The organism is Streptomyces sp. NBC_00016, from assembly GCF_045040885.1.
GTDB lineage: Bacteria > Actinomycetota > Actinomycetes > Streptomycetales > Streptomycetaceae > Streptomyces > Streptomyces coriariae.
Genome location: NZ_CP108304.1, coordinates 341,158 through 452,549 on the forward strand (window position 1 = coordinate 341,158; position 111,392 = coordinate 452,549).

General features: G+C 70.1%; 110 protein-coding genes and 13 pseudogenes (2 of these 123 only partly in view). 60 read left to right on the forward strand and 63 right to left on the reverse strand.

Annotated elements, in window-relative coordinates; translation table 11 throughout:
- Positions 1–443: the 5' portion of a hypothetical protein gene (locus OG933_RS01580; protein WP_405624906.1), read on the reverse strand. It extends 214 nt beyond the left edge of the window; only the first 443 of its 657 coding nucleotides appear in the window; its start codon is at positions 441–443; the stop codon falls past the left edge of the window.
- Positions 444–828: 385 nt separating this feature from the next.
- Between OG933_RS01580 and OG933_RS01585 the strand changes: the two genes are divergently transcribed.
- Positions 829–1,272, forward strand: a complete 444-nt coding sequence (locus tag OG933_RS01585; protein ID WP_362531708.1) for a hypothetical protein — start codon at positions 829–831, stop codon at positions 1,270–1,272.
- A 219-nt stretch (positions 1,273–1,491) separates the two neighbouring features.
- On the opposite strand, the gene OG933_RS01590 is transcribed toward OG933_RS01585, so the two are convergent.
- From OG933_RS01590 to OG933_RS01610, 5 genes are all read right to left on the reverse strand, one after another.
- The gene (locus OG933_RS01590) at positions 1,492–1,638 is read right to left on the reverse strand and encodes a hypothetical protein (RefSeq protein WP_362531705.1); all 147 of its coding nucleotides are present in this window, start codon (positions 1,636–1,638) and stop codon (positions 1,492–1,494) included.
- Positions 1,639–2,339: 701 nt separating this feature from the next.
- Positions 2,340–2,798 (reverse strand): lamin tail domain-containing protein, encoded by a 459-nt coding sequence (locus tag OG933_RS01595; protein WP_405624907.1) that lies wholly within the window; start codon positions 2,796–2,798, stop codon positions 2,340–2,342.
- A gap of 439 nt (positions 2,799–3,237) precedes the next feature.
- Positions 3,238–3,444, reverse strand: a complete 207-nt coding sequence (locus OG933_RS01600) for a DUF6417 family protein (protein WP_405624908.1) — start codon at positions 3,442–3,444, stop codon at positions 3,238–3,240.
- A gap of 788 nt (positions 3,445–4,232) precedes the next feature.
- Positions 4,233–4,478, reverse strand: coding sequence for a hypothetical protein (locus OG933_RS01605; protein WP_405624909.1), 246 nt, complete (start codon positions 4,476–4,478; stop codon positions 4,233–4,235).
- Between the two features lie 12 nt (positions 4,479–4,490).
- Positions 4,491–5,513 carry a hypothetical protein gene (locus OG933_RS01610; protein ID WP_405624910.1) on the reverse strand — a complete coding sequence of 341 codons (1,023 nt, stop codon included), beginning with the start codon at positions 5,511–5,513 and terminating at the stop codon, positions 4,491–4,493.
- Positions 5,514–5,698: 185 nt separating this feature from the next.
- Between OG933_RS01610 and OG933_RS01615 the strand changes: the two genes are divergently transcribed.
- Positions 5,699–5,980, forward strand: coding sequence for a transposase (locus OG933_RS01615; protein WP_405633185.1), 282 nt, complete (start codon positions 5,699–5,701; stop codon positions 5,978–5,980).
- A 71-nt stretch (positions 5,981–6,051) separates the two neighbouring features.
- Here the strand turns inward: OG933_RS01615 and OG933_RS01620 are convergent, their stop codons facing one another.
- From OG933_RS01620 to OG933_RS01630, 3 genes are all read right to left on the reverse strand, one after another.
- Complete coding sequence (locus OG933_RS01620) at positions 6,052–6,648, reverse strand: SMI1/KNR4 family protein (RefSeq protein ID WP_405624911.1); 597 nt, start codon at positions 6,646–6,648, stop codon at positions 6,052–6,054.
- 32 nt (positions 6,649–6,680) lie between these two features.
- On the reverse strand, positions 6,681–6,851 hold the full coding sequence (locus OG933_RS01625; RefSeq protein WP_405624912.1) for a hypothetical protein: 171 nt from the start codon (positions 6,849–6,851) through the stop codon (positions 6,681–6,683).
- Positions 6,852–7,223: 372 nt separating this feature from the next.
- Positions 7,224–8,015 carry a class I SAM-dependent methyltransferase gene (locus tag OG933_RS01630; RefSeq protein ID WP_405624913.1) on the reverse strand — a complete coding sequence of 264 codons (792 nt, stop codon included), beginning with the start codon at positions 8,013–8,015 and terminating at the stop codon, positions 7,224–7,226.
- Positions 8,016–8,284: 269 nt separating this feature from the next.
- Between OG933_RS01630 and OG933_RS01635 the strand changes: the two are divergent.
- Positions 8,285–8,494 (forward strand): annotated as a pseudogene (locus OG933_RS01635) (ATP-dependent helicase C-terminal domain-containing protein); the annotation flags it as partial.
- 81 nt (positions 8,495–8,575) lie between these two features.
- Here the strand turns inward: OG933_RS01635 and OG933_RS01640 are convergent.
- Both OG933_RS01640 and OG933_RS01645 read right to left on the reverse strand, forming a co-directional pair.
- Entirely contained in the window at positions 8,576–9,226 is a 651-nt protein-coding gene (locus OG933_RS01640) for a hypothetical protein (protein ID WP_405624914.1), read from the reverse strand.
- 81 nt (positions 9,227–9,307) lie between these two features.
- Positions 9,308–9,694: a DUF664 domain-containing protein gene (locus OG933_RS01645; protein WP_405624915.1), complete on the reverse strand. Its 387-nt coding sequence runs from the start codon at positions 9,692–9,694 to the stop codon at positions 9,308–9,310.
- 239 nt (positions 9,695–9,933) lie between these two features.
- Between OG933_RS01645 and OG933_RS01650 the strand changes: the two are divergent.
- A pseudogene (locus OG933_RS01650) lies at positions 9,934–10,173 on the forward strand (GNAT family N-acetyltransferase); the annotation flags it as partial.
- 160 nt (positions 10,174–10,333) lie between these two features.
- Here the strand turns inward: OG933_RS01650 and OG933_RS01655 are convergent.
- Complete coding sequence (locus OG933_RS01655) at positions 10,334–11,188, reverse strand: sigma-70 family RNA polymerase sigma factor (RefSeq protein ID WP_405624916.1); 855 nt, start codon at positions 11,186–11,188, stop codon at positions 10,334–10,336.
- Positions 11,189–11,271: 83 nt separating this feature from the next.
- Here OG933_RS01655 and OG933_RS01660 point away from each other — a divergent pair, with 83 nt between their 5' ends.
- From OG933_RS01660 to OG933_RS01675, 4 genes and pseudogenes are all read left to right on the forward strand, one after another.
- Complete coding sequence (locus OG933_RS01660) at positions 11,272–11,568, forward strand: hypothetical protein (protein WP_405624917.1); 297 nt, start codon at positions 11,272–11,274, stop codon at positions 11,566–11,568.
- A complete protein-coding gene (locus tag OG933_RS01665) occupies positions 11,565–11,918 on the forward strand; it encodes a DoxX family protein (protein ID WP_405624918.1) in 354 nt (117 codons plus the stop codon). Before OG933_RS01660 ends, OG933_RS01665 begins: the two co-directional genes overlap by 4 nt.
- A pseudogene (locus OG933_RS01670) lies at positions 11,915–12,400 on the forward strand (helix-turn-helix domain-containing protein); the annotation flags it as partial. The gene OG933_RS01665 and the pseudogene OG933_RS01670, both read left to right, overlap by 4 nt.
- Positions 12,401–13,121: 721 nt before the next feature.
- A pseudogene (locus tag OG933_RS01675) lies at positions 13,122–13,918 on the forward strand (UDP-N-acetylglucosamine--N-acetylmuramyl-(pentapeptide) pyrophosphoryl-undecaprenol N-acetylglucosamine transferase); the annotation flags it as partial.
- Positions 13,919–13,924: 6 nt separating this feature from the next.
- Here the strand turns inward: OG933_RS01675 and OG933_RS01680 are convergent.
- Complete coding sequence (locus tag OG933_RS01680; protein WP_405624919.1) at positions 13,925–14,197, reverse strand: hypothetical protein; 273 nt, start codon at positions 14,195–14,197, stop codon at positions 13,925–13,927.
- 27 nt (positions 14,198–14,224) lie between these two features.
- Between OG933_RS01680 and OG933_RS01685 the strand changes: the two genes are divergently transcribed.
- Entirely contained in the window at positions 14,225–14,791 is a 567-nt protein-coding gene (locus OG933_RS01685; RefSeq protein WP_405624920.1) for a hypothetical protein, read from the forward strand.
- 96 nt (positions 14,792–14,887) lie between these two features.
- The gene (locus OG933_RS01690; RefSeq protein ID WP_405624921.1) at positions 14,888–15,625 is read left to right on the forward strand and encodes a dienelactone hydrolase family protein; all 738 of its coding nucleotides are present in this window, start codon (positions 14,888–14,890) and stop codon (positions 15,623–15,625) included.
- A 266-nt stretch (positions 15,626–15,891) separates the two neighbouring features.
- On the opposite strand, the gene OG933_RS01695 is transcribed toward OG933_RS01690, so the two are convergent.
- From OG933_RS01695 to OG933_RS01715, 5 genes are read right to left on the reverse strand one after another with little or no spacing between them, the layout of a single operon-like run.
- A complete protein-coding gene (locus OG933_RS01695; protein WP_405624922.1) occupies positions 15,892–16,416 on the reverse strand; it encodes a hypothetical protein in 525 nt (174 codons plus the stop codon).
- Between the two features lie 43 nt (positions 16,417–16,459).
- Positions 16,460–17,458 carry a hypothetical protein gene (locus OG933_RS01700; protein WP_405624923.1) on the reverse strand — a complete coding sequence of 333 codons (999 nt, stop codon included), beginning with the start codon at positions 17,456–17,458 and terminating at the stop codon, positions 16,460–16,462.
- Entirely contained in the window at positions 17,455–19,341 is a 1,887-nt protein-coding gene (locus OG933_RS01705) for a ferritin-like domain-containing protein (RefSeq protein ID WP_405624924.1), read from the reverse strand. The genes OG933_RS01700 and OG933_RS01705 overlap by 4 nt, the downstream gene beginning before the upstream one ends.
- A 20-nt stretch (positions 19,342–19,361) precedes the next feature.
- Positions 19,362–20,777 (reverse strand): radical SAM/SPASM domain-containing protein, encoded by a 1,416-nt coding sequence (locus tag OG933_RS01710; protein ID WP_362531652.1) that lies wholly within the window; start codon positions 20,775–20,777, stop codon positions 19,362–19,364.
- Positions 20,774–22,156, reverse strand: coding sequence for a hypothetical protein (locus OG933_RS01715; protein ID WP_405624925.1), 1,383 nt, complete (start codon positions 22,154–22,156; stop codon positions 20,774–20,776). Before OG933_RS01715 ends, OG933_RS01710 begins: the two co-directional genes overlap by 4 nt.
- 669 nt (positions 22,157–22,825) lie before the next feature.
- Between OG933_RS01715 and OG933_RS01720 the strand changes: the two genes are divergently transcribed.
- Positions 22,826–23,140, forward strand: coding sequence for a class I SAM-dependent methyltransferase (locus OG933_RS01720; RefSeq protein ID WP_405633187.1), 315 nt, complete (start codon positions 22,826–22,828; stop codon positions 23,138–23,140).
- A 420-nt stretch (positions 23,141–23,560) separates the two neighbouring features.
- On the opposite strand, the gene OG933_RS01725 is transcribed toward OG933_RS01720, so the two are convergent.
- On the reverse strand, positions 23,561–24,190 hold the full coding sequence (locus OG933_RS01725; RefSeq protein WP_405624926.1) for a PadR family transcriptional regulator: 630 nt from the start codon (positions 24,188–24,190) through the stop codon (positions 23,561–23,563).
- Positions 24,191–24,273: 83 nt separating this feature from the next.
- Here OG933_RS01725 and OG933_RS01730 point away from each other — a divergent pair, with 83 nt between their 5' ends.
- Both OG933_RS01730 and OG933_RS01735 read left to right on the forward strand, forming a co-directional pair.
- Complete coding sequence (locus OG933_RS01730) at positions 24,274–24,978, forward strand: ABC transporter ATP-binding protein (RefSeq protein WP_405624927.1); 705 nt, start codon at positions 24,274–24,276, stop codon at positions 24,976–24,978.
- Positions 24,979–24,983: 5 nt separating this feature from the next.
- Complete coding sequence (locus OG933_RS01735; RefSeq protein WP_405624928.1) at positions 24,984–27,809, forward strand: FtsX-like permease family protein; 2,826 nt, start codon at positions 24,984–24,986, stop codon at positions 27,807–27,809.
- A gap of 824 nt (positions 27,810–28,633) precedes the next feature.
- Here OG933_RS01735 and OG933_RS01740 read toward each other — a convergent pair.
- The 3 genes and pseudogenes from OG933_RS01740 to OG933_RS01750 form a co-directional block, all read right to left on the reverse strand.
- Positions 28,634–29,173, reverse strand: coding sequence for a transposase (locus OG933_RS01740; RefSeq protein WP_405633190.1), 540 nt, complete (start codon positions 29,171–29,173; stop codon positions 28,634–28,636).
- Positions 29,170–29,379, reverse strand: a complete 210-nt coding sequence (locus OG933_RS01745; RefSeq protein WP_030839593.1) for a DUF6243 family protein — start codon at positions 29,377–29,379, stop codon at positions 29,170–29,172. The genes OG933_RS01740 and OG933_RS01745 overlap by 4 nt, the downstream gene beginning before the upstream one ends.
- A 291-nt stretch (positions 29,380–29,670) precedes the next feature.
- Positions 29,671–29,856, reverse strand: a pseudogene (locus OG933_RS01750) (transposase); the annotation flags it as partial.
- Between OG933_RS01750 and OG933_RS01755 the strand changes: the two are divergent.
- From OG933_RS01755 to OG933_RS01790, 8 genes and pseudogenes are all read left to right on the forward strand, one after another.
- Positions 29,851–29,940, forward strand: a pseudogene (locus OG933_RS01755) (IS5/IS1182 family transposase); the annotation flags it as partial. The pseudogenes OG933_RS01750 and OG933_RS01755 sit on opposite strands and share 6 nt — an antisense overlap.
- A 112-nt stretch (positions 29,941–30,052) precedes the next feature.
- Positions 30,053–30,295, forward strand: coding sequence for a hypothetical protein (locus tag OG933_RS01760; RefSeq protein WP_405624929.1), 243 nt, complete (start codon positions 30,053–30,055; stop codon positions 30,293–30,295).
- Positions 30,292–30,693 (forward strand): annotated as a pseudogene (locus OG933_RS01765) (transposase); the annotation flags it as partial. The gene OG933_RS01760 and the pseudogene OG933_RS01765, both read left to right, overlap by 4 nt.
- A gap of 61 nt (positions 30,694–30,754) precedes the next feature.
- Positions 30,755–31,342, forward strand: a complete 588-nt coding sequence (locus OG933_RS01770) for an SMI1/KNR4 family protein (protein WP_405624930.1) — start codon at positions 30,755–30,757, stop codon at positions 31,340–31,342.
- A gap of 888 nt (positions 31,343–32,230) precedes the next feature.
- Positions 32,231–32,818 carry an ALF repeat-containing protein gene (locus OG933_RS01775; RefSeq protein WP_405624932.1) on the forward strand — a complete coding sequence of 196 codons (588 nt, stop codon included), beginning with the start codon at positions 32,231–32,233 and terminating at the stop codon, positions 32,816–32,818.
- Positions 32,819–33,045: 227 nt separating this feature from the next.
- Positions 33,046–33,822, forward strand: a complete 777-nt coding sequence (locus tag OG933_RS01780) for a hypothetical protein (RefSeq protein WP_362531626.1) — start codon at positions 33,046–33,048, stop codon at positions 33,820–33,822.
- A gap of 483 nt (positions 33,823–34,305) precedes the next feature.
- Entirely contained in the window at positions 34,306–34,680 is a 375-nt protein-coding gene (locus OG933_RS01785; protein ID WP_405624933.1) for a hypothetical protein, read from the forward strand.
- Positions 34,664–35,104 (forward strand): hypothetical protein, encoded by a 441-nt coding sequence (locus OG933_RS01790; RefSeq protein ID WP_405624934.1) that lies wholly within the window; start codon positions 34,664–34,666, stop codon positions 35,102–35,104. The genes OG933_RS01785 and OG933_RS01790 overlap by 17 nt, the downstream gene beginning before the upstream one ends.
- A 511-nt stretch (positions 35,105–35,615) precedes the next feature.
- Here OG933_RS01790 and OG933_RS01795 read toward each other — a convergent pair.
- Both OG933_RS01795 and OG933_RS01800 read right to left on the reverse strand, forming a co-directional pair.
- Entirely contained in the window at positions 35,616–36,680 is a 1,065-nt protein-coding gene (locus OG933_RS01795; protein WP_405624935.1) for an aldo/keto reductase, read from the reverse strand.
- Positions 36,681–36,748: 68 nt separating this feature from the next.
- Complete coding sequence (locus OG933_RS01800) at positions 36,749–37,474, reverse strand: SDR family oxidoreductase (protein ID WP_405624937.1); 726 nt, start codon at positions 37,472–37,474, stop codon at positions 36,749–36,751.
- 138 nt (positions 37,475–37,612) lie between these two features.
- On the opposite strand from OG933_RS01800, the gene OG933_RS01805 reads away from it, so the two are divergent.
- From OG933_RS01805 to OG933_RS01830, 6 genes are all read left to right on the forward strand, one after another.
- Positions 37,613–38,197 carry a TetR/AcrR family transcriptional regulator gene (locus OG933_RS01805; RefSeq protein ID WP_362531610.1) on the forward strand — a complete coding sequence of 195 codons (585 nt, stop codon included), beginning with the start codon at positions 37,613–37,615 and terminating at the stop codon, positions 38,195–38,197.
- A 169-nt stretch (positions 38,198–38,366) separates the two neighbouring features.
- The gene (locus tag OG933_RS01810) at positions 38,367–38,855 is read left to right on the forward strand and encodes an SDR family NAD(P)-dependent oxidoreductase (RefSeq protein ID WP_405624938.1); all 489 of its coding nucleotides are present in this window, start codon (positions 38,367–38,369) and stop codon (positions 38,853–38,855) included.
- Between the two features lie 355 nt (positions 38,856–39,210).
- Positions 39,211–40,050: a helix-turn-helix transcriptional regulator gene (locus OG933_RS01815; RefSeq protein WP_405624940.1), complete on the forward strand. Its 840-nt coding sequence runs from the start codon at positions 39,211–39,213 to the stop codon at positions 40,048–40,050.
- Between the two features lie 247 nt (positions 40,051–40,297).
- Positions 40,298–40,891: a TetR/AcrR family transcriptional regulator gene (locus OG933_RS01820; RefSeq protein WP_405624942.1), complete on the forward strand. Its 594-nt coding sequence runs from the start codon at positions 40,298–40,300 to the stop codon at positions 40,889–40,891.
- Between the two features lie 106 nt (positions 40,892–40,997).
- Positions 40,998–41,738 (forward strand): NAD(P)-binding domain-containing protein, encoded by a 741-nt coding sequence (locus OG933_RS01825; protein WP_362531598.1) that lies wholly within the window; start codon positions 40,998–41,000, stop codon positions 41,736–41,738.
- A gap of 201 nt (positions 41,739–41,939) precedes the next feature.
- Positions 41,940–42,206, forward strand: coding sequence for a nitroreductase family protein (locus OG933_RS01830; protein WP_405624944.1), 267 nt, complete (start codon positions 41,940–41,942; stop codon positions 42,204–42,206).
- Between the two features lie 783 nt (positions 42,207–42,989).
- Here the strand turns inward: OG933_RS01830 and OG933_RS01835 are convergent.
- The gene (locus OG933_RS01835) at positions 42,990–43,514 is read right to left on the reverse strand and encodes an AAA family ATPase (protein WP_405624945.1); all 525 of its coding nucleotides are present in this window, start codon (positions 43,512–43,514) and stop codon (positions 42,990–42,992) included.
- A 59-nt stretch (positions 43,515–43,573) separates the two neighbouring features.
- Here OG933_RS01835 and OG933_RS01840 point away from each other — a divergent pair, with 59 nt between their 5' ends.
- Positions 43,574–44,194, forward strand: coding sequence for a TetR family transcriptional regulator (locus OG933_RS01840; RefSeq protein WP_405624947.1), 621 nt, complete (start codon positions 43,574–43,576; stop codon positions 44,192–44,194).
- Between the two features lie 48 nt (positions 44,195–44,242).
- On the opposite strand, the gene OG933_RS01845 is transcribed toward OG933_RS01840, so the two are convergent.
- The 3 genes from OG933_RS01845 to OG933_RS01855 form a co-directional block, all read right to left on the reverse strand.
- Positions 44,243–44,386, reverse strand: coding sequence for a hypothetical protein (locus tag OG933_RS01845; protein ID WP_405624949.1), 144 nt, complete (start codon positions 44,384–44,386; stop codon positions 44,243–44,245).
- A 299-nt stretch (positions 44,387–44,685) separates the two neighbouring features.
- A complete protein-coding gene (locus OG933_RS01850) occupies positions 44,686–45,042 on the reverse strand; it encodes a hypothetical protein (RefSeq protein WP_405633192.1) in 357 nt (118 codons plus the stop codon).
- On the reverse strand, positions 44,976–45,233 hold the full coding sequence (locus OG933_RS01855) for a helix-turn-helix domain-containing protein (protein WP_405624950.1): 258 nt from the start codon (positions 45,231–45,233) through the stop codon (positions 44,976–44,978). The genes OG933_RS01850 and OG933_RS01855 overlap by 67 nt, the downstream gene beginning before the upstream one ends.
- 140 nt (positions 45,234–45,373) lie before the next feature.
- On the opposite strand from OG933_RS01855, the gene OG933_RS01860 reads away from it, so the two are divergent.
- A complete protein-coding gene (locus OG933_RS01860; RefSeq protein WP_405624951.1) occupies positions 45,374–46,357 on the forward strand; it encodes an aldo/keto reductase in 984 nt (327 codons plus the stop codon).
- 237 nt (positions 46,358–46,594) lie between these two features.
- The gene (locus tag OG933_RS01865) at positions 46,595–47,011 is read left to right on the forward strand and encodes a hypothetical protein (protein ID WP_405624952.1); all 417 of its coding nucleotides are present in this window, start codon (positions 46,595–46,597) and stop codon (positions 47,009–47,011) included.
- Between the two features lie 73 nt (positions 47,012–47,084).
- On the opposite strand, the gene OG933_RS01870 is transcribed toward OG933_RS01865, so the two are convergent.
- Both OG933_RS01870 and OG933_RS01875 read right to left on the reverse strand, forming a co-directional pair.
- Positions 47,085–47,312 (reverse strand): hypothetical protein, encoded by a 228-nt coding sequence (locus OG933_RS01870; RefSeq protein ID WP_405624953.1) that lies wholly within the window; start codon positions 47,310–47,312, stop codon positions 47,085–47,087.
- Positions 47,313–47,415: 103 nt separating this feature from the next.
- Complete coding sequence (locus OG933_RS01875; protein WP_405624954.1) at positions 47,416–48,396, reverse strand: winged helix-turn-helix domain-containing protein; 981 nt, start codon at positions 48,394–48,396, stop codon at positions 47,416–47,418.
- Between the two features lie 89 nt (positions 48,397–48,485).
- On the opposite strand from OG933_RS01875, the pseudogene OG933_RS01880 reads away from it, so the two are divergent.
- Together OG933_RS01880 and OG933_RS01885 are read left to right on the forward strand one after the other, a co-directional pair.
- Positions 48,486–49,801 (forward strand): annotated as a pseudogene (locus OG933_RS01880) (MFS transporter).
- A 181-nt stretch (positions 49,802–49,982) separates the two neighbouring features.
- Positions 49,983–50,567, forward strand: coding sequence for a DinB family protein (locus OG933_RS01885; RefSeq protein ID WP_405624955.1), 585 nt, complete (start codon positions 49,983–49,985; stop codon positions 50,565–50,567).
- Positions 50,568–50,689: 122 nt separating this feature from the next.
- On the opposite strand, the pseudogene OG933_RS01890 reads toward OG933_RS01885, so the two are convergent.
- Positions 50,690–50,833, reverse strand: a pseudogene (locus OG933_RS01890) (NAD(P)H-quinone oxidoreductase); the annotation flags it as partial.
- A gap of 93 nt (positions 50,834–50,926) precedes the next feature.
- Between OG933_RS01890 and OG933_RS01895 the strand changes: the two are divergent.
- The gene (locus OG933_RS01895) at positions 50,927–52,144 is read left to right on the forward strand and encodes a PP2C family protein-serine/threonine phosphatase (RefSeq protein WP_405633195.1); all 1,218 of its coding nucleotides are present in this window, start codon (positions 50,927–50,929) and stop codon (positions 52,142–52,144) included.
- A 367-nt stretch (positions 52,145–52,511) separates the two neighbouring features.
- Here the strand turns inward: OG933_RS01895 and OG933_RS01900 are convergent, their stop codons facing one another.
- The 3 genes and pseudogenes from OG933_RS01900 to OG933_RS01910 all read right to left on the reverse strand — a co-directional run bounded on the left by OG933_RS01900 (position 52,512) and on the right by OG933_RS01910 (position 54,497).
- Positions 52,512–52,691 (reverse strand): DUF6480 family protein, encoded by a 180-nt coding sequence (locus OG933_RS01900; protein ID WP_362531559.1) that lies wholly within the window; start codon positions 52,689–52,691, stop codon positions 52,512–52,514.
- Between the two features lie 274 nt (positions 52,692–52,965).
- Positions 52,966–53,362, reverse strand: a pseudogene (locus OG933_RS01905) (GNAT family N-acetyltransferase); the annotation flags it as partial.
- Positions 53,363–53,633: 271 nt separating this feature from the next.
- A complete protein-coding gene (locus OG933_RS01910; RefSeq protein WP_362531557.1) occupies positions 53,634–54,497 on the reverse strand; it encodes a LysR family transcriptional regulator in 864 nt (287 codons plus the stop codon).
- 93 nt (positions 54,498–54,590) lie between these two features.
- Here OG933_RS01910 and OG933_RS01915 point away from each other — a divergent pair, with 93 nt between their 5' ends.
- The 5 genes from OG933_RS01915 to OG933_RS01935 all read left to right on the forward strand — a co-directional run bounded on the left by OG933_RS01915 (position 54,591) and on the right by OG933_RS01935 (position 57,975).
- On the forward strand, positions 54,591–55,502 hold the full coding sequence (locus OG933_RS01915) for an aldo/keto reductase family oxidoreductase (RefSeq protein WP_405624956.1): 912 nt from the start codon (positions 54,591–54,593) through the stop codon (positions 55,500–55,502).
- Between the two features lie 548 nt (positions 55,503–56,050).
- The gene (locus tag OG933_RS01920) at positions 56,051–56,287 is read left to right on the forward strand and encodes a hydrophobic protein (RefSeq protein ID WP_405624957.1); all 237 of its coding nucleotides are present in this window, start codon (positions 56,051–56,053) and stop codon (positions 56,285–56,287) included.
- Positions 56,288–56,304: 17 nt separating this feature from the next.
- The gene (locus OG933_RS01925) at positions 56,305–56,832 is read left to right on the forward strand and encodes a hypothetical protein (protein WP_405624958.1); all 528 of its coding nucleotides are present in this window, start codon (positions 56,305–56,307) and stop codon (positions 56,830–56,832) included.
- A 406-nt stretch (positions 56,833–57,238) separates the two neighbouring features.
- The gene (locus OG933_RS01930) at positions 57,239–57,499 is read left to right on the forward strand and encodes a hypothetical protein (RefSeq protein WP_362531546.1); all 261 of its coding nucleotides are present in this window, start codon (positions 57,239–57,241) and stop codon (positions 57,497–57,499) included.
- Positions 57,500–57,582: 83 nt separating this feature from the next.
- The gene (locus OG933_RS01935; RefSeq protein WP_405624959.1) at positions 57,583–57,975 is read left to right on the forward strand and encodes an ANTAR domain-containing protein; all 393 of its coding nucleotides are present in this window, start codon (positions 57,583–57,585) and stop codon (positions 57,973–57,975) included.
- Positions 57,976–58,595: 620 nt separating this feature from the next.
- Here the strand turns inward: OG933_RS01935 and OG933_RS01940 are convergent.
- The 4 genes from OG933_RS01940 to OG933_RS01955 all read right to left on the reverse strand — a co-directional run bounded on the left by OG933_RS01940 (position 58,596) and on the right by OG933_RS01955 (position 65,489).
- Positions 58,596–59,315 carry a hypothetical protein gene (locus tag OG933_RS01940; protein WP_405624960.1) on the reverse strand — a complete coding sequence of 240 codons (720 nt, stop codon included), beginning with the start codon at positions 59,313–59,315 and terminating at the stop codon, positions 58,596–58,598.
- Positions 59,312–63,661, reverse strand: coding sequence for a protein kinase domain-containing protein (locus tag OG933_RS01945; RefSeq protein ID WP_405624961.1), 4,350 nt, complete (start codon positions 63,659–63,661; stop codon positions 59,312–59,314). The genes OG933_RS01940 and OG933_RS01945 overlap by 4 nt, the downstream gene beginning before the upstream one ends.
- A gap of 5 nt (positions 63,662–63,666) precedes the next feature.
- Entirely contained in the window at positions 63,667–64,329 is a 663-nt protein-coding gene (locus OG933_RS01950; protein WP_362531537.1) for a DUF7019 family protein, read from the reverse strand.
- Positions 64,330–64,775: 446 nt separating this feature from the next.
- Positions 64,776–65,489 (reverse strand): hypothetical protein, encoded by a 714-nt coding sequence (locus tag OG933_RS01955; RefSeq protein WP_362531535.1) that lies wholly within the window; start codon positions 65,487–65,489, stop codon positions 64,776–64,778.
- A gap of 130 nt (positions 65,490–65,619) precedes the next feature.
- Here OG933_RS01955 and OG933_RS01960 point away from each other — a divergent pair, with 130 nt between their 5' ends.
- Positions 65,620–66,963 (forward strand): penicillin-binding transpeptidase domain-containing protein, encoded by a 1,344-nt coding sequence (locus OG933_RS01960; RefSeq protein WP_405624963.1) that lies wholly within the window; start codon positions 65,620–65,622, stop codon positions 66,961–66,963.
- Between the two features lie 272 nt (positions 66,964–67,235).
- On the opposite strand, the gene OG933_RS01965 is transcribed toward OG933_RS01960, so the two are convergent.
- A complete protein-coding gene (locus tag OG933_RS01965; protein WP_230193513.1) occupies positions 67,236–67,628 on the reverse strand; it encodes a YciI family protein in 393 nt (130 codons plus the stop codon).
- A 335-nt stretch (positions 67,629–67,963) separates the two neighbouring features.
- Entirely contained in the window at positions 67,964–69,040 is a 1,077-nt protein-coding gene (locus OG933_RS01970) for a LacI family DNA-binding transcriptional regulator (RefSeq protein ID WP_405624964.1), read from the reverse strand.
- Positions 69,041–69,911: 871 nt separating this feature from the next.
- Between OG933_RS01970 and OG933_RS01975 the strand changes: the two genes are divergently transcribed.
- The 4 genes from OG933_RS01975 (at position 69,912) to OG933_RS01990 (ending at position 75,420) form a co-directional block, all read left to right on the forward strand.
- Complete coding sequence (locus tag OG933_RS01975; RefSeq protein WP_405633198.1) at positions 69,912–71,915, forward strand: ricin-type beta-trefoil lectin domain protein; 2,004 nt, start codon at positions 69,912–69,914, stop codon at positions 71,913–71,915.
- Positions 71,916–72,439: 524 nt separating this feature from the next.
- Positions 72,440–72,949, forward strand: coding sequence for a DUF4334 domain-containing protein (locus OG933_RS01980; RefSeq protein ID WP_405624965.1), 510 nt, complete (start codon positions 72,440–72,442; stop codon positions 72,947–72,949).
- Positions 72,946–74,037 (forward strand): NAD(P)-dependent alcohol dehydrogenase, encoded by a 1,092-nt coding sequence (locus tag OG933_RS01985; RefSeq protein WP_405624966.1) that lies wholly within the window; start codon positions 72,946–72,948, stop codon positions 74,035–74,037. The genes OG933_RS01980 and OG933_RS01985 overlap by 4 nt, the downstream gene beginning before the upstream one ends.
- Before the next feature lie 204 nt (positions 74,038–74,241).
- Positions 74,242–75,420: a TetR/AcrR family transcriptional regulator gene (locus OG933_RS01990; RefSeq protein ID WP_405624967.1), complete on the forward strand. Its 1,179-nt coding sequence runs from the start codon at positions 74,242–74,244 to the stop codon at positions 75,418–75,420.
- Between the two features lie 147 nt (positions 75,421–75,567).
- On the opposite strand, the gene OG933_RS01995 is transcribed toward OG933_RS01990, so the two are convergent.
- From OG933_RS01995 to OG933_RS02010, 4 genes are all read right to left on the reverse strand, one after another.
- Positions 75,568–76,767, reverse strand: coding sequence for an oxygenase MpaB family protein (locus OG933_RS01995; RefSeq protein WP_405624968.1), 1,200 nt, complete (start codon positions 76,765–76,767; stop codon positions 75,568–75,570).
- A 295-nt stretch (positions 76,768–77,062) separates the two neighbouring features.
- Positions 77,063–77,269: a hypothetical protein gene (locus OG933_RS02000; protein ID WP_405624969.1), complete on the reverse strand. Its 207-nt coding sequence runs from the start codon at positions 77,267–77,269 to the stop codon at positions 77,063–77,065.
- Between the two features lie 62 nt (positions 77,270–77,331).
- The gene (locus OG933_RS02005) at positions 77,332–78,069 is read right to left on the reverse strand and encodes a spermidine synthase (protein WP_362531512.1); all 738 of its coding nucleotides are present in this window, start codon (positions 78,067–78,069) and stop codon (positions 77,332–77,334) included.
- A gap of 126 nt (positions 78,070–78,195) precedes the next feature.
- Entirely contained in the window at positions 78,196–79,881 is a 1,686-nt protein-coding gene (locus tag OG933_RS02010; RefSeq protein WP_362275772.1) for a ribonuclease J, read from the reverse strand.
- A gap of 666 nt (positions 79,882–80,547) precedes the next feature.
- Here OG933_RS02010 and OG933_RS02015 point away from each other — a divergent pair.
- From OG933_RS02015 to OG933_RS02030, 4 genes are all read left to right on the forward strand, one after another.
- Positions 80,548–82,302 carry a diacylglycerol kinase family protein gene (locus OG933_RS02015; protein WP_405624970.1) on the forward strand — a complete coding sequence of 585 codons (1,755 nt, stop codon included), beginning with the start codon at positions 80,548–80,550 and terminating at the stop codon, positions 82,300–82,302.
- Between the two features lies 1 nt (position 82,303).
- Positions 82,304–83,257 (forward strand): YihY/virulence factor BrkB family protein, encoded by a 954-nt coding sequence (locus OG933_RS02020; RefSeq protein ID WP_362531507.1) that lies wholly within the window; start codon positions 82,304–82,306, stop codon positions 83,255–83,257.
- Between the two features lies 1 nt (position 83,258).
- Entirely contained in the window at positions 83,259–84,029 is a 771-nt protein-coding gene (locus OG933_RS02025; protein WP_362531503.1) for a phosphatase PAP2 family protein, read from the forward strand.
- An 81-nt stretch (positions 84,030–84,110) separates the two neighbouring features.
- Positions 84,111–84,578, forward strand: a complete 468-nt coding sequence (locus OG933_RS02030) for a hypothetical protein (RefSeq protein WP_405624971.1) — start codon at positions 84,111–84,113, stop codon at positions 84,576–84,578.
- Positions 84,579–84,601: 23 nt separating this feature from the next.
- Here OG933_RS02030 and OG933_RS02035 read toward each other — a convergent pair whose 3' ends face one another.
- The 5 genes and pseudogenes from OG933_RS02035 to OG933_RS02055 form a co-directional block, all read right to left on the reverse strand.
- Entirely contained in the window at positions 84,602–84,832 is a 231-nt protein-coding gene (locus OG933_RS02035; RefSeq protein WP_405624972.1) for a hypothetical protein, read from the reverse strand.
- 50 nt (positions 84,833–84,882) lie between these two features.
- On the reverse strand, positions 84,883–85,170 hold the full coding sequence (locus OG933_RS02040; protein ID WP_405624973.1) for a hypothetical protein: 288 nt from the start codon (positions 85,168–85,170) through the stop codon (positions 84,883–84,885).
- Positions 85,171–85,243: 73 nt separating this feature from the next.
- Positions 85,244–85,537, reverse strand: coding sequence for a hypothetical protein (locus OG933_RS02045; protein WP_405633200.1), 294 nt, complete (start codon positions 85,535–85,537; stop codon positions 85,244–85,246).
- A 30-nt stretch (positions 85,538–85,567) separates the two neighbouring features.
- Positions 85,568–86,799: pseudogene (locus OG933_RS02050) on the reverse strand (MFS transporter).
- The gene (locus OG933_RS02055) at positions 86,796–88,193 is read right to left on the reverse strand and encodes an NAD(P)-binding domain-containing protein (protein ID WP_362536065.1); all 1,398 of its coding nucleotides are present in this window, start codon (positions 88,191–88,193) and stop codon (positions 86,796–86,798) included. The pseudogene OG933_RS02050 and the gene OG933_RS02055 overlap by 4 nt, the downstream one beginning before the upstream one ends.
- 184 nt (positions 88,194–88,377) lie before the next feature.
- Here OG933_RS02055 and OG933_RS02060 point away from each other — a divergent pair, with 184 nt between their 5' ends.
- On the forward strand, positions 88,378–88,746 hold the full coding sequence (locus tag OG933_RS02060) for an ArsR/SmtB family transcription factor (protein ID WP_405624974.1): 369 nt from the start codon (positions 88,378–88,380) through the stop codon (positions 88,744–88,746).
- 117 nt (positions 88,747–88,863) lie between these two features.
- On the opposite strand, the gene OG933_RS02065 is transcribed toward OG933_RS02060, so the two are convergent.
- Positions 88,864–89,655 carry an aquaporin gene (locus OG933_RS02065; RefSeq protein WP_405624975.1) on the reverse strand — a complete coding sequence of 264 codons (792 nt, stop codon included), beginning with the start codon at positions 89,653–89,655 and terminating at the stop codon, positions 88,864–88,866.
- Positions 89,656–89,694: 39 nt separating this feature from the next.
- Positions 89,695–90,009: a metalloregulator ArsR/SmtB family transcription factor gene (locus tag OG933_RS02070; protein WP_362536060.1), complete on the reverse strand. Its 315-nt coding sequence runs from the start codon at positions 90,007–90,009 to the stop codon at positions 89,695–89,697.
- A 116-nt stretch (positions 90,010–90,125) separates the two neighbouring features.
- On the opposite strand from OG933_RS02070, the gene OG933_RS02075 reads away from it, so the two are divergent.
- On the forward strand, positions 90,126–90,545 hold the full coding sequence (locus tag OG933_RS02075; protein ID WP_405624976.1) for an arsenate reductase ArsC: 420 nt from the start codon (positions 90,126–90,128) through the stop codon (positions 90,543–90,545).
- 271 nt (positions 90,546–90,816) lie between these two features.
- On the opposite strand, the gene OG933_RS02080 is transcribed toward OG933_RS02075, so the two are convergent.
- The gene (locus tag OG933_RS02080; RefSeq protein WP_405624977.1) at positions 90,817–92,094 is read right to left on the reverse strand and encodes an MFS transporter; all 1,278 of its coding nucleotides are present in this window, start codon (positions 92,092–92,094) and stop codon (positions 90,817–90,819) included.
- Between the two features lie 295 nt (positions 92,095–92,389).
- Positions 92,390–93,037 carry a dihydrofolate reductase family protein gene (locus tag OG933_RS02085; protein ID WP_362536071.1) on the reverse strand — a complete coding sequence of 216 codons (648 nt, stop codon included), beginning with the start codon at positions 93,035–93,037 and terminating at the stop codon, positions 92,390–92,392.
- A gap of 596 nt (positions 93,038–93,633) precedes the next feature.
- Between OG933_RS02085 and OG933_RS02090 the strand changes: the two are divergent.
- The 3 genes and pseudogenes from OG933_RS02090 to OG933_RS02100 all read left to right on the forward strand — a co-directional run.
- Positions 93,634–93,867: pseudogene (locus OG933_RS02090) on the forward strand (NUDIX domain-containing protein); the annotation flags it as partial.
- 189 nt (positions 93,868–94,056) lie between these two features.
- Positions 94,057–94,461 (forward strand): hypothetical protein, encoded by a 405-nt coding sequence (locus OG933_RS02095; protein ID WP_405633202.1) that lies wholly within the window; start codon positions 94,057–94,059, stop codon positions 94,459–94,461.
- A gap of 355 nt (positions 94,462–94,816) precedes the next feature.
- The gene (locus OG933_RS02100) at positions 94,817–94,957 is read left to right on the forward strand and encodes a hypothetical protein (RefSeq protein WP_405624978.1); all 141 of its coding nucleotides are present in this window, start codon (positions 94,817–94,819) and stop codon (positions 94,955–94,957) included.
- Positions 94,958–95,038: 81 nt separating this feature from the next.
- Here the strand turns inward: OG933_RS02100 and OG933_RS02105 are convergent, their stop codons facing one another.
- Both OG933_RS02105 and OG933_RS02110 read right to left on the reverse strand, forming a co-directional pair.
- Positions 95,039–95,428 (reverse strand): hypothetical protein, encoded by a 390-nt coding sequence (locus OG933_RS02105; RefSeq protein ID WP_405624979.1) that lies wholly within the window; start codon positions 95,426–95,428, stop codon positions 95,039–95,041.
- Positions 95,429–95,520: 92 nt separating this feature from the next.
- Positions 95,521–96,153 (reverse strand): hypothetical protein, encoded by a 633-nt coding sequence (locus tag OG933_RS02110; protein WP_405624980.1) that lies wholly within the window; start codon positions 96,151–96,153, stop codon positions 95,521–95,523.
- Between the two features lie 25 nt (positions 96,154–96,178).
- Here OG933_RS02110 and OG933_RS02115 point away from each other — a divergent pair, with 25 nt between their 5' ends.
- Positions 96,179–96,808 carry a hypothetical protein gene (locus OG933_RS02115; protein WP_405624981.1) on the forward strand — a complete coding sequence of 210 codons (630 nt, stop codon included), beginning with the start codon at positions 96,179–96,181 and terminating at the stop codon, positions 96,806–96,808.
- Between the two features lie 53 nt (positions 96,809–96,861).
- On the opposite strand, the gene OG933_RS02120 is transcribed toward OG933_RS02115, so the two are convergent.
- The 6 genes and pseudogenes from OG933_RS02120 to OG933_RS02145 all read right to left on the reverse strand — a co-directional run bounded on the left by OG933_RS02120 (position 96,862) and on the right by OG933_RS02145 (position 103,292).
- Positions 96,862–97,485: an RICIN domain-containing protein gene (locus OG933_RS02120; RefSeq protein ID WP_405624983.1), complete on the reverse strand. Its 624-nt coding sequence runs from the start codon at positions 97,483–97,485 to the stop codon at positions 96,862–96,864.
- Between the two features lie 250 nt (positions 97,486–97,735).
- Entirely contained in the window at positions 97,736–100,414 is a 2,679-nt protein-coding gene (locus OG933_RS02125; protein ID WP_405624984.1) for a LuxR C-terminal-related transcriptional regulator, read from the reverse strand.
- Positions 100,415–100,910: 496 nt separating this feature from the next.
- Positions 100,911–101,390, reverse strand: a complete 480-nt coding sequence (locus OG933_RS02130; protein WP_362536042.1) for a hypothetical protein — start codon at positions 101,388–101,390, stop codon at positions 100,911–100,913.
- Between the two features lie 202 nt (positions 101,391–101,592).
- Complete coding sequence (locus tag OG933_RS02135; RefSeq protein WP_405624986.1) at positions 101,593–102,213, reverse strand: GPP34 family phosphoprotein; 621 nt, start codon at positions 102,211–102,213, stop codon at positions 101,593–101,595.
- A 77-nt stretch (positions 102,214–102,290) separates the two neighbouring features.
- Positions 102,291–102,494, reverse strand: a pseudogene (locus tag OG933_RS02140) (response regulator transcription factor); the annotation flags it as partial.
- Between the two features lie 459 nt (positions 102,495–102,953).
- Positions 102,954–103,292, reverse strand: coding sequence for a hypothetical protein (locus tag OG933_RS02145; RefSeq protein ID WP_405624988.1), 339 nt, complete (start codon positions 103,290–103,292; stop codon positions 102,954–102,956).
- Between the two features lie 568 nt (positions 103,293–103,860).
- Between OG933_RS02145 and OG933_RS02150 the strand changes: the two genes are divergently transcribed.
- From OG933_RS02150 to OG933_RS02160, 3 genes are all read left to right on the forward strand, one after another.
- A complete protein-coding gene (locus OG933_RS02150; protein WP_362536038.1) occupies positions 103,861–104,766 on the forward strand; it encodes an NADP-dependent oxidoreductase in 906 nt (301 codons plus the stop codon).
- Positions 104,767–104,843: 77 nt separating this feature from the next.
- On the forward strand, positions 104,844–105,905 hold the full coding sequence (locus tag OG933_RS02155) for an alkene reductase (RefSeq protein WP_405624990.1): 1,062 nt from the start codon (positions 104,844–104,846) through the stop codon (positions 105,903–105,905).
- Between the two features lie 12 nt (positions 105,906–105,917).
- A complete protein-coding gene (locus OG933_RS02160; RefSeq protein WP_362536034.1) occupies positions 105,918–106,403 on the forward strand; it encodes a MarR family winged helix-turn-helix transcriptional regulator in 486 nt (161 codons plus the stop codon).
- Between the two features lie 113 nt (positions 106,404–106,516).
- Here OG933_RS02160 and OG933_RS02165 read toward each other — a convergent pair whose 3' ends face one another.
- Positions 106,517–107,029: a dihydrofolate reductase family protein gene (locus OG933_RS02165; protein WP_405624992.1), complete on the reverse strand. Its 513-nt coding sequence runs from the start codon at positions 107,027–107,029 to the stop codon at positions 106,517–106,519.
- Between the two features lie 158 nt (positions 107,030–107,187).
- Between OG933_RS02165 and OG933_RS02170 the strand changes: the two genes are divergently transcribed.
- From OG933_RS02170 to OG933_RS02185, 4 genes are all read left to right on the forward strand, one after another.
- Positions 107,188–107,859 (forward strand): LD-carboxypeptidase, encoded by a 672-nt coding sequence (locus OG933_RS02170; protein ID WP_405633204.1) that lies wholly within the window; start codon positions 107,188–107,190, stop codon positions 107,857–107,859.
- Between the two features lie 72 nt (positions 107,860–107,931).
- Positions 107,932–108,489, forward strand: a complete 558-nt coding sequence (locus OG933_RS02175; RefSeq protein ID WP_362536028.1) for a hypothetical protein — start codon at positions 107,932–107,934, stop codon at positions 108,487–108,489.
- 391 nt (positions 108,490–108,880) lie between these two features.
- On the forward strand, positions 108,881–109,681 hold the full coding sequence (locus tag OG933_RS02180; RefSeq protein ID WP_362536026.1) for a serine/threonine protein kinase: 801 nt from the start codon (positions 108,881–108,883) through the stop codon (positions 109,679–109,681).
- Positions 109,678–111,270: a serine/threonine-protein kinase gene (locus OG933_RS02185; RefSeq protein ID WP_405624995.1), complete on the forward strand. Its 1,593-nt coding sequence runs from the start codon at positions 109,678–109,680 to the stop codon at positions 111,268–111,270. Before OG933_RS02180 ends, OG933_RS02185 begins: the two co-directional genes overlap by 4 nt.
- A gap of 6 nt (positions 111,271–111,276) precedes the next feature.
- Here the strand turns inward: OG933_RS02185 and OG933_RS02190 are convergent, their stop codons facing one another.
- Positions 111,277–111,392: the final stretch of a M23 family metallopeptidase gene (locus tag OG933_RS02190; RefSeq protein WP_405624997.1), read on the reverse strand. 826 nt of this gene lie beyond the right edge of the window; the window shows 116 of its 942 coding nt (coding positions 827–942); its start codon lies off the right edge, out of view; its stop codon occupies positions 111,277–111,279.

The following is a 111,392-nucleotide window of genomic DNA, read 5'->3' on the forward strand; positions in this document are numbered from 1 at the left end:
CCCCCGGCGATCGCCACGGCATAGTTGTCGACGGTGCACGGGGCGTCCTCGGCGACGTTGACGGTGAAGGTGAGCGTGTAACCCTCACCGGGATCCAGCGGCTCGCTCTCGCAGTTGACCCTGTTGTTCCCCTCGAAGGTGCACGAAACGTCTACATCCGAGTCGATTACCGTCCCACTGACGAATGTGACCGTTCCTCCTCCTGTCTGGATGGTGTCTTGCATGACCGACCCGCCGGCGGTCGTCTGATCGCCTGGGTTGGTGACCGTGACCCTGTAGACGCCCTGCCCGCCCCTGGGGAAGCTGCCGGAATGCGTCTTCGTGATGTCGATCGATGGCAGGGCGGACGCGGGGGTCGCCCCCAGGGCGAAGGGCAGGCCGATGCCCAGTCCCAGGACGGTCGCGAGGGCGGACATCCGCCGCCGCAACGTGTGCGTGACCATGGTGGTCTCTCCTGTCGTGTGAAGGTCGCCGTTCTGCGGCTCCGCCCACGCGAAGGGACGGGGGAGCGCAGTTCACGCGGAACGACTGCACGACAGGAACGCACCGGGGGACGGCCTGATCACGGGCGCGGTTGGCACTTCACTCGATCGCCTCGCCTCGCCGCATCCGGGTGGGCTAATCGGTGCCTTCGCCGCCGGACGCCGCTTAGGGCGCCGGAAGGCACCTTCAGTGAGTTGATCGAACGCCAGGATGAATCCGCAGTACTCCTGATGGGGGATACCGAGCTTTTCCGACCCTTGCCGCATGTTGGCGGGGAAGGGATTCCTCGGCCCAAAACATCGGCGGCGCCCCGCGCGGCATCGCACGTCAGAAGTGGAGTCGGCCTTGGCATCTGTACCGAATGGCCTCTACATGATCGCCCGTCCCGGCGAGCAACTGCTCACGCTGCAGGACGGTTCGTCGGAACCCAAGACACCCGTTTTCCTGCTGCCGCCCACCGGCAACCCCGGCGAGCAGGAATGGCAGCTGGAGGTACTCAGCAACGGCAACTGCACGGTCCGCAATCTCAGGAGCGAAACGTACCTGTCCTTCGACGGTGACCCGGAGGTGAACAAGCCGGTCGTCGGATACCCCGAGTCGCGCGAGTGGGCGCTCTACCAGAGCGCGCAGCCGCACACCTTCCACGTCGTCGTCCCGGGAGGTCCCGTCGAGGGCCAGGAGCTGGCCTTGGACCTCAGCCTGCTGCGGATCTTCCCGCCCCGCATCGCGCTGAGGCCACTCGACGTCAGCAACCAACGCCAGGCGTGGACCTTCCAGTTCATGGAGTAGAGGCGTGAACCGGGTGCCCGGGTCGGCGACCGAGCCGGGCACCTGCCCCAGCCAAACGGCACAGGTGATGTGACCTTTCTGCACAACCCTCGTTGGGTACTGCGCGCGTGCATCCCCCGTGGACGCGTACGCAGACGAGGGGCCCGAACCGCGCCCGGCCCGGGCCCCTCCTGCCGCCGCCCGACCAATAGCCGGCGCCGCCTGTGGGCATCCTGGACCCTACGGCCTGCGGGTGTTGCTGCCCGTCGTGTCGGCCAGGGCACTGCGGGCGGTGATGCGTTTGCCAACCGGCTGCTGCCCGACGACGAGGTCCTCGGCGAGGGCTTTGACGATCTCCAGACCGTCCTGCTCGAGGCGGGGAGGCAACCTGCATCACCGGAATCGCTGCAGCGAGCGGTCGGCGGCGCCCCGGGGGCCCAGGGCGGGTCCCTTTCGAGCGGCCGGGCTGCCGTGCCTGTGACCTCCCGCCGGCAGCCCGTGCTCGCGTCTGCCGCGGTGGCGCGGGCGTGATCACCGCACGCGTACGAGCAGCGCGTGGCGGCCGTTCCGGCCGGCTGGCCGGGGTGCCTGTCAGGGTCGGGCAGCAGGTGTGGCGGCGAACGTGTCCCCAGCGCTGCGGCGCCCGTTGGCTTCGGCGCCTTGGATGTGGTCCCACCACCAGGCGATCGCAGGGAGCTGGGGTGGTTGGGGGTTGTCGTCGGCGGGGTGGTCGCTCCAGGCGATGGTGAGCGCGGTGGCGTCGTGGAGTGTCCCGGTTTTCGCGTTCTGGGGGGGGTGCGGTAGCGGTGGGTCTCCAGGGCCCATTCCATGTGGCCTCGGATGATGTATCCGATGTCGTGTGCGAAGCGGGCGAGATGGAGGCCGGCGCTGCGGGCCAGATGGTCGCGGATGCGCACGTACAGGGTCATGAGGCGGTCACGCAGGGCGATCGCGTCGGTTATGGCATGCGTGAGTCTGCCCGGACGCCACCGTCACCTACGAGCAGTACCGCGCGCGGTGAACCCCGCCGGCACACAGCAGCAGGCGGCGCGACCACCCCGGAGAGGGGAGAGCGCGCCGCCAAGGAGTCACATCTGCCGCAGCCGCCGCGTGGCAACTACCCGCAAGCAGGAGCGTGGGTCAGGGTGGCCGCCACGGCGGTGGCCCCAGGACTGGTCGTCGATGAAGCGGCCGTGGTCGTTGCGCAGGGTGGCGGTGTCGTGGTCGTTGTTCCACACATACGCGCGGCGGTCCTGGTAGAGGTCGGTGCGGGTGTCGCGGCCCTCACCGGTGTGGATCCGGACCGTGGCGCGGCCGGCCAGGCGGTAGTGGTCGAAGGTGTACGTGTGGCCGGACTCGTCCTTCAGAGTCCAGCCGTCCAGGTTGACCGTGTTACGGGTGGTGTTGGTCAGCTCCACCCACTCGCTGTTCAGCGACCGGTTGGAGCGGTTGTCGCGCCCCGGGGAGTCGTACTGCACCTTCGAGATCTCCACCGCCGGACGGCTGGGACGGGCGTGGTCGGCAGCGGTGGCCGGCAGCGCCGCCACCGAGACCAGAGCACCCGCGGCGAGAGCTGCGGCGGGCGGAGGAGGAAGCGGAAGCGGACAAGGAAGTCCCCCAGATGGTGCGGGCACCCTCCCACCGGGGATTTTGGCGGCCACCGTGGAAGTCGGTGCGGTGTGCGGGTGACGGTCGGACCGGCCGCGCACCCACACTCTGTCCACCCCGCGCAGGAGTTGGGGCGGAAACATAGAGTGTGTTACTAGTTGCCCATGTTTCTGTGACTCTCAGACGCATCGTCCATTTATGCCAGGGGCGTCATGTTGACGGTTGAAGCGGTCTCACAGCCCTTGCAGCAGCTGGATTTCCCCGGAGATCGCCAGCGTGGCCCGGGGCGGGCCGTCACCCGAAAGTGAGTAACAGCGTGCGCCCTCACGACAGCCAGGCATGAGGTCAGAATCTGTGCCGGCCGCGGCCGGCACCTCGTCAGCTCTGCGACGGGATGCGCGCGCCGATCTCGCGCGCCAGGCGGTCCGCCTCCCGCGCGACCGCCCCGCCCTCCTCGGCGGCTCTGCGCACCACTTGAATCAGCTCGTACGCCTCGTCCAGCGTCAGCAGGCGCAACCGCTCGGTGTCGTGCTCCATGGGCGCGAAGTCGATCTCATCGAGGTCAAGGTGCTCGTAGCCGTCCATGATCAGGGCAACGTCACAGACCGTCAGCAGGACACGGCAGGACAACCCCTGCGGCCCCGTCCTGCAGTAGCCCGCCAATTCCCGGGCGGCGTACTTGGCCTCTACTGGTAGGCCTGGTTCAGCGCCCAGATCGCCCAGACGATCACAGCCAGCGACAGCACAACCGCCGTCGTGCCGAGTGCGACCCCTATCCGGAACGCCCTGACCCCGGCAATCGCTGCCGGGGTCAGGGCGTCGTCACCGGTGGCTATCCGAGCCAGACCGGGCGATCTACCGCGGGCGGCTGGCTGCCTTTGAGGCGGACATTGTGGGGCTGAGGTCGCAGCCGATGATGACAGTGCGCCACCTGAAAGAAGCAGTGGTTGCCGTAGTTGGGCACGCATTCGTGCCCAAGTGCGTCGGGGGCAGCCTCGCGCAAAACAGCCATGGCCTGGGTTTCGACGGGCACTGAGTAGCGTCCCGGCAAGGACAGGAATGGGGGCGTGCCACCCGTCCCCAGTCCGTCCTCGCGGTACTTTGCCGCTGCTCACGCCTGCCTCACAGGATGTGGCCGGCATCTTGCTGTAGTGAACTCCGTGTCATTCACTCGCTGCGTGGGGTGGATCCGCCCCACGCAGCGAGGATCTGAACAGTTCCTTCTTGCAGTTGATGCTGGCCATGACCGTGATCCGAAACCGGCGGTGAGATTTCGATGCGGAAATCAGGGATCCCACAACCGGTGTGGGATCTCGCGGCTCGCTGCATAGGCCAACGCTGTCGGCAGTCCAGCAACCGGCTTGAGGTGCCCATCAGTGGGGGCGGCCCGCCGCAACCCGCGCGCGCAGGACCTGCAACTGACCCAGCCTGCTGCGCAGCAGGTAACCCGCCGTACGGCGGCTGGCGCTCTCGGCCGCGGCCTCGGCGGCCATGGGATGCCGGGGATGCTGCCGCAACGCCGCCTCGTAGGCGGCATCGGCCTCTGCCCCCGCTTCCGCGCCCGCCATCAGCCGCCGCAGAGCACTGGCCCGGCGCTCGCCACAGATCTGTTCGGCCACCTCCTGTGCCTCCTACGCCATCCACGCCTCGTCGCCGCCACGGCGCCGGCACTCCTCGGCGATCAGCGCCCGGGTGTCGGCCTCACAGTGCGCCGTGAGCTCGGCGATCTGCTCCGGATCGTCCAGGTCGGCCCGTACCGCCACCACCAGGTCGACGGCCTCCCGTACCAGGAGATCCGTACGTCGGGCATACGAACACGGCGGGCACAGGCCTGCCGCCTCCGGCAGCCCGCACCCCGTGCACGGCGCCGACTGCCGCCCCCGCACAGCCACCTCCTCCCGCTCACGGCGGCGCGCCACGGCCGCCCGCCGCTCCTCCGCCACGACTGCCGCCCGATCGTGGCGGACCTGCGCTCGGTCTGCTTCCACCACGATGTGCCGACGCAGCCGCTGCTCCGATGCGGCTCGCAGCTCGGCAGTGCCGGCACCTGCCAGTTGAGCTGCGGCCTCGGCGAGGATCCTGGCCCGCACCGCGCGCCGGTCCGCAATCACCGAGGCACAGGAGAGACAGTCTCCCCCGGTGTCCAGGCGGATCCCGTCGTCACATCGCCCATCCGAACAGGCCTGCCGTTGCACCAGGCCCCGCCGGATCAGCCACGCGTACGGGCTTTCCACGAGAGCATCGCCGCCGCTTTCCTCCAGCCGGTCGGAGAGCCGGTCGGCCAGCAGCCGGGGCGCCGCTGCCGGCTGCATCAGCATGCCCGCCAGCCGCTTCACCTCCGCCTTCGCGGCCGCCTCAACCTGGTCCTGCTGCCAGCCAGACAGCCGCTCCCACAGCCCGGAAACCGGCCCCAGAGCCACCCGCAAGCCAAGATCAGCCGGAAGGCCCACCCTCCGCTGCTGCTGCGCCCTTTTCCACCCCACGGCCTTTGGCCAGCTATCGGCCATAGCCCCGGCAGCACGCTGCCCATCACGCTCGTCAACCGGGGACTCTTTCGGCTTCTCCCCGCGCAGCGGGCCAGCCTCGGCCAGCGGCGGCGCCGACTTGGCAACGTCGTTCTCGCTGTCGTCGGCCTGGTCCTCGCGCAGGCACACGTGCTTCGGCCGACGGCCTTCACCCCCACGGCCTTCGCCGGAAAAGCCATCAGAGAAGGCCCAGACTGATCTACCGCATCCACCTCGACCGTGGCCCCGCCAAAGGCCGCCGCAAGGGCTTCACCGAGGGCGACTACGCCCGCCTGCTCGACGCCGCACACCAGCAGCTCGGCGGCCCGATCGTCCTGGTCTGGGACAATCTGAACACGCCCGTCAGCCGCACCATGCGGCAGCTGATCGACGCCCGATCGTGGCTGACCGTCTACCAGCTGCCGCCGTACGCTCCCGAGTTCAATCCGGTCGAGGGCGTCTGGTCGCACCTGAAACGGTCCCTGGCCAATCTCACCAAACACAGCCTCGACCAGCTCACCACGCTGGTGAAGACCCGCCTCAAACGGATGCAGTATCGACCCGGCTCATCGAGGGCCTCATCGCCAAGACCGGCCTCGACCTCCAACCGCCCGTAATTCCAGCCATTGAAGATCCCTGGACGCCAGTGGACCGAAGACGGTCATCGCCCCATACTGTGCGAGTCGTCTCAGTCGCTGAACATGCCGGCGAACGGGTCGGGTTCCCCAGTCCACGGGTCGAGACCTTGACTCCGCAGGCGTGCCTCCTCGTCGCGGTGAAGGAATCGGGGCGACGCGTTGCCCCAGAGGTTGACAGAACCGAGCGGGCACTCGTCGAACTCTGTGCGGAAGACCCGGCACAGGAATTCGACGAGACCGCACGGATACTCCAGCCAGACTCCGTCATCTTGGTTCCACACGACGACCGGCCAGCCGTCCGGATCACTGTCGGTCACTCGCCAGCAAAGGATGTCGGCACTGGAGTCGACACCCCAGGCGATCAAACCGCTCTGCCCGCTTCCCTCGGGGGCCTTGGACTCCCAGAAATGCAGCGCGTTGAGCGTCTCCGCCTCCATGCCCTGGTAGGTGGGTTCGACGCCCTCCACCGCCCGGGACTCCGGGAGGAGGAAACCGAGGTAGTCGTCAACGGCCCCCGCTCCGTAGAGCGTGATGAATTCCTGGTAGTCGCGCGGGAAGCCTGTCCCCCAACTGTGCTCCACCGCAGTCCAATCGACGGCGTCCCCTGCTCCCGGATGGGAGGGCATGAGCTGCCTGAGAGTCTCCATCCAACTCATGGCGTCTCTGCCTCTCATCGAAATCAACGGGTCGCACCGGTTGGCATGATCTTTCCATTGCGGCTGTCCGTGACCGTACCCAGGTTCTTCCAGCCCGGCTGGGGCCTGTAGATCGAGGTGGGAACCGCCTGGCTGAAGGACAGGCCGGGCGAACCGTCCGGGTTGGTGCCCGTCGCGGTGATCTCGAAGAACACAGGAACTGTACGAGGGCCGGAGTAGCGCGGAGTGACCGTGTAATGCACCACTGAGCATCGTCGACAGTGGACCTCAGGATTCGCAGGTCCGTACCGGACCGGGGTCGGATGTCGACGAACCGCTGGCGACGGAGCGTTGGCTTCGGGTGGTCGGCAAGCCCTGGGTGACGGAGGCAGTGCCGACCCGGCCTCATCGACGGCCTCATCGCCAAGACCGGCCTCGACCTCCAACCGCCGTAACCTCAGCGATTGAAGGTCTCTAGCCACAAGCAACTGTTGCTGGCTCAGCGAAGTTAGTGGGGGGTCGGGCTGGCACAGCGCTCCACTTGGCCATTCGGAGACACGGTCGTCTCGGCCGGCCCCACGGCTGGGTCAGCCCGGCTTGACCGCCAGCGTCGCAAAATAGTGCGACATGTATTGAGCGGACGCGTTGGATTGGTGCGGCGCTTCCGCGAAGCCGGTGAGGACGAACCCCGCGGCGAGTTGCCCGCCGATCTGGTCGGTGAGGGTGTGGCTGTATTCAAGAGGGGCATCCGCGCCGAACTTCGTGGCGCGTTCCTCGGCGGAGTACTGCGTGACATCGCTGTAGGGCAGCTTGTGCACGACGATCAGCTCGCCGTCCTCGTCGAGCGCCTCGTGGTCGAACAAGTACACATCAGGGTTGAGGAAGCCCACGAGCAGAGTTCCGCCCGGTCGCAGGGCGCGGAAGCACTCACGCCACACCGCTGCCAAGTCTGGTACGAATAGGTTTGAGACCGGATGGAATACGACGTCGAATGTTGCGTCGCCGAAGGCGCTGAGGTCGCGCATGTCGCCTAGGACGGTGCGCAGCTCGAGTCCGTCGCGCGCCGCCACCATCTGGTCCTGGCCGAGCTGGCGGGGTGAGTTGTCGAATACGGTGACCCGCGCCCCTGCGGCGGCGAGGATCGGACCCTGCTGGCCACCGCCCGAGGCCAGGCACAACACGTCCTTGCCGGTCAGGTCCGTCGGCAGCCAGGAGCGGTCGACTGGCTCACGCCCGATGAGAACGATCGACCAGTCGCCCATGCGGGCGCGCTCGACATCCTCAGCAGTCACTGGCCTCGACCACTCGTTGCCCTCTTGGACATACTTGTCCCAGGCTGCCCGATTGTGGGCAACCGGGTCGACAATAATGTCCTGCACGTTTAACTCCCTGCTACAGCCAAGCGGACACCTGCGGTACTGACAGTTCGGTGCTGCTAGCCAACACGATTGCAGGGTGCGGGCTCAACGAAATTAGCGAGCATCGAGGTGTCCACGGGCTCGACGGGTGGTCGCGCAGCGGGTGCGTAAGCTGGTTGCCGGGGTTGCGGAAGCCGAAGGCGTCGCGGGCGATTTAGTGGCCACACTGCAACTCGCCGCCGAGGCAGGCGTCAAGCGCTGGGTCCTCACGCACAAGCTGGTCTGCCGCCCCCGCGCTGGCGGACGGGTGGGCCCCGCTGACCGTCCACCTGCTCTCCCCGGCTGGGCACCCGGCCGCCGTCACCGGCGACCTCGCGTCGTTCTGGCGCGAGGGCTACCGCGCCGTGCGGGCCGAGCTCCGCGGCCGCTACCCCCGCTACCCGTGGCCGGAGGACCCGGCTGCGGCCGAGCCGACCCGGCGGCTCAACGCGCCCAAGTAGCGGCAGGCTGCCTCGCACCGCCTGCCGCCGGCTGCATCGACGGGCGCTCCCCGGCCGGGGAGCGCCACGGGCAGCCCGGGGTCAGCCGCCACCCGAGCCGACCGAGGCCGAACCGCCGGAGGTCCAGCCGGAGTTGGGCTGCGGCCGATCGCGCGTGCTGCGCTCGGTGCGCAGCTCCACCACGACCCCAGCCGGGCCGAGCAGGGTCTCCAGCGCGTCGGCGAGCCGCTGCGGGTCGCCGACGAACGGGAGTGCGAGCCGCTCCCGGACGCCCTGCAGGACGAGTTCCAGCGCGAGCGTGGAGACGGCTGGCTTGTGGTCCCCCTGGTACGGCTCCACCACCTTGTGCGTCAGCCGCACCTCGCGCAGGGTCTTGACGGGTAGCCAGTCGTCCGGCCCGGCGGCCCGGACCAACCGCAGGGACGCGGGCACCCCGGCCGGCGCGAACTCCACCCGGAGGATGTCCCGGGCCCGGGAAAAGGCCAGCGCCGGCCAGCCGATCAGGTACTCCAGCCCGGCGATCACCCCCACCACCACGAACACGGTCGACGCGCGCGCCCCGGCCAGCGCCATCCAGAAGGCGACGAGCAGGGTCGGCACGCCCAGGGCAAGCGGAGTGGACAGCGCCGGCCCCGCCGAGGTCAGCGCGTTCCACGCCGGCCCGGCCGGGCCGGCGCGCAGGACCAGATCCGTCGAGTCGGGGCCTTGTCTCAGCAAGGGATCGGTGGCCATGCCTCCAGCGTAGGACCAGTCTGCAAGAGCGCCTCGACCATTCCGGGCCGATGGGGCACGACTTCTGACGGCCCGTAGCCCTCAGTCGGCGGGCGCGGCGGGCTTCCAGGGCTCGGACCACGGGTCGGGCCATTGCTCGGCGGCGGCCATCAGCGGGTAGAGGGTGGCGCCGTCCAGGCTCTCGCGGATGATGTCGGCGTGGCCGCCGTGGCGTGCGGTCTCCTCGATCAGGTGCAGCAGCACCCACCGCACCGACCACTCCTCAACGTCGGCGGGGAAGCACGGCACACCCCGGGGGACGGGAACGCTCTGGCCGAGGTCGGCGATGCCGGCGACGGCCTCGTCGGTCTCCCCGGTCGCCAGCTCGTAGTCGGCCGGCAGCCCGGCTAGGGTCTCGCCGGGCGAGGGCCGGAACTCGTTGTCGTCCGACTCGTCGGCCGCCCGCTGCAGGGCGCCGGAGCGCCGCAAGGCGAGGGCCGTCCAGCCAGCGCGCGGCGTGCTTGATCAGTTCGGCGATGCTCAGCTTACTGGCGGAGGGAGTGGCCCGGCCCTGCTCCTCGGTCAGGCCGTACGCGGGGATGCGCAGCAACTGCCGCTACCTGTCGAGGAAGGCGAGCCCGCGCAGACCCGCCCGAAGTACGCGTCGGCGTCGGCCGGCTCCATGTCCCATAGCGGTCGGCCGAACCACGTGCGGATCTGCTCCAATGGTGCGCAGGCCGTGGCGTCGCAATGGCATCGCGGCCGGGCTGCACGCGCGGCTTCTTGACGGCCTGCCGGTGGAGCGGGTGACGCTGACAATGCGCCCGGAGCCCGAGGCAGCGCCCGCGCAGTCGGCCTATGCGGCGTGGGGGTACCGGAAGGTGGGGCGGTCACATCCGTGGCCGGAGGCTCCGGTGTACGACGCCATGGTGTTGGAACTGCGGCCGGGAGCCACGCCCGGGACGTAATCCGACCCGGACAGCGTCGCAGTCGGCCGTCACGGCGTTGGCGAGGTCCCTCACGAGGTCAGTCAGCCTGGTACGTGTTCTGTTCGCGGGCCCTGCCGATGGCCCGGCGCGGCGAGTCGATGCGCACCGGACGGCTAGCTGTTGCGGGCCAGGAGGTTGTTTACGGTAGGGCGGCCGCGAAATGGTCGTCGGTTTGAGCCAATCGCAGCGTGATTCTTGTGACCTTCTGGTTGGCCGTGCTGATCTCGATCGTGGCGAGGGGATGTCCTCCTGGGGCGATGAGGTACACCGGTTTGTTGTTGACGGTGAGTCTGCAAGCCGCCTGAATGCGATGACGGAAGTGCACGGTCTCGGAGGCGATGTCGACAGCACCGATGACGGCGGTGCGGGCTCCGCGAGGCAGGAGTGCTGCGTCTGCGTCGCGGACGCTGTCGGGCGCGAGCAGCTGGATCATTCTGCGGGTATCCCCGGTTCGGGCTGCTGTCATGAAGGCTTCGACGATCTGCTGGTCCGGTCGACTGTTCCGCTCCGAGGCATACTCGCCGCTGCCGACGCGTTGTCGGGCCCTGCTGGCGTGTTTCTTGGCACTGGATACTGTCCCGCCCAGCACGTGCGCAATCTGGTCGAATGGCACAGAGAACAGGTCATGCAGGACGTACGCGACCCGTTGAGGCGGGGTCAACTGGTTCAACAAGACGATGAGCGCCCGGGAAACGTCCTCTGTGCGGAGGATTGCTTCGTCCGCGGCCAGTTCTGCGGCCGGGATGGCGTCCGCGAGCAGTGGCGCTTCGTCGCGACGGCGTCGGGCACGCAGCTCGTCCAAACAGACTCTGGCGGTGACAGTCGTGAGCCAGGCTGACGGGTTGTCAATCGATGGTGAGGATCGGGCAGTCATGGCCCGCAACCATGCCGTTTGGACGGCATCTTGGGCGCCATGAGCCGAGCCGAGCATGCGGTGGGCAGCCGACAGCAGATGCGGTCGTGCGGTCTCGAATTCTTCGACCGTGATCGGCATGGGTGTCACCTTTTCGGGCTGGCGGACGTCAGGACGGTCGGTTGAACCCATTCCTGTTCGCATCCCGAGGAGATGACAACGTCATGAGACTACAGATGGTGCGGTTCCGCACCGACAGCGGCACAGCTGCCGAGGTCCGGTCGCAACTCGCGAAGGTGTTCGCCGCCCTCCACGCGGCATCACCCCAGGGCGTGGTCTACACGGCGTACTCCAGTGACTCGGGGCCGGACTTCATCCTGACCCTCGAGATGGAGGAGGCAGCAGAGAATCCGTTGGCGGGACTGTCGCAAGCCGCTCAGCTGCGAGACCTGATCAGCCGAGCTGTGGGAGCGCCGGTTCCACCAGAACCGTTTACCGTCGTGGGGTCGTACCACTCATGAGCTCCGTACTGGTCATCGCCACTGTTGGGTGCGTAGTCGCGAACGCGTTCATTGCGATCGCGGACTACGCGCGGGCACCGTTCGTGCTGGCGAACTCCGCAGAGGTTCGACTCCCCCCAGCTGCACTGCCGTACCTGGCGACCCTCAAACTCGCGGGCGCTGTCGGCCTTCTCGGGGGACTTCTCGGGGTCCACTGGCTGGGCCTGGCGGCAGGAGTCGGCTTGACCGCGTTCTTCATCGGCGCGGTCCTGGCTCACGTCCACGCACGTGTCTTCTACAACATCGCTTTCCCGGGCGGCTACCTGCTACTCGCAGTCGCCAGCACCAGCTTCTTCGTGGGCAAGCTATGACCCACGCCAACGCGCCCCTCTCCGCGGAAGGCCGCCGCCGGTTGATCGAACGCTGTAAGACGCGTCCGATTGCGCACGTCGCCGCGGAGATGGGCATCTCCCGCGCATGCGCGTCCAAGTGGGTGAACCGCTGGCGTAAGCACGGCGACATAAGGCTGCTCGACCGGTCCTCGACGCCGCACCATCAGCCGAGCGCGACCAGCGCCGACATCGCGCAGCGAATCGAGGCTACGCGACGGGAGTGCAAGTGGCCGGCGTCACGGATCACATTCGAACTCAACGACACCGGCGTGATGGTCAGTCACCGCACCGTCACCAGGTTGCTCGCACACCTCGGCCTGCACGGGCGCAGGTTCATCGACCCCGACGGCGATACGAACCGCAAGCCAAGAACGATCGTCGCGAAGCGTCCCGGCCACATGATCCACGTCGATGTGAAGAAGGTCGGGCGCATCCCGGACGGCGGCGGTCGGCGCGCCCACTACAACTACCACCGGCCCCACGGCGCTGCTAGCGGTAAGCCGCCAGCAGCCGCGGTCGACCGACGCTGCCACCAACGTCATGGCCGCCTCATACAGCCGGCGTCGGCCAGGACCTTGGCAACGGCGGTGTCCCAGGACGGCCGACAACACCGCCGCGCGGGCGATACGGTGCTGGCTCAACTCGGGGTCCTCTCGCTGGACGCGGGCCCGTCACCGGGGCGGCGGCCGAGCCCGCACATCGTATCGACCCCGCCGGGCCCGACCCGAACGCTTACGGTGCGGCGCAGTGAGCAGGACGGCGCAGCGGCCCGGAAGGGCCGGGGTCTCGCTTAGTTCGCCGACGTGGCAGAGCCACCGCAGGTAAAGGCGGTCCCCCGTGGCAGGTTCAGCGGGGCGCCCGTCCGTGTGCTCCACAGTGAGGCCGACAGCGCGGGCCTGCTCCCCCAGGCAGGGTGCGTGCGCTGCCGCGAGGCCTGTGTGGGGACGACCAGCCGTCCGCCCATGGCCAGGACGCGGAGGTCTGACGATGCGGCAGTCCGCGCGCCGGACGGCCGCCCGGCGCGCGGAACGGATGACCCGTGCGGCGTACCCACGAGACACTGAGTCGCGTCGCCCAGCTCGCTGTTGTAACGGTCCCGCGTCGACAGGAGGCGCTACTGTGACGGCTCGTCTGATGCCCGCCGAGTCTTGGAGCAGTCCCGATGAGCAGCGGCGCATTCCGCTGGCGGCGCGGATGTGCCGCCGCCCGCTGGTGCTGCACGAGCCGACGGTGCGCCTAGGGCTGGCGAACCGGAAGCTGGCGTCGGCGGCTGCCCGGATCTGTGTGTCCTCGGAGTCGACGCTGGCGTTGCTGTCGGAGTCGGCACGAGCAGCTTGCCGTGTGACGGGCAATCCGGTGCGGCCGGAGGTCCTGTCCGGGCACGCGGCCAAAGCGGTTGAGGCGCTGGGGCTGGTGGGCTTCGCCGGGCAGTTGCCGACGGTTTACGTCACGGGTGTTGCGCAGGGCTCGCAGCAGATCAACGAGCTGGTGGGCGAGGTGCTGCCGTGGCTGCTGCAACAGGCGAACGTGGTCCATCAGTGCGGCCCGGCTCATGTGGAGGGCTGCGGGTGCGGGCGGCCGGGCTGCCCGGCGAGCTGGCCGGGCGGTACTACCTGGCCGGGTACGTCGGTGCGGAGCTGCCGGACGTGCTCGCGCTGGCCGACGTGGTGATCTGGCGCAGCGGTGCGGGGACACTGGCGGAGCCGGCGGAGCTGACGGCGCTGGGCGAGCCCGCGGTGTTCGTGCCGCTGGCCTCGGCGGCGGGCAACGAGCAGGCGCACAAGGCGCGCCACATGCAGGAGGCCGGGGCCGCGCTCGAAGGCGAGGTGACGGGGGCCTGGGTGCGGGACGCGCTGGGCCCGCTCCTGGCCGAGGCGCACCTGCGGCAGGTGATGGCGGAGCGGGCCCGTGCGCACGGTCGTCCGGACGCGGCCGACCGGCTTGTCGCCGAGATCCTGGCCGCCGCCGCGTCCGGCTGAGGGGCGTCAGCCGATGTGCAGCGCCGTCCCCGCCGAGATGAGGACGGCGCACTCGTTGAACGCCTCTTGGTCCTGCCCTATCGGATCGGGGACGTCCCGGTCGCGCAGGTAGAGGGCGAGCTTGGACTGGTTGCTCTCGCCGCAGACGTCGATGAGGACGTCGCGCACGTGGGTGTCCATCGCCACGATGGTGTCGGCCCAGTCCATCATCTCCAGGGTGACCTGACGCGCGCGGTGCGTAGTGAGATCGAGGCCGAGCCGGCCGGCGGCTTTGACCATGGCCTCATTCCCTAGGAGGCGTCTGCTATGGCGCTCGGTCAGCACCCGGACGAACCCGCCAACCCGGCTCTCGCCGAGTTGAGCGATGCGTCCCAGCTCAGCCGCAACGAACTCGCCCAGCTCGTCAACGTCAAGGTGCAGCGGGCCGGGCACACGTGCTCCTACACCCGCGCCAGCGTCGCGAACTGGATAGCCCGCGGAATGATCCCCAAGCCCTCAGTTCCGGAGTTCATCGCCCAGGTACTGGCCGACCGGCTAGGACGCCCAGTCAGCCCGGCCGAAATAGGCATGCCCGAGATCTGGGCAAGGCCCGGCCAGGTGGGGCTGGACTTCCCCCGCGACACCCAAGAAGCCGTCCGTACCGCCACTCGATTCTGGAGCACCCTGCACCGCCGTCAGTTCCTCGCCACTTCAAGCGGCTTCGCCGTCAGCGCCTACAGCACACCGATCGCCCGGTGGCTCGCCGTGCCCACCGACTCGGACGCCACCCACCCCGGCGCCCGCCGTGTCGGCCGGCACGATCTGGACGACTTGTGGGCAGCCGCTGCTCACGCCCAGCACCAAAGGGGCATCGAGATGATCTCGAAGCTCTGAGCGCTGGGCCCTCGTATTTCAGGGGACACGAGCACCGTTCTGCCAGCGGCAGAACACCGGCCGGACCGGGCTCGACGATCACTACAGTCCAGTCTCATGACGACCATTACGACGCGTACGGTCGAGTACCCGGCCGACGGTTTGACGATGATCGGGCACCTCGCGCTCCCGGCCGGTATCGACCGACGACCCGCGGTGCTGCTCGGACCAGAGGGCATGGGGCTCAGCAACGTCGAGCGCCGCCGGGCCGATGCTCTCGCCGAGCTGGGATACGTAGCGCTGGCCTTCGACCTACACGGCGGGCGCTATTTGGGTGACCCCGAGGAGATGCTGGCCCGTTGCATACCGCTGCTCTCTGATCCCGACCGGATGCGGGGCATCGGCCATGCGGCGCTCGACGTGTTGCGCACCGAATCGCGGGCCGACCCCGACCGGATCGCCGCCATCGGCTACGGCACCGGAGGCGCCGTCGGGCTGGAACTCGGGCGCGACGGCGTCAACCTGCGCGCGATCGGGACAGTCAACGCACTGACCACGGGCCGACCGGGCGAGTCAGCGCGCATTCGCTGCCCGGTGTGGGCCGGCGTCGGGTCGGAAGACCCGATCATGCCGCCCGCACAACGGAACGCGTTCACCACCGAGATGCAGGCCGCAGGCGTCGACTGGCGCCTCGCGGTCTACGGCGGCGCCTTGCACGCCTTCCACCACCCGCCGGTCGACCACCCCACGGTCCCCGGCGTCGGCTACCACCCACAGCACGCGCAGCGAGCCTGGCGCGACGTCGTCGACCTGCTCGCCGAGTGCCTGCCCGTGACGGAAGATCTGCGGGCATGACCCAGGCAAACAGCCTGGCGCCAGGCCTGGTCCGCGTCGGCCACTCACAGTCCCCTCCCCTCAAGTCCCCATAGCAGAACCACATTCGGGCGGATGCTCGATCCCGGAGACGCGTTCGCAACTGCCGCAGTAGGTACCGGATTTACTGCGACGGAGCCCCAGCCGTGATCCTCGCGACCTGCGGCGGTCCGTTCTGGCCGCCAGGGCGAGGTCTACGCATGTACTGCGGCCTCACTGTGCTGACCACGTGCGAAGTCGCATCAAGATCAACTCATTGCCCCTTTGGCGTGTATCTCGGCTGGACCCCATCTGCACCAAGCCGGTCGACGGTCAGCCACGAACAGCGTCCACAACCTCGCCCACCAAGCCGCCTGGCAAGGCGACCACACCACCGCCACCCACATCCTCAACCACGCCCTGACCCGCGCCCACAACCCCGCCGCACGCTGCCTGCTCCAACTGCGCCTCGCCCGCACCCTCGCCGCGCCGGCCCTGCGGTGCTTGAGCGGGGAACGCTGGCGGGTCTTCCCCTCGATCTGCTCGGTGATGCGGTACACGTCGTCCGCGACCATCCCTTCGAGGTTGGCTGCGAACGCCTCTCCGTTTCGGTGCCCACACCCGGACATCAGGTCGATGATGACGACGAGAGCCTTGGACCCGACCTCTTTGAGCGCGTGGATCTCCTCCAGCGTGGGGATGGTGATCCGGTTGGGGATGTACTCCGGTGGGATGACGCCCTGGAAGGAGTCGTCGGCATCCCCGAACAGCAGTGGCGGGACCTCCTGCCACACCTGACCTGGCGCCCCTCGTGCGACCCGTAGGCGGTCGAGGGAGTCAGCCGACCGCGACGGCGTTCCGGGCGCCGTCGAGTTCGTCGGACCAGGCGGGTCCGGCGAAGGCGCTCCCGTACAACCGGGCGCAGCTGCGCTGGTGTTCGACGTAGGCCGCGCGCAGCCGGGCGGCGTAGTGGGCGCACAGCGCACGGGGCGCCGCGGTCCCCCGCACAGCCGCGTCGATGACGGCGGCGGCGAGGATGCCCGTACGCAGGGCCTGCGCGGTTCCGGTGCCGCTGAGGGGGTCGTAGCGGATGGCTCCGGCGCCCAGCAGCAGCCGGCCCGGGGCGTCCCCGGCGGGTGCCGTCGCGGGGGCCGGGTGCAGCAGCGGGGCGGCCGGGACGGCGGCGGCGGACCGGGGCGGGTGGCGCAGGAGCGGCCCGAGACCGGTCTCGGTGGCCAGCCGGGCGAGCAGGGCGATGGGGTCCCCGGCCGGACCGGGCACCATGGCCTGTACGAGGGCGGCGCCGCGCCCCAGCGGGGTGAGCTGCGCCCAGCCCGCTTCGGCGGTGCCGAGGACGGCGGTGCGCTCGTCGGCACCGGGGCGCAGCGGGGCCGTCCCGGCCAGCAACCGCCGCCGCCCGGCGGCCCGTTCGGGCACCGCACGGGCGGTCACCACCCAGCCGGGCGGTCCCTCCGGCGGATCCGTGCGCCCCTCGTCCATGCCGTGCTCCGCCAGCCGCTCCCGCATGCGGACGGCCACCTCGGCTCCGTCCACCACCCGGCTGGCCTGCGCGAACCGGGTCGGCGGCCCGTCGCCCCAGCTTACGTGACGGTGCGTCACCTCCCAGGCCCCGTCGAGGAGTCCCGGACCCCACAGGGAGTCCAGCAGCTCCAGGGCCGGCCCGGCGAGCAGCAGCGGCCGAGCCCCCGTGGCGCCCGCCCCCGCCGTGCCCGGCCCGGGCGGCGGCAGCCGGACCCGGTGCCCGCGCCCGGCCAGTAGCCGGGCGCAGGTCAGCTCCGCCAGTCCGGCCCCGCCGATCTCGACGGGGCGGCTCATCCCTGAAGGTCCAACACGTCCAGCAGAGCCGCGGTTTCGAACTGCTGACTATTCGTCACGTCCCTCAGGTTCCCGTCGAGTTCCCGAATGGCGGCCAGGGTCTCGATCGCCGCGATGGCCGCTTCCCTGGTGGCCTGACCGTCGGCGAGCTCGGGCGGCAGCTCGCCCGCGCCCGGCGCGAAGGCCGAGGGCAGGGTGAAGCGGGGCGCGATGCCGCGGGTGGCGAGGAGGTGGTTGATCTCGTGGAGGTTCTCCATCGTGACCCGGGCCTGGCCGATCAGCAGACCACCGGCCTGGTCGCCGAGTGCGAAGGTGGCTTGCAGGGTGCCGAGCAGTGCCGCGTAGTACCGGTCGCTGAGGTCGAGCAGCGTCCGGCCCAGCTCGTCCTGCGGGCCCGGCCGCCGCAGGGGTCGCAGGTACACGAGGGGATCGAGGCCCACCAAGTGCTCCTTCACCGCGGTGAACCGACGGAAGTGCTCCTCGCCCTCGTCGATGACGAGCTTGATCAGGTGGGCCAGCCTGTCGGCCTCGGGGAACACGTCCGGCTGCTTGATGATGCTCCGGTGCAGCTGGACGTACATGCCGTCGAGGCCGGTGCCCACCTGCTGGCTGGGGGCCTCCACGTCGATGAACCACTGCAGTTGCGCGGGTGTCAGCGGGCGGAGCTCGAAGGGGTGGACCGTGTCGCGCACGATCTCCGCCGCCCGCCCGACGACGGGCTTCTCACCCAGGGTGCCGAGGGCCTCGTTCACCCAGCGCAGGTGCCGCATCTCGTCGACCGCGACCTCGAACACCTCGAAGGCCGCGGCGTGGATCCGCCGCATCAGCCGACTCGCCGAATCCGGCAGCTCCCTGGGCGCGTTGAGCGAGTAGTGCGCGTACAGGTACTCCACGCTCAGTGCGTGCTCGACGGTGGCGAGTGACTTGAGCCTGCTGATCACGGTCGCCCGGTCGAGGAGCGGGATGTCGGGCGGCACCGGGTTGCCGATGCTGTCGTCCTCGCGGTCGTTGAGCACCACGGGCAGCACCTGCCAGTCGGAGATCAGCCGGGGGTAGCCGAGCTCCAGCCGCCTGCGCGGGCTGCCGAGGTCCAGTGCGTCCGTGTCGAGGTCCGGGACCGGTGTGCGGTCCGCGCGCAGGAAGTTCATCTGCGGGATGCTCTCGTCGGCGTTGCCGGCGACGTCGGGTTTCGAGGCGGCCCAGTAGAAGCAGCCGCAGTCACGGAAGTCGTACTGCCAGGGGGCGCACAGGCTGCGGGTGAGGTCTCCCGGCCGGTACACCTCCGGGTCGATAGCCCCGTTCTCGTCCAGGTACCGGGCCCGGTCCGAGACCAGCACGGCCAGCTGGAACCGGCCGTCGAGGGCACGGCGGACGAAGCTCTCACCGCTCATGCGCAGGGCGTTGAGGTTGCCGACCGCGGCGGCTCCGAGCGTGGCGACGGTTGTCTGGCGCCCCAACAGGAGTACGGCGATCCGGCCCGGCAGCAGATCGTGCACCTGCCGCCAGACATCCAGGCCGTCGCGTTCACGGCAGTCGACCGGCTCGACCTGGGCGTCGGTCTGGTCCACCCGGGTCCGGCCGCACACGGCCCCGATGAAGACCTGGTTGTCGCCCGTCAGGTCCGCCGTGGTCAGCCTGTGGGCGGCGGCCACCCCGCCGGTCACCTCCAGCGCCCGGGAACCGTTGTAGCGGTGGAAGTCGAAGAGCATCCCGGGGAAGAAGGCCTTGTCGAGGTTGCGCTGGTCCAACTCGAGCCCCGGGAAGCAGTTGTCGACCCCGCTCTCCGGGCGGGTGTTGGAGGGGTTGCCGCGTACGACGTGGTCGGCCCGCGCGGTGAGGTTGCGCGGGAGGATCTTCCCAGTGGGAGTCGGCAGGTCGGGCATGGACGGGCTCCTTCGGGCCTTCAGGCGGTGCTGGCACTGCTCGTGAGCGGGACCGCCGCGGACCGCTGCTCGAAGAACTCGGGCGCGGCCTGGCCGAGTTCGACGTAGGCGCGCAGGCAGAAGGACAGCCAGCCGCGGATGTAGTCGCAGCCGGGCCGGCCCCGTCGGCTGACCTCGTGGTAGCAGCCGCCGCCGCACAGGTAGCGGGCCCAGCAGGACCGGCAGGGCTCCTGCCGGTCCACGTGGCGTTCGGCCAGGTGCCGTTGACGGGCGGCGGTGTCGGGTCCGGCGGCCAGTGAGCCCATGGCGAAGGCGGGGTCGTCGACCAGCCGGTGGCAGGCGTAGAGGCCCCCTTCCGCGGAGGCGCTGAGGTAGCCCGCGCCGGCCCCGCAGGGGTAGGGGCGGTGGGCGCCCCGGTGCAGCTGCTCCATGGCGGTCTGGAAGTTGCCGAACGGGTAGGCGCGGCCGGCCGACAGCTCCGCAAGGGCCCGTTCGCCGCAGGCGGTCATCTGCTCGAGGAAGCCCGCGAAGGCCTCGGTGGTGATCTCGTACGCGGGGTCCGGGGCACTGACCACCGCACCGAACCCGACCTCGTCGAAGCCGAGCGCGATGCCGTGCTCCAGGATGTCCAGGAGGCGGCCGGTGTACGGGGTGACGCTGACGCGCGCCGAGAGGTGGCGGGGGCGGCCGTGGCGGGCGAGCGTGTCGAGCCCGGCCCGCAGCCGGTCGTATGCGCTGGCTCCGCCGGGCGCCCTGCGCAGGGCGTCGTGGCCGGTCCGGTCGCCGTCCAGGCTGACCGTGACGGTGAACGGGTGCTCCGCGAACAGAGCCGCGTCGTCGGGCCGTACGGTCGTCAGGTTGGTGGTGAGCGCGAAGCGGACCCGGTGCCCGGTGGTGGCCCCCGCCCGGACGGCGTACCGGACCACCTCGTGCACCAGGTCGCGGGCGAGCAGCGGTTCGCCGCCCATGAAGCCCACGACGACGTCCGAGCCGGGCGCCGCCTCGGCCAGCAGCCGGTCCACCGCCGCGTACGCGGTGGCCCGAGGCATCGCCCGGGCGCTTCCCCCGAACCGGCCCTCGTCGGCGTAGCAGTGACCGCAGCTCAGATTGCAGGCCTGCATCACGTTGAGGGAGATCGAGGACAGCGGAGGCGGTGCGAGGGGAGTGCCGTCGATCCTCGGTGCCCCCCAGAGCGGGAGGTCCAGCGTGCGCCCCAGCTCGTCGAGGGAGCCCTCCGAGGCGGAGAGCCACTCCTCCAGCCGGACCGCCGTCGCCTCGGGCAGGTCGTACAGACGGCTGCCGTCGGCAACGAAGAGATGGGCCCCGTGCGCACTCCGGAAGGCCCGCACCTGCGCTCCGGGCCCGGCCGGCAGCGGGCTCGTGGCTTGTGCCGGGACGTCCGGGGGCCGCCGCCCGATCTGCAGAAGTACGGTCACGTGCCCGGCTCCGTCCTGTCACGCAGGCCCTGGGCCCAGGCGGTCAGCAGGTCGTACTGCCGTCGGGTCAGGTGCAGCGGTCCAGCGTCGGCACCGCGCATCCCGATCGGCATGCGGCGGTCGGTGTAGCTGGGCGGCAGGTCCTCGGCCGGTGGCCGTACCACGCGGTCGAGCAGATCGGGCTGCTCACGCACCATGTCTTCCAGAGCCTCGAGGGCCACGAAGCGGCGGTGGCGCCGTCGACCGCGGTCGGTGAGCGCGAGGAGAACGCCGGTCAGCGGTTCGGGAACCGTCCACGCGACCCCTTCGTAGGTGTCGAGGACGCGCTGGTTCTGCACGTCCACGTTCATGTTGCCCATCGTTTCGAGGACCCGTTCGAAGAGATCACGGATCTCCAGCGCGGTCTGTCCCTCGTCGGCGATGTAGGAGGGGTCGCTCACTTCGGCGCGCTTGACCCGGTCGGCGAGTCCGTCCGCGAGGGAGACGAAGGGCCTGCGGTCCGGTGCGAAGTCGGGCGGGCTGACCACGATGCGGGCGGTGGCGGTGAGACCTCCGGGCAGGGTCACGGCGACCGTGCCGTCGCAGACGTCGTCGACCATGCCCAGGCTGGCCTGGATCTGCCGCTCCGCGCCCGCGAACAGGCCGGGGGGCGAGGTCCGTTCATCGTCGCTGATGTCACTGAGCCTCAACCGGCACCACGGCGCGGCCGGATTGAGGATGAGCCGCTCCTGCGGGAGCTGGTACCCGGTGTTCGCGGCGAGCTCGGCCAGGTTCGTCGGCCCGTACACGAACCCTTTCCCCGGGGTGAACCGCAGCCGGAGCTCGGGGAGTTCGGCGTTCGGCGCGGGCACCTGGACCGAGCCGAGCGGGAGGGACTTGCCGGCCGGGACGAGCGGGTTGGCGGTGCCCTGCGGAGAGTGCCCGGCGAGCGGGTGCCGCTGGTGGTCGTCGCCACGGACCTCGGCCCGGGCCTCGACGCGGTCGTCCTGCTGCTGGGTGATGTGGTGGGCCTTGAGGTTGGCGACGGAGACCTGCCAGCGCACGTCGCCGAGGCCCAGCCCGAAGTCGGCGAGCACGTCGGCGGTGAGGACCCCCGTGCGCTGCTCGCCGTCGGCGGTGGTCCAGCTGCCGTGCACCTCGAAGAACGGGCACACCGGCCGCCAGCCGTCCGCGTCCTTGAACCGGACCTTCTGCGGTATCCGCGTGGTCAGGGTGCCGTCGGCGGCGAGGTCGAGGCTCTCCACCGGCTCCACGGTGGTCTTGCCCGTACCGCGCGGGGTCAGGTCGCTGGGTCCGTAGCGATAGTTGTCGCACGGCATCGGCGAGGAACCCAACCGGGCAATGGCGAGGGGTGGTTGAAGCCAGATACGGTCGATCACCGGCACCTCCCGGGCGTGCCGCCGGCGGGGCGGCGGCGTACGGCCGACCCCGGAGCGCGGTCCACCCCGTGCGGTAGAGTTACGGGACGTAATCAAACATACGAGTCTCGTCACCCTGTGTCACGCACGACACGGCGGGCCGCGGCCGGTCTCCGTCACCGGCGGGACGCGACCGCGCGTGCCGTCAGTCCGCCTCCGTGACGGTGCCGGACCAGGGGCCGGACGGGTGGCCGTCCGGCTCCATGCCCCAGGGCTCGCACCAAGGCGTTGCGGAACTCCTCCATCTGGCATCGCCTAAGCCCTCCTCCTTGAGGTCGGGTACATCACTCGCGTCTGCGGATCAGGATCGCCGTCGCTGACGGACGAGACGTCGTCGTACCTGCGTCCGCAAGGGAAGCTCGACCACGGTCTTGCGTGCGCAGGCGGCGGGACTTTGTCTTCACATCTGCGAGCGATCACCGGTGAGGTGGCCGCCGGCAGCCGAGTCCTTTGGCTCAAGGATGCCCGCGCGGGAGCCTGTCGGGCAGGCTACGACGCCTCTTCCCACCACACGGAGAACATCATGAGCGAGTTCGATGACGCCGTCCCGTACTACGCCACTTACCGGCCCGGCATCCCGAGGCTGCCGTCCGACTCCTCGGCCAGACGGTCGCCGCCAAGCAACATCCAATCCTCCTCGACCTTGGAACGGGTACGGGGCAAGTGCCCGCCGCCTTGCACGAGGCTTTCGCTCAGATCGACGCCGTCGAACGGGACCCCGGCATGCTTGCGGAGGCCAACAAGACCTTGACCGGTCTACCTGACACGACGGTTCGTCTGCACAACACGCCGACCGAGGAGTTCGTCCCGCCCCACGCCGAGTGGGCGACCGACAAGGTCACCGTCTGCCGCGCGTTCCACTGGATGGACCAGCCGAGGACAGCGCCCAGGGTGAGGCCGAGTTTCACATCGCCGAACCCGACACCTTGCCGGCTTCGGTCCTGAACGTCATAGTCGCCCCCTGGAGACAGCTGAAATCCTGCAGCCGCCCATCATGTCAATCACCGACCAGCGGCCCGCCGGGTGTCGCCAGGCGCGAGCTACCCCCGCCTGCCAGGGCTGCAGTGATCTTCAGGCGATCGCTAGCCTCGCTGCAGCTCGGCTTTGGCCTGGGCGAAAACATCTTTCACGATGGGCGCATCGGACCGCGACGCTTCACTCCCAGCGACCGTGAGATCGCAGGACACGCAGCCCGCACTGTCCGCACCGTCCTGACCGGGATCCGCTGATGACTCTCCGACCACAGCGACACCGCGACCGCCCCCCGTTACCTTCTTCGTGGCTCCGCTCTCAAACAGCCAGGCACGCCACCAGCCCGGACGTCAGCACCCCGCCAACATCATCAACAGAGTCCCGGCATTGCCCCTAAGCGGACTCTGTACGGCCCCCTCTCATCCCGCCGTGACCGCCGGCCTCGTCGGTGTCGCCCTGCACCTGTGCGTGTGAGCGCTCCGGCGCCTGCGCGCTCTGTGCCGTGGCGAGCGGGCCCAGATGCTGTGCGGCGCTGTCCAGCAGTCCGAGGTCGGCCTTGGTGTGCGCGATGGCGGCGTCGATCAGGACGGCGACCAGCGGCTGGTCGGCGTGGGCGCGGCGCTGCTGTGCCAGGCCCGCAAGCTCGGACAGGTACGTCTGCCGCTGTGAATCGATCAGCGTGGTCAGGGCCTGCGGGCCCAGCGCGACAGCGCCGAGGAGTTTCAGGAACAGCTCGTCGCGGAAGCCGCCGACGCGCACCCAGGCGGTGGTCGCCCATGAGCGCAGCTCGGCCTCGCCCGCCTCGGTGAGCGTGTAGAGGTTCTTGTCGGGCCGGTCGGTCTGCGTGACCTGCGAGCGCGAGACATAGCCGTCACGGACCAGCCGTTCGAGGATCTGGTAGAGGTGACCGATGTTCAGGCCACCCCACTGCGGGCCGACGGCCTCCTCGAACCGGGCCTTGAGTTCGTATCCGTGATTCGGTCGCCGGGTCAGCAGCGCGAGCACGGCGTGGTGGAGCGGCATATACGTCCCTTCTACATTGTGACAACATACCGCTGAATTGCCGCAATGTATGTGGCGCGATGTACGAGGGCGAGGCTGCATCAATGGCTGTGCGCGTGGCGTTACGCGGGGTGAGTCGCCGGTACCCCGGGCTGACCGCTCTGGACGAGGTCGACCTGGAGGTCGCGGCCGGCGAGGTGGTGATGCTGACCGGGCCGTCCGGCGCCGGCAAATCCACCGTCCTGCATGTGACGGGCGGCATGGACCAGCCCGACGAGGGGCACGTCGAGATCGACGGCACACAGCTGGTGCCCCGGGACCTGGACCGTCACCGGCGGCGTATCGGCTTCGTCTTCCAGCGCTTCCACCTGCTGCCCGCGCTGACCGTGCTGGACAACGTCCTCGCCCCCGTCCTGCCGCGCAGGGTGGACTTCGACCGGCGTGCGCGCGGCATGGAACTGCTCGAAGCTGTCGGCCTGGACCAGCGGGCCGACGCCCTGCCCTCGCAGTTGTCGGGCGGCCAGCAGCAACGCGTCGCCGTCGCACGCGCGTTGATCAACCGGCCGGGACTGCTACTGGCCGACGAGCCCACGGGCAACCTGGACAGCGTCATCGGGCGGGAGATCATCGACCTGCTGATGTCGCTGCGCGAGCGCTACGGGATGACGATGCTGATCGCAACCCACGATGCGGAAGTCGCCGCCAACGGCGACCGGGTGGTGCGTCTGCAGGACGGCAGGATCACCTCGGACCAGCGGGTCACACCGTCCGGCGACGTGCTGGACCGGCTGGGGGGCCTGCGCCCGTGATAGCGATGATCCTCGATCAGCTCCGGCGGCGGCGCGGGCGCGCGCTGGCCCTGGCCGCCGGAATCCTGGTGGCGGCGACCAGTTTCACCTTGCTGACCGCGACGGTGAGCACGAGCCAGGCGACCACCGTGGGCACGGTACGGAAGAACGCACGGTCCGCGTACGACGTCCTGGTACGCCCGCCCGACTCGCAGACGGACGTGGAGCGGCAGAGCGGTCTGGTCTCGCCGAACTTCCTGTCCGGCACGTTCGGTGGCATCACCATGGACCAGTACCGGCGCATCGGCGACATGGCCGGGGTCGACGTGGCCGCGCCGGTCGCCAACATCGGCTACCTCATGGTGGCGAGCACCGTCACCGTGGACGTGTCCCGCTTCCTGGACGGCGAGGCGTCCCGGCAGATCCTGCGCATCAGCCCGACACTCACCTCCGGACTGGGCACCTACCGCACCTCCGACGAGTACGTCTACCTCACCCGCTCCCCCCTGACGTCGGCGTCGGAGTCGGACGGCCTCTTCGAGTCCGACACCCTGGAAACGGGCGAGGCCGACAAGAGCACCCAGCGGTATCGGATCAAGGGGAAGTACGACGTCTGCTTCTACTTCAACCGGGACAAGTCGGAGCAGACCGAGTTCAACCTGGATCTGCCGTTGAAGCCGAACATCATCGCCGAGGACCTCAGGGACAAGTCGCCGTTCGACCCGGACCTGAGTTCGCGGATGAACTGCCAGTCCGGCCAGGACAAGGCCACCATCGACGTTCCGGTCAGTTACCCCGTGCTGCTGTCCGCCATCGACCCGGTGGCCGAGGACCGGCTGGTGGGCCTGGGCGACACCATCGCCTCGGGCCGGATGCTCACCGAGCAGGACAAGCCGTGGACGGTGTCGTCCGCCAAGAGCGTCCACGGACAGCACGACTCCTACATCCCGGCGCTGCTCAGCGACAACCCGCTGACCACCGGCACGCTCGACGCCACCGTGGAGCGGCTGGACGTCGGCGACCCGGCCGAGCTGCCCTCGAAACTGGGCAACCCGACAGCCGACAGCTTCGTCCGAGGCCTGCGGGGCACCACTGTGGGCAGGACCCGCGTCGACCTGAGCAAGGGCTACCGGAAGGCACTGACAGAGGACTCGTTCGACACCGGGGCCTACTGGACGGTCGGCCCGGTCACCTACCGCCGGACCTCCGACGGCGACCTCGCCGCGCAGCCGCAGCCGCCGCAGAAGCCCGGCCTGTGGATCACCAACTACGACCAGCAGCCGTTCATCAACGTCCCCGAGGAGAACCACCAGGGCACCCAGTACCGGACGGTGACCAGTCACGTCGCCACGAACTGCATCGGGCTGGGCACCTGCGACGGCGTGGACTCCGGACGCCTGCCCAATCCCTTCGTCCACCTCGTCGGCCGCTACGACACCGGCAAACTGCCCGGCTTCTCACCCCTTTCCGACACCCCGTTGGAGACCTACCAGACGCCGCAGGTCACCGGCGCGGACAGCACGACCCGAGCAAAGCTCCACGGCAAGCCGCTGCAGCCCGACCGCAACCTGGGCGGCTACGTCAGCCCGCCGCCCACCATGCTGACGACGATGGACTCCATCACCGCGCTCACCAAGAGCCGCCGGGTCCCGAGCCTCCAGGACAAGGCGCCGGTCAGCGCGATCAGGATCCGGGTGGCCGGAGTGACCGGCGTCGACACCGCCTCCCGGGCACGGGTCAACGCCGTGGCCGGGGCGATCCGGGCCGCCTACCCCCGGCTCCAGGTCGACGTCACCGTCGGCAGCTCGCCCGCGCCGCGGACGGTGACGCTGAGTGCCTCGGCACAGGTGACGGAGCGCTGGGTCGCCAAGGGCGTGGCACTGCGCATTCTCAAGGCGGTGGACACCAAGAGCGCGGTGCTCTTCGTGCTGGTCCTCGTCGTGTGCGCGCTCTTCCTCGGCCAGGCTGCGCTGGCCTCGGTGCGCTCACGTCGCATCGAGATCGGCACGCTGCGCTGCCTGGGCTGGAGCGGTGGCGAAGTGCTCCGCCTGGTCCTCGGCGAACTGGCGGTGATCGGCCTCGCCGCCGGAGCCGCGGGCACGGTGCTCGCATACGTGCTGGGCCGGGTGCTGGGCCAGTCCGAAGCCGGCTCCAAGTCACTCCTCGTGCTCCCGGTGGCGCTCCTCCTGGCCACGGCGGCGGGACTGATCCCCGCCTGGCTCGCCACCCGGCTGGGACCGATGGAAGCCGTCCGACCCCCGGTGACGGCCGCCCTCCGCGCACGCCCGGTGCGTTCGGTGGCCGGACTGGCCGTGCTCAACCTGCTGCGGGTGCGGGGCCGCACGCTGCTGGGTGCGGCAGGACTGGCGCTGGGAGTGGCTGCCTTCACGGTGCTGCTCGCCCTGACGCTGGCCTTCCGGGGCGAGGTGGCCGGGTCGCTGCTCGGCAGCGCCGTGGTGGCGCAGGCGCGCGAGGCCGACTACCTCAGCGTCGCCCTGTCCTTGCTGCTGGGCGCCGCCGGTGCCATCGACGTCCTGGTCATCTCACAGCGCGAACGCGCCGCCGATCTCGCGGTGCTGCGGGCGACCGGCTGGACCAACCGCGAGCTGGCGAAGCTGACCCTCTACGAGGGAATCGGACTGGCTCTGCTGGGCGGCCTGTCCGGTGCGGTGGCCGGCCTGGCCGGGGTGCTGACCCTCGGCCGGGGCGTGCTGCACGGACACCTGTTCACGGTCGTCGGCGCCGCGCTGCTGGCCACGCTCGCGGCGACCGCCCTGGTGGTGGCGGCTCTGACGGTGCCGATCCGGGGGCTGTCCCGGATCGCCCCCGCCCACCTGCTCGCCGCCGACTGAGCCGACCGCCGCCACCGCCGGCGGCTTCGCACAGCGCAAGACCCCGGCCGTGTTCACGGGCCGGGGTCTCAGCAGTCGACGGACGTCCGCGGTCGTGCCCCTCCCCTGTCAGCGACGGCCCTTCGTATCCGCTCACATCGCCGGACGCGGGGGCCTGAACTGTCAGCGGCCTCGGCTCCTCCGAGACCCCCAATGGGACTCGGAGTGCGGTCGCGCAGGACCCCGTTCTGTGGCTCAGGGTTGCCGATCCGCCTGATAGTTCGCGCAATGGGTGGATTGACGACGGCACGACGTCGGGACGGCGGCCGTCTGAGAGGATGCGGCCATGTCCGACCAGTGGAGCGACGTGGTGGTGTTTCGGCTCTTCGAGGACGAGGACCCTCACGCGGGGCGGGACCTCGAGGCGTCGTCGGCCACGGAGCCGCCCCCGAAGTCAGGTGCTGAAGACCTCCAGCCGGGGCGTGTTGCCTGCCGGGACTGCCGCGCTGCGTACGACCCGGGCAACCCGGACGAGGTGAAGTTGCACACCGAGTCCGTGAACTGCGGGCAGTCGTGCCGGTGCGTCGGGCGTCCACGTTGCTACACGTGCCGCGGCTCGTTCTGCTGCTGCGCCGCCCACTGAGCAGCGGCCGCCGTCAGGGCCAACCAGTGTCGTATTGCTTGCCGGACCGCGCCGCCTCACCGTGCGGCGGGCGTCGGTCTAATTCTGCAGAGACCCGAACGTCTCAGCGCCCTGGCCCGTCGGCCCCGACGAGGCGGCGGGGGCGGGGGCGGCCCACGGTAAGTCCGCCACTGACAGCCCTTCAGGGGCAGCCTCACAGCCCCTATGAGCGGGGTCCTGGCTGTAGCTGTCCGACCAGGTGGAAGACGTCTCGAGCCGCGTAGCGTTTGAGGCGACGGACGATTTCGCGACGGGTCTTGTCCTCCTTGATCCGGCGCTCGTAATAGTCCGGAGTGCGCGGGTCGACCCGCAGGCGGATGAACACGATGCGGTGGAGCGCGACATTGGCCTGACGGTCGCCACCACGGTTGAGGCGACGGAACTGCCGGCGTCCCGAGGAACGCTCGACAGGACTGACCCCGAACAAAGCGGCGAAGGACGCCCCGCACGCTCTTCCTGACAGTGTCGCCCGGGCTGGGCACGGGGAACGCGCTGGTGGTGATGCTGCTGGTGCAGCTCGGGTGTTGGCGGTGACGGGGCTGCTGAATCTGCGGCCGCCCCGGGTGGTCGGCTGAGACGCGGGTGCTCGGCCGAGAGCCGAGCGGGACCGGCCGCGCCCGGTACGGCAGCAGGGGCCCGGACCGCGCGTCGCGGTCCGGGCCCCTGCCCCATGCGGTGCCGCCCTGCGGCGGCGGTGCGTCAGCTCTGTGCGGTGTCGTCGCTCGTCTGCCCGGCGCCCTCGGCTGCGCCTGCCTTCTCGCGCATCTTGCGCACCAGTTCCGCCTTCTGGTCGGCTGCACCCTGGCGGTCGAGGTTGCGGTGCGGACCGTTGTTCTGCCGTTCGGCGCGGGACAGCTTCTTGCGCTGGCCGCCGCCCATGCCCACGGGGTTGTTGATGTTCTTGCTCACGGGTTCTCCCGGTAATGATGTGAAGTGATCTACGGATTCATCAGTGGGGGACGGGCGGCGACGTCGAAGGACGTCAGCAGGGGCCCATCACGCCCTCACTCGTAAATCGGCGTCTGGAAGAACATGACAAAGACGATACCCGCTTCCTTCGGACCCGCACACCAAGCCCTGCCCTCAGAAACCGGGTGCACGATGGAGGGGACTGGGTGCCAGATCTCCGGATCTGGATGGGAAAGGGCGTTCCTACAGGTCAGGGCGCCACCGGCGCCTGCCCCCTCTTCAGACCGTGTCCTATGTGGTGAGGCGGACGAGTCGCTTGCAGCAGCAGAGCGCGGCGGCGAGGCCGAGAAAGGCCAGGTAGTTGCGGGGGTGACGCTCGTAGCGTGGGCTGAGTCGTCGGTAGCCGGACAGCCAGGACATCGTCCGCTCGATGACCCAGCGGCGTCGCCCTGATCGTTCGCTGGACTCGATCCCTTGCGCCTCCACGCCGACAAAGCCTGCGACCGAGCCGACCTGCGCAGATGGCTCAGATCGAAGCGCATCGGCGTACGCATCGCCCGCATCTAGCCCTTCATCCGGGCGAATACATGCTCGACGGGGGCCCGGACCTTCCGCCGTCCACGCACTGCTGACGGCGGGACACAGCCGGCGCTCGGTCCAGCGGCAGCTCGGAATGACCTACCGCACCGTCAAGCAGTTCGCCGACGCCGCGACGCCGGAAGAGCTGTTCACTGGTCAGTGGCAGAACCGGCCCTCCGTCCTCGACGACTACAAGCCCTATCTGGACGACCGCTGGAGCAAGGGCTGCACCAACGCCTGGAAGATGTGGGAGGAGATCGTGCCACTCGACTACAAGGGCAGCTACCAGCGCATTCGCGCCTACCTGCACGACAAGCGCACTCACCGCAGTTGGTGACCGCCCGGCCGCCCTCGCACCGGGCCGTCGCCGGATGGATCCTCCGCCGTCCGGACACCCTCACCGAGACCGAGCGACTCCAGCTCAAAGCTGTCCGGACGCACTGCTCCGAACTTGACGCCCTCACCGGGCACGTCCGCTCCTTCGCGACCATGCTCACCGAGCGCCAGGGCGAGCGCCTGCCCGACTGGCTCGACGTCGTCCGGCAGGACGATCTGCCCAGCCTCCACACCCTCGCCGCGGGCATCGACCGCGACCGCGACCGCGACGCCGTCATCGCCGGCCTCACTCTGCCGTGGAGTTCTGGCGTCGTCGAAGGGCACGTCATCCGGATCAAGATGCTCAAGCGCCAGATGTTCGGCCGGGCCGGCTTCCAGCTGCTGAGGAAGCGAGTCCTGCTCGCAGGATGCGCTCTGGTGCCATGCGATAGATTGCGGGCGACACGAGAGAAGAGCTCGCATGGAATCCCGCATCCCGCGGTTGCGACGCAAGCTGGCACGCATCCCCTACGCGACCAGCCGAAGCCACTCCTTTGGGGAGGAGCGGCACGAATTTCGTCTCGGCCCCCGCCTCACCAAACGTCAGGCAGATGCCTTTCAGGCCGAGCATGACGTGGAACTCCCGCAGCCCTATCGAGACTTCCTCACCAACATGGGCGGCAGTGGTGCGTCTCCGTACTACGGACTGATCCCGTTGAAGGAGTGCACGCTCTTCACGATGAACTCCAGAGACGCCAGCACGGGCTCAAGAGGATTCAGCCGGGCCTATCGCCCCACCCGCCGTGGTGACCTGTTCCTGCACGTCATCGAACGCGGCTGCAGCGATCTCGTCCTCATAGGCATAACCGGCCCTCTCACCGGGCGCATGCTCACCGGCAACGCAGACGGCTTCTGGGGCCCGAACGTCTCCTCAGCCACGGACTTTCTCGCCTGGTATGAACGATGGCTCGACCACATGGCTGCCGGACAGGACAACCGGGCTCTGGAGCTCACCTCACCCCAGCTCCGAGCGCATCCGATTCGGCAGCGGCTCGCTCACTCGCCGTGACCACTCCACAGAACCTGAGCCAGAACCGACCTCGCGGCGTTCTCTGTCGCCGAGATCGGGAAACGCCTGGGCATACCAGCGGGTCCGTGACGCGACATTCCGCAACCACTGCGCCTCGCGGAGGAGGAGTTGGTCGTTGCTCAGGATCCGCATGCGGCTGAGCATCCCCAAGTCGAGTCCATATCAAGCTGGTTGCACGGTCCGGCGCCGAAGCGACGCGTGAGACGTCCGTCGACCACGGACCACCCTTCGCTGCACCTCCGCCCTGCGAGTCGGCGACGACCACTTTCGAGCTGTGCCGCTCACTCCAGTCCGGCGAGATCTCCGTGGTTCCTCGCCGCCGAAGCCGCTCGGCACGGGCACGCTGACGCCCAGCGACTCCTGACGGCGTCCACCGGCCGCCGCCCCTCCCTCACCGGTAGCGCCACACAGACCGAGGACACCTGGTGCTTAGAAGAGATGCGCCTCCTGCTCGAAGTTGCCCGACCCCTTCTCCAGCCGGCCCCGCCCGACGCATCGCCGGCTCCCGGTCGGCGGCCCGATACGACAGACAGCTGCCACACGACGGACACAAATAGCCCCACGGCCGCGCCTGTGTCTGCCGGCCCCGGTCCCGGCAGACACACCACCACACGCTCGGACCACACCACGACCGCCCCCAGCAATCGTCTCGCCCCGATCATGCCCCGACAGCCACGAGCCGCGCTCAAGGCCGCCCTTCTCCAAGGCGCGCGCCGCCATGAAACACCGGCCACGTCCGCGGCGACGGTGCCCTGCGACCGCAGCGGGGCAACTGCCACTGTCAGACCCAGGTGGCAGCATGACCGAAGTGAACGCCCTGAGGCGTCCTCAACTCGCCTCCGTAGCCCACGAAGAGGAGCATTCCCCTTGCGACTGCATCGCGTAGCGCCCGGCATTGCCGCGGGCATCCTCGCCCCGGCCCTCCTGCTCGCCACCCCGTCCTTCGCCGCCACAGCGGCACCGACCGTGGTGACGGTGCCCGCGGTGTCCTCGTCCGCGGACGAGCCGGACGCCGACGACCTGAGGGTGGCCATAGTCCGGATCCTCGCCGACCCGGACAGCGGCCGGCGTGTGACACGAGAAGCCAACGCCCTCCTGGACGCCAACGACCCCGAGGCGATGCGCGCCTGGCTGGAGACCGGCTACCGGATCGCCCAGGCCGAGGACGACCGCGTCGCCATCACGCGCCTGCTCGCCGACCCTGACAGCGGCCGGCGTGTCATCGCCGAGGTCAACGCCCTCCTGGACGCCAACGACTCCGACGCGATCCGCGCCTGGCTGGAGACCGGCTACCGGATCGCCCAGGCCGAGGACGACCGCGTCGCCATCGCCCGCATCCTCGCCGACCCGTCCATCAGCCCGGCCCTGCGCGCGGCAGCCAACGCCGCCCTCGACGACAACACACCCGAAGCACTGCGCCACTTCCTGGAAGTCGGCAGGTACCAGGTCGCCTGACCGGCACGGCGCCGCACCACAGCGCGTCGCCCGGGTGGCACCCCCTGCCGCACGCCCGGTCGCCGGAACGCCGAGAATCCGGGCGGGGCCGCCTGCACCTCTGTGTGCCGGCGGCCCCGCCCGGCAGGCCCTGTGCCGGCTCGGCGCCCTCCGCAGAGCTCTGTGGTCTCGCCGCCCGGCGCGGCATGGGCCTCTGACACCTCCGACAGCAGAAAGCACATTCTTCGATGACCACACAACTCCTTCGCACCGAGCGCAGCGGTCCGCAGACCGCTTCCGTCGTGACCGACCTGCCGTTCAAGCCTCAGCTCGTCAAAGCGGTGTTCAGGGACGTGACCTCGTTGCACGTCTCCCGGCCGGCCGCGTGGGCCGCCGCGTCGGTGACGCGGACCGTGCTGACGGAGATCATCGACGGCGCGAGAAGCGCGGCGGCCGAGGGGGCCAGGACGAGGCTGATTCCCAAGGACCTCATCTCGGCGATCGACCGGAACGTCGAGGTGGAGGTGGGATCGGCGTGGTACCTGCACAGCCCGACCTTCCACGGCCTGATGGGCGAGGTGCGCAACGCCGATGGTGCGCTCGTGTCTCTTCGTGAGCGCCGCGGGGCGCGTACACCAAGTGGTGTGGCTGGCGCCCACCGGTTCGAGGCCGGGGTGAGAAGGCTGCTGGGGAGCCGGGGGGTGAGGGCCGTCCCGGCGATGGTCCGCGACCTGGACGGAATCGCGAGCGTATTCCTGACGGCCCTGGCCCGGGACGCGGCCAAGGTCGTTCGCGAGGGCGGGGTCAAGCGGTTCGGGACGGTCAGTCTGGTGGTGCCGGGCGAGCCAGCCCCGGCCCCGCTGCTCAAGGACCCCCTCCTCGCCCTGTCCACCCGCCGCGGGGACGGGCGGACTGTTGGCGGGGACGACGTCCTGGCCGCCGTCACGATGCAGCTGTTCGGCGATCTCAGACAACGCGCCATCACCGAGGCAGCCGAGATGACACGGAACACGTCGGCCAACTGATCGGGCCCGCCCCTGCGCTCTGCCCACTGCGCACGGTTCCCACGTGTGCGCGGCTCCCGGAATCTGCCGCCCGCATTCGGCTCCGGTCGGCTCGCGAGAACGGGCTCGGCGCATGGGCGCGGACCGCGGGCCGCAGGCACCCCACGGGGAAGACCTCCCTAGGTGCCCCGCAACCGCCCGGCCGACTGCGCAGGAGGGCCGGCTGAGCACGGCCGCCGCCCACCGCCTGCGCAATCGGCGACCGGGCCGATTGCGCAGCCACCTGGCTGCAATGCCCTATCGACTGCGCGGGCGGTCGATCGGCTGCGCAGGACGGAGACGGCTGCGCACCGCTCGCCGCATGGCGCCCTGTCCTGTGCCCGGCCGGACGGGTACGGATGGGTATTCGGTGAACTCCCGTAGTTCCTTGGGGAGTTGGCGGGCGTATGCGTAGCCTTGCGGTTGCACACGTGCACCACACCCGTGTCATGACGGAGAGGGAACGTGACCAGACAATCCACCACCGGACCGTTAGCCGGCGGAGTGCTTCGCACCCGCACCCGCACCCGTCTCAACGCCCTGGCAGCCGTACTCTGCGCGGCCGCGGCCCTGGCCGGGTGCAGCAGCGGTGGGGACGACACCACTGCGTCGGAGTCCACCGCCCCCACCTTCACGGCGTCGGCCGCGCCCGTGTCGTCCGCGCCGACGGACCCGGAAGCCGCGGTGAAGAAGACCGCGCTTGAGGTCCACCAGGGCTACTGGCGGGAGATGCAGGCCTACTACGCCGACCGTGACGGCACGACCGAAGGCCTCAAGGGCTACGCCGCCTCCGAGGCGCTGGCCGGCGCGCAGTGCAACCCACTTGCATCCCGGGCATGAGCCCATCGAGCTTCCTGCGGCCGACGACTGGACGCTCTACTACGCCAGTCGACGCAGCGCCTCATCCGACCGAGGCGCCCTCATCAGCGCAGCGGCTGAAGCGGAGGGAATCCGGCCGACCAAGGCACTTGAAGTCGCCGAGAATCCCACGGCACTGCGGGCAGCGATCATGGCTGACCCGAAGACAGCCGAAGCCGCTCGCAACGCGCTCAAGGCCCTCACCGCTGTCGATGCGGATCCGCAGCTCCGTGCGAGCGAGCAACGCGTGCGGTTCCAAAAAGCGCTCAAAGCAACCCGCAAGAACATCTCATCCATCGACCCCACAGACCTGCCGGACGTCGTCGATGACGACTTGCGGCAGGAGATCACTTCGTTGCAGGAACTCGTCAACGCGCTAGCGGCAAGCATCGTCAGCCGCGGTTGATCGCAGCAGACGTCGGGTTGTCTCACCTGAGGGGGCAACCCGACTCTTGATCCTCTGCGCTCAAAGTGGCCCCGCTTGGTACCGGACCTGCCAGGATGATCCGGTGAGCACCACCCGCCGCCCTTTGGGCACCGGTCCCCAATCTCCTCCCGCCGTTCCCGCTGCAGCCCTCGTGCGGCCGGGAACCGCTGCCGAACGAGCCGCTGCCCAGCCGCCGCCCGCCGTCGCCGAGATTCTGGAGCCAGCCGCCCACTGGCGCCCACTCGTGAGCCGAGGCTCAGTAGTTGTCACCGCAGAGCCGGTTGAGCTGGTGAATGAGACCGGTCGAAGCAGTCTGGTTGTCACCGGTGAGGCACGCGGCTTGTCATAAACGCTCATTCGGCAGCCTTTCTGTCACCAGCCGCCCAGTCGGTGACAACAAGCTGCCCTCGCGTCGGTCTGGCCGGCCTCCAAGGGACGGACGCCGGCCAGTGGCAGCGGTATCGCCGCTCCCTGGCGCTTTGCTCGGTCGTCAGCGGCGGGCCTGGATCTTCAGGTCGCCGCGGGTCTGGATGCGGATGTGGTCGCTCGCGAGCATGGCGTGGGGGAATCCGGGGTCGATCGCGCTGACCTCGTCCAGACGCGCCATCTGGGACGGGGTGAGGTCGACTTCCAGAGCTCCCAGGTTCTCCCGCAGTTGCTCGGCGGTTCGAGCCCCGATGATCGGCGCTGTCACCGCCGGGTTGTGCAGGGTCCAGGCGAGCCCCACCTGGGCCGGCGTGCGGCCCAGCTCATCGGCGACCTCCTTGACCACGTCCACGATGGCGAGGTTGCGCTCGGTCACTCCGCCGAGGGCCAGGTTGAAACTCTTGCGGGCGCTCTCGCTCTCGCCGGACGGCGACGTGGTCAAGTCCTGGCGGCTGTACTTGCCGGTGAGCACCCCTCCCGCCAGCGGCGACCACAAAACTGTTCCCAGCCCCAGCTCCTGCGCCATCGGGATGAGGTCACGCTCCCCGGTACGCTCCACCAGGTTGTACTCCAGCTGCAGTGCCACCAGCGGCGACCAGCCGCGCAGGTCGGCGATCGTCTGCATGCGGGAGATCTGCCAGGCCGGGGTGTTGGAGATGGCCACGTAGAGGACTTTGCCCTGCTGGACCAGGTCGTCCAGACCGCGAAGGATTTCCTCCACGGGTGTGGTGGGGTCCCACACGTGCAGGTAGAGCAGGTCGATGTAATCGGTGTTCAACTGTCGCAGACTGGTTTCGACCGACCTGAAGAGGCTCTTTCGGCTCGCGCCACCGGAGTTGGGGTCGTCAGGCCGGCGCAGGGTCGTGTACTTCGTGGCCAGGACCAAGCTGTCTCGTCTGTCCTGGGCGAACTCACCGAGCATGCGCTCCGACGTGCCGTTGGTGTAGGTGACCGCTGTGTCGATAAAGTTCCCGCCGCGCTCGACGTAGAGGTCGAACAACCTCCGCGCCTCGTCCTTCTCCGCGCCCCAGCCCCAGTCGTTGCCGAAGGTGGCCGCCCCGAGCGCGAGCGGCGAGACCCGCAGGCCGGAACGCCCCAGTTGCCGGTAGGTGTCGAGAGTGAGTGGCATCGTGTTCTCCTGTTAGTTGTGGTTCCTGGCGTTCGAGAGGTGCGGACCGGTGGTCGACGTGCCCGAGTTCAGGCGCCGAGCTCGTAGCCGCCGGCCACGGCGACGTCCTGACCGGTGACGTAGCCGGCGGCGTCCGAGGCGAGGAAGGCGACGACTTCCGCGACCTCCTGGCTGGACCCGAAGCGCTCGAACGGAATCATCGTGCGCATGGCGTCCCGGCCACTCTGGGATACCCCCAGCCTGTCGAACAGCGGGGTCTCGGTCGCGCCGGGACTCACGGTGTTGACGCGGATCCTGCGCGGAGCCGGTTCGAGCGCGAGCGAGGGCAGCATCGCCAGCAGGGCACCGCGCGTCGCTGCCCCCACCGTGGCGCCAGGGATGCCCCTGCGGGATGCGATGCCCACGGTCAGAACGATCGATCCGCCGTCGTTCATCAGCGGAAGGGCCTTCGGGAGGGTGAAGTACTGACCCTTGAAGTTGACGTCGACGTGCTCGTCGAACGACTCCTCCGTCACGCCGGCAACCGGTGCAGGGCGGAAGATCCCGGCGTTGAGGAACAGCAGGTCGAGAGACCCGACACGTTCGGACACCCTCGCCATGAGAGCGTCGGTGTCGGACAGAACGCGTGCGTCGGACCGGACGACGAGTACATCGTCGGGAAGCTCAAGTCGTGCTCGCGCGAGGGACTCGGGGTTCTGTCCGGTGACGGCGACCTGGTAGCCACGGGCGTGCAGCAGTTCGGCGGTCGCTCTGCCGATTCCGGTCGTGCCGCCCGTGATGAGTGCTGCGGGCATGGCGGGCCTTTCGTCGGGCGGGCAGGGTCGGGCGCCCCAGTAAGCGGGGAGGTCTCCGCTTGCGTCCACCGTACACTTAACCGGAGACCTCCCCGAATCGCCCCGCACCTCGACCCGACACTCCCGATCGCGAAGGCCATGACACCTACACGCAATACCCTGCGCGCCGATGCCCAGCGCAACCGCGAGCACCTGATCGCCACGGCCGCTGAGGCTTTCGCCTCGGGAAAGGCGATCTCGCTGGACTCGATCGCCAAACGCGCGGGCGTGGGAAGCGGCACCCTCTACCGGCACTTCCCCACCCGAGAGGACCTGGTCGAAGAGGTCTACCGCGACCAGATCCGCCCTCTGCGCGATGACGCCCGGGACCTTCTGGCCTCCGAGCAGCCCGCGCAGGCTCTCCACGCCTGGATGCGCCGCTTCGCCGAGTGGGCGGGTGAACGGCGCGGCATCTGCGAAGCCTTGGTCGCCATGAGCGCTTCCGGACGCTTCGGCGCCGGACCCGTCTGTGATGAGATCCAGCAAATCCTGGGGATGGTGCTCCGGACCGGCGCCGAAGCAGGAGAGCTGCGCAGCGACATCGACCCGGTCGACGTCGGCGGCATCCTCGCCGGCGTGCTCTCCGTGGCCGGCGCTCCCGAGCAGCGCGCCCAACTCGACCGCATGCTCACCGTCGTCGTCGACGGGCTGAAGCCGCGCCAGGAAGATCGAAGGCGTGCCTAACCGCGCCAGCGACCAATCGAGGCTGCACATGAGCGCGCATCTCTTTGTGCAGCCTCTTGCGCTGCTGCTGAGCACGGCGCCTCCGGCCTGAGAGGGCTTTGTCCATGAGAACGGGGTTCTGGCTCAACTTCTGTGATGCCGGCGGTCCCGCCGGTCTCTGGACGGAGCCATGTCCGGCGTCACACAGATCAGGCCGGTAGCGCAGGCTCCCCCCCCCCCCCCCCACGTCACCGTCAACCTGCTCGGTACGATCCGGATGACGTACGCCTTCCTGCCGCTGCTGGTGGGCAAGGACGACGCGGTCGTCATGAACGTCACCTCGGCGCTGGCGTTCGTCCCGTATCAGAGCACCCCGACCTACAGCGCGACCAAGGCCGCGCTGCACTCCTTCTCCGAGAGCCTGCGCATCCAGCTCGCCGGTGCTGACACCGGCGTCCAGGTGATCGAGGTGGTCCCGCCGGGCGTGCGTACGACCCTGATGGGCCAGCAGGACAGCGAAGGCTCCATGCCGTTGGACGCCTTCCTCACCGAGACCCTCGACCTGCTGCGTGAGAAGCCCGATGCGAAGGAGCTGGTCGTCGAGCGCGCCAGTTTCATCCGCGACGCGCAGGCCAACGGCTCCTACGACGACGTCCTCGCCATGATCAGCGGCAGCTGAGCGACCTGTTGTTTCCGACGGGAAACAACAGCACGCGAGCGCCGTCACACGACGAACTTCGTCGTATGGGCCAGGCCCGGGCGACGGGGCCCGGGGCCCGTCCAAAGCGTCAGGCGTCCTCGACGGGAGACCGTCGCCGCAGGCCGCCTTCCATGCCGACGGCCTGCGGCGTACCGCCGACAGCCGGCGAACTTCCCAGCGGGACACCCAGGGGCAGGTGATCATCGGGTCGTCTCGCTGCGCGCGCCCTCGGCGTCGGCCGTACGAGCGGCTTCGCGCGGGTGGGAGAGGAGTGGCTCAGCCATGGATCGGCGGTCTCTGGATAGCCGGGCGGGATGCGGCGAGGATGGACGGCATGGACAAGAAGGAACTGGCGGAATTCCTGCGCCATCGACGTGAGGCGCTGCGGCCCCGCGACGTCGGGCTGGTCGAGGGGGCGCGCAGGCGTACGCAGGGGCTGCGCCGCGAGGAGGTCGCGCAGCTCGCCGGCATGTCCACCGACTACTACGCCCGCCTGGAGCAGCGGCGTGCTCCGCAGCCCTCCGTCCAGATCACCACCGCTCTCGCCCGGGCACTGCGGCTGACGCTGGACGAACGCGACCATCTCTTCGGTCTCATCGGCCACAATGTTCCGGCCCGCTTCCATCGCTCCGAGCATGTCAGCCCCACGCTGCTGCGGGTCCTGGATCGCCTGGACGACTCCCCGGCCCTGGTAACGACCGACCTGGTCGACACCCTCGCGATGAACCCGTTGGCCGTCGCGCTGCTCGGCGACCAGACCCGCCACACCGGTCTGGCCCGCAGCGGCTACTACCGCTGGTTCATGGACCCGGCCGAACGTCTGGTGTATCCCGAGGAGGTCCACGAACACCACGGCCGTGCCCATGCAGCACGCCTGCGGGCCACGCTGACAGCCGGCAGCGACACCCCCCGAGCCGCCCGGATCCTCGCCGAACTCCAGGAACACAGCCCCGAGTTCGTCCGCATGTGGGAACTCCAGGAGGTCGCCCAACGTAACGACGACTGCAAGACCATCCTCCACCCCGAACTCGGCCGCATCGACGTCGACGCCCAGCTCCTGTACACCGAGAACCGCGCCCAAACGCTGGTGGTGCTGACCACTCGCCCCGGCACGGAGAGCCACAGCAAGCTCGAACTGCTCTCCGTCATCGGGCACCAGCAGGTCGCCCCCTGATGTTCTGGCCCGGGGGGACGGGCCAGGCTCGGCGCGGGAGGGGCCGGACATGGGCAGCCTGGAATGGTGCGGCCCGCACGGCTGTGCCCTGCGCTCTGCGGCCAGACATGTTGGCCCCCTGCCCTGTCAGGGCACCGTGGTCGGGCCGCCGGTTTGACCGGATGCCCCCTCCGTTTTACTCTCGAATGCATGCGGAGGCAGCATCCGTTTTGATGCGGCCACACGATCATGGCAGGCAGGAGGGCGCATGAGCGCCGGTGAACTGCGGGGACGTAAGCCCCGCGCGGACGTCCAGCGCAACCGCGCTGCCCTCCTGGAGACCGCGCAGCGTCACTTCCTGCAGCACGGGGTCGGCACCTCCCTCGAGGCGGTGGCCAAGGAGGCGGGAGTCGGGCCCGCCACCCTGTACCGGCACTTCCCCACCCGGGAGGCACTGCTGGCGGCCGTGCTGCAGACCCGCTCCGAGGAACTCGTGGCCCGCCAGGCGGACATCGAGCAACTGGGCGACCCCGCCGAGGCGCTGGAGCAGTGGCTGCGGGCGATGGAGAATTACTTCAGCGCCTTCAGCGGGCTGCCGGACCCGCTCATGGCCGCGGCCCGGGCGCAGGAGCCGGACAACCCCCTCACAATCCCCTGCGACATCCTCATCACCGCCACCGATCAACACGTGCGGGCCGCGCAGCTCGCGGGCCACGTGCGCGCGTCGGTGCGGGGACATGACCTGTTCCTCGCGGCCTGCTCCATCGCCTGGATCAAGGGCACCGGTACGGAGGAGGAGTCACTCGACCGGCTCCGCACGCTCATCGCGAGCGGCTACCGCCAGCAGGACACCCAGGCGTAAATCGCCAGGCACCCCGCTCCGCCCCCGCAACGCCAGGCGGCACCACCAACCCATCCATCACATCGTGCTGCCCCCAGGGGCGGCACGACCTCTTGAGGAACAAATCATGAAAATTACTGTCATAGGTGCTGGCGCCATCGGCGGGAACCTCGCTGCCAAGCTCAGCACGGCCGGTCACGACGTCCAGGTGGCCGACGCCCGCGGCCCCGAGGCCGTCCGGGCGGAGGTACTGGAGTCCGGGGCCAGCGCGGCGGACCTCTCCGACGCCGCCGTCCAGGGCCGGGACGTCATCGTCCTGTCGATCCCGTTCGGGGTGGCGGGCCAGCTGGCGGACCTGTTCGCGTCGGTGCCCGACGAGACGGTGGTCATCGACACCTCGAACTACTACCCCGGCATGCTCAGCGAGCCGATCGAGGCGGTGGACAACGGCCAGGTGGAGAGCGTGTACACCGCCGAGCTGCTCGGCCGCCCCGTGGTCAAGGCGTGGAACGCCGCCCTGGCCGAAACCCAGCGGACCAAGGGCGTCCCGGCCGGAACGCCCGGCCGCCTCGCCATCCCCGTCGCCGGCGACTCCGAGGAGGCGCGGAAGGTGGCCATGAGCCTGGTGGACGACACCGGCTTCGACCCCTACGACACCGGCACGCTGGCCGACTCCTGGCGCCAGCAGCCGAACAGCCCCGCCTACTGCACCGAGCTGACCCTCGACGAGCTGCCGGCGGCCCTGGCCGCGGCCGACCGCGTCAAGGACGCGGCCATCCGCGACAGCCTCCCGGAACGCTTCGCGGCCCTCCCGGCCAATCCCACCGTCGACGACGTCGTCGAGATGAACCGCGCCGCCCACCGCTGAGACACCCGACGCCACTCTCGCGCACGCAACGACACGAGAGCGGCAGCGCCGGCACGCCACGAACGAAGACGAACACGAAGAGCGCACAGTGCCCCGCGCTGCGGACTGCAGCTTCGGCACGCCGCTGCCTGCGAGCATCCGCAAGCCTGCCGGCACCCGCAGGGTGCGTCCGCAGCCGCGGCGGCCTCCGCGCAGCGCCGCATGGCAGATGGTTGCGCGCCACGGAGAGGAACCGCCTTGCCCGGCACCGCACCACCCTTCACCGACATCGCACGCTCCCGCCGCTCCCCCCGGCAGTTCCTGCCCACCGCCCTGTCCCCTTCGGACATCCGCGGCGTGCTGGAAGACGCACAGACGGCCCCCTCGAACAGCAACACCCAGCCGTGGACGGTGCATCCCGCGGCCGTTACACCTACGCCGCACACAAGGGTGACTACGGCAACGTCCTCGCCGCCATCAACTTCCTGAACTGGCTCGACACCCAGCGCCTGAGTCTCCCCCAGCTCCAGCAGCGGCATCTGGACACCTGGGCGATCGGCCAACCCTGCGCTCCCGTTCCATCCCCTTCCTCCGCTGGAGCACTGCACGACGCCTCTGCCCGCCCGATCTGGCCATCGAGCACTCAGCCGCCCAACTCCCAGGCCACTTCCTGGCCGAGGACGAGCACCGAAGAGAGCTGCTGCGCTGCTTCAACGACACCGCGTTGCCCCTGGAGTCCGCGTTTCGGCTGCTCTCGTCCGCCTCTACGCCCTCCCCCTGACCCGCATCGTCGAACTCACCGACGACCACATTCGCCACGACCAGGGGCATACCTACCTGACGGCCAACCGCCACCCCTTCGTGCTCCCGCCAAAGCTCGCCCGCCTCATCGACGATCAGCTACAGCACAGCCCCCGGCACAGCAACACGGCCGGGTGCAGATACCTCTTGCCCGGCCACAGCCCTGGACGCCCGCGCAATTCCCTCGGTCTCGCCGACACCCTGAGACACCAACCTCTGCCCGCCCGCGCTGCACGGAACACCGCCATGATGGACGCCCTGGTAGACCTGCCGTCCATGGTCATAGCCGACCGGCTCGGCATCCACCCCAAGACAGCCGAACGCTGGGCCACCTCGCCGGCGGAAACTGGTCCGAATACGTGGCGGCGCGACGCTCTGCCACGCAGGGCTAGAGCCTGTCCGGCGGATCTTCAGGGCTCGGCGCTCCTGGCACGGTTGCGTTGGTGGGCGGCACCAAGGTTGGCCGGACGGTCACGCGAGCGATGGCCACCGATCGGCGGCCCACTCCAGCCATCCTGACCACCCCGGAGGCGGATCTCCTACCTCATGTCCATCGAGTTCCGTGGCGTCGGGCTCCTCGAACAGCGTCCTCCAGTGCACGAGGTCCGTCTCGCTCATCGCGAAGGTCTGATCAGGGGTGGTCGACTGGCGATGGGCGATCCGAGCGCGTTGGGTCTCATGGTCCACCGGCACGTACACAAGATGACAGGACGCGCCCACAGACATCACCAACCAGCGGATCGCGGACCTCTCGTCACGAGACCAGCACCCGAAATCCAAGACCACGTTCGTTCCCAGTTTCAGCGCCTCCAGACCCAGCCAGAGCAGCCGTCCTTCCAGCACATCGCGCTTCCCGGCCGGCTGCGGATCACCGAACAGCGGGAGCATCCACTCATCCGGCGTCAGCCGCAGCGCGCTGTGCTCCTTGGCCAGCTGTCGAGCTCTCGTGGTCTTTCCGGCCCCGGGCAGGCCAACCGTCAGGAACAACGTCGTCACGCCCAGATCTTCCCTGCATGGCTGACAAACCGAACTGTTTGGTCGCCTATCGTGTCCCTATGCCTCGCTCCGCCGTCTCCCGTAAGACCTCGAACTCCTCTAGCGCCGATACCCGGCAGCGGATCCTCGCCGCGGCGAAGGATGAGTTTGCCCGGTACGGCATCGCCGGCGCCCGAGTGGACCGCCTCGCCAAGCAGGCGCGGACCAGCAAGGAACGGGTCTACGCCTATTTCAGCAGCAAAGAGGCCCTCTACCACCACATCGCCGGGAACGAAACGGCCGCGCTCATCGAGGCCACCCGCATGGACCCGGCAGACCTGCCCGGCTACGCCGGCATCCTCTTCGATCACTTCACAGCCCACCCGGACCACTATCGGCTCATCACCTGGGGCCGCCTCGAACTCGCCGACGGCGAAACCGACAGCGAGACGGTGGACCCCATGCTGACCACCATCACCGGCAAGATCGAACAGCTCCGCGACGCGCAGCGCGCCGGCCTGATCGATCCCGCCTGGGACCCGGTCGACGTGCTCGCCCTGATCAACCAGATCGCCACCACCTGGGCAGGTCAGCCGGAGATCGGCGCCGCCGCGGCCAAGCTGGCCGCGGACACCTCCGTCGGCGCACGCCGCGCGGCCCTGGTCACCGCCGTCGAGCGCCTGTTCCCCCGCCCACACTGAGCCTCAGACCGCCCAACTCCGAAAAATCTGGATCGTGCCCCAGCACCACTACAGCAGCCCCGCCAGCCAGGCGCCACCACCGAGGGTGAGTGCGGCGCAGGTGGCCGCTCCCATGAAGACGATCAGCGGCAGCGTGCCGTCCCCGGCTCTTCCGTGCTTCCTCGACGATGCGCAGCGTGCGCGCTTGAGCATTGCGCCTCCCCAATCAATTCACGGTGCCGGGTCACCCTTGGCGGGTGGAGTTCCCCGTGCCGCTCACCCTCGCCGCACCCGTCCGGACCCCGCCGCGCGGCGCCGACGCGAGCTGGGGCCGCGCTGACCCCCGGCGGGCCCGAGCATCTGTTGACGGGAATGGAGATCAGCGCTGCATCTGGAGGGCGCCACCTTCACCGCTGTTCGATATTGGCGAGATGCGACAGCGCTCGGTCACTCGCCCGAGTCTCCCGGGCGCCAACGAGGGTGAGGCGCCACGTCGAGTGCTCGGGGCGCGGTCAGTTCGTCGTCGCGGGAAACAGGCGCTCGACGGCTGCGACGATGGCAGCTCGGCGCGCCGCCAGGAACGTGGCGCGACCCTCGCCGTGCGGGGGCAGCAGGTCAGGCTGTGCAGCCCAGGCGGTGGCGATCTGGTGGATGAGGACGAGGATGTCGACTGGGGCCCAGTGGGCGTCCAGATGGCCAGCTTTCTGGGCGTCGCGGATCTGCTCGATCTTGCGGGTCACCGATTCCCGGAAGGTGTCGTCAGGGAGGGAGCCGCCGGCGCCGAGTTCGAGTTGCCCCCAGCTCATGAGTCGGAAGCGTTCGGGGTGGTCGGTGAAGCAGTCATGGACGCGGCCGGCGTAACCGGGCAGGTCGGTGGGGTCCGTGCCGGTCGCTTCGCCACGGCCGCCAGCTCCTGCGCGGAGACGAACCGGTAGAGGGCCACCTTGCTCGAGAAGTAGGCGTAGACGTGTTCCTTGCTGGTCCCGGCGCCCCTGGCGATGCGGTCCATCCGCGCCCCGGCGATCCCGCGCAGGGAGAACTCGGCCTTGGCGGCGCTCACGATGCGGTCACGGACGGAGTCTGCGCGGGTTGAGGGGCTCAGGCTTCCACGCTACCCGACCAAACCGTTTGGTTTGACGTCGGGCAGTGGTCGGCGTAGGGTTCAAACCGAACTGTTTGGTTTTACATCAGGAGATACTCATGCAGCACAGGGCACTCGGCACCCAGGGCCTGACCGTCTCGGCGATCGGCTACGGCTCGATGGGCCTGACCATGGCCTACGGCCCCGGAGACGAGGAGGCGGGTATCGCCGCCATCCGCCGGGCCCACGACCTGGGCGTCACCTTCTTCGACACCGCCGAGCTCTACGGCTTGGGTACCGGCTCCAACGAGATCCTGGTCGGCAAGGCGGTCAAGGACTTCCGCGACGAGGTGGTCCTGGCCACCAAGTTCGGCTTCGACCTGTCCGACCTGTCCCAGGGGTTCGGCCTCAACAGCCGCCCCGACAACATCCGCAAGGTCGCCGACAACAGCCTGCGCTACCTGGGCGTCGACCAGATCGACGTCTTCTACCAGCACCGCGTCGACCCGGACGTGCCGATCGAGGACGTCGCGGGGGCGGTGAAGGAGCTGATCGACGGGGGCAAGGTGAAGTACTTCGGCCTGAGCGAGGCGGGCCCGGAGACCATCCGCAAGGCGCACGCCGTCCAGCCGGTCTCGGTCCTGCAGACCGAGTACTCGCTGTTCGAGCGCGAGGTCGAGCAGCTCTTCCCGCTCCTCCAGGAGCTCGGCATCGGCTTCGTCCCCTACTCGCCCCTCGGCCGCGGCTTCATCACCGGTACCGCGAAGCCCGCGGGCCAGTACGACGCCACCGACATGCGCAACACTGACCCGCGCTGGCAGCCCGGCAACTTCGAGAAGAACGTCGAAGCCGTGGACCGACTCGACAAGCTGGCCACCGCCAGGGACATCACCGTCTCCCAGCTGGCCCTGGCCTGGCTGCTCGCCCAGGGCGAGCACATCGTCCCGATCCCGGGCACCCGGAGCGCGGCCCGCATGGAGGAGAACGCCCACGCGGCCGACGTCGCCCTCACCGAGGCCGATCTCGCCGCGATCCGCGAGGTCCTCCCGACCGGCGCATTCGGCGCCCGCTACTCCGCAGAGCACGCCCCGAACTGGGTCTGACCCCCACGCGAGCGGACTGCGCCGCTTCCAGCGTTTCGGCCACACCAACCTGACGAATTGAAACGGACATCCCACTCACATCCACGTTGACCTTGATCAGGTGCTCTCCAAGTGGTCGGCTCCTGAAATCCTTCGGTGGTTGACGGCGGAGCCGACGCTGTACGTGTCCCGTCACTTCCCGGGTCCGGCCGGGGAGGTGGAGGAACCTCGCAGCATTGCGGTGCGTCAAGCTCTGACATGGAACGACAGACCAATCCGCCCTGGATGGCAGGCTGCTTGACATTGCTCGCAGGGGCGCTCGCGGGCTACGGCGCCTACTGGCTATCCCGCGCGGCGCGCCGGACCTGCGCCGTGATCCTGCGGGAACACCCGAGCCTGTTCGATCTGTGGACCTGGGAAGCACCGCTGACGGTCGTCGCGGCGGGATTCACCGGCTTGGCTGCGTGGGCACTGCCCGCGGGCATGCTGCGGCATCAGAAACGCCGGTACCTGAACCGGTTGATACCACCTGCGGTCTTCCTGGCAGCACTGATCGCGCTGACTTTGGTGCACTTCGCCTGGCTGGGGACCCCGCTCGGGGTGGGGAACGACACCAATGGCAACTGCCCCCTGGACAATGTCCCACCCTGGTGGCCTGGGTGGCTGCCTACGTGAGGCGGGGGACGGACAGTGGCCATCTCGTCAGCTGCACACTCGTTGGTCGAGTTCTGAATACCTTCGGGGTTGATCAGGCTGCAAGCGCGACCGAGGATTCTTCCTGGTGATCGGTGGTGTGCCGATCGAGTCTGGCCAGCAGATCGTCCAGGTCGGAAGTGGTGAACTTCCACTGGAACGGCTGTTCCGTAGCGTTGTAGCGGTCTTCCAAGGCTCGGAGCCGGACCCCGACCTGGGCGAGGTCGGTGAAGTCGTTGGGCGAGACGACCTTGCGCTGCACGGCGGAGAAGTAGATCTCCACCTCGTTCAGCCAAGATGCGTGGACGGGGATGTGCACCAGGACCGCGTTCGGGAACGCGCTGGTGAGGAGGTCGGCGGCGGCTTGGCCACGGTGGGAGGAGCCCTCAGCCCGAACCGACGACCAGGGCCTCGCCGAGCGGGGTGCGCCGGTAGAGCACCGACCGTCCGGACCGGGCGCGGACGAGCAACCCCGCGCCTCGCAGGATGGCGAGGTGGTCTCCAACCGCGCCGGGCGCCATGGCGAGGCTTCGGGCGAGGTGGCTGGTACTGGCCGGGGCGTCCAGCGCCAACAGCAGCCGGGCTCGGGCCCGGCCGACCAGAGCGGTCAGCGCGTCCGGTTGGGGGACGGTCGCCTGTTCGCCCCACAGGGCGGCGGTGCCGCGGGCAGGATAGACCAAGGTCCTGGGCCAGGGGTCTTCCAGGTGGGCGGCGATATTCCCGACGAAGACCGAAGGGATCAGCAGTAGCCCGTCGCCGGCGAGGCGGACGCTTCCGACTGGGGGGAAGAAGCCGATCTCGATACCTCCGGCGCGCCAGGCGATGCTCGGGTGCAGGCTCTCGATGGTCGTGGCCCAGCCTTGTTCGCCGATCACACCCACCCGGTGCACGACATCGCGCTCACAGATCGCGCGCAGTTGCGGCCAGTCCGTGGCGAGCAGCTCGTGCCACGCCTGGTCCATCGCCTCGGCGATCCTGGAGACGGCGTCCGTGGAGTCCAGCACTGCGCGTACGCGGGGATCATGGGCGGACGGGCCGGTCGCGGTGGTGGCGAATTCGTGGCGGGCCGCTTCCAGCGGTGTGGCCCGGATCATGGCCAGGTCGTCTGCCCAGGTCTGGTTGATGCCGCGTGGGGGCGGGGCGACGAAGTTCGGTCCGGATTGCGGGGTGTGCAGGGCGAGGGCGGCGTCCAGTTCGGTCTCGCGGCGAAGCCGTTCAAAGGCCGGCAGGAGCCGGGTGGCCCAGGCTCGAGGCAGCGGCCGGTTTTGGCCGGCGAGCGAGCGCAGTAGTAGGCAGAGGTCCATCGCGGGCGACAGTGCGAAGCGGCTGCGCAGCAGGTCCTCGACGGGGACTTCGAAGCGCAGCACCCTGCGATGCTACCGCCGGACGTCTGTTCCGATTCGTCCAGCGACGAATCATTGGTGAGTGGCGTGGGCGCATGGCGAGGCTGGGCGTCATGACCCCAACCGCCGAACCCGCGCAGGGCAACCACCGTGCCACCTACCGGGAGGTGCTGGCCGAGCCGCGATTTCGGCTGCTCTTCTCGACCCGCGCCGTCGCGATCACTGCGGGCTCGCTGCGATCACCACGTTCTCGGTGCTGGTCTTCGCGGCCACCGGTTCCGCGCTGTTGAGCGCACTGGCCTTCGGCATCGGCTTTCTCCCGCAGTTGTTCGGCTCGTTGCTGCTGGGCTCACTGGCGGACCAACTGCCGCCCCGCGCGCTCATCGCCGGCGGCTACGCCTTGGAGTGCGCCGCCGCCCTGCTGCTCGCCCTGGTGCGGATGCCGATCGCGGCAAGCCTCGGTGTCATGGCGCTGGCCGCCCTCGCCACACCGGTGTTCGGCGGCGCGTCGAGTCGGCTGGTCGCGCAGTGGCTAAAGGGCGACGCCTATGTACTGGGCCGTTCACTGAACAACATCGCCTCCTCTGGCGCGCAATTGTTCGGTCTGGCGCTGGGAGGTGCGGTCGTCGCGGTACTCGGCCCGCACCGGGCGCTCGCGGTAAGCGCCGCCCTCTACCTCGGCTGCGCGCTCGCTGTCCGCATCCGGCTACCCCGGCTGGAGCTGGGAGAGTTCGGCGGCACATCCGGCAGCGCTCGGGGCGATGGCGGGGCCGTCCGGGCAAGCCTGCACGGTGCCGGCCTGCTGCTGCGCGGACCCACGGTACGACGACTCATGCTGGCCCAGTGGCTACCGCCCGCGTTCGTAGCGGGCGCGGAAGGTCTGATCGTCGCCTACGCGGGAGGACGTCACTTCGCGCCCGGCTGGTACGCGGTGCTGATGGGCTGTCTGCCGGCCGGCATGCTTGTCGGCGACCTGCTGGTGGGTCGACTGCTACGGCCACCCACCCGGGAGCGACTGGTCGTCCCGTTGACTGCGCTGACGGGACTGCCGCTGGTCGGCTTCGCCACCGAGCCCGGAGTGGGCGTCTCGTCCTGTCTGCTGCTGCTCTGCGGCTTCGGTTTGGCCTACGGTCTCGGCCTGCAACGGCCGTTCCTGGACGCCCTGCCGCAGGATGGCCAGGGTCAGGCCTTCGGTCTGCTCGGCTCCGGCAGCATGACACTGCAGGGCGTCGGACCGGCCTGCTTCGGCTCGGTGGCCGCAGGCATCGGAACAGGCGGCGCAATCGCCTTGGCAGGCGGCGCGGCGGTGCTTACCGCCGGCTGGATTCTCACCTGGCACCGGCCCACCTCCCCGGTCCCCGTCCCGAACTGCTCAACGGGATCAGAGAACGGCACCGAACAGCATGCGTGTAGTTCTCCTGCGCAGTAGCCGTCGGAGGTCGGTCGGCCGCGAGCCGTCACGCACCCCACCCCCACCCCACGTCCCTCTGACAGACAGTCATTCCCGGTACCTCATTGTGTTAGGAGTCCTGAGCATCGGCTCCGCCGGCCGTTGCGGACCACGTACGGGATCTTGAGACCACGAACAGCCCATGAAAGGTTCATGCCACATGATCGATGAATTCGCGAAGGACAACCTGCACAGGAGACTGCGGCGGGACCGCGAGGCGCTGCTCTGGAAACTCGACGGCTTGTCCGAATACGACGCCCGCCGGCCTTTGACAGCGACCGGGACCAACCTCCTCGGCCTGGTCAAACACGTGGCCACCGTCGAGGCCAGGTACTTCGGCGAGGTCTTCGACCGCCCTTCCCCGGAATCGCTGTCCCGGTGGCAGGACTCCGACGGCAGCGATCAGTGGGCGACCGAGGACGACACCCGCGATCAGATCATCGGGTTCTACCGGCGCACGTGGGAACACTCGGACGCGACGATCAACGATCTGCCCCTCGACGCCCCCGGCCACGTGCCGTGGTGGCCGGAGCCTTATCCCAACACGAACCTGCTCGCCGTCATGATCCATGTCCTCGGCGAGTCCATCCGGCATGCCGGGCACGCCGATATCCTGCGCGAGGGCCTCGACGGCCGGACCGGGGTGCGCGCCGAAAACGAGCAGCAGATCGACGAGGAAGCCCGTGCAGCCTACTGCGCGAAGATCGAGCAGGCCGCCAGGTCGGCCGCATCAATCAAGGCTTAGTCGGAGATATCAGGCAGCCTGACCAGCTCCCCTACCGGCGCTTGCGATTTCCGAGCACCCGGCCACCCGATATGCCCGCGTCACCCGATGTGGGCATTCAGTCCGCGCCTTCCTCGTCCTCGTCCAGCTCGAGCGCGTCGGGCCCCCTCCTCCGGGCCTCCGACGGTGGTAGCGACGCGAGCTCCCAGCGCCTTGGCGATCTGGATCGCAAAGGTGCCGATGCCTCCGGCACCGCCGTGCACGAGAAGGGTCTCACCCTCCTGCAGCCCGCTGAGCTGACCGTCCTCGCGTCGCTCTCGCCCTCGCTGCGGGCTGACGTGAGAGAACACGCGATCGGTGTGAAACTGGGCAGGAAAGGGGTGATCCCCTTGTCGGACCCACCAGACGCGTCCTCCGGTCCCGACATCGCCCTCGACGAGAATCGACTGGAAGAGTTGATCATCGAGGCGCAGACTGCCCTGCCGGTCGAACTGCCCGCCTTGGCGAATCGGTGCGCCTCGTCCCTCGGCCTCGACACCGCGTTGATCTACCTCGTCGACCTGCAACAACAGCTGCTCATCCCACTCGACGAGGCATTGGAACCGCTGCCGGTGGACCGCTCGTCAGCCGGCTGGGCGTACCGCACGGTCGTTCCGCGGGTGGACGAAGCCGACGACGGCTTGATCCTCTGGATGCCTCTGGTCGACGGTGCGGAGCGGCTGGGCGTGCTGGCGATTCGGACCGCCTCGCTCGACGGGGTGCGGATGCGCCGCAGCCGGATACTGGCCCATCTGTTCGCCATGCTGATCACCTCCAAGCGCGCCTACAGCGACTGGCTCGCCGCCCGCACCCGCACTGCGACCATGCGGTTGCCTGCCGAAATGCTGCGGGCCTTCCTGCCGCCCCGCACCATCGGCAGTAGCAGGTGCGTATCGACCGCGGTCCTGGAACCGGCGTACAACATCGCCGGCGACGCCTTCGACCACTCGGTGGCCAAGAACATCCTGCACACCATGATCCTCGACGCCATGGGTCACGATCTCACCGCCGGTCTGACCACCTCGGTCGCCATGGCGGCAGCGCGCAACGCCCGCCGGGCCGGTGCCGACCTGGCCGACGTCGTCAACTCTGTCGACCAGGCGCTCACCCGGTGGCTGCCCGACCACTTCAGCACCGGCGTACTGTGCCGGCTGGATGCCGAGACCGGCAGGCTGCGCTGGGTCAATTGCGGCCACCCCCCACCGCTGCTGATCCGTGCCGAGCGGGTGCTCGCCCAGGCGCTGGACAGCCCCCCGCAGCCGCCGATCGGCCTGGCTGGCCACCTCGCCCCGGGAGCCCGGCAAGTCCACGAGGCGACCCTGGAACCGGGCGATTGCGTCCTGCTCTACACCGACGGTGTCGTGGAGGCGCGCGACGCGGACGGTGCGGAGTTCGGCCTCGACCGGTTCACTGACTTCATCATCCGCTCCTCCGCCGCCGGACAGCGCCCAGCCGAGGTGCTGCGGCTGCTCATCCACGCCATCCTCGACTACCAGCGCAACCAACTGCGGGACGATGCAACCATCCTGCTGTTCGAATGGCACCCGCAGCACCAATGACGCGCCTCACCGTGCTCCTGCTCCGTCTTCACCCGTATCGGGTACTCGGTCAGCACCTCCTCCCCCTGGTGCAGGACGGCGGCGGCTCCGCCGTCGCCGGGTTCGGTCTCGGTGACGGTGCCGGTGACGTCCTTGATGGTGCGATGAGTCACCGACCGTGGTGGCGCAGGCCTCGAGCCGCTCGTCGCCGTACTTATTGCGCAGACCGATCACGCCCTGGGCGGCGCGGAGCCGGTAGACAACGTTGATCTCCAGCAGCTGGTCGATGACCTCGCCGCAGGCCGGGCCGACCTGCGTGGACTGTGTGCGGCGACTAGATGGAAGGCCCTGACGCGCTGCGCAATCAGGGCTGGCCGGAGTGCCCGGCTTAGAGCGAAATGACGCGGGCAATATAGAAGCCCGCAACGATCACGGCGCCGGCAAGGATCAGCCACACCCAGATGCCGGGGTGCTCCCACATGCCGCCATCGGCGCGTTCTTCGTGAGCCTCGGCTGTTGAGCCTTCGGCCGGCGGAGTCTCCTCAGGAGGTACGAGCGGGTCAGTCATGTTTTCAGGCTCATACAGGTTCCCCGAGCACGCATCCGGTGACCATCCTGGCCCGCCCTGCCTGGCTTCCCACAGCCGCGCTCCAGAGTGGCGCGACGCCCTCTGGAACTGCTCGCACGGGCGGGCCTACACGGCGTACAGCGGCGGCATGGTCATGCTGTGGCTGGGGGTGGCTCTGGTCCTGGTGCCGCCGGCGCGGATTACATCTCCTGGCAGTCTCACCTGTAGAGCCATGTGACGGTGCGGCGGCTGAACAGGATCGCTTCGCAACGAAGCGCAGGGGTAGCTCGGCCAGCATGACGGCGTAAAGGGGTGAGTCGGCGAAGGGTTGACGCACCCCGACCTGGCGGAATCCCCAGGACTCGTACAGGGCTCGCACTCGCGGCGGGTGCTCAGTGTCGACGAGGAGAACCACCAGGTCTTCGTGTCGTTCAGGAGGGCTCTGGTCACCAGTTCTGCTGCTCCTGTCTTTCGGTGTGTGGTCCGCACCGCCAGTTCGGAGTAGGCGAAGGTTGCGTGGTTGTCGGGGGTCTCCTCGAGATGCTCGCGCCACCATCGCGGTGAGGCGTGGCGGGGGCTCCATAGGCGAAGGCCACGGGCTGCTGTCCATAGAAGGCGATGACGCAGGCGAAACCAGGGTTGCCGCCCTAGTGGTCGACGAACCAGGGGAAGCACCGTCTGGAAGCCTTCCAGCCCCGTGGGGAGCCGCCGACCGGCAGGGAGTCGCTGGAGGGATACCCGTGCAGGCCGACCCGAAGGTCAGTTGGCTCCAGCGGCGGGCCGAGCACGTGCTTCCCTCCGCGCCAGTCCATCTCATTCCGCCCTCTCGCGAGCCCACGATCGGCAGTACACGAAGTGGCGACAGTGCCCATGGGCGGCGGCGATGGGGTGTGAGGGCCGGCGGTCAGGCAGTGTGTCGCGGCGATGGAATGCGAGGGCGGGTCATAGCCGTGTGGCCGTGCGGATCAGCCCGGCGAGGGCGAGGGAGCGACTGTGTGCGGGCCAGGCGATGTGGGTGACGACCGGGGGCGCGTCGGTCAGGGGGACGGCGGTGTGCTCGGCCCATAGCCAGGCGCGGGCCGAGTCGGGGAAGACGGCCACCGTGCGTCCGAGGGCGATCAGCTGGGCCAACTGCGTCTGGTCGTGGATCTCGGGGCCCGGGCCGGGCGGGTACGTGCCGTTGCGAGACCAGCGGGCGAGCGGGAGTTCGGGGATCTCACTGACGTCGGCCAGGGACAGAGTTCTCTGCGCGGCCAGGGGATGCCCGGCGGGCAGGACAGCGATCTGACCCTCGGTCATCAGTTCCTCGCTGTCGAACCCGGCGAGGGAGTTGAACGGCGCGTGCATGAGCGCCACATCGGCGCGGCCGTCGCGCAGCATCCCTTCCTGCTCACACGTGCCGCTCGGTAGCACCTCGATCTCGGCGGCGTCGGGCTCGGCCGCGTAGGCGTCGAGGAGCTTGTGCAGCAGTTCGTGAGACGCGCCCGCCTTCACCGCCAGCACCAGGCGGTTTCGGGGGCCGCCCGCACTGTCGGCGCCCCCGGCGCGACGGGTGCGGCGAGCGGCGGCGGTGGTCGCGTCGAGAGCTGCGCGGCCCTCGTGCAGCAGCATCTCTCCGGCGCTGGTCAGAAGGACGCCGCGGCGGTTGCGTTTCAGCAGGCAGACGCCGAGGCGCCGCTCGAGCTGCTGGATCGCGCGGGACAGCGGTGGCTGGGCCATGCCGAGGCGCTCGGCGGCGCGGCCGAAGTGCAGTTCCTCCGCGACAGCCAGGAAGTACCTCAACTCGCGGGTCTCCAAGGTGTCCATGGCCACAACGTACCTCGGTGATACCCACCGGGTATGACAGGGCACTGTATCGGTATTGGATGCGGTGGCTGCCCGCGAGCGAGCATCGACGGCATGAGCGAAAATGCGCACACACCCTCCGCGTCACTGCCCTCCGCGTCGCTGCCCTCCGCGTCACTGCCCGGCGGGACCTGGACCCTCGGCGATCTCACCGTCACCCGCTTCGGCTACGGCGCCATGCAGCTCGCCGGCCCCGGGGTCATGGGCCCGCCTGCCGACCGCGACGGCGCGCTGGCCGTCCTGCGTGAGGCCGCCGGCCTCGGGATCAGCCACATCGACACCGCCGGTGCGTACGGGCCACGTGTCACCAACCAGCTGATCCGCGAAGCGCTGCACCCCTATTCCGCATCGCTGCACATCGTGACGAAGGTCGGCTCGGTCCGCGATCAGCAGGGCGGCTGGCCCCCGGCCCGCCGGCCCGAGGACCTGCGCCGCGCCGTCCACGAAAACCTTGAGGACCTCGACCGCGTTTCGCTCGACGTGGTCAACCTCCGGCTCGGCAACGCTCAGGGGCCCCGGCCCGGCTCGCTCGCCGAACCCTTCGAGACCCTCGTCGAACTTCAGCAGCAGGGTCTGATCCGGCACCTCGGAGTCAGTAACGCCACGACGGAGCAGGTCGCCGAGGCGCAGGCGATAGCGCCGATCGTGTGCGTGCAGAACATGTACAACCTCGCCTACCGTCACGACGACGAGCTGATCGACGAACTCGCCGACAAGGGCATCGCCTACGTGCCCTTCTTCCCCCTCGGCGGCTTCACCCCGCTGCAGTCCACAGCGCTTTCCGCCGTGGCCGCCCGGCTGGACGCGACGCCGATGTCGGTCGCCCTGGCCTGGCTGCTGCGGCGGTCGCCGAACATCCTGCTCATTCCCGGCACCTCGTCGGTGGCGCACCTGCGCGAGAACGTCGCCGGCGCGGGACTCTCGCTCTCCGACGAGGAACTCGTCGAGTTGGACAAGATCGGCTGATGGCAGGACGCAGCCCGGCCCCCGCACGACGAAGGGGCGGTGGCGAATGAGCTGATGCGGGCCTCATGGTTGGTGACCGAGGGGCGTGTGCACCCATGCTGCTGTGCGGTGGCGCCGCTGGAGGTGACTCCACCGCGCGTCCCCAGCTTGACATCGGTTGCTGGTCGGCTGATCGGCGGGCGATCGCCGCCTGCCAGCAGCAGCAGCGACGCCGACAGCGACCGTCCACCGATCGACGGTCGGCGGGCGGCGGGCGGCGGGCGCATCGCAGGCGCCGCCTGCGTGCGGTCGCGATGAGTGGGAGGGTGCACCAACTCGCCTGCCGTCATCACTCCACCCCTCGACACGGTCCGCCCGGCTGCGCACCTGACCTGGCGGAAAATTACAATTCGCCCGGTTCTCCACCGCGTTGACAGGGAGGGACCACAGGCGTTGACTGACAGGCACGGTGTGTGGCAACGGTTCCGGACTCTCCGGACCAGCCCACCGCTCTCAGTTCGCCGGGACCCCGCGGATCGCGGAGACCCATGCGAACCGGAGGTTCTGCCGTGCTCTTGTGGACAGCGCTTTTCGTGCTGGTCCTGGTCGTTTTCGGGTTCGGCTTCACCCTGCACGTCCTCTGGTACGTCGCCGTGGCCCTGTTGATCCTCTGGGTGATCGGTTTCCTGATGCGGGGACGGTTCAGCGGACGAAGCGCCGACAGGAGTCATCGCCAAACCGGGCGGAGCGAGACCGACAGCCCCCGTGCCGGAAGGGTCGCGCTGCAGGCCATAACCGAGCTGTGAGGCCAAGGAGGCAAGAAATGACGCGTGGATACCTACGCACCAAGACGTTGCAGAGCGCGTTCGAGGAGTCGAAGGGCCAGCCACTGGAGATCGGCGCCAAGACGGTCCATCTCGCCTACGACGTTCCGGTCGAGTGGCCGTCAACGCGGGCGGCTCTGTCCTTCACGTCCTTCACCGACACGCCGGGGCAGGGAGTCTGCCTGGCGATGTCGGAAGGAGAACTGGAGATCAACGGCCTCCGCACTCCGACTGCATGTCTGTGGGCCGACGCAGTCCCGGCCATCGTGGCGATCCGATTCCTGCAGTTCCCCAACTCGTCGGCCGCGCTGCGCGTGTGGAACTGCTGGCGCGGCACGACCGGCGCCACGCTCACCTGGACCAGGAATGCCGGCTTGGTCGTAGAGGCCGCGGACGACAACACGTACCGCTTCGCATGCAGTGATGGCATCGGGCCGGCCGACTTCACCGACCTCACGTTCGACCTGAAGATCGAGACCGCGACCAAGGACACCAGGGACACCATGAGCCTCGCCGGAAGAGAATGACCGTGGAAGAGACCATGTGGGGACACCGACGGAACACCTCGTAGCCGGGAGACGCGGCGGGCAGCGGATCGGCGCCCGCTCGGGGCGCATCCGGCGCGGCGGAACTCGCCGGCGACGGACGCGGCATGAGGGGGAGGCCTTCGCTCGTGACGCGCCGGGTTCCGGATCCGATGCGCGGGAGCGCCCTGCGGGGAGCGCTCAGGCGGTGCGGCACTACCGGGGCAGGGGCGGCATCTCGCACGCCGGCACTCGCCTCGGTTCCCCGGCACGTGTCAAGCGGCTGTCCGTGCCTCGTGGAGTGCGCTGACCTCGAACGGTATCCACAACCTGCTTTCAGGACTAGGCTGTTGAGCGACACCCCAGTCCCCGGTATCGATGCTGTGTCCAGCTCCCGGGGAGGCCCACCGTGTTCGTTCTGCTTCTCATCCTGATCGTGTCCCTGTTCGGCCTAGGGTTCCTTCACCCCTTCTGGTGGCTGGCCGCCTCGCTACTCGTCTTCGCCGCTGTCCGCCACGGCCGCGATCGCGGCGGCGGCAGCCGTCCAGCGGAGTACCGGGACTACGAGGAGCGGCGGGATCGTCAGGAACGCTGGGACCGCCGCTACAGCCGCCAGAACCGGGCGCGTTGGGAGCGCGAGGACCGCCGGGACCGCGAACGCCGCAGGTGATCCGCGAAGTGGCTCGGCAACCAGGAGGGTTGCGGGACCGCTTCCGCCAGACCGAACCCGTTCAGCCAGTTGAGAGGTACGCCATGCACCGCACAACCGTGCTCCAGGAAGACTGGTGGAAGCTGCGGGCGGAGGCCACGTGGGGGAACCCGGCGACCGGAGAGGACGTCGAGGTCCTGCGCGCCCAGAACGATCAGCTGCGACGCGCGCTGGCCGGCCGCGCGGTCATCGACCAGGCCCGCGGCATGGTCATGGTCCTGACCCCCTGCACCCGCGGGGCGGCCAGAGGTCTGCTCGTGAACGTCTCACGGCAGTGCGACAGCAAACTTCCCGAGGTGGCGGCGGCCGTGGTCGCCGCCTGGGAGGGCAAGCCGCTCCCGGACCGGATGGAGCGGGCGCTACGACGTACGCTGCGCGACTTTCACGCACAAGGCCGGCGGTGCGACATGCGGCGGCCGGGCAGGTCGTCCAGGTAAGGAGACGTCATGATTCGCGCAGCCGACGTCCGGGAACGGCGCGACCGTGGTGTCGTCGACGACGAGTCGCGCAAGATCGGTGTCCTCGAGGCGTAGGCCAGCCCGTAGTGCTTCAAGGCCTCGTCGGTCAAGTGGTCGCCCTGCGAACCGACTTGACGCAGCGGGAACAGGACGTGGTCCGGTTGACGGCCGACGGGCACGGCAATCGTTGCCTCGCCGGGTTCTCGTCCTTGAGTGAAGCGACGATCAAGACGCGGCTGGTGTGCAGCCACCGGGAAACCCGGCGTCGACAACAGAGCCGCAGCCCTCTCCGAGGCCGCCCCGCCGAGGCCTTCACGCGGTGGCCCGCGCAGGCGGGCCGGCATACGAGTCGACCGGTTGCCGACCATGTGGCCACCCCGAGGTTTCGGCACTCGCCGCCGAAGTGCTCACGGAGCGCCGGAGAGTGGGACCGAAGTATCGGGGCCAGAGCCTTTGAGTTGCTGGGCTCCCCCGAGTCGGGACCTGGACGATGACGTGCCGATGGCCGCAATCTCGGGGCCGGGGAGGTCTTGCACGACGGGTTCGACACCGAACTCCCCCGCGTTGCGGGATGTCGGCACACGTTCGCGGTGGCTTCCTCAGGCCGGCACTTCCAGCTCGATACCGCCGATCCGGTAGCTCAGTCGCCGATCGGACCGGGTCCCGGTCTTTCGGGCGCCTTTGAGGTTCTTCATGAAGATCTTGCGCTGGGCCGAGCTCACGGAACGCCAGCGCAACTCGAGGACGGGTCGCACCGGCGGGATGAGCTCACGCACCCGCTCGTCGACCTGGGCGAGGCCGGTTTCGTAGTCGTCGTCCGGCCGATAGACCAGATCGATGTCGACCGACGGCTCGGTGCCGCCGGCCTGGTGGTGACAGGCTGTGAGCCAGCCGGCGACCCAGTCGAGCGCGATCCGCACCGTGGAAGAGATCTGCTCCTGCCACTCGCCCAGGTACGGCGCGTTCACCGACTCCGCGGTCACTTCCTCCGGCATCACGATCAGCCCGCGGACCGCGATGCCGAGCAGCTCGACGTGGATGCGCGGCCACCGGCCGCTCGCTTCGATCCGGAAGCGGGGAAAGTGCCCCGCCATGCCCATCCCCGTCCGCAGCTGAGCCCAGTTCATCGCGTCGACCGGTGGCCGGTCGGGCGTGTACGGCCCGGTCGTCCGATGCCCGAGTTCACGGGGGCGCATCATGAACACGGCCGTGAACTCGTCGCCTCGCAACGTCATGCTCACGGGGAAGAACGCCCCGATCTCGCCCATGAACACCTTGCCGGTGATCAGAGCTTCGGTACTGGACCGACCCGGGATCATCGCCGCCTCCTCCATCGCCGTCGCGCCGGCTTGTCCGGCGCCTGCTCCGGCCCCCGCACGCTGTCCAGCTCGTGCTGGACGGCGAGCGTGTCCGGGTGGTCGTCGCCCAGCCGCAGCCGCCGTTTCGTCAGCACCTCACGCAGGACCGGCTCGGCCTCGCCCGGTCGCCCGAGCCGGTGGTGCACACGCGCCAGCCCCACCCGGGCGTCGAGCGTCCGGCCGTCGTCGCGGCCGAAGCGCTTCACGAGCCGGGGCAGCAGGTCGTCGTACAACCGCTCCGCCTCCGTGTGCTCGCCGCCGGCCGACAACAGGGACGCGAGCGCCGCGGTCGCCTCCAGGGTGGCCGGGTCGTCCGGCCCCAGGTCCTGTGCGCGCTCCGCGGTCACCGCCCGGACCAACGCCAGGGCCTCCGGCTCCCGGTGCAGGTCGGCGAGGACCGCGGCCCAGCCGAGCATCGCGCCCTGGGTTTCGACGTGGCCGGCGTCCCAGAGGTGGGAGCGGACGTCGACGACGAGTTGCCACGCGTGCTCTGCCGCGGCCAGGTCGCCCTCGCGGTGCAGGACCGGGGCAGCCTCGGCGAGTGTGACGAGGTCGTCCTGGAGCTGCTTGGCGAAGTAGCCGGCCCAGAACGTCTCGGACCTGTTCAGTTCTTCCTCCGGTCGCAGCAGCAGCGCGAGCCGTTCGGCCGTGCTCGGTATGCGGGTGGGCTCCCGGGCCGCCGCGTCCTCGGCCACGAAGCGCACGTACAGCCGGTAGCCGGTGTCGGTGCGCGAAAGGATCTTCTCCAGTTCGCCGACGAGGTCCAGGGTGCGGGAGACGGCGTGCCGCTGCCGGTCGCCGAGGCGGGCGCACGCCTCGACGAGCGCCGGGCGGTCGTCTTCGCGGGAAGGCAGCGGAACGGCGACCTCGGCCCGCAGCTCGTCGAGCACGGGCTCGGCCTCCGGTCGCAGGGAGCCGGTCGCCGAGCCGAAGTCGTACACCCAGTCCAGTGCCCAGGTGAGCAGGCGCCCTTGCTCGTCGCCGGCCAGGAGCAGGGCGCCGTCGGGGGCCAGCGCGACGTGCGTGACCGCGTCCGTGAAGCCGGTGAACGCACGCAGCTGCCGGCCGGTCGTGAGGTCCCACAACCGGGCCTTGCGGTCCTCCCCGCCGGACGCCGCGAGCCGGAAGTCCGGCGTGACAGCCAGACTCCGCACGACGCCGGTGTGCCCGGCCAGGACGTGGACGCAGCGAGCGCCCAGGACGTCCCACAGCCGTACGGTGCCGTCCACCGAGCAGGACAGCAGCCGCCGGGCGTCCGGGCTCGGCAGGACGTCGACCACGGCGTCCGCGTGTCCGGTGAGCACCACCTCGCACTGTCCGTCGGCGGTCCGCCAGACCCGCACCTCGGCGTCGGCGCCACCGGTGACCACGAACCGGCTGTCGTCACTCAGCCGTGCGGCGCCGATCCACTCGTCGTGCCCGCGCAGCACCCACCGGAGTTCGCCTTCGCGCAGATCCCAGATCTTCACGCTGACGTCCTGGCCGCGAGAGAGCCCGTAGCGGCGATCGGCGCTGACGGCCACGTCCAGCACCGCCCCCGAGTGCGCCTCCCAGCGCCCGATGGTCCGACCGCTGCCGATGTCCCAGGCCGCGACCACGCCGTCGGCGGTTCCCGAGAGAGCCACCTGGCCGTCCTCACTGACCGCGACGTAGTACACGTGGTCGCGGGGGCTGGTGAACAGCTGGACGATCCGCCTGTCGCGCGGGTGCCAGGCGACGACCCGGCCGTCCTCGCCCCCGGACACCGCGAGCCGGCCGTCGGCGGTCATCGCCACGGCGCTGATGTGGCCGGTGTGCAGGCTGAGCGTGTGCAGCAGTTGCCCGGTCTCGACGTCGAAGACCCACACTTCGGCGGCGTTCCCGGCGCGGGCGAGCGCGGTGGGGCTGCGGCCGCTGAACTCCAGGGCCCACGACCGGCCGTCCTCCGGGACGATGCGGCCTGCGGACCAGGCGTCGGCGAGCTCGGTCCGGCGGCCAAGGGCGCCGAGCCGGCGCCAGAGGCGCACCGGCTCGGCGTGGCGGAGGTGCCCTGGCAGCGCGCGAGCCGCACGGATCCGGCCTGCCGCCTCGTCGAGCCGCCCGGCGCCGGCCAGCGTGGTCGCCTCCGCCAGCAGCGCGGCCGCCCGGGCGGCGGTGGCGGCGACGTCCGGGGCTTCGTGCGGGCGGACGTAACTCCACGGGGCCGGTGGCCCCGCGGGCGGGAGGTGCCACACCCGTACGGACTTCCCCTCGGCGGTCACGGCGACCCGCCCGGCCGCGCTCAGCGCGACCTCTTTGGTGTCGGGCGTCGGGTCCAGGGACAGGCGGCACCGGCCACTGCTCAGGTCCCACACCCGCGACGGCTCGTCGCGGCCGCCGCTGGAGAAGCCGACCGTGCCGTCCAGGTTGACGGCGATCCGGCCGTAGCCGGTCTTCAGCTCCCGCAGGGGTTCGCCGGACGCGAGGTCGACCAGCCGGACGTCGGTGCTGCCGAGGCCGACCACGGCGAGGCGGCCGTCGCCGCTGAACCACGCCTCCATCCGGGTGCTCTCGAACCGGTGCACCAGCTCGCCCGTGCGGACGTCGTACACGGAGTTCGTGTGGCGCCGGTGATCGACGACGGAACACAGGGTGCCCTGGGCACCGAGGACGTCCGCCTTGTTCTCGAACTGCCGCACGTCCAGGGGTTCGCGCGTCTCGAGGTCCCAGGTGACGGTTTCCCCTTCGAAGCCGCTGGTGACCACGTGCCGCTGATCCGCGGTCAGCGCGACCAAGCCCACCCAGCTGGGGTGGCCGGGCAGTTCGAACCCGGCCCCGGCGTCGAGGTCGAGCACGAGCGCCCGCCCGATGTCCCCGCCGACGACCACGAGTTGTCCGTCGTCGCGCACCGCCAGAGCCGAGGCCCGGTACTTCTCCAGCTCGAACTGTTGCCGGCAGGCCTTCGCCGGCACGTCCCAGATGCGCAGCCCGCCGGAGCGGTCGGACGAGACCGCGACCCGGCCGTCCGGCGTCAGCGCGAGGGCGGTGACCCGGTCTTCGTGCTCCTCCGGCAGAACCGACTGCGCGGGGGCGGGTGCGTGCTCGACCGACGCGAGCGCGGCGGCGGCCTGCGGGTCGCCGGGCGTCCGCGCGACCATGTCCCGCAGCAGCGCGGCCGCCGCGACCGGATCACCGCGTTCCCGGTGCACCAGCGCGAGCAGGTATGTCCCCACGCCGTCACCCGGATCGCCGAACCGCACGGACTCCAGCTCGTCGACCAGCTCGGCGTCGGTGATCACCCCGGTCCGCCACCGGTGCAGCCCGCGGTTGTAGCGGGCGTGCGGGTGGTGCGGATCCGCCCGCAGAGCCCGGCTCCAGAGCTCCTCGGCGCTCCCGCGGCGACCGAGGTCCAGCATCGACAGTGCGTGGTTGGACAGGCCGTCGGCGAGCAGGGTGGCCGCCGCCGGGGCGCGCCGGGGGTACGGGCCGACCTCCCGCTCGTGGACTCGGATCAGGCGCTCCGCGAGCGGCCCGAGGCGGCCGGGACGCGCGGCCGGGGCCTCGGTGAAGCATTCGCGCAGCAGATCCGCCACCTCACCCGGCATCGGCAGGATCGCGTCCGGGGTGCCGGAGCGGGCGAAGGCGTCCAAGACGGCGCCCGCCGCGGTCCCGTCCGGGTCCGGTGGCCGGCCGAGGAACATTTCGAGCACGGTGACCGCCCAGGACCAGGTGTCCGTGGCCGTCGTGAGCCCGCCCGGCGACCGCGCCTGTTCGGGCGAGCAGTACGCGGGAGTCAGGCCGCCGCGGCTGACGAGCGGATCCGCGTCCCCGGCGTCCTCCCCGGTGACCATGCGGGCCCGGGCCATGCCGAAGTCGGTGACCTTGACCGTGCCGTCCCGGGTGAGCATCACGTTGGCGGGCTTGACGTCCTGGTGCACGACCCCGTTCTCGTGTGCGTGGTCGAGTCCCCACGCGGACTGGATGGCGACGTCCAGCAGGGATGCCAGGGGCGCGTTCCGGTAGAGGCTCCGGCTCCGGACGGCTTCGGCCAGGCTGCCGCCGTCCGCCCATTCCGCGAAGACCCGGGGCACGCCGTCGAGGGTGCGGACGTACACGCAGTTCGCGATGTGCGGGTGCAAGCCCAGCCCGACCCACACCTCGGCCTCCCGTTCGAAGTCCCGGATCGCCTCGGGTGAGCGGACCAGGGCCCGGCGCGGGGTCTTCACCGCCAGTTCGATGTCCCAGCCGCGGTGCCGGACCCGGTGCACCAGTCCCATGCCGCCGGTGCGGACCACGTCCAGGACCTCGTAGAGGTCGAGGATCAGGTCCCCGCGGTGCCACGCTTGCATCGTCGTCAGTCGACGATGGCGACGTACACCGGCGTCCCGAGCAGCACCGACTTGGCCGCGCCGTCCGGGCTGTCGCCGTGCAGCAGGCGTTTGGCCACGAACTCGACGTTCTGCGCCGGCCACCGCAGGCTCGCCACCGCGCCCTGCACCCTGGCGAGTGCGGCGCGATCGGCCCGGTCGAGGTCGCCGTCCACCGCGTCGGCGACGTACTCGTCCTCCAGGTCCGAGGTGGCTCCCAGCCCGTCGAGCATGGACGACATCATCGAGCGCCCCACCCCGTGCGCCTCGGCGTTCGGCACGGAGTCGCACACGTGCCTGTAGGAGCCGCCCAGCCCGACGACCGTGTCCCCGCTCCGCCCGCCGAAGAAGACCAGCGAGGACGTGGGGTCGCCGGGGAACGCCCCCCAGCGCATCGGCAGCGATCCCCAGAAGAACTGACCCGGCTCGTCCACGGTGCCGAGATCACCGTGATCGCGCAGGTATCCGACGACGGTCTCCAGCCGGCCGATCCGGTCGTCGGACGGGCCTTCTGTCGTTCGCTTCGCCGACAGCACCGTGAGATTCACGCCCAGTTCCGTGGTGCGCTTCGCCCCGGACCTGGGTTCGATCTGCGGCAAGAGCATGTTGATCTTGCTGTCGCTGACGTAAACGTAGTAGCTGAACGACATTGCCGGCTCCCTCCCAGGCCTTGGCCTGCCCCAGCGTAGCGATCAGGGCCCGATGCGAACCATCAAATGCGCGGGGCTGGCGGGCACATGTCGCTGCGCCCGCGCTCCGATCGGGATGACGCGCACAGTCAGGAGACCACGTCGCGGTCACGCGAAGGCCCTGGGGAACCGGCCGTGTTCGGCGCCCACCACCGAGTCGGAGGGGGCCGTCGTCGAAGGACACTCTCCAACGTCCCGCTACCCGCGGCAAGTTGAATGGCCCTGCACAATGGCGGAGCTCCTGACGGACGGGCTCTCGACCGAGCTCACCCATGGTTCCTTACCGGTCGACCGGCCGCTTGGCGGGCGGCTTCGAAGCGGGCGTGGCGGTGGGGGCCGCGGTGTACAGGCGTCGGAGTACCGGGTGGCGGGTGTGCGTCCCCCATCGTCGGCGGCGCGTGGTGCGTCTACTCCCGCGCGAGCCACAGCCGGCCCAGGCTCCTGGCCGCGCGCAGGGCGACGACGCACGCGCCGAGGTAGGCGGCGACGACCGCCGCGAAGACCAGGTGCCAGGTGAAACCGGCCCCGGCCGAGTAGTCCCCCGTCCCCATCCACGCGAAGCAGCCGAGGATGGTCTCGAACACCACCAGGACGGCGATCGACAGGCCCCACGGCATGGCCGGTACGCCGATCAGGAAGGCCAGGAAACGCAGGTTCGGACTCCCCCGGTGGACGGCCGCGATCAGCACCACGGCCAGCGCCGCGATGAGATAGCCCTTCGTGAAGGCGTTCCACTGCAGCCAGTCCACGAGCGATGCCGCATCCCTCGTCTGCAGCTCCAGGAACTGGTGCCCGGACTTCTGGTAGGCGAAGGCGATCAGATTGCCGATGACGAGGACACCGGTCAGCCAGCCGCACAGCACCAGCGCGAGCAGAAGCGAGAGCCCCACGGCCGCGGTGATCTGCGTCGCCGACATCTCCACCAACCGCACATGAGCGTCATGAGCCACCCCGCCCAACCGGCGGACCAGTGTCACGGTCGACCTGATGGTGCCCAGCCATGCGGTCACAAGGACGTACAGCAGGTACACGGTGACGGCGATGCCCGGCCCGAAGACGCCGTGGACGGCGAACATCCACAGGTCCTCGGGCTGGGGAATTCCCTGCAAGAACGCGTCCACGAGCTCGGCTCCTCGCCCCCCGCCCCCATCCGCCAGGGCGCACTGCACAGATGCTGGCACGGCGGGCCCGCCAGCGAGGCGATCTGGCCCAACTACCCGCCCGCTGCGTGCATTTCTCTAGAATGTGGCCATGCACACGACCACGAGAGAGGCGCTTCGCGTCTCGGGGGTTCTCGTTGCTCTCGCCACTGTGACCAGCGGCTGCAGCCAGGACACGCACACCGGCAACAAGTCCCCGGCGGAGCGCACCTCCCCGTCCGCGTCGAAACGCGGACTGGGCGACATTCTCGTCGGCGGGAAAGCCGTCACCGGTTCGCAGCCCACCAACCTCCCGAAGGCTCCCTACCAGCGCACCTACACCAACGGCCCCCTCTACGCGCCCATCACGGGCTACCGGTCGATGGCGTACGGCCGCGCCGGCCTCGAGGCCCTGTACGACGACTCGCTGAGCGCCGGCGTGCCCGGTGACGTCGCGACGACCATCGAACCCGCCGTCCAGAAGGCCGCGTTCGACGCGCTGGGTGACCGGCAGGGCGCCGCGGTGGCGCTCGACGCGGAGTCCGGGAAGCTCCTCGCCCTCGTGAGTACGCCTTCCTACGACCCGGCGCAGTTCAGCGGCCGAGGCGGGAAGGACGCCCAGGCGTGGAAGTCGGCCAACGCCGACAGCCGTTCGCCGATGCTCAACCGGGCCCTGAAGCAGGCCGATGCGCCGGGGGCGACCTTCAGCGTCGTCGTCGCGGCCGCCGCCCTGGACCAGGGCCTCTATACAACGGTGGACGACGCCACCGTCAGCCCTCTCACCTATGTGCTCCCCCTCTCCACGACGCGGGTGACCGGCGCGTCGTCGCAGTGCGAGAACGCCTCCATCAGGCTGGCGCTGCGCCGCTCCTGCGCCAACGTGTTCACCAAGATGGCCGCCGAGCTCGGCCAGGACCGACTCCGTGCCGCGGCCCAGAAGTTCGGCTTCGACGACGACACGCTCAAGGTGCCCCTGGCGGTCGCCGAGAGCAGCTACCCCGGTGACAGCATCACGGCCCCCGCTGCGGCCCTGACAGGGATGGGAGCCGGGGACGTCCGGGCAACCCCGCTGGAGATGGCGCGCGTCGCGGCCGCGGTCGCCAACGGCGGGCAACTCGTGTCCCCGCAGTTGGTGGAGCGGGTGACGAAGGCGGACGGCACCACGCAGCGACCCGAGACCGCCGATGGTGGTTCCGCCGGGCAGGCGATGTCCCGGGGCACGGCTGACGCGTTGCAGGCGGCACTGGGCACCGGCGGACAGACGGGGTGGGTCCCCAGCGGTGACGGCGACCTGGCCGCCTCGTGGTTCATCGGCTCAGCGCAGTCGAGCGACGGACGGCGCGTTGCCGTGGCGGTCCGCGTCGAGGATCTGCCTTCGACGGCCGGGGCCGAGGAATCCGTCGGCGGACGGGCGGCGGCCGAGGCGGCGGAGAAGATTTTCGCGAGCGTCTCCTGACCGAGGCCGCCCGCGCCGCGGCGCCGCCTCCGTGACGCGGAGGCAACTCCGAGCACGGATTCCGCGATGTGCGTGCGCGCCGGGGGCGGGGCGTAGTGGCGCAGCCGGCAAGCCGGGCGCACCTCGATACCGACCGCTGCCGCCGCCGGGCGGCTGCCGGTCTCGGGCGGATGCCGGTCTCGGTCCGGACGGGACCGTGGACCGGCTGGTCGGCGCCCGCGAGATCGACGAACGCAGCTCACCCGGTTCCGGGCGCTGCCACGGACGGCGGCTCAGGCCGCCGTCGGGTCTCCGGGGATCACGTGCACCTCGACCGGGTCGTTGCCGGGCTTCCCGCCAGGGCCGGGACACGCCGACGCTCGTGCGGCGATCTCCAGGGCCCGATCCTCGCTCTTGACGTCGACCACCCAGTACCCGGCCAGGATGCGTCCCGCCTCGGCCGGCCCGTCGGTCACCTGCGGCCGTCCGTCGCTTCCGGCCCGCACCGTCTTGACCAGCGAAGGGCCTCCGAGGCCTTGCCCGTCCACCCATTCCCCCGCGGACGTGAGGTCCGCGTTGAGAGAGTTCATGTGGGCGAACATCGCCTCCATGTCGTCCTTGGAGTACGAGGACATGATGGTGTCCCACTGGGCGGCAGGCACGTTCATCTGGATCATGTACTTCATGTTCCTCACCCTTCCGGAGCGGCTGCTGCGCTTCTGAGCGCTTGCAAAGAGGTGGACAGCTGGGAACGGCGAAACTCATCGGTGCCCTCCGGCGCTGTTTTCTCCTCGTAGTCAAGGCGAAGCCCTCCTCGCCCGCCACCTCGGACATGCGATTGCTGCCGGCTCACCGTGCGCGCCGATACTTGGGCGTGGGCGGATTCGACCGACCGACCGCCTCGGCTCGGCTCGGCTCGGCTCGCAGCGGAGCGACCCACCCACTTCGCCGCTTTCGGCCTGCTGCCATACACCGGCCGCACCACCACGCTGCCGCACCCGGCCGGCCGGCGAGTTCAGGCCTATGACGACCGGTCACGCCGTATCGGGGCCGGACCGCTGCTCTCCCGCACGATCAGCTCCGGCTCGGCCCACAGGGGCAGGGGCGGGGCGGTATCGGGCTCGAGGAGCCGGTGGAGCAGACCGAAACAGCCCCGGCCGAGGCCTTCGAAGTCGAGGCGGACGGTGGTCAGGGCAGGGTGTGCGTAGGCGGAATGGGGGGCGTCGTCGAAGCCCACCACGCTCAGGTCGCCCGGCACGTCGCGGCCCGCCTCCCTGGCCGCGCGGAGTACGCCGAGTGCCAGGTCGTCGTTGCCGCAGAGCACGGCCGTGACCGACGGGTCGACCAGCAGCGAGCGGGCGATGTGGTAGCCGGAGCGAGGGGTCCAGCCGGCGTCGAGGGGTTCCGGCCGGGGCTTGCCGGCCGCCCGCAAGGCGTCGCGCCAGCCCTCGGTGCGCTGGCCGAAGCGGGTGGTGGAGGAGGGGATCGCCAGGTAGTGCACGGTCTCGTGGCCGAGGCCGATGAGATAGCGGGTGGCCTGAGCCGCGGCCGCCCGGTCGTCCAGCCACAGCTGGGGCCGGTCGCCTGGGCTGCCGTCCTCGGGCCGTTCCACCACCGCCGCTGCCGGGAACCCGGTCGGCAGTGCCTGCCATGCCTGTACGCCCGCCGCGTCGAAGGCGATCACCAGCACCGCCTCCCCCGGCCGGCTGACCCGGGCCGCGACATCCGCGGGCTGCTGGGCCGAACCGCTGTCGAGCACGCTGATCCCCACCGCGAAGTCAGCCGCCCGCGCCGCCTCCTCGATGCCCTTCAAGGTCGCCGAGGCGCCGTACAAGGAGGTGTCGGAGGTCAGCACGGTCACCGAGCGCACCGCGCCGCCCGCCAGTGCCCTGGCCATCCGGTTGGGCGTGTAGCCCATCTCGGCGATGACGTCCAGGACCCGGGCCCGGGTCGAGTCCTTGACCCGGGGGTGGCCGTTGACGACCCGGGAGACGGTCTGGTGGGACACGCCCGCCTGCATGGCGACGTCTCGGATGCTGACGGTCTTCGGAGCCTGCGGTCCCCCGCCGGAGCGGGGGGCGGGCGTCGCTTCCTGCATGGTGGGGACGGCTCCTCGTCGTGCTGGCCCAGGGGTGACGGCGGCGTTGGACTGAAGGGGTCGAGCTCCTTCGGTCGAGCACCTTCACCCTGTACGTGGACAAGAAGATGGGTTGTGGGCGGGTAGCCGGTCGGCCGTGGTGTCTTCGGCGTGCTCGGAGGAGGCGCGGAAGTCCACTCCCCGCTTCTCCCACCAGGCCACGGAGTCACCGTTCGGCGTCGGGCTCGACGGCCATACCGTACCCGCAGCCGTGCTGATGTCTTTCGTCGGCCCGAGACCGAGGTCGGCGCGCCCGGGAAGCTTCCTGACCGGCCTCGCCGCACAGGAAGCCAAGCGGAAAATTCCACGCGGAGTATTGCGGGAGCCAGATGTTACCGTTCACACTTCCTCCTGCGTCACTGACGCGTCGACGCCCGATGTCGGCACGCGCAGGGGCTCCACTTTCGGACGCTCACCTCGTAGGAGCTTCTGGTGCAAGCCCTGCCGCGCCTTGTCCACCACTCCGCATGTCGCCGCGTCCCATGAAGCAGAAGGATGTGAACGGTAACATTTTCCGGCTCACGAAGGAGGAGGCGGCTCCATGCGTTCGCCGAGTGCGCGCACCGAGTGCGTGCGCGTAGCGCGTGCGCCCCTACCGGGGCTGAGGGCCGCGGCAATCCCCCATCAGGCGATCGACCCCCTCCCACTCGTCCCCCTTCTTGGCATGCACCTGATCCAGGCTCATGCCCCTACAACCGCATCCGCTGTCGTCCATCCGCATCAGGAAAGGGTTGATTCCGTGTCTTCAGGGAGAACCGCCGTGACCCACTGGGCAAGACGTGTCGCCGTCCAGGCGTTGGTCCTCAGCCTGGCTCTCGCCGGTTTCGTGGCCATGGGCGGTGGCCTGACGCCGTCGGCGGAGCTCGGCCGGACCGAGCCGGTCGCGGTGACCACCAACCAGGTCGCGGTTCCACGGGCGCCGATGGGCTGGGCCTCCTGGAACAGCTTCGCCAGCAGCATCGACCACAACACCATCAAGGCCCAGGCCGACGCGCTTGTCTCGTCCGGAATGGCCGCCGCGGGCTACAAGTACGTCAACATCGACGACGGATGGTGGCAGGGAGCCCGCGACAGCAACGGCAAGATCGTCACCGACGAAAGCCTGTTCCCCGGCGGCATGCGGGCGATGGCCGACTACATCCACAGCAAGGGCCTCAAGGCGGGCATCTACACCGACGCGGGCAAGCAGGGCTGCGGCTACTACTACCCCACCACCAGACCTGCGGCGCCCAACACCGGCAGTGAGGGCCACTACCAGCAGGACATGCAGACCTTCCAGGAGTGGGGCTACGACTTCGTCAAAATCGACTGGTGCGGCGGCAACGCCGAGGGCCTGGACCAAGAGGCCACCTACAAGGCGATCAGCGCAGCCAACGACGCCGCGACCGCGATCACCGGCCATGAGCTGGTCCTGTCGTTCTGTGAGTGGGGCACCGGCAACCCCTGGAACTGGGGCGCGGGCACGGCCCCGATGTGGCGCACCAGCACGGACATCCTCTTCTGGGGCAACAGCCCGTCCACGGCCAACATGCTGGCCAACTTCGACAGGACGCTGCACCCCTCGTCCCAGCACACCGGGTACTACAACGACCCGGACATGCTGATGGTCGGCATAAGCGGCTTCACAGCCGCCCAGAACCGCACGCACATGGGCCTGTGGGCGATCTCCGGCGCCCCGCTGCTGGCCGGCAACAACCTGACCACCATGAGCTCCACCACCGCGTCGATCCTCAAGAACCCCGAGGTCATCGCCATCGACCAGGACGCCCGCGGCCTCCAGGGGGTCAAGGTCGCCGAGGACACCAAGGGCCTGGAGGTCTACAGCAAGGTTCTTTCGGGCACCGGCAAGCGTGCGGTGCTGCTGCTCAACCGCACCTCCGCCGCCGCCTCCATCACGGCCCGTTGGTCCGACCTGGGCCTGACCGCGGCCTCCGCCTCCGTGCGCGACGTGTGGACGGCGACGAACGCGGGCAGCTCCGCGACGAGCTACACCGCAGGCGTCCCGGCGGGCGAAGCGGTGCTGCTCACCGTCTCCGGCACCGAGGCCTCGGGCACCACCTACGAGGCGGAGTCCCCGTCCAACACCCTTGCCGGTACCGCCGCGACCGGCTCCTGCGCCAACTGCTCGGGCGGCTCGCTGGTCGACTGGATCGGCAACGGTTCCGCCAACACCCTGACCTTCAACAACATCAACGCCTCGGCCTCCGGCGTGAAGCTCGCCACCATCGCCTACGTGAACGGCGACAGCACCGCCCGTAAGGCGACGCTCCAGGTCAACGGCCAGCAGCCCACGGTGGTCTCGTTCCCGCCCACCGGCTCCTGGTCCACTCCCGGCACCGTCTCCGTGCTGGTCGGTATGGCCAAGGGCTCCAACAGCATGAAATTCTCCAACAGCGGCGCCTGGTCGCCCAATCTCGACGCCCTCTTCCTTCAGGGCATCGCGGGCACCAACGGCAGCGCGATCATCGGGGCGGGCTCCAGCCGCTGCCTCGACATCGCCAAGAATTCGATCACCAACGGCACCCAGCTCACGTTCTGGGACTGCGTCGGCGGACACAACCAGACCTTCACGTCCACGTCGCGCGGCGAGCTCATGGTCTACGGCAACAAGTGCCTCGACGCCGACAACAGCGGCACCGCCAACGGCACGAAGGTCATCATCTGGGACTGCACCGGCGGCACCAACCAGAAGTGGACCGTCAACTCCAACGGCACCGTCACCAACAACCAGTCCGGGCTCTGCCTCGACGCCGTCAGTAGCGGCACCTCCAACGGGACCAAGATCGACCTGTGGTCGTGCAACAGCGGGACCAATCAGAAGTGGACGCTCAACTGACTGATTGACGCCGTCGTTCGTCCCCATCGGTGGACGGACCGGAGGATCCTCCGGTCCGTCCACCGATGCGTTTGCGCGACATCACGTGGCTCCTCGGGCCGCTCCGCGAGCCCAGGTCGGGATCCCTCCGCCAGGATCTCGGCGCGCGCCGCCAACGCCCGTACCGTTCGCGGCCCTTCGGGTGCCTTGAGGTGGAGCGGGGCCACTCCCCGACGGTGGGCTCACCGCCTCTCACCATGAGCATACCGAGCGTTCGCTAGGAACACAGTGGGGTGACGTTACCTCGCCAACTCCCCTCCCAACACTTGCTTTTGTGGATCGTCACCGGGAAAGTGACATCAGAACCTGCCGTCGAACGAGCGACATACTGATCGCTCGCTAAGCAGCCAGAGGAGGCGTGTGAGGCTGCACCGCACACCGACGCGGCGCCGTCGGCCGGTAACGGTCCGAGCGGCGTCCTGCCCAGTGCGCACGGCGACATCCTGAAGTTTCACCTGGTTCAGCACCGACGAGAGGACACCAGCATGGACATGCTCGAGGCCCGCGCCCGGTTCCAGGAACTCCTGAAGAGCGACGGCCCGGTCACCGCCGTTGAACTCGACCAGATCTGGGCGGCGTTGCCCACCACTCGCCCCGAGGACATCCTCGGTGAGTGGAAGGGCGGCGAGTTCCGCACCGGCCACCCCCTCGAAGGCAAGCTGGCGGAGGCCGACTGGTACGGCAAGACGTTCGCCGCCGTGCACGACGCCAAACCGCTGATGTGCCGGAACGCGACGGGTGAGCTGTACTCCAACCGCGAGCTCGGCCAGGGCGAGGCCAGCCTGTGGACCGTCGAGTTCCGCGGCGAGGCGACGGCCACCATGGTCTACGACGGTCGGCCGGTCTTCGACCACTTCAAGTGGGTGGACGACACCACGCTGATGGGGATCATGAACGGCAAGGGGGTCCCCGCCGAGGGGCCCTTCTACTACTTCTTCCTGGAGCGCGCGCCCGAGCCTCCGCACGAGGGCCCGCGTGCCGGAGAGGGGTCGTGAGGCGCGTCCGCGCAGCGGTCACCGAGGCACCGGGCGCCCCGTTCACCCTCCGGTACGCGGACCTCGAGGATCCACGGCCCCGGGAGGTGCTGGTGAGGATGACCGCGGTCGGCGTCTGTCACACCGACCTGGGAATGCGGGACACCTGGCCCCGGCGACTCACCCCGATGGTCTTCGGGCACGAGGGCGCCGGCCGGGTCGAGGCGGTGGGCGCCGAGGTGACCGCCGTCGTGCCGGGGGACCATGTCTGCCTCACCTTCGCCAGTTGCGGTGCCTGCGAGCAGTGCGCGGCGGCCCACCCGGCCTACTGCCACGCCGCGCAGCTCTTGAACCTCTCCGGTGGACGCGACGACGGCACCACGCCGCTCTCCCTCGACGGCAGACCGCTCCACTCCGGCTTCTTCGGCCAGTCCAGCTTCGCCTCGCATGCCGTCGTCCACGAACGCGGCGTGGTCAAGGTCCCCGCCGACCTGCCTGCCGCGGTTGCCGCGCCGCTGGGCTGCAGCGGCCAGACCGGCGCGGGCACCGTACTCAACCGGCTGCGCCCCGAACCAGGTTCCTCGCTGGTCGTCCTGGGCGCGGGCGGGGTCGGCCTGAGCGCGCTGATGGCCGCGGTGGCCGTGGGCTGCGACCCGGTAGTGGCCGTCGACCCGGTCGCCTCCCGCCGTGCCCTGGCCATCGAACTCGGCGCCAAGGCGGCCCTGGCCCCCGGGGACGGTCTGGTGGCGGCGCTGCGCGACCTCACCAGCGGTGGTGCGCACTATCTCGTCGAGACCACCGGCCGTCCGGAGATGGCCCGCCGGGCCGTCGGCGCGCTGCGCCCACGCGGCGAACTCGCCCTCCTGGGCCTCGGCGATGAGGTGACCTTCGACGTGATGGGCCTGCTGGCCAAGGGCGTCCGCGTTCACGGGGTGATCGAGGGAGACTCCGACCCGGGCCGCTTCGTCCCCGAGCTGATCGGCCTGCACAGGCGTGGCCTCTTCCCGCTCGACCGGCTGGTGGCCACGTTCCCGTTCGAGGACATCGGCGCGGCCGTGGCCGCCATGGGGGACGGCAGCGTCATCAAGCCGGTGCTCACCTTCACCTGACCGGCCGCTCCGCCCCCCGGAACGGCGGTGGCAGACGACGTGTCCCCGGCGGAATGCCGACAGCCGTCTGCCGCGCCGACCGCAGGCGCGAGCCGTTCGCGTCACGGGACCGGAGTCACCTGGGAAGCGATCCTGGAGTCACGTCCTGTGCGGTTCGCGCCGAGGGATCCCGGCCTCCTGACGGCGTGTGGTTGACTCATCCGCATGGCCTCCGCCTCCCCATCCGCCCGTTCGGCCGCGGCCGCTCGGCCGCGTAACCGCAAGCAGCTCATCGTCGAGGCGGCCGGGCAGGTCTTCAGCGAGCGCGGCTACCACACGGCGTCGATGGAGGAAGTCGCGGCCGGCGTGGGTATCTCCGCGGCCGCTCTGTACCGGCACTTCCCGAACAAGTACGCGCTGTTCGCCGAGTGCGCCGATGTCATGGTGGACGGACTGGTCGCCGCGCTCGACGAGGTGCCGTCCGGGGCGACCTTGGTGGATGTGCTCACCGCCGTCACCCGGATCACCATCGCTCATCGAGCGTCGGGCGGCGTGTACCGATGGGAGGCCCGGTACCTCAACCGCGAGGACCGCCGACGTCTCGGGGCGAAGTTCGGTCGCCTCGTCGAGCGGGTCGACGAGGCGGTACAGCGCGAGCGCCCACTGCCTGACGAGCGCCTGCGGGCCATGGCGGCCCTCGGTGCGATCGGGTCCATCACGATGCATCACACCTCCATCGCCGGGCGCCGGGCCGAGGAGCTGCTGCTGGCGTCCGCGCTGGGCGTGGCCGCGAGTGATCCCGCGGCGCGGCGTCCGGGCGGGCGCCCCGTCGAACTGCCCGCCCGGCCCGTGCCGCGTACGCGACGCGCGGAGATCCTGGCGGCCTCCGTGCCGCTGTTCGCCCGGGACGGATTCTCCAGCGTCACGAACGGACAGATCGCGGAGGCGGTGGGACTGACCCCGTCGGCGCTCTACCGCCACTACCCCGGCAAGATCGACATCCTGGCGGCAGCATGCCTTCAGGCGGCCGGACTGCTGGCCCAGGGTGTGGAGCAGAGTCTGCGGGAGGTGGTCGGCCCGCAGGACGCCGTCGTCGCCCTGGCAGCGACGTATGTGGCCTACAGCTTTGAATACACCGAGCTCAACAGCGTTGCCGAGGCCGAGCTCGCTGGTCTCCCGGCCGGACTGCGGCGCCCCGTGGTCCTCGCGCAGCGCGAACACATCGCCGTCTGGGAGCAGCAGTTGCGGCTGGCCCGACCGGAGCTGGACCCCCGCCAGGCCCGGGTGCTGGTGCATGCGGGATTCGGCGTGGTCGTCGAGGCGGGACGCAGACTGCGGTGGCAGGACAGCCCTGACCATCGTGAGGCCGTGACCGCTCTGGTCCTGGGCGCTCTGGGTGTCTGAACGGCCGTCAGAACCCAGCAGCGGCGCGCGCCTTGTCGTGAAGCGCGCACCCGGGCTGGCCTTGATCGAGGGGCTGCCTCGTACGAGAGTCCCTGCCGCCTGCCCCTCGGCCCGTCTGCCGCGGGGCGGTGGGATCGGATCGACGGCTCAGCCTGCCCTGTTGCCGGTGGGGATCGTGATGGGGGTGGTGGTCCCCGAGGAGCCCTTGTTGAGGAACAGCATGCCCAGGGCGCGCACGAACTGGTCGAACATGTAGAAGGTGCCGGGCATGACGGGTGACAGTCCCTCTCGGAAGAGGATGAACGCCGGCCATGCGGTGCGGACCAGGGCCGCCGACGCGTAGTCGCGTTTCAGCCCCAGCCAGTCGCCGACCTCGTCGCTGAGGACGTAGCGCACGAACTCGTTCAGGAACCCGCGCGTGACGCCGAGGTCGATCTGTGCGGTCAGTCCGAGCAGATCCTCGGCCAGGGCGATGCCCTCGGTCGACGGGGTGAGGATCGGGGCGAGCACCTGCGCCGACTGCTTTTCGGCGGCCGCCCAGGTCTGGGGGATGTGCTCGTCCGGCACACCGAGCAGGTGGACGGCGACCTGCCACGAGTGCAGGAACGCCTCCTGGTCCGCAGCCGGGAACGGGATCCGCCAGTCGAGCAGCTTTCTGTATACGTAGGTGCCCAGGCTGTGGAAGGTGACCAGGATGTCGGCGGCGCTGATCGGGACGGTCTCGTCGGCGACCGCCCGCCAGTGCGGCGACTGCGGCAGCAGGTGACGGACCGCGGCGTGCACCACGCGCGTCTTGTTGGCGGTGACGACGAACTGTCCCGTCGGTTCGAAGGCTCCCAGCTGGGACAGGTCGTAGCCGAACGTGAAGGTCTTGGCCGCGCGGTCCTGCATGTCGGCGCCGCCCGCGGACCAGTAGACGCTCTTGGCCTCGCGCGGAATCACGGTGCTCATGATTCCGCTGCCGAGGCCGTACAGCATGAAGAGGTACGTGTCCCTGCGCCGGTTGAAGTCGGCGGCGCGGGCCAGCTTGGCGGGGTCGGCCCAGGAGGGCAGCCGGTTGACCTGCCGCAGGTATGCGGCGAAGTCAGCCGGCACGCCGGTGGGCAGGGGGTCGTTGTTGTTCACCCACGACGCCCATGCGGTGTTGATCGCCGGTACGTGGCCGTTGTCGAGCATCGAAGCCATCAGAGGGTCGGCCGCGTCGTCCCAGATCCATTCCGGACCGGTCCCCGCGGCGGCTCCAGCCACCGAGCCCGTCGACGCCGACGCCCGCCCGGGGTTCGCCACACCCACGAGGCCGAGCGCGACGCCGAGAGACAGAGCTTTTCGTCGGCTGAGATTCTTCATTGACTTGCCTGCTTCCCTGAGAGGGCCAGGTGGTGCCAGATTCCTTGACGTGCAGGTCAGTTCACCAGTTCAGCGTGATGCACCTTGTCGCACGAATGTGATTCTGGATTAACATAGCGAGGTGTGTTGCCGTCGGCAATGGTGGTGACCGAGGGCTCGTCGCCCATGCTTCGCCACGGTCCGCCGGCTCCTCTTCGGCAGGACCTCCGGCACGGCCTCCGGCGGCATCCCGACATCCGCGCACACCCGTCGGCGACGGAGTGGCCCGGGGCAGGCTTCGGCGGGCCGTCACCTCCTACGCGCGGCCGGGAAGCGGCGGAACGATGTCCAAGGCGAGGCCTGCCGTGTCGGTGAGCGCGGCCGGGCCCAGGCTCCGCCCGTCGATCAGCGGGCGCAGCACCGCTTCCGCTGCCGGGGCGAACGCGAACGCACTCCTGACGGCGACAGCGTCACCGCCGTGCTCGCCGGCCTCGGGCACGGCGCGGGCAGGCGTCAGCCGCACCCACAGGCCCGGGTCGGCTTGAGTGGCCGCGCCACGTCGCCGGACCCGGCCGGGCCGTCGTCCTACGGTGTGCCCGGTGCTTTGCGGGCCACGTAGACGGTGTTGGTCGAGGTACCGCCCTGCAGGGGGTTGTCGAAGTCGACGACATGGGCCGCCGCTTGCGCGAAGACCTCCGTGAGCGTGGAGGTGAACTGCGTGTCGGGCGGGTCGTTCGACCACAGGGCGAACACCCCGCCGGGGTGGAGGTGCCCGGCGAGGGCACGGAGCCCGGCGGGTTGGTAGAGGGCCGCGTGGCGTGGGTGGAGCACATGGCGTGGTGAGTGGTCGACGTCCAGCAGGACGGCGTGGAAGCGGCGGCCCGGGGCCTCGGGGTCCAGGCCGCGGGAGTCGGCTGCCAGCGCGAAGAAGTCGCCGTGCGCCAGGCGGCAGCGGGCGTCCGAGGTCAGCTCGACTCCGAGGGGTACCAAGTGGCGCTGGTGCCAGTCGATGACTTCGGCGAGCGCTTCGATCACGGTCAGCGAGCGCACCCGGGGGTCGTCCAGGGCCGTCCGGGCGGTGTAGCCGAGCCCGAGTCCGCCGACGGCTACATCCAGTTCGGGCCGTTCGGTGTTCGGCAGCTCGGCCAGTCCGAGTTCCGCGAGCGCGATCTCGCCGGCGGTGAAGAGGCTCGACATCAGGAACTCGTCGCCGAGCTTCACCTCGTACACGTCGTCCCCCGAGACCGGGTGGCGCCTGCGCCGCAGACTGATCTCGCCGATCGGCGTCGGCTGCCAGTCGATCTCCTCGAAGCGCAGGCCCATCCGTTGACCTTTCTGACGTGCGTGAATGTGTGGGCGCCGTGGCCGGCGCCGCGACGGATGATCCGCCCTGGCGCGGGAGCGGGGACCCCGGGGGCCGCAGGGACCCCGGGGGCCCCGGGGGCCCGGTCAGGCGTCGATGATGACGGGGATGATCAGCGGCCTGCGGCGGTGCGTGCGGAAGGCCCAGTTGGCCACGGCTCGGGCGACGAGCTGTTCGAGCTGGTGAGCGTCGCCGACGCCTTCCTGTGCGGCGTTGGCCAGCGTTTTCTCGATGACGGGGATGACCGGCTCGAAGGTCGTGTCGTCGTGGACGAAACCGCGGGCCAGGAAGTCGGGGGCCTCGGCGAGGGCGCCGGTGTCGGCGTCGACGATGGCCACGACCGTGATGACGCCCTCCTGGGCGAGAGTGACCCGGTCCTTGAGGGACGCCTCGGTCGCGCCGCCGACCTCCATGCCGTCCACGTAGACGTTCCCGGCGGGCACCTTGCCGGTGATGGAGGCGCGGCCGTCGACGAGGTCGACGACGACACCGTCCTCCGCGATGACGACCCGGTCGGGATCGACGCCGGTGCGGATGGCGAGGTCGGCGTTGGCCCGCAGGTGGCGGAACTCGCCGTGGACGGGCATGACGTTGCGGGGTCGGACGATGTTGTAGCAGTAGACGAGTTCACCGGCGCTGGCGTGACCGGAGACGTGCACCTTGGCGTTGCCCTTGTGGACGACGTTGGCACCCCACCGGGTCAGGCCGTTGATCACCCGATAGATGGCGTTCTCGTTGCCGGGGATGAGGGAGCTGGCGAGCAGGACGGTGTCGCCCTTGCCGATACGGATCGCGTGGTCGCGGTTGGCCATCCGCGACAGGGCGGCCATCGGCTCGCCCTGAGAGCCCGTACACACCAGGGTGATCCGGTGGTCCGGCAGCTTCTCCAGTTCCTTGGCGTTCACGACCAGGCCGGACGGAACCTTGAGGTAGCCGAGGTCGCGGGCGATGCCCATGTTGCGGACCATCGAGCGCCCCACGAAGGCCACCTTGCGGCCGTGCTGGTGGGCGGCGTCCAGGACCTGCTGGATGCGGTGCACATGGCTGGCGAAGCTGGAGACGATGACCCGGCGTGGCGCGGTACGGATCACCTGTTCGATCGCGGGGTTCAGTTCGCGTTCGGAGGTGGTGAAACCGGGGACCTCGGCGTTGGTGGAGTCGGTGAGGAACAGGTCCACGCCCTCCTCGCCGAGGCGGGCGAAGGCACGCAGGTCGGTGATCCGGTCGTCCAGGGGGAACTGGTCCATCTTGAAGTCACCGGTGTGCAGCACCAGGCCGGCTCCGGTCCGCAAGGCCACCGCGAGCCCGTCCGGGATGGAGTGGTTGACGGCCACGAACTCGCAGTCGAACGGGCCGAAGCCGCGCCGATCGCCTTCGCGCACGCGCACCGTGCGGGGCCTGATCCCGTGCTCCTTGAGCTTGGCCTCGAGGAACGCGAGGGTGAGCTTCGAGCCCACGACGGGGATGTCCCTCCGCTCCCGCAGCAGATAGGGCACGCCCCCGATGTGGTCTTCATGGCCGTGGGTGAGTACGACGGCCACGATGTCGTCCAGGCGGTCCCGGATCGAGGTGAAGTCGGGCAGAATCACGTCCACCCCGGGCTGGTTCTCCTCGGGGAACAGCACACCGCAGTCCACGATCAACAGCTTGCCGGCGTGTTCGAAGACCGTCATGTTGCGACCGATTTCGCCCAGGCCGCCCAGGGCTGTGACCCTCAGCCCACCTTTGGGCAGCGGCGGGGCGGTTTTGAGTTCTGGGTGCGGATGGCTCATGACCTCACGTTACCGAAAAGTCTGCCGGTGTGATCCACTGCCCCACACCGGCGATGCGAGACACGGCGCGACGCCCCGGCTCCCGGGGAGGGACAGGGGCCGGGCGGCGCCCTCCGCGCGCCGGCGGTGCGGCGGTGAGCCCGCACCGCTTTCGAGTCCACCGACGCGCCCCGGTCGACACCGCCCCGCAGCGTCCTCGTCGACGCGGTGTCCGTTGAATCACCCTGCGGAACCAACCGAAGCCGGGAGGACATCCGCCGTCCAGCAGCCCGCGGGCCCGCATCGACGACTGCCTCGCGGAGTGCCGGTCGACGGGGACGCGCAGCGCCAGGAGAACGCGGGACGACCAAGGACGCCCGCGTACGTGAAACAGCGGGCGAGCCGCGGCGCTGGGACCGGTTCGGCCGGTTCGGCCCATGGCGGGAGCGAGCGGCAGCAGCAAGGGCTTCCGCAGGCGGTGCGGACACCGCAAGGAACGAACCGGCCCTCTCGAGCATGATCACAAGGGAGGGCGAACCGGGATCAACAGCCACAGCGGTAGGGACCTCACCGAAGTCGAGTCACCCATCGGCTGGTCTGCGCGGTGACATCGGGGGCAGACGGCGGTGCATCGGCCCCGACGTCTTGGCCGACACCGCCGTATCGCGCCGACCCGTGGGAGACCTGATGCCGACCGCCGTACCGCACAGACCGGCCGAGCTGCCCGGTGGGAGACCAGGAGCCGCCCGGACCGGCCGCTCGTTCCCGCTGCCCCGAGGCACCGGCCGAACCGCCGCGCGTATCGCGGCGCTGACGGTCTGCCAGGGCGCGCTGATGGTGGGATTCGGGCTGCTGATCACCGGTCCCGCCCGCGGGCTGTGGCCGATGACGGTCGAGGACGACGTCAACGAGGGCTTCGAGCACGCCCGGACCGGCACCCTGACCACCCTGTCGTTGCTCGGGTCGGAGGCCGGCAACACTCTCACGGTGATCGCCGTCACCGTCCTGGCGTGCGCGGGCCTGATCCTGCTCCCCCGCCTGCCGATGTGGCGTCAGGCGGCTTTCCTCGCCGTGGCGGTGTCACTCCAGTCGCTGGTGTTCCTGGTCATCACCGAGTCGGTAGACCGCCACCGCCCCGAGGTGCACCGCCTCGACGCCTCCCCGCCGACCTCGAGCTACACGTCCGGCCACACCGGGGCGGCCGCCGCGCTCTACGGCGGACTGGCGGTGCTCGCGCTGTCCCGGCTCCGCGGGCCGTGGCGGCGGATCGTGGGTGCTCTGCTGCTTCTCGTGCCGGTGCTGGTCGCCGTCGCCCGCCTCTACCGGGGCATGCATCACCCCACGGACGTCGTGGGCGGACTGGTCAACGGCACCCTGTCCCTGCTGATCGTCGGCCGCGCCCTGTTCACCGACGGGACCGTGACCGCTCCGGCAGGGGCGAGCCCCGCCCCGTCCTTCGCGAGCGCGGGGACGAGCCCGGGCGCACCGGGCCCGGGCCGGACTGCGGTGATCTTCAACCCCACGGTGACCGGCGAAGCCGACCGCGAGGCACTGCGGGGGGTCCTGGAAGGACACGGTCACCGCGCACCGGTGTTCATCGAGACCACGGCGGAGGATCCGGGCACGGGTCAGACGGCCGGCGCGGTCCGGGACGGCGCACGGCTGGTCGTGGTCTGCGGTGGTGACGGAACCCTGCGGGCGGCCGCGGACGCCCTGGCCGACAGCGGCGTACCGATGGCCGTCGTGCCCTGCGGCACGGGCAATCTGCTGGCCCGCAACCTCGGCCTGCCGCTGTCCCCCGTCGACGCGCTCGACGCCGCCCTGTCGGGCGCCCCGCACCGCCTCGACCTGGGCCGCATCGAGGGGGACGGCCTCACCGCCACCCACTTCGCCGCCATGTCCGGGGCCGGTCTCGACGCCGAGATCATGGAGCACACCGACGACCGCGCCAAGTCCGTCCTGGGCTGGCCCGCCTATGTACTGGCCGCAGTCGGCACACTGCGCACACCGCGGATGCGTCTGACCGTCCGACTCGACGACGCGCCCGCCCTGCGCCGCACGGCCCGCATGGTGCTCATCGGAAACGTCGGGACCGTGCAGGGCGGGACGACGCTCCTGCCGGCCGCCCGCCCCGACGACGGTCAGCTCGATCTGCTGGTCCTCGACCCGCGCGGCGTCGGCGGCTGGATACGTGCGCTGGCGACGCTGCTCCGCGGTGGTGCACACGCACCCCGGCCGTCAGCCGTGGACACCGTCACCACGCGGGACGACGACGGCAGCGGCGTACCGGTGGAGTTCTTCACCTTCCGCCGGGCCCAACTGACCTTCGACTCCACGCAGTCCCGAGAGCTCGACGGCGATCCCGTGGCACCGGGCCGCCGGCTCACCGCCGAGGTCAGGCCGGGCGCGCTGACGGTGCTGCTGCCCGCTGGAGGTGCGTGACATGGGTACCGCGACCAAAGTCCCCGAGACCCGTGACATGACCGGCGACGAACTGTCCGCCGACGAAGCGCTGGCGTCACTGCGCCGCTACGGCCGCTGGGCCCTGCTGCGCGACTCCTTCGTCCGTTTCCGGTACGCCGACGGCTTCACCCATTCCCGCGCGCTCGCCCTGCAGACGGTCCTGTCGGTGATCCCGCTGACCATCGCGTTCGTCGGGCTCTCCACCACGCTGCACACCGAGAACATCGGTCGGCTCGCCGAGCTGACGATCCACCGGATCGCCGAGGGTCCCAGCGCCGACGTGGTCGACGACGCGCTGAATCGCAGCCGCCGCACGGCGGGCGACGGCGCGCAGGTCGCGCTCTGGTTCGGTCTGCTCTTCTCCCTGGTCAACACCACCACCGCGATGTGCCAGGTGGAGCGCGGCGCCAACCGGATCTACGGGAACGAGCGCGACCGCCCCTTCGGGCAGAAGTACCTGCGCGGTCTGGTGATGTCCGTCAGTGCCGGGCTGCCGCTCGGACTGGGGTTCATCGTCATGGTGGCCGGCGGCGACCTGGCGTCCGCGGCGGTGACCGTCTACCGACTCGACGGCGGCGCCCAGAGCGCCTGGGAGCTACTGCGCTGGCCCTTCGGGCTGCTGCTCGCGCTCATCTCGGCCAGCGTGATCTTCCGCCGATCGCCCCGCCGCCGACAACCCGGATACACCTGGCTGGCCTTCGGCGCCGCCGTGTACCTGGTGCTGTGGACGGCGCTGACCTTGCTGCTGAGCCTGTATCTGGGGATCAGCGGCTCCTTCGACACGGTCTACGGCCCGCTCAGCGCCTTCATGTCACTGCTGCTGTGGGCCTATCTGACCTCCATCGCCCTTTTCCTCGGGCTGGCGTTCGCTGCGCAGCTGGAGGCAGCGCGGGCCCTCCAAGCCGGTCCGATCGAACCCGATCCTGGAGTCTGAAATGGTTGTGCGAGCCGCGGTCCAGAACCTCCGAGACCGTCGCCGCCGGGCGGCCGACCGCAAATTCGGCGTCCGGCTGTTCGCGGCGGCAGCCGTCGCGGCCGTCGCCGCCGTGCCCTTCGCGCTGCTGCTCGTCCTCGTCGAGGGCCAGTGGCAGCCGCTGCGCCGCCTGGACGCGGGCGCCGCTCAGCGACTGCACCACACGGCGGTGACCCACCCGGCATGGACCAGCTTCCTGCGCTTCCTGTCCGACTGGGTCTGGGACCCGGCCGTCCTGCGGACGGCCGTCGCGCTGCTGACCCTCTGGCTGGTGTACCGCAGGGCCTGGCGGCTGGCCGCGTGGTCCGCCGTGACCGCCGTGGCCGGCGGGCTGATCGGACTCCTGGTCAAGACGGTGGTCGAGCGGGCCAGGCCGTCGCTGGAGGATCCGGTGGCGCACGCTCCGGGATTCTCCTTCCCGTCGGGTCACGCGATGACGGCCACCACGTCGTTCGCTGTCCTGCTGCTGGTCCTGCTTCCGTTGGTGCCGCACGCCTGGCGGCCCCTGTGTTGGTGCGCCGCCGTCCTGTCGGTGCTCGGGGTCGGCTTCACCCGGGTCGCGCTCGGCGTGCACTGGTTCAGCGACGTGGTGGGCGGCTGGCTGCTCGGCCTGGCCGTCGTCGCCCTCACCGCCTGGGCTTTCGAGGCCTGGCGCGCCGACATCGGCCGGGATCACGCCGAGGTGAGCGACGGGCTGGAGCCCGAACTCGTCGACGCCCGCCCCGAGCCGTGACCACCCAAACCGTCCCGCCGGCGGGCGGGATCCATGCTGCGACCACGGCCACCGTCTCATCGTCAGTCCACACCACTCACGATGATCAACGGTGGTCGCACCCGTCTCCGCACAGGCCCAGGACCCGTCGACCGACCAGGAAAGCAGATCCGCGACCCGGCCGCCGAGCTCGCCGACGCCGTCCGGGTCGAGGTCATCGCCTGCGACGTGACCGATGCCGAGCAGCACGCGCGGCTGTTCGACACGGTGGCCGGCTCCCCGGTCGAGGCCGAGATCGCTCAGGTGCTCTGCCCCGGTCCGGTGCACACCGAATTCGCCCGGTCCGCCGGCCTGCCGGCCTGGACAGCGACGGCTATCCGCCGTTCCTGTACATGCCGTCACGCAAGGTGGCGCGGATCGGCGTCGACGCGCTCGACGCCGATCGCGGTGTGGTCGTCGCCGGGTTGCCCATGCGGGATCGTCGGTAGCCCGATGCGGCTGACTCCCAGGCGCCTCCTGCTGCCCGCGCTCGTGCCGCAGAACCGGGGTCTGAAGCGGGCTCGCGCCTGACCTCCTCGGGCGGGGAGCATCGATCAGGTGACGGCAGGCCGGGGTTCCCTGCGCGAGGCGTCCACGGCAGCACGGCTGTCGACTCCGATGACGACGCTCGCGTGACAGCGGCGGAAGGTCGGGATGTCGTGGCAGACGCCGAGCGTGGGGTGCACATACCGCGACCAGGGCAGAGAGGTGTACCTCCGCAGGTCCCGCGCACCGGCTTCGTGGAGCGTGGGACCGATGCGGTCATGGACGTACTTCCGGAACACCCGGCCCCCCACTCCGCGCCCCCGGCGCGGCAGCAGAACCGTGCGGTGTCCTACGGCGTCGTCGTGGTCGTCGGTCCACCGGCGGCCGCCGCCCGGACAGGTGACCTGCCGTCGCAACGCCGGCCCGAGGGAACGATGGGGCCCACAGTGGGCCAAAACGGCCAGTAGCCGTGATCGGTCGGCGAGTAGTGCCGCTGCACGTACTCGGCCATGTTGGGCAGCCGCCCGGCGATCTGCGCGTGCGGGCCCTCCCAGTAGCGGGTGGCTGACTCTCTCGGCAGGTCCGCGCGGAACCCGACCGGGGACATGTAGGAAGTGGTCTTCTCAGGTCGGCTCATGTCTTCTCCTGGACGGACTGGCGAGCGGTGAGCCACATGCCCGACTCGGGCTCACCGCTCGTGGGATGCGCGCTCAGTTCTGAGCGCCCCGAACACGGTCGATGACGTGCGGAGGGTCGGCGGGCGCGGCGTCGCCGCGCCAGGCGACGTGCTGGTCGGGTCGTACGAGGACCAGGTTCCGTTCGTAGAGAGCATGGGCGTGCGGATCACGCACGTCGACGACGTCCAGCGGGGCGCCACGTTCGGCGGCGGCGTCGGTGAGCGTGGTGACGTCGTGCTCGGCGAAGCGCAGCAGAATAAAGCAGCAGGATAGAGCCGTACTGAACTGGGGCGGGAGTCGGCGCGCGCTGTGCGCAGATTGGCCAATGTTCGGGGCGCCCTCGAACCCAGGGCACCGTTACCGCCGTAGGGGTGGTCGGCGAGGGTTGGTCCCGAAGGTGATGAGGGCGGCGAGTCCGGCGATGAGTGCCAGCAGTCCGAACAGCTGCGGGTAGCCGCCCAGCGGCGCGGCCAGGACGGCGCCGGCGAAGGGAGCCAGGGCGGAGGCTGCCGTGGTGGGCGCGGCAAGCAGTCCGGACAGCCGGCCGTACTGGGTGGTGCCCCAGCGGTCGGTGACGGCCGTGGCTTGCAGCAGGGTGAGGTTGCCGCGGACCATCCCGGCCGCGACGGACAGGACGACGAGCAGGACATATGGGCCTGGCACCAGCGCGAGGGCCGCTGTGGCCGCGGCGCCGAGCGCGATCAGTGCCGTCGTACGGGCCGTTGTCCCGGTGTGGCGGGCGAGGGTGGCATACAGGGTGCGGCCGAGGGTCTGGCCGGCTCCGCCGAGGCCGAGGGCCCAGGCGGCTTCGGTGGTCGAGCAGCCGCGTTCGAGGAGGAGCGGCACGAGCGCGACGACGACGGCGGAAACGGCGAATGCGGAGAGGGTCAGAGCTGTTGCCAGCATCCAGAAGGAGCGGCTGCGGGCGACCGTGTCTGCGCCGCCGGAGTCGTGGGCGGGGGCGGGTGGTGTCTTGGGCCAGGGTGCGTTGAGTGCGAGGGCGTGGGCGGGGATGGTCACGGCGGCGAGCACCAGGGCGAGGACGGCGTATGTCTCACGCCAGGACAGGTGTTCGGCGAGCGCCGCGGTGAGGGGGGCGAAGACGGTGGAGGCGAGGCCCCCGGCGAGGGTGACGATGGTGAGGGCGCGGACGTGGTCGGGTGCCCACCAGCGGGTGAGGGCGGCGAAGGCGGGCTGGTAGAAGGTGGAGGCCATCGAGAGTCCGGCGAGGAGCCAGCCGGAGGCGAAGACCGGCAGGTTGGGGGCGGCGGCGATGGTGAGGATGCTCAGTACGCCGAGGACCGAGCCGATGGTCATCACGGCGCGCGGTCCGCGGTGGTCGATGATCCGGCCGACGCGGATCCCGGCGAGGGCGGAGACGAGGAGCGCGGCGGAGAAGGCGGCCGTGGTCGCTCCGGTCGGCCAGCCGGTGGCGTGGGTGATCTCCGGGTTCAGGACAGGGAAGGCGTAGTAGACGATGCCCCAGCCGGTGATCTGGGTGGCGCACAGGGCCGGAGAGCAGCGCGGGGCCGCGACCGGTCCCCTGTTCCGGTCGCGGCCCCGCGCTCGGGGGTGTCGAGGGTGGTCACGAGGCGCAGCAGCCGCCCGCCGGAGCCTCCTGGCCGGCGGCCGTGGCGGCGGGCGCGGTGACGCCGATCTGCACGAGCGCGGGCGCGGTAGCGCAGCAGCCTGCGGCGTCCTGGTCGGCGGCCGGGTCGTCGAAGAGTCCGGCGCCGCCGCATACGCCGGTCTCCGGGAGGGTGAGTTCGACGCGGTCGGCGGACTCGAAGTCCCCTGCGATCGCGGCGGCGACGGAGCGGACCTGCTCGTATCCGGTCATCGCCAGGAACGTCGGGGCGCGGCCGTAGGACTTCATCCCGACCAGGTAGATCCCCTGCTCGGGGTGGGACAGTTCGCGGTGGCCGTGCGGGTAGACCGTGCCGCACGAGTGCTGGTTGGGGTCGATCAGCGGTGCCAGCTCGACCGGGGCCTGGAGGCGCTCGTCCAGGTTGAGGCGGACCTCGGACAGGAAGGACAGGTCGGGGCGGAACCCGGTCAGCACGATGACCTCGTCCACCGGCTCCAGCCGTCGGCCGTCCTCGGCGACCAGGACCAGCCGGCCGCTGTCGTCGCGCTCGATGGCGTCGGTGCGGAAGCCCGTAACCGCGTCGGCGTAGCCGTTGTCGACGGCCGCCTTCGCCGCGAGCCCGAGGGCGCCCCGGGCGGGCAGCTGGTCGGCTTCGCCGCCGCCGAACGTGGAGCCGGAGATGCCACGGCGCAGGATCCACACCGCGTGCGTGCCCGGCTCGTCCTCGGCGACGTCGGCGAGGGTGGCCAGCGCGGTGAAGGCGGAGGCGCCGGAACCGATGACGGCGGTGCGCTTGCCGGCGTGGCGGGCGCGCACGGTGGGGTCCTTGAGGTCGGGCACGCGGTAGGTGATGCGGTCGGCGGCGACCCTTTCTCCAAGGGCGGGCAGGCCGCTGGCTCCGGCCGGGCTGGGTGTGGTCCAGGTGCCGGAGGCGTCGATGACGGCGCGGGCGAACAGGCGTTCCTCGTGGCCGTCGGCGGTGGTGAGGTGCAGGACGAAGGGCTGGGTTTCGCGGTCGGCGTCGACGATGCGGTCGCGTCCGGTGCGGGAGACGCCGGTGACGCGCGTGCCGTAGCGGACGCGGTCGCCCAGGGCGTCGGCCAGCGGCTGGAGGTAGTGCTCGGCCCAGTCGCCGCCGCTCGGGTAGGTGGTGGTGTCCGGCTTGGTCCAGCCGGTGGGGGCGAGGAGCTTTTCGGCGGCCGGGTCGGTGAGCTCGCCCCAGGTGGAGAACAGGCGCACGTGGCTCCACTCGCGCACCGCGGCCGCGGCGGCCGGTCCGGCCTCCAGGACGAGCGGCTCCAGGCCTTGGTCGACGAGGTGGGCGGCTGCGGCGAGGCCGGCGGGGCCGGCTCCGACCACGACGACGGGCAGCTCGGTGAAGGCAGGCGTGTTCACGGCGACTCCTTGCTTGTTTCGACATCTGTCGATGGCTTGCGCGGCCAGCATGGCACCTGTATCGATGAGCGTCAACATAGACATTCATCGAAATGAACTCGGGACGACCGGTCCGCCACCATGCCGCCGAGGCGGCCCCACCCTCTCCCCACCTGTCTGGTTCGACATGTGTCAACATAGATGCATGTCGAACATCGAAGCGTTGCCGCTACTGGAGCCAGAGGTTGCCGAGGGTGTCGTGCCGTGCTGCCCGCCGCTCGCCGAGCGCCCCCTGACGGCCGAGGAGGCCGAACGGACCGCCGCGATGTTCAAGGCGCTCGGCGACCCGGTGCGGCTTCGGCTGTTCTCGCTGGTCGCCTCGCACGAGGGCGGTGAGGCGTGCGTGTGCGACATCTCCGACGTCGGGGTCTCGCAGCCGACCGTCTCCCACCACCTCAAGAAGCTCAAGGCGGCCGGCCTGCTCAGCTCCGAGCGGCGCGGCACATGGGTCTACTACAAGGTGGAGCCGTCGGTGGTGGCCGCAATGGGGCAGATGCTCGGTTCCCTGGGCTGAGCCGTTCGAACAGCCCGCGAGACGGCGCAGGCAGAACCGACGGCGAGCCCGGACGGACCGCCGCCGATCACCACTGCCCACTTGCTGCGGGTCATCCGGCCGCCTACTTGCTGCGGGTCATCCGGCGGACCGGCCCGGGCGGAAGATGAGCGCCACCAGGGCCAGGCCGACCGCACCACCGATGAGCTGCGCGCCCACGAAGCCTGCGACCGAGCCGGGCGCGATGCCCGCGAAGGTGTCGGAGAAGGTGCGCCCGATCGTCACCGCAGGGTTGGCGAATGACGTGGACGAGGTGAACCAGTAGGCGGCGCCGATGTACGAGGCGACCGCGACGGGTGCGAAGCGGAGTTGGCCGGTGCGGGCCAGGCCGAAGATCAGCAGAACCAGGCCGGCGGTGGCCACCACCTCGCCCAGCAGGAGATTCCCGGCCGAGCGGTCGTGGGTGGACCACTCCACCAAAGCCTTGCCGAACATCGCGTCGGCCAGGATCGCGCCGGCGACCGCTCCGACTACCTGCGCGGGGACGTAGACGGCCACCTCGCGGCCCGTGACGCCGTCGCCGCCCCGCCGCGCCGTCCACCACTCGGCCAGCGTGACCACGGGGTTGAAGTGGGCGCCCGAGACCGGGCCCAGCAGCAGGATCAGGATGCCGAGGCCGAAGACCGTGGCGATCGAGTTGGCCAGCAGCTGCACACCGACATCGCGGGTCAGCTCGGTGGCCTGGATGCCGGAGCCGATCACGACGGCGACCAGGAGGGCGGTGCCGATGAACTCGGCCGTCGCCCTGGCGGTCAGGGGTGTGCGGGGTGGGGTGGCACCCGGGGCGGGCTGCGGACCGTGCCCCGTCACGGCGGAAGCGACGGCGGCCTGACCGGCCCTGTCGTTCTCGGTGGCCTCAGTGGCGGTCAACAGGACTCCTCGGTGCGTGCGACGGCGACAGCCGCCGGGTCAGGGGCAGGACCGCTTGACGTTGTTCTCGGCGGTGGCGCGCGCCGTCTCGGCAAGAGCCGCGAACTGCCCCGCGAGAGAGGCGATGACATCGGGCCTGAGCCGGTAGTAGGTGAACCGGCCGCACGGCTCCGTCTCCACGACCCCGGCCTCGCGCAACACCTTCAGATGGTTGGAGAGGTTGGTCTGCCTGACCCCCGTCTCCTCGATCAGGTGCGTGCTGCACAGCGTCTCCTTGGCGAGCAGGGTGACGATCTGGAGCCGGACCGGGTCCGCGAGAACCCGCATCAGATCAGTGTCGACTGACATCATCATGGGCTGATACTGTCACATCACTCCAGACTGATACCAGCCTGGGGTGATCCGCATACGGGGACGCCCAAGCCCGCGGGATGTACCAGCACCTCGATCCGCTGACGAAGGAAGAAACGATGTCCTCCAGCCCGCTCGCCTCCGTTCTCTTCGTCTGCGTCCACAACGCGGGCCGCTCCCAGATGGCCGCCGGATTCCTCTCCCACCTCGCCGGTGACCGGATCGAGGTCCGCTCTGCCGGTTCCATCCCCGGCGACCAGGTCAACCCCGCCGCGGTCGAGGCCATGAAGGAAGTCGGCGTCGACATCGCCGGCGCCAAGCCGAAGGTCCTGACCACCGAGGCCGTTCAGGCGTCCGACTACGTCATCACCATGGGCTGCGGCGACGCCTGCCCGATCTTCCCCGGCAAGAAGTACCTCGACTGGGCCCTGGCGGACCCGGCCGGCAAGGGCGTCGAGGCCGTACGCCCGATCCGCGACGAGATCAGGACCCGCATCGACGCCCTGATCGCCGAGATCGACGCCAAGCAGCAGGCATGACCATCGTGACCGGCGCCGGCATACGCGAGGTCACCGGCTCCGGCCCCGCCGGCCGCCGGTCAAGGTGGTCGTAGCCGTCCATGATCGGCGCAACGCCGGTGGCCGGCGACAGGGCCACGGGATACGTGTGCGGCCCCGGGCCGGCGAGTACGCCCGGCTCGGGGCCGCAGAGGAAGCGCGTGGCCGTGAAGGGCCGTCGCCTACGCGGCTAAAGGCGCCAGCTTCCCTCGACGGACACCGGGATACGAGCCCGGCGCCGTCGTGGTGGCCGCTACGCCTGCTCCACCGTGCGATGACCGTTTGCGGCTGTCGGCTGATCGTCTGGTGTCAGGCGGTTGATGCGGTGCACATCCGGGACGCAGAGATTCAGGACGGTCGCAGCAGCAATCATTCCTGCGCAGGTCAGCAGCACTGCCTGGCTGCTCCATGAGTGGGCCGCAAGGGCGGTGACGAGGTAACCCATGGGGATGGCAAGGCGTTCCCCGACGCCGTTGAAGGCGCTCATGCGGCCCTGTTCCGCCTGAGGCACACGCTGTTGGAACGCAGTGGTCCAGGCGACGATCGCGACATCGAGCCCGACCCCTGCCAGTGCAGCGGCCAGCAGGACGAGAGACAGCGGCACCGTGCAGGCCATGGCGGCCAAGGGGAGCGCGAGAGCACCGGCCGCGGCGACCGCGACCGTGAGCAGTCGGTACGGCTTCCAGCGCAGGCAGACGAGGGTCCCCGCCAGCAGACCACATGTGAAGGCCGCCTGGATCAGGCCCCAGTCGCGGGCTCCGGCGTACTGCGCCGCGGCCACGAGCGGGCCCAGAAGCTGGAAACCCGCCAGCCACGCAGCGACCAGGACCGTGCCGGCGGCCGTATAGGTCCACAGCCAGGTACGCGACCAGAAGCCCGCCCAGCCCGCCCGCAGGTCGCTCAGGACACCGCCAGGTGAGACGAGCGGGGCATCCAGACGCAGGCCGAGAAGCAGGACGGCCGCGGCGGCGAACGTGAGCGCATCCCAAGCCAGCGCCCACGCCGCGCCGCTGGCAGCGACGATGACACCGCCGACGACCGGACCCAGCACCTTGACCGCGTTGCTCGGCAGCCTGAGCAACGCGTTGGCCTGCTGCAGGTGCTGCTCCGGAACGATCTGCGCAACGGCGCCCTGCGCAGCCGGCACGATGAACGACGCCGCCGTTCCCGAGACGAAACCGCATGCTGCGATCGACATCGTCGTCGCATGTCCGGTGGCCACGGTGACGGCCAGCGCACCCTGCGCGCCGGCCGCCAGCAGATTCCCCATGAAGAGGAGCCAGCTGCGGGACAGGCGGTCCGCGAACAAGCCGCCCGCGAGCAGGAACACGATCGTGGGGACGGTGTTCGTGGCAAGCACCACACCGAGAGACCCCGCTCCCCCGCCCTGCTCAATGACAGCGTAGGCCAGGGCAAGAGGGGCCATCGCAGACCCTGTGGCCGAGATGAGATTGGCCGACACGAATCGCCGGAAACTCCCGATCTTCAACAGCGTACTGATCGGCTTCGGTGACTCGTCGGCGATTTTCATGATCTCCCCAGGGCTCGGCGCAGCGAGCACCCTAGTGGAGAAGCACGCCGCGCCGAACGTCAGTGATCAGAGTTGGCCGACACCCCCTCACCTCCTCAAAGACCATGCACCAGGCGTCCGCCGACAGCGAGTTCGGCCACCAGCATCGTCGACGCCGTCACCGGCCCGCTCAGCACACCGTCGCCTCCCCGTGCCCGCCACGGTTCCTCCTGATCCACCGACCCGGCGAACCTATGGGAACACCGCACCAGCCGGTCAAGCGGCAGCTCTGCCGGCCGCCGCCTTCGCGGACCAGTCATCTGCGCCAGAAGAGGTGGTGCGTCACACCGCTCGTGCTGGGCACGACCTCCATGTGGAACCGGTCCAGCAACTGGTCGGGCGAGTCCCACAGGCGTAGCCCGGATCCGAGTTCCACCGGTGCGACGGCCACATGGAGGGTGTCGACAAGGTCGGCGTCGAGGAACTCCCGGATGGTGCTCACGCCACCGCCGAGCCGGACGTCCATGCCCTGCGCCGCATCTTGCGCCTGCGCGAGGACGGTGGCGGGGTCGCCGTCCACGAAATGGAACGTGGTGTCGCCGAGCGTGAAGGATGGACGCTTGTGGTGGGTCAGGACGAACACCGGCGTGTGGAAGGGCGGCTCGTCACCCCACCAGCCGCGCCATTCGTGGTCGTGCCACGGGCCGCGCTGGGGTCCGAACTTGTTGCGGCCCATGATCTCGGCGCCGATATTGTGGCTGAAGTCCCGGGTGAAGTAGTCGTCCAGGCCCCGGCTTCCTCCGGGCTCGGCGCGGTTGGGCCAGCTCGCCGTGGCGCCGGCCCAGGCGAAGAGCTTTCCCGGATCGATGTGGTGGCCGAAAGGCCGCTCCAGGCTCTGGTCCTCGCCGGCGGCGACACCATCGCTGGAGATCGTGAAGTTCTGCACTCGCAGCAGCTGATCCATGAGTTCCCTCATCAGGTCTCCTGTCGCATCCCCATAGGGCGATGCGTCCTCCACCAGGATGTCGAACGGGACGGGGCTGGATCGACAGCGGCACGCTGGCAAAGGATTAGGTCTGCTATGCCCCGAACCATCTGGTCCGGCGCCATCGGCTTCGGCCTGGTCACTTCTCTGAACGCGGTGCCCCGCGGGACTCCTGGGCTCCGGGCATGGGCCATCCCGGCCGGAACACCCGTCAGCATGAGGGAGTCCGGCCGGGGCGGGCAGGACTGTGTTCTGGGTCGTCAGGTGGAAGGACCCTGCGCAAGCAGCTGACCGGCTCGCTCTCCCACATGGCTGTGTCGCTCGCATTCGCGACGCAGATGGTCGGCTGTGTTGCATTCCGGCAGGACCTCCTCTGATGCAGTCACTCTCTTTCGTGTTGCCGGGGCCGCGCTGTCAGTGGGCACTGAGATCGTGCCTCCGTGAGCGAATTGGTGGAGCATGTGGATGAGCAGGACCGCGTGTTGGGAGTCGTCGAACGAGGCGAGGCGGAGCGTCAGCACTGGCCGCATCGCATTGCGACGACGATCTGCCGTGATCGGGCAGGGCGGATCTTGGTGTTGCGGCGGCCCGAGACGCTGTCCCGCTTCCCTGGCTACTACGACGTGATGGTCGGTGGCGCCGTGGAGGTGGGTGAGTCGTATGAGGAAGCCGCGGCCCGGGAACTGTCCGAAGAGCTGGGCGTTCGTGTGCTCGTGCGCTTCATGTTCAAGTTCCTTTGCCGGGAAGGGATCAGCCCCGTGTGGTTTGGGGTGCATGAGGCTGTCGTGACTGAACCCCTGATCCCGGACCCGGGCGAGATCGCCTGGCAGGGCTGGCTGACAGAGGCCGAATTGTGCGAGGTCGTCGACCAACGGCTCTTCGTTCCGGGAGGACGGGAAGCTTTGCGCCGATATCTGCAGTTCAAGTCCGGGTCGGCATCTGAAGAGGTATCTCCCCGGCGATCTGCCGATGTCAGTGGCGACTGCGATGCCGTCGGCATGATCCCTTGGAACCTGCTGGTCATCGACAAGGCTCTGCGGGCCAGTTGGGCCGCTGACACCTGTTCCCCGGACGACCTCGCCCGCGCCGGCTGGCAGCCCGGCAACCCGGCGTGGGGTCACTGTGACATCACCGCTTTGATAGTGAACGACATCTTCGGTGGCGACCTCATGGTCGGGGAGGTCCATTGCGGCGGGGAACAGCACGGATATCACTGGTGGAATCGGTTGCCCAGCGGTGTGGACCTTGACCTGACGCGCGAACAGTTCCGGGATGGCCAGACCGTCACCGCAGCCCGAGCCGTCAAACGTCCACCTGGGCCTCTTCCTCGGCGCTGGGAGGAGTATCTCCTTCTGCGCGAGCGCGTCATCGAGCACCTCGGTCACCTCCCCGAGCCTGCCTGACCCGGCACCCGCCTCCCGCCGACTGCCAGGACGTCCAGCCAGCCGCCGCCGGCAATCGACGGCGTTCCCGCGCCAGCGGGACACGGGTCGACGATCGGACCGGTGCCCTCCTCCATGCAAAGGCGCAGAACGACCTCAGCACGGTCTCGCAGTGCACCCGCGTCAACGCCGAGTACAGCCGACCCGGCGCGGCGCGACCCGAGACCGGGTTCTGCACGCCTGCCGCAGGCCCGGGGTACCCGGCTCCAAATGCCGGGCCTCCCTTGCCCACCCCACGCCCGGCATCTCGCACGACAATCCGACCTTCCGCCGCTATTACGGATGTGTCGTCCTCGGAGCCGACAGCCGTGCCGCCATGGACGAGATCCTGACGTCCAAACAGGTCGCCGACCTCGTCGCCGACCAGCACACGGTCATGACAGCCGTCCACGCATTCACCGTCGAGCACACCGAGCCCGTCATCGGGACGGGCTGGCCCCCTCCGGTCCGGCCCTGATACGGGCCACCGTGCGAGACGGAGGTGCAAGGTCGAATCGCCGCGCGCCACCGAGGGTTGAACTCCGCCCGCCGGCGGCCCTCACCCCGAGAGTCCGGTCACTCCGCCCACCGCGAAGGTCAGGCCGAGGGTGGTCACGACGGCCGCGGAGACGACCGGAAGCCACTGAACGAGCGGGCTGTCGGCGGAGCGCCGGAAGCGCTCCAGTTTCGTACGGGTGCTCACCGGCACCAGGCCCAGTCCGACGAGGACCCCGGCCAGACCCATGCTGAAGGAGACGATCATGGTCAGGCCGAGGGCCGTGCGGCCCAGACCGATCGCCAGCAGGAGGACGCTCAACGCCTCGGGGCACGGGATGATCCCGCCGGAAACTCCCATGGTGGCGATGGAGCGGAAGGTCGTCGGCATGGTGGGCAGATGGTGATGCGCGGCCGCGTGTTCATCGCCGTGGCTGTGGCCGTGGCTGTGCATGTGGCTGTGGCTGTGGCTGTGGCCGCCTGCCTGACGGTGGCCGGTGCGCTGCCTCCAGCGACGCCGTAGCAGTCGTGTCCCGAGGATCAGCACTACGGTCCCGGTGGCGACTTCCAGCGTCGGCACCAGTACCCCGGCACCACGAAGTGCCCCGCGAACAGCACCGCCGTACCTAGTGCGATCACAGAAGCCGTGTGCGTGAAGGTGATGACCGCTCCGAGGACCACCGCCTGCCTGGAGGTGCTGTCGGCACCGACCAGATAGGTAGCAAGGAGGGCCTTGCCGTGGCCGGGGGTCAAAGCGTGAAGGGCTCCAAGCAGGGCGCAGGTGCCGAGCAGCGCGAGCAGCGCCCAGGGGGGCGACTGGGGCGAGCGAAGGGCGCTGAGCATGGTGCCCCCTCCGGAGTCCGGCACCTCCTGTGCCGATGCCTTGTCCGGACCCGCCGGACCCGCCGGGCTCGGTGACCCGACGAGCCCGGCGAGTGCCATCGTGATGGTGCGTCCCCCGTCCCCGCGTTCGACGCCCGCCGGGCGCACCGGCTGGTGGGCCGAGACCAGCACGTCTTCCTGCACGGTCGTGCGGGCGCCGGGGTCGTATGCGTCGCCACGGCCACCGGCGTGGGCCAGGCCGCTGGAGATGGGCTCCCTCGGCGGCGGGACCGGCAGAGCGCCCTCCGGGATCCCCTCCGGACTGCCAAGCGGACTGCCGTCAGGCGGCACAGGCACGGGCGGCACGGGGGCCATCAACGGCATGGTCAACCTCACGAAGCTTGCCCTGGTGGCGGGATACGTCGCCGTGGAGCCAGGCACGCGCGGCCGCAGCCTCACCAACTCGGACGGCACCCCCTACGGCACCCCCTACGGCACCGCCCCGGCGGTCATCGTGGACCTGAAGGCGGCCGTGCGGTACGTGAAGTTCACCAAGGGCCGCATCCCCGGCAACACCGACCGGATCGTCTCCACGGGCACCAGCGCCGGCGGCGCCGTCTCCGCCCTGCTGGGCGCGTCCGGCGACAGCAAGATCTACGCCAAGTACCTAAAGGAGGCCGGCGCGGCGGACGCCTCCGACTCGATCTTCGCAGCGGGGCCTGGTGCCCGATCACCGTGCGTCCGCCGATCGCCCACGACCGCACCTCGGCCTCGACGAGCCGCTGCTCACCGAGGCCGAGATGTGCGATCCGTACGGCGGGCAGCTCCGGACGGGCATGCCGCACTCCCCCAGCTACGCCGACCTCGGCCGGGCCCGCCTGCAGGAAGGAGGCGTCGATCCCCCGTCTCGCCGCCCACGCGCTCGCGCTCGGGGCCGGCCGCGGGTTCGTGCTCGGGTCGGGCACATCGACGACCTGGCCACCGGCGACCGCATCGGCCGGTCGGGCCGTGAGGCGTGGTGGCGGCTGAAGACGTCCCTGATGCAGCGCCGGCTCGGCGTCGCCGCTAGTGAGTGGTCCAGTTCTGGTTGCTCCAGCCGTTGCAGGCCCACAGCTGCGCCCTTGCCCCGTTGGCCGGGATCTGCGTGAGATCCCCGTCCAGGCACTGGCCGCCCTCGAGGTTGGTCAGCGTGGCCCCGTGCCAGAGCCACGTCTGGTTGCTCCAGCCGTTGCAGGCCCACAGCTGGACCTTGGCCCCGTTGGCGGGAATCTGGGTGAGGTCGCCGTCCAGGCACTGGTTCCCACGGGCGTTCTGGATGGTGTAGTAGCCGACCGGCTGCCCGGCCGCGGGCGCCCACAGCCAGGTCTGGTTGGACCCGCCGTGACAGCCCCACAGCTGCACCTTGGTCCCGTTGGTGCCGATGGTGTCAGCATCCCCGTCCAGGCACTGGCCGCCTTCGTTGTTGGTCATGGTCAGCCGGAAGATCGCGTTGATCCCCGCCGGGGAGGCGGCGAAGCCCTCTCCTGCGGTCGGGATCTGCGACACCGACGTCACGTCGATCACCCTCGGTGCGGCCGAGCCGGAGCCGGCACTGTCGACGTCGGCAGTGCCGGCGGCCGCGGTGCCGGCCGTCACCAGGCCGAGGGCGGCCGAGGCCCCCAGAGCCGCGAACAAGATCCGCTTGCGCATGCTTTTCCCCCATCACTTCGTGCTGGCATGTTGATGGGAGAGACTCTGCCGGTGCCGCCCCGCCCCGACTTGAGCAACCAGTACTCAACCGCTCCCCGCACCCCCGTCGTAGAGCCGCGGCAGGGCGCCGACCAGCGACGACCGGCAGCGACGGCGCCCGAACACCGGGCACCGGGCACCGGGCACCGGGCACCAGGCACCAGGCACCAGGGAGGGGCTCCGCGGGTTCTACGACGGTTCCACGACGGTTCTACGTGGGACCGTGCACCCGGTCCGGGCCCGCACCGGGGGGCGCGGCCGCGAGGGACTGAGCCAGCTCGCGCCGCGTGGTGACGCCCAGTTTGGTGTAGGCGTGGTGGAGGTGGTTGTCGACCGTGCGCACCGACAGCGCCAGGGCCTGGGCGATGTCCTTGCTGGCGTTGCCGGCCGCGGCGAGCAGCGTGATCTCCCGCTCGCGGGCCGTCAACGCGGCCGTGGCCACCGCTGTGGCCAGCAGCGGAGTGCGCGCGCCCTCGCAGCGGGCCCGCGCGACCGCGGCCCGGCCGACGGCCGCCGAGGCACGGCGGGGATGGTGCGTGCGGCGCCAAGCGGCCGCGGCGGCGGTCGCCGCCTCCGCGGCCAGCAGGTCCGCGCCGGCCGCCTGGCAGGCGTCGGCGGCCCGCAGCAGCCGGCCCGGATCGTCGACGCTCAGCGCCGCCGCCAGCTGCGCCCGGGCGGGCGCCAGTTCCCCGTCACAGCGGTGCGCGAGCTCGGCCAGCCGGCTCGTCGTGTCCTTCGCCCCGCCCAGCCGCGCGACATCGGTCAACAGCAGCATCTCACCGGTGTGATGACCGGTGATCCGCGCCGCACCGGCCCCGGCGGTGAGCACCGCTCGCGCCCGCCCCAGGTGCCCGCGGGCGGCCAGCAGCCACGCTTCCCCCAGACACTCCTCCCCGGCGGACACCAGCCCCGGCGTCCCCGCCGGCAGCGCGCGGTGCTCGGCCAGGGTCACCTGGGCCGCCTCCAGATCTCCCAGCACCGCCGCACACGCCGCGAGGCCCCCGAGCGCCGGACACAGCGCCATGTGGTGGTCGATGGACCGGGCCAGCGCGGCAGCCTCCGCCCACCAGCGGCGGGCGGTGACAGGATGCCCGGCCAGCCACTGCGCACGGCCCAGGAAGACCGCCATCCACACCCGCACCACCGAATCGGCGGCAACCAGTTCGGCATAGGCGCGTTCGCCCTCCCTCAGCGCCTCCGCGGGCCGTCCGGCCTCGCTGAGACTCATGACGAGCGGAACACGCTGGACGGCCGGGTGGGAGACCAGGGCGTGCTCGTCGACCTGCCGGTGGCCGGCGTGTGCCCGCTCCGCCCACATCGCGGCCGCACCGCTGCGCCCCACCAGCGCCAGCGCGAAGGGCTTCATCCAGGCGCCGCGCAGCCAGACGTTGACGTCCGGGGCGTCAGCGACATCGGGCTCCAGATCCTCCAGCAGGGCCAGCCCCTGGACGGGCAGACCGGCCGCGACCCGCATGAACCCCTCGTTGATCCTGAGCTTGCGTCGCTCCCCCGCCCCGTCGGTCTGCGGCAGGGCTGCGTCGCTGACCACGAGAGCCACCGACAGCGGGGCATTGCTCCACAGCAGGTTCGTCGTGCGCACCAGCACCACCGCGAGCCAGTCCTCCTCGCCCGCGACGGCAAGTGCCTGGGCGCGGGCGAGCGCGGCCTCGGCCCGCTCCCAACGGCCCATCTCGAAAAAGGCGTTGCCCAGCATCAACGCGGTGGCGGTGGTGCGGTGCCCCTCGGGCAGCGCCTCGAGCAGAGCAACGGTCTGCGGGTAGTCGTGCACGTGGCGGGCCAGGACGGCGGCCTGCACAAGGAGGGCAGGGTCGGCGGTGCCGGTGGCCGTCAGCCGCCACCCGGCGATCCGCAGCAGATCACCACGGCGGCGCGCCCCGCGCGCCTCCACCCGTGCGGCCTGTTCCGTCAGCAGGACACGGCGGCGCAGCACCGGCAGGGCTGCCCGCAGCACCTCGCCGTAGAGCGGATGAGCCAGCGACACCGCGGAGCGCCGTCGGTCCTGGAGCACCCGGATCAGTCCGGCCTGCTCCAGCGCCGCCAGCACCCGGGGCGGCGCGAGGACTTCGGCGTCGGCCAGCGCCAACGGCTCGCACAGAGCCAGCAGTTCCAGCACCGGGCGCCCGGCCGCGTCGGCGTCGGCCAGCCGGCTGCCGATCACCTCGGCCAGCCGCGCGGTACCCGGCAGCCGGCCCTGCCGCAGATGCCAGATCTCCCCGTCCTCGGCGAGATATCCGCCGCTCAGCGCGCCGAGCACCAGTTCCCGCAGATACAGCACATTGCCGCCGCTGGCAGCCGACAGCTCGTGCAGGCTGCGGCGAGCGAGCGGACCTCCCAGCACCGCGTGCAGCAGCTCCTCGACCTGCTGCGGGCTCAGTACGCTCAGATCGACCCGGCGTACCGCGTCCCCGCCCCACAACGCCGCGACAGCCTTCCCGTACGGCTCGCCGCTGCGGACCGTGCCGACGAGCACGAGCGCGCCGGTGTCCATCAACTGCTGCAGCAGCACTGCGGATGCCGGATCCAGCAGGTGCATGTCGTCGATGAGCAGGACCCACCGCCGCGGCCCAGGCCCGGTCGCCAGCGCCCTGGCCACGGCCGCGAACCCGGCCACCGGATCGGACAGGTCCACCCCCACGGGTAGCAGATGCGCGATCGCCCCCAGCGGCACCGCACTCGCCGCCGCGCTCGCCGTCGCCCGTCCCACCCGCAGGCCCGCTGCCGCGGCCCGCTCCAGGCACTCCTCGGCGAGGCGGGACTTTCCCACCCCGGCCGCCCCGCCCACCACGAACCCCCGGCAGCCCTGGTCCGCCAACGCCGCGGCGAAGGCCTCCAGTTCCGGCCCGCGCCCCACCAACGGCCAACGCCCCACCCGACCTCGCACCCCGGCCCCCCGACTGCTTTCCTCACGACCCCAGAGGACTCCCGCTCCCCTTCCGCTCCTTGCTACGGGTCCAGACCCGGAGCAAGGAGCAGGGCATACGGGAGTGACGGTCACCGGCGCTCCATGAACAGCCCGACGACACGCCAAAAGCGTCACAGAAGAAGATAAATATTCGATAGTCGACCGACCCCGGCATAACCGGCCGAGCCGCTCGGTCGCGGTCCGCGTCGACGCCTGTGGGCTTCACGACCTGCCAGGGATTCGAGAAGGTCACGAGTGAGCCGAAGCATGAGCCGCGACGCAGACGGCCGGTTGATCCGTATCGGCCGCGAGGCATGACGCCGCCTGCTCTACCGCCGCGGGACCTTTTGCCGATGCCGGCCCGACGGCCGGCACTGGTGACTGATCGCAGTCGGCGCAATCGTGCGGTCTTCGACCTGCGGCCGGCCGCGATCATCCGTGAAACAGCTTCTCCGGCCGGTGGTCATTCGATCCCGAGGGGTCCGATGCCCAGATCCTCACGCATGAGGCGGCGCATCTCAGCCATGGCCGTGCGGCGCTGTTGGATGAAGGCCGTGTCCTCTGCGGAGCCGACGGCCACCCCGCGGGCATAGGCGTCGCGCATCCGACGCAGGCTGTGAAACGCCTCGTTCCCGGCCGCGACAACGAGCGGCGGACCCACGAGCCAGAGCTGCTCGCTTGCCGTGTGCAATCGGGTCCCACGGAAGGCTTCGCGCACCGCCGCATCACGCGCTGACTCGGACATGTGATCGCCCAGGGCGACAGCCCGTATCTCTTCCCCCGCGTCTTTGAGGGCGGAGGCGTACGCGGTGTACGCGGTGCGCCGCACTTCCAGAGCGTGTCGTGCTTCCTCGCGCCGCCACCTGTTGCGATCGGCGATCAGGGTGGCGGCGATGCCGATAGCGGCACCTGTCAGCGTGGAGAGCAGAGGCATCCAGTCCATGCGCCGCATGCTGTCTCAACCACCGCTGCGACACCAGCGGCTCTCACTTTCCGGCATGGTGATCACGGGCCTCCTGCCGAGTGACAGGCCGACGGGCCGCACTGGAGGCTGCCGGCGCTCGTGACTTCTGAGCCAGGAAACCACGCAGGGCCTGAACTGCCGCGTTGAAGTGGATAAGCACGCACCTACCAACCCGGCGGACCTATGCGGTCACAGGCATGGTTGTCGGCAGAGCGCGTACAGCTTTCTCCAGGCCGGGCGCGAGGGCGCCCAGGTGGCCTGTGCAGGCGTCGATACGGGCCCGGAGAGTCCTCTGGTCCTGCCGTGACACGACCGAGCGGATGCCACCGGCCGCGGCCAGCGCCAGGAGTGCGCCGTCGGCGGCTGGGATCTCGGTCACGGGGCCGCCCCGGTGGAGTGCCGCGGACACGCGGGCGTGGAGTGCGGCGGGCACGGCGGGGTCCGTCACGGTCGACCGCCGTGTGCCGCAGCGGGTGCGTGGCGTCTTCACGGTGATCAACCCCGCCGCTGCGAGCCGGTCCTCCACCTGGGTCAGGGTCCGCTTGCGGTGGCGGCGCACGAGGTGCTTCCAGTCGTGCCCTGCGGCGGCGACACGCAGCACGCCGTCCAGGACCGGGTCGCCGGTCGGTTGCGCGCCGGCCACGGTGACCGTGCCGCCGTCTTCCCGCAGTCGGCCGCGCAACGCGAGGTCGACCAGGGCGGCCGCACGGACCAGCAGCTCCGTCCGGGAACGGTCGTGGGGGCCTTCGGCCGCGTCGTCGTGGGCGAGCAGATACATGAGGCAGGCCAGGTCGTCGATCACACCTCGACGCTCCGGCCGCATCCGTCCCAGGTGGTCAGCACGAGTACCCGGGCCCGATTGCCGCCCTGCGCGATCTACCGGGTCGCCTCGATGCCGTCCACGACGGGCATGCGTACGTCCATCAGGACCACGTCGGGCGCCGGCTCGCGCGTCAGCCGCACCGCTTCCTGGCCGTCCGACGCCTCACCGACCACTTCGAGATCGTCCCGGGCGTCGATGATCATGCGGAATCCGGTACGGACCAGGAGCTGGTCGTCGGCCACCACCACGCGCAGCGTCATGACGCGCCCTCCACCGGCAGCTGTGCCGTCGCCTCGAAGCCGCCTGCGGGCTGCGGGCTGCGGACCGGCGTGCGGGCTACCGCCCACGAGCTGTGCGCGCTCCTTCATCCCCACCAGACCGCGTCCCGCTCCCGCAGCGGCCGAACCTCCCCGCGGGGTAAGCCCGTTGTCGGCCACCGTGACCTCCACACCCGCCTCTTCGACTTTCACGCGCACGCGCACCTCGTCGGCGCCGGCCGCGTGGCGCAGCGTGTTCGTGAGAGCACCGGCCCGGCCGATCCCCACCACGGCGCCCGGGCCGTACGGGGCGGCAGCTCGCCCCGTGCCTCCCCGGCGAACGCGTCGTCCGGTTGGCTGCTGCTGCGGTCCACTCCCCGACCCCGTCCAGCGGCGCGGTCCGGGCCGTTCAGGTCCCGTCCCTGCCGAGTCACGGAAGCTCCCGACGGCCGTTCGAGCAGATCAGCAGGTGGAACTGCTGGAGATCTTTATTCCGGTGACGCTGTAGGCGTTCGCCAACACGGTCTCGTAGTTCGGCGGCAGGCAGATCGAGTTCCCGTCCTGGAGTCGTAGATAGGCCACGTCGTCGTTCCGGGTGTTCACGACGTGGTAGTGCGGGCGGGACCTGACCGTCTGGTAGGAACTGGTGACATCGCGGTACTTCGTGATCGGTGTGCCCGCGTCGTAGGCGTGCTCGTCCACGTAGAAGCAGACGTAGGGGTACGGGCAGCCGTGGGTGGGAGACTCCGCCTGGGCTGCCGATGCGCCGGTGATGGACATGGCTGCGACGGCCACGCTCACGCCTGCGAAGCTTGCTGCTTTTCGGATGACGGACTTCATCGAGATCTCCAATAATTGGGTGGACCGTCCGGCACGGCGGACCGTTGGTGCATGCGTGTCCGGACGTCGCCCTGACGCGGCTGGTAGGTCCGGCCCTGGCAGGTGCGACACCAAGAGCATCGGCGGCCACAGGAGTCCGGCGCAACGACTGCCGCCCCTTTGGCGACGATGGAACCATCCCAGCCCTTCTGACGTGCGGGTATGTGCGTGCCTGGGATACGGGATCGCGGGCGGGCGGGCTACAGGGAGCGGCGCAAAGGCCTTCCCGGTCCGGCCATTGGTCCTGCCGACCTGCCATCTGCCCGGTTCCGCTGCGGAGTTCGTGGTCGAGGTAGCCCTCGGCCGCGCAAGACCGGCTCCGGCGGGCGCCTCCCGCTGCGTCCGTCGTCCCGAGGGGACCGACGCGCGACCCCAATCGATCTTGCGCAGCCACCCGAGCGGCAGCAAATACTTGGCTAGCCACACGTTTGCTGTTACGTTGGTTATGTGTCCAGCCACCTAAGTGGGTGGTGACACGAGAGGAGTCGTCATGAGAGCCATCCTGTTCGACCGTTTCGGAGGCACGGAAGTGCTGCACGAGGCGGACATCGAGGTTCCGCAGCCCGGCCCCGGGCAGATCCGCGTCCGCGTCGAGGCGGCCGGGCTGAACGCGCTGGACGGGAAGATCCGCTCCGGGGCACTGGAGGCCGTGTTCCCCACGCCGCTCCCCTCCATCCCCGGTCACGAGCTCGCCGGCGTCGTCGACGCCCTGGGCGAGGGCGTGCAGGACGTGCAGGTGGGCGACGAGGTGCTGGGCTGGTCGGACACCGGCTCGTACGCCGAGTACGCGCTGGCCACCACCGTGGCCCTCAAGCCCGCCGGCCTCGACTGGCAGCACGCGGTCGCACTGCCGGTGGCGAGCGAGACGGCCGAGCGGGTCCTGGACCTGCTGGACGTCTCCGCCGGGGAGACCGTGCTGATGCACGGCGCGGCCGGAGCGGTCGGCACCCTGGCGGTCCAGCTCGCCACGGCGCGCGGAGCGCGTGTCATCGGCACCGCCGGCCCCGCCAACCAGGACTACCTCACCTCGCTCGGCGCCACCGCGACCCTCTACGGCGAGGGCTTGGTCGAGCGGGTCCGGGCGCTCGCCCCCGACGGCGTGGACGCGGTGTTCGACCTGGCCGGGAAGGGTGCCCTGGAGGACTCCATCACCCTGCGCGGCGGCACGGAGCGCATCGTCACCATCGCCGACTTCCGCGCGCACCAGCTCGGCATCACCTTCGCCAGCGGTACCCAGGACCGCTCGGCCACCCGCCTGGCCGCCCTGGCGCAAGATGCCGCGACCGGCAAGGTCGTCACCACCGTCACCGCCTACCCGCTCGCCGAGGCCGCCACGGCCCAGCAGGTCAGCGACGCGGGGCACGTCCGGGGCAAGCTCGTCCTCACCCTCGGCTGATCACGCCCGCCACGGCACCCACCACACCCGTCGCCATCCGATGACCACCTGGCCATCGCCGTACCGAAGGACCTCGCATGCTGAATTCCCTGTGGACACCGACCACCGTCGGTGCCATCTCCCTGCCGCACCGCCTGGTCATGGCCCCCATGACCCGTGACCGCTCCACACCTGAAGGCGTACCGACCGAGCTGAACGCCGAGTACTACGCCCAGAGGGCCTCGCACGCGCTCATCATCACCGAGGGAACCCAGCCCTCCACCGACGGCCAGGGCTACCTCCTCACCCCCGGCATCCACAATGACGAGCAGATCGCCGGGTGGCGCAAGGTCACCGACGCCGTGCACGAGGCCGACGGCCGGATCGTCATCCAGCTGATGCACACCGGACGCATCGCCCACCCCGACAACACCCCCCACGGACGCCTGCCGGTGGCCCCTTCGGCGATCCGGCCGCAGGGCGCGATGTTCACCGCGTCCGGGCCCCAGGAGATGCCGGTGCCCCGTGCTCTGTCGACGCAGGAGGTCGCGGCGACCGTCGACGACTTCCGCCGCGCCGCAGCGGCTGCCGTCGCGGCAGGCGCCGACGGCGTGGAGATCCACGGCGCCAACGGCTACCTGGTGCACCAGTTCCTGTCCGACAACACCAACCAGCGCACCGACCGCTACGGCGGTTCCCTCGACAACCGCATCCGCTTCGCCGTCGAGGTCGCCGCTGCCGTGGCCGACGAGATCGGCGCCGACCGCACCGGCCTGCGCATCTCCCCCGGTAACCCCTACAACGACATCGCCGAGTCCGACACCGCCGAGCTGTATCCGTCTCTCCTGCGCGCGCTCAGCCCGCTCGGCCTCGCCTACCTCCACGTGATGCACGCGGGCGACGAGGAGCTGCTGGGCACCCTGCGCACACTGTGGCCGACCACGCTGATCCTCAACCGGGCCGGGACCGACCTGCCCACCCGCGCCAAGGACATCGACCACGGCACGGCCGACCTCGTCTCCGTGGGAGCCCTCGCGCTCGCCAACCCGGACCTGGTGGAGCGGCTACGCTCGGACGCGCCGCTGAACACCCCCGACCCGGCGACCTTCTACGGCGGCGGAGTGGCCGGCTACACCGACTACCCCACCCACACCGTCTGAGGAACCGAACTTATGCCCGCGCCCGCCCCGACACCCCGCAACCCCTCTACGGCCAGCGAGGGACCGATGAGCTACGCGATCTTCCAGCTCGCGCGCGCTCACCGCGCCCGCGCCGGCGCCATGCTCCGCGAGATGGACCTGCATCCCGGACAGGAACTGCTCCTGATGCAGCTCCTCGATCGCGATGGCCAGACGCAGTCCGAGCTGCTCGAAACCGTCGGCCTGGACCACTCCACCGTCTCCAAGTCCCTACGCCGCATGCAAGACGCCGGCCTGCTCGTCCGCGAGCCGGCCGAACACGACCGGCGCGTCATGGTGGTCCACCTCACCGACAAGGGCCGTGCCATGCGCGAGCCCCTGGCAGCCATGTGGCGGGCCCTGGAGGAGACCTCCGCGCGAAACCTGTCGGAGGAGCAGGCAGAGTCCTTCGTCCGCACCGCCTACGCCATCGCCGACGCGATCAACAGCCGCGCGCTTCCGCAGGAGGAGTCCGAGTAACTCCCCTCGGCCTGCACCCCGGTTCCCGCCGGGAATGCGCATCGTTGCCGGCGATCCGACGGCGTGGACAGTGCCGCAGCACGCTCGGGTCGCCGGGTGGAGTGGGGGTGTGGCTACCGTGGGTGCACGGTGTAGGTCAGGTGCGTCACTCTCGACGACGGCTCCGAACGGACCGGCTCCAGCGCGATCCTGGACGCGTCGACGCCGTCGAACAGGCGGGTGCCGGCGCCGAAGAGCACCGGTGACAGCGTGATCGAGAACTCGTCGACCAGGCCGGCGTTCAGGTGCTCCAGGATCGTCGCGCCGCCGCCGGCGATGCGGACGTCGCGGTCGCCGGCGGCCGCGCGGGCCTGGTCGACGGCGTGCTCGATGCCGTCGTTGACGAAGTGGAACGTGGTGCCGCCGGGCCGCTCCCACGGGTCACGCTCGGTGTGCGTCACGACGAAGACCGGCGTGTGGAAGGGCGCCTCCTGCGGCCATGCCTGCTCGCCGAGGTCGAACATGCGCTTGCCCATGACGCTCGCGCCGGTGCGCTCGAACGTCTCCCGAGCCACGTCGTTGTCGCGGCCCTCCTCGCCGCCCTCGCCCAACTGCAGGTTCTCCCGGAAGAACCGCAGCGGGAACACCCACTGCTGCAGCTCCGTCCACTGCGCCGTCCACTGCGCCGTCCACTGCGCCGTCCAGCGCCGAACGTCCGGGTCGTCCTGCTTGTCGGGCGCGAAGAGTTCACCTTCGACGGGCCCGGACTCGGCACCGCTGGTGGACTGCGGCTCGGCCTGCGGAGATCGCCGAGGAGTTCCATGGGCTACTGCGTGATCCGGAAGTGCGCGCGATCATCGCGCATGACGGCGGTCGGGCGGCGCTCGGTTACCTCGACCTGATCGACGTCGAGGCGATCACTGCCGACCCCAAGCCGATCCTCGGCTGCAGCGACATCTCGCTGCTGCCTCTGGTGCTCTACGGGCGCACCGGTCTGGTCGGCTTCCATACCGACTTGGCCACCCCTGGACTCGGCGGACACTGGCAGGCTGCGTCCTCGGCACGCCGAGCGGTGCTTGAGAAGCTCTGCTCAAGGCTGCTGACCAGCGACGAGGCGATCGGCCCGCTGCCGGCCACCCCGTCGTGGGAATGCTGGCGTGCCGGTCGCGCCGAAGGCCGGCTGATCGGAGGGGTGATCAACCGCATCGTGCTGGCGCAGGCGACGCCCTTCGCGCTGCCCCTCGAATGGTTCGACGGCGCCGCTGCCTCCAGCACCTCGCTCTGTTCTTCCAATTCCCCGCACATTTCGGCAGGTTGCTGCTCCGGAAGCATGACCCAGGCCCTACCGCCCTCGGGTCTGCTCCAGGTTCGACCGGTGGGGGCCGAAGAGCCGCTGACCGGCCGTCCGCAGGGTGAGTCAGCCAGGATTCTGCATCAAGGTGCCCCTACGCAACTATCCAGTGGTTTGTTGGTCTGAGGTACGGGACGGGTAGTCGGCGGACGCCCAGGACCGTCGGCCAGGGAGAGCTTGCACGCCGGGGGGAACACGATGGCTTGGTTCTGCAAGGAAGAGAAGAGCGAGGCAGAGGACGCCTGGGACGACTACGTCCGGGCGAGCAACACGTACAGCAAGGCCCGGCGGGTGCTGTTCGAGACCGACCCACTGCCGGCGGTACGGAAGGCGCTGAACGGCGGAGGCGACCTGTTCGCCGCGCTGCATCTGCTCAAGGACGTGGGCTGGGACCGCCCGGAGTTGGTACAGGCCGTCGTGCCCGAGCTCTACGCCTGCTCCCTGAGCCTGGGCCCGCCCGGCATCTTCGCCCGGCTCGTGCTGCGCCGGCTGAGCGGCTCCGGACAGGCGTACGCCGAGGCCCTGCACGCCGGACTGGCGCCGCTGACGGCCGCGACGCTGCGCGAGGAGGTGACTGACGTCTTCGCCATGCAGGCCCTGGCGATGCTGCTGGACGACGTCGGTGCGCTCGGCCTGCTGGGACAGTGGCGTGAGGCGGCCCGCGCATCCCCGGACGTGGACGTGCAGGAACTCGCCGAGGACTACGGGGAGGACGAGCACCCCGAGCCTCCAGCGCCCCCCGTCGCGCCTCTGTGAGGAGCCGGATGGTGGGGCGTACGCCCACTTGGCCGACGCCGTGCGAGTCCCGGCGTTGTGGGTGCGCCGGCGCGGGGTCTGCACGCCCCCGCCGGCTTCCGGGACGCGCCGCCGGCACGCACTCCCCACTCCCCAACGGCCCCTCGACAGCGACGGGTTCGCCCTTCGAGCCGACTCCGCCGAGAGCGCCCACGGCCGGGAACCGGTACGGCCGCCGTCGCCTCTTAGGGGCCGGAGCGGGCTGAGCGTCTTCAGCCGTCCCGGAACTTCGATCAAGCGACTACTGAACCCGCACCCGAGCCCCGCGCCGGCCGGGCCGAACCCCACAGCTCGTGAATACCGTCCGGACGGGGACGGTGGGCGCGATGATTTCGAGGAGGAGAAGGAGACCATGAGCGGCGTACTGGTTCACCTGCCGTCGGACGGGAGGGCGGAGATCACGCCCGCGTCGGAGCCGGTGAGCCTTCGGCTCGGTCCGGGGGACGTGGCCCGCTTCGGGCGCGGCTCCGCGTCCGTCCCCGTCGATCTGCGGATGGCGAATCCAGCGGTATCCCGGCTCGCCGGAGAGATCCGGGTGACGGAGGACCACTGGCAGTTGAGCAACCTCAGTACGCACCAGACCTACCTGGTGGAGAACCCTGAAGGGGCGGGGGAATATTTCAGGGTCCCGCCCCGCAGGGCCGGAGCCCCCGTGCCCTTCGAGTTCGCACGTGTCGTCCTGCCCACGCGGGGTTCCGCCGTGAGTTTCCAGGTGTTCGCACCCGACCACGTGTACCTCGGCGCGAGTGGCATGGCGGGTTCGACGGGCACCGGGACGCTCGCCGGCTTCTCCCTGGACGAGACCTCCACCTACTTCCTCGTTCTGGTCGCGCTGTGCGAGCCACGGCTGCGTGACGAGTCCACGGTGGCGGTGGCGACCACGCCCCAGATCGTGGAGCGGCTGCGGAACCAGCCGGGCTGCGAGCGGCTGACCAATCGGGCGGTCAGCTCCCACATCGACTATCTGGCGGACGAAAAGCTGCGGATCGCCGCCCCGGCGACGACCGGACCGGGTCAGGGCGTGCGACGCAACGGAAAGCGGGAGGCGGTGGCGGGACTCGCCCTGCGTTTTGGGCTCGTGCGCGAGGAGCATGTGGGGCTCCTGCCGCCGAGGAGATCGTCGCACCACCGGACGGGGGTGGCGGGAGGGTGAACAGCGGATCCGTGGAGGTGGTTCCACGCGGCTACCGGGTCGGTGAGTGGGAGGTCACCGGCCTGATCGGGGCTGGTGGATGGGGGACGGTGTACGCGGCCAGGCGCGCCGACGATCCGGACGGCGACGGTGACGGCGCCAAGGGCGGTGACAGCGGGCTCGGCGGTAACAGCGGGCTCGGTGGCGACGGCGGGCTCGGTGGCGACGGCAACGAGGACGGGTCGGCCGCGCACGGGGAGTCGGCCCCGTCGGAGGTCGCCCTCAAGTTTCTGCCCACGGCGGGGCTCGCGCCGCGGCAGGCGCGCGGGCTGGTGGAGACCGCCCGGCGTGAAACCGAGCTCAGCCGGCGCACCCGGCATCCCCGGCTGATCAGGCTGTTCGACTCCATCACGCTCGGCGAGTCCGCCGGTTCGGCCTTCGACGGGGCCGTGGTGCTCGTCATGGAGCGGGCCGAGCAAAGCCTGCGCGAACGGCTGGAGGCTTCGTCTCCCTCCGGTCGGGGCGGCCCCTCGTCGTCCGCTGCGCAATCCACCACCCCGTCCGGCGAAGTGCCGCTGTCGGCGCGAGAGGGGGCGCGGCTGCTCACCGAGGTCTGCGAAGGGCTGGCTCACCTGCACGGACTGGGCTGGGTGCACGGGGACCTGAAGCCCGACAACGTCCTGATCATGGCGGACGGATCGGCACGGCTGGCGGATTTCGGCCTCTCGGTGGAGCTGACCGGCACCCACGCCTACATCCCGCCCCTGGGCACCCCTGACTACCTGCCGCCGGAACGCTGGCAGGCGTCGCTGGGCGAACGGGGCGTACAGGTGCGGCAGAGCACCGACATCTGGGCACTGGGCGTGATGATCCACCAGGTCTTCACCGGAGGCGCCTCGCCGTTCCCCGGGGCCACCCCTGCGGCCCGCGGAGCCGCCGCCCAGGAGTACGCCGACGGACGCGCGCCGCTGCGCATGGACCTCCGCGTGCCGCCCTTCTGGCGCGATCTGGCGGCCGACTGCCTCAGTCCGGCACACACCGACCGTGCCGCGCACACCGTCGAGAGCCTGCTGGGCCGTATCCGGGCCGAGCAGGAGCTTTCCACAGCGCCTCCAGGGGCCCGGAACCGGCGCACGATCCTGGCCGCCGCCGCGCTGATCGTGGCGGCGGGCGGCATGGGCTCCGTCGGGTTGCTCCAGTACGACGACGAAGAGCGGTCAACCGGCAGAGGCTCCGGGTCCGGGCGAGGCAGTGCGACGCCGAGCATCGTGCCGAACGCGCGCATCAAGGTGTACAACGCCGAGCGGTCATGTCACCGGCCCGGCGAGCGGGACAACCTGTGCAGTCTCGGCCTCGCGATCGACCCCCTGCTGCCGTACGACATCGACAACGTCGTGCTGACCAGGGTGTGGGACGGTGACGTCCTGACCGCCGACTGCCAGCTCCACCAAGGGATGCCGGTCGCCGACGAGGCGGGCACCCGCTCCGTGCGGTGGTACAGGGTGCGTCTCACGGCGGAGAAGGGCCGGACGACGGCCTGGCTGCCGGCGGTGCGGACGAAGGATCGTCCGGCACTGGCGGAGTGCCCGGCCCGGCCCTCTCCGGGCTGACGTCGGTCAGCACAGCCTGATGTCGCGCCCCTCGTTGTCCTTCGCCTCGTCATTGCCCCAGCGTTGGAGGTAGTACGCGGAGATGTACGCGCGGCCCGAGCCGCCCGGCACCACCTGGTCGA

Bases quoted from the DNA above. Each gene is read 5' to 3' on its own strand.
- OG933_RS01600 (WP_405624908.1), bottom strand. From the start codon at position 3,444: ATGGACGGCTACGAGCACCTTGACCTCGATGAGATCGACTTCGCGCCC.
- OG933_RS01620 (WP_405624911.1), bottom strand. From the start codon at position 6,648: ATGGAGACTCTCAGGCAGCTCATGCCCTCCCATCCGGGAGCAGGGGAC.
- OG933_RS01640 (WP_405624914.1), bottom strand. From the start codon at position 9,226: ATGGCCACCGATCCCTTGCTGAGACAAGGCCCCGACTCGACGGATCTG.
- OG933_RS01655 (WP_405624916.1), bottom strand. From the start codon at position 11,188: ATGCCGATCACGGTCGAAGAATTCGAGACCGCACGACCGCATCTGCTG.
- OG933_RS01660 (WP_405624917.1), top strand. From the start codon at position 11,272: ATGAGACTACAGATGGTGCGGTTCCGCACCGACAGCGGCACAGCTGCC.
- OG933_RS01665 (WP_405624918.1), top strand. From the start codon at position 11,565: ATGAGCTCCGTACTGGTCATCGCCACTGTTGGGTGCGTAGTCGCGAAC.
- OG933_RS01680 (WP_405624919.1), bottom strand. From the start codon at position 14,197: ATGGTCAAAGCCGCCGGCCGGCTCGGCCTCGATCTCACTACGCACCGC.
- OG933_RS01685 (WP_405624920.1), top strand. From the start codon at position 14,225: ATGGCGCTCGGTCAGCACCCGGACGAACCCGCCAACCCGGCTCTCGCC.
- OG933_RS01690 (WP_405624921.1), top strand. From the start codon at position 14,888: ATGACGACCATTACGACGCGTACGGTCGAGTACCCGGCCGACGGTTTG.
- OG933_RS01700 (WP_405624923.1), bottom strand. From the start codon at position 17,458: ATGAGCCGCCCCGTCGAGATCGGCGGGGCCGGACTGGCGGAGCTGACC.
- OG933_RS01705 (WP_405624924.1), bottom strand. From the start codon at position 19,341: ATGCCCGACCTGCCGACTCCCACTGGGAAGATCCTCCCGCGCAACCTC.
- OG933_RS01725 (WP_405624926.1), bottom strand. From the start codon at position 24,190: ATGCCGCTCCACCACGCCGTGCTCGCGCTGCTGACCCGGCGACCGAAT.
- OG933_RS01730 (WP_405624927.1), top strand. From the start codon at position 24,274: ATGGCTGTGCGCGTGGCGTTACGCGGGGTGAGTCGCCGGTACCCCGGG.
- OG933_RS01735 (WP_405624928.1), top strand. From the start codon at position 24,984: ATGATCCTCGATCAGCTCCGGCGGCGGCGCGGGCGCGCGCTGGCCCTG.
- OG933_RS01760 (WP_405624929.1), top strand. From the start codon at position 30,053: ATGACCTACCGCACCGTCAAGCAGTTCGCCGACGCCGCGACGCCGGAA.
- OG933_RS01770 (WP_405624930.1), top strand. From the start codon at position 30,755: ATGGAATCCCGCATCCCGCGGTTGCGACGCAAGCTGGCACGCATCCCC.
- OG933_RS01780 (WP_362531626.1), top strand. From the start codon at position 33,046: ATGACCACACAACTCCTTCGCACCGAGCGCAGCGGTCCGCAGACCGCT.
- OG933_RS01795 (WP_405624935.1), bottom strand. From the start codon at position 36,680: ATGCCACTCACTCTCGACACCTACCGGCAACTGGGGCGTTCCGGCCTG.
- OG933_RS01800 (WP_405624937.1), bottom strand. From the start codon at position 37,474: ATGCCCGCAGCACTCATCACGGGCGGCACGACCGGAATCGGCAGAGCG.
- OG933_RS01805 (WP_362531610.1), top strand. From the start codon at position 37,613: ATGACACCTACACGCAATACCCTGCGCGCCGATGCCCAGCGCAACCGC.
- OG933_RS01810 (WP_405624938.1), top strand. From the start codon at position 38,367: ATGTCCGGCGTCACACAGATCAGGCCGGTAGCGCAGGCTCCCCCCCCC.
- OG933_RS01815 (WP_405624940.1), top strand. From the start codon at position 39,211: ATGGACAAGAAGGAACTGGCGGAATTCCTGCGCCATCGACGTGAGGCG.
- OG933_RS01820 (WP_405624942.1), top strand. From the start codon at position 40,298: ATGAGCGCCGGTGAACTGCGGGGACGTAAGCCCCGCGCGGACGTCCAG.
- OG933_RS01825 (WP_362531598.1), top strand. From the start codon at position 40,998: ATGAAAATTACTGTCATAGGTGCTGGCGCCATCGGCGGGAACCTCGCT.
- OG933_RS01830 (WP_405624944.1), top strand. From the start codon at position 41,940: ATGGCAGATGGTTGCGCGCCACGGAGAGGAACCGCCTTGCCCGGCACC.
- OG933_RS01840 (WP_405624947.1), top strand. From the start codon at position 43,574: ATGCCTCGCTCCGCCGTCTCCCGTAAGACCTCGAACTCCTCTAGCGCC.
- OG933_RS01845 (WP_405624949.1), bottom strand. From the start codon at position 44,386: ATGCTCAAGCGCGCACGCTGCGCATCGTCGAGGAAGCACGGAAGAGCC.
- OG933_RS01860 (WP_405624951.1), top strand. From the start codon at position 45,374: ATGCAGCACAGGGCACTCGGCACCCAGGGCCTGACCGTCTCGGCGATC.
- OG933_RS01865 (WP_405624952.1), top strand. From the start codon at position 46,595: ATGGAACGACAGACCAATCCGCCCTGGATGGCAGGCTGCTTGACATTG.
- OG933_RS01885 (WP_405624955.1), top strand. From the start codon at position 49,983: ATGATCGATGAATTCGCGAAGGACAACCTGCACAGGAGACTGCGGCGG.
- OG933_RS01900 (WP_362531559.1), bottom strand. From the start codon at position 52,691: ATGACTGACCCGCTCGTACCTCCTGAGGAGACTCCGCCGGCCGAAGGC.
- OG933_RS01910 (WP_362531557.1), bottom strand. From the start codon at position 54,497: ATGGACACCTTGGAGACCCGCGAGTTGAGGTACTTCCTGGCTGTCGCG.
- OG933_RS01915 (WP_405624956.1), top strand. From the start codon at position 54,591: ATGAGCGAAAATGCGCACACACCCTCCGCGTCACTGCCCTCCGCGTCG.
- OG933_RS01925 (WP_405624958.1), top strand. From the start codon at position 56,305: ATGACGCGTGGATACCTACGCACCAAGACGTTGCAGAGCGCGTTCGAG.
- OG933_RS01935 (WP_405624959.1), top strand. From the start codon at position 57,583: ATGCACCGCACAACCGTGCTCCAGGAAGACTGGTGGAAGCTGCGGGCG.
- OG933_RS01940 (WP_405624960.1), bottom strand. From the start codon at position 59,315: ATGATCCCGGGTCGGTCCAGTACCGAAGCTCTGATCACCGGCAAGGTG.
- OG933_RS01945 (WP_405624961.1), bottom strand. From the start codon at position 63,661: ATGCAAGCGTGGCACCGCGGGGACCTGATCCTCGACCTCTACGAGGTC.
- OG933_RS01950 (WP_362531537.1), bottom strand. From the start codon at position 64,329: ATGTCGTTCAGCTACTACGTTTACGTCAGCGACAGCAAGATCAACATG.
- OG933_RS01960 (WP_405624963.1), top strand. From the start codon at position 65,620: ATGCACACGACCACGAGAGAGGCGCTTCGCGTCTCGGGGGTTCTCGTT.
- OG933_RS01965 (WP_230193513.1), bottom strand. From the start codon at position 67,628: ATGAAGTACATGATCCAGATGAACGTGCCTGCCGCCCAGTGGGACACC.
- OG933_RS01970 (WP_405624964.1), bottom strand. From the start codon at position 69,040: ATGCAGGAAGCGACGCCCGCCCCCCGCTCCGGCGGGGGACCGCAGGCT.
- OG933_RS01975 (WP_405633198.1), top strand. From the start codon at position 69,912: ATGGGCGGTGGCCTGACGCCGTCGGCGGAGCTCGGCCGGACCGAGCCG.
- OG933_RS01980 (WP_405624965.1), top strand. From the start codon at position 72,440: ATGGACATGCTCGAGGCCCGCGCCCGGTTCCAGGAACTCCTGAAGAGC.
- OG933_RS01990 (WP_405624967.1), top strand. From the start codon at position 74,242: ATGGCCTCCGCCTCCCCATCCGCCCGTTCGGCCGCGGCCGCTCGGCCG.
- OG933_RS01995 (WP_405624968.1), bottom strand. From the start codon at position 76,767: ATGAAGAATCTCAGCCGACGAAAAGCTCTGTCTCTCGGCGTCGCGCTC.
- OG933_RS02005 (WP_362531512.1), bottom strand. From the start codon at position 78,069: ATGGGCCTGCGCTTCGAGGAGATCGACTGGCAGCCGACGCCGATCGGC.
- OG933_RS02010 (WP_362275772.1), bottom strand. From the start codon at position 79,881: ATGAGCCATCCGCACCCAGAACTCAAAACCGCCCCGCCGCTGCCCAAA.
- OG933_RS02015 (WP_405624970.1), top strand. From the start codon at position 80,548: ATGCCGACCGCCGTACCGCACAGACCGGCCGAGCTGCCCGGTGGGAGA.
- OG933_RS02020 (WP_362531507.1), top strand. From the start codon at position 82,304: ATGGGTACCGCGACCAAAGTCCCCGAGACCCGTGACATGACCGGCGAC.
- OG933_RS02025 (WP_362531503.1), top strand. From the start codon at position 83,259: ATGGTTGTGCGAGCCGCGGTCCAGAACCTCCGAGACCGTCGCCGCCGG.
- OG933_RS02030 (WP_405624971.1), top strand. From the start codon at position 84,111: ATGATCAACGGTGGTCGCACCCGTCTCCGCACAGGCCCAGGACCCGTC.
- OG933_RS02040 (WP_405624973.1), bottom strand. From the start codon at position 85,170: ATGAGCCGACCTGAGAAGACCACTTCCTACATGTCCCCGGTCGGGTTC.
- OG933_RS02060 (WP_405624974.1), top strand. From the start codon at position 88,378: ATGTCGAACATCGAAGCGTTGCCGCTACTGGAGCCAGAGGTTGCCGAG.
- OG933_RS02070 (WP_362536060.1), bottom strand. From the start codon at position 90,009: ATGATGATGTCAGTCGACACTGATCTGATGCGGGTTCTCGCGGACCCG.
- OG933_RS02075 (WP_405624976.1), top strand. From the start codon at position 90,126: ATGTCCTCCAGCCCGCTCGCCTCCGTTCTCTTCGTCTGCGTCCACAAC.
- OG933_RS02080 (WP_405624977.1), bottom strand. From the start codon at position 92,094: ATGAAAATCGCCGACGAGTCACCGAAGCCGATCAGTACGCTGTTGAAG.
- OG933_RS02085 (WP_362536071.1), bottom strand. From the start codon at position 93,037: ATGGATCAGCTGCTGCGAGTGCAGAACTTCACGATCTCCAGCGATGGT.
- OG933_RS02095 (WP_405633202.1), top strand. From the start codon at position 94,057: ATGATCCCTTGGAACCTGCTGGTCATCGACAAGGCTCTGCGGGCCAGT.
- OG933_RS02100 (WP_405624978.1), top strand. From the start codon at position 94,817: ATGGACGAGATCCTGACGTCCAAACAGGTCGCCGACCTCGTCGCCGAC.
- OG933_RS02105 (WP_405624979.1), bottom strand. From the start codon at position 95,428: ATGCACAGCCACGGCCACAGCCACGGCGATGAACACGCGGCCGCGCAT.
- OG933_RS02115 (WP_405624981.1), top strand. From the start codon at position 96,179: ATGGTCAACCTCACGAAGCTTGCCCTGGTGGCGGGATACGTCGCCGTG.
- OG933_RS02120 (WP_405624983.1), bottom strand. From the start codon at position 97,485: ATGCGCAAGCGGATCTTGTTCGCGGCTCTGGGGGCCTCGGCCGCCCTC.
- OG933_RS02130 (WP_362536042.1), bottom strand. From the start codon at position 101,390: ATGGACTGGATGCCTCTGCTCTCCACGCTGACAGGTGCCGCTATCGGC.
- OG933_RS02150 (WP_362536038.1), top strand. From the start codon at position 103,861: ATGAGAGCCATCCTGTTCGACCGTTTCGGAGGCACGGAAGTGCTGCAC.
- OG933_RS02155 (WP_405624990.1), top strand. From the start codon at position 104,844: ATGCTGAATTCCCTGTGGACACCGACCACCGTCGGTGCCATCTCCCTG.
- OG933_RS02160 (WP_362536034.1), top strand. From the start codon at position 105,918: ATGCCCGCGCCCGCCCCGACACCCCGCAACCCCTCTACGGCCAGCGAG.
- OG933_RS02175 (WP_362536028.1), top strand. From the start codon at position 107,932: ATGGCTTGGTTCTGCAAGGAAGAGAAGAGCGAGGCAGAGGACGCCTGG.
- OG933_RS02180 (WP_362536026.1), top strand. From the start codon at position 108,881: ATGAGCGGCGTACTGGTTCACCTGCCGTCGGACGGGAGGGCGGAGATC.